Below are 115,343 nucleotides of genomic sequence, written 5' to 3' on the forward strand. Positions count from 1 at the left end.
CCCGCCACAGCCCATGCAGAAATATTTACATCTCTTTCAATCTTCCTCCAGCGGACATAGGTTGTCAAAGTTGAAAAACTAAGAATGAGCGAGAAAACAGGAGAAAACATTACTTTATAGTGGGAGGAGGAAAGAGGCATCCTAAAGATGCAACACGTATTGCGGCTGCCGGCACAAACACGCTGGGAGAGTTGCTGGTTCTAGGCAGCCAGCCTTCATCCTCCGGAACGACGGTATTCGCCCGGAGTCATGCCGCGCAACTCGCGAAAAATACGCGAGAACGTACGAAACGACCCGAAACCGGCTTCGGCAGCGATTTCGACCTCGCTCATCTCGGAGGAGACAAGCAAGCCGCAGGCGTGACGGATGCGGACATCCTGCAAAAAATGAACGAAGTTGACTCCCGTATACAACTTGAAACGTTCGGACAGATGCGACGGACTCATGCCGTATTGTACGGCTAATCCGGACAAGCTGAGCGGCTCCTGATAACGGGAATGGACGTCGCGGACGATGTGCCAGATCGAACGGGTACGGGCGCTTCCCGGTGCGGGGGCTGACGTGCCGGTCGCCCGGCGGAGCCGATCAAAGCGGATAAGCACCTCTAACAGCTTCAATTGGATGTACTGAGTACGCCAGGGGCGGTTCCCTTCGTATTCGGCCAGCATATCGGCAAACAACGTTTGGAATGCATCCGATTCGGTCCCTTGCGGAACAACCGAGGGAGGCAGCTCCGACTCATCGTACAGCAGAGGGTCCAAGCCGGACTCGAACGGAAAGGACAAAAATAAGAAGTTCATATCAAACATACAGTTGTACAGCCGCATCTGCTGTTCGGAGGTGATAAATATCTCGTGCACCTGGTATGGCAGCAGGAAGAAGAAAGTACCCGGCTGCAGCGGATGGCGGATGCCGTTGATGATCTGGTAGCCCTCGCCTTCTATAACAAAGGAGATTTCCAAATATTCGTGACGATGGGCCGGGAAATGGGTGCGGATGCGGGGAATGCCGATCCGGAACGGAAACCGCTCGGGAATCGGAACATCGGGATGAGACAAAGTAAGGCTTCTCGTTTCCGGATACAACGTCATATATGCGCTCCTCCGATCAAGGCCTGGTTTGTTCTCATTGTAGCGGTTCCCGGTCGGGTTGAACAGGGTCGGATTATCCGTTATGCCGCTGACGAATCCGGCTGCTTCCTCCGAGTATCGAGACGTTTTTTTCGGAAAAAATGACCTGAAAACCGAAAAAATGGCCGCTGTACGGCTCCGGTCCGAGGTAAGCTGATAACGTCGCAACAAATCCGCCGATTGGCCGATCGTGGTACGGCTTCGGCAGCAGGAGGAGGTGAACGGAATTGCAGGAACAGTTCCGAATCATTAGCTTGGGCGAATGTACGAATACGGATATAACGGCATTATGGAATACGGGATTCGAACAATATATCCAGGACATGACGCGAACGGAATTTCAGATGGCGGTACGGTTGGGGAAGCTGCATATTCATCCCGACCTGTCGGTGGCCGCTTATAAGGACGGCGCGCCTGCAGGTTTCGTCATGATCGGCTGGCGGGAGGCCTTCGGCCGCAAGCTTGCCTGGAACGGCGGGACGGGCGTAGCCGTAGCGTACCGGGGCCGCGGCTTGAGCAAGCTGCTGCTGGCCGAGGCGATTCGCCGGATGAGAGCGAACGGAGCCGAGCGGCTGTCGCTCGAGGCTCGGACGGACAACGAGAGAGCGGTCGCGGCGTACCGCAGCCAAGGATTCGCGGTGGCGGACCGGCTGATCCATATGCGGCAAGACGAGGATTTCGCGCATATACCGTTCCGACGGGAGCGGGACGGAGGTTACTACAGCGTCCGCGGGGTGCCGGAGCTGGCAAGCCGGCTTCCGTTCTACGTGGGCGGCCGTTCCTCGTGGACGACGGAATGGTTCAGCATGGACGGAGGGCAGTCGCTGATCGCGTTCGACCGGTCCGGTAGGGCGGCCGGTTACGCCTTGTTTCACGAGGAGTATAACGGCAAGAGCGGGCAGTCCGCCATTCGGCTATGTCACTGCGAAGCGGACCCGGACCGTGACGATACGGGGGCAGTGATCCGCTATATGCTGGCCGAGCTGATGAAGCCTGGCGTGTCTTGCGTATCGCGCGGCGTCCACTATGTACGGGCGAGCAACAGCGAACTCGTGGAGGCGCTAATAGAGGCCGGATTCGTACAGACGCAAGAGGAATATTTGATGCATCTTGTTTTTGGATAAGCGTGCCGGGGCGGCGGCGGCAGCGAGGGCCGCAGCGCCAATTTCGTTCCACAAGGAGGAATTATGATGAGCACACGAACGGAGCAACTTGGGGGAAACGGTATGGAGCCGGCCGGCAGTGCGATGACGGCGGGCTCATCCGCTCTTCATGCGGATAAGGAAGCGGAAGGGAGCCGGCCGGTCCGCACCGGCTGGGCGGAGGCGGACCTTACTCCGCAGGAGCCGGTGATGCTGGCCGGACAGTTCCACGCCCGGCTGTCCGAAGGAGTGGCGGACCCGCTCCAGGCGACTGTGTGGGCGATCGATACCGGGGAAGATCACGCCGTATTTGTCGCATGCGATCTGATCCTGGTGTCCGACGCGCTGCGTGATGAAGTGCGCGGCAGGCTAGTACCGATGGCTGGGGGCCCTAATCCGTTGCATGTGGTGCTGCATGCGACGCATACCCATACGGCGCCGGAGACGCGTCCGGATTCGCGGCAGTCGGCTCATGTCGGCGGCGGAGCAAGCGCTTTGGGGCTGAAGGCGATGTCGACCGAAGCCTACATCGCCTATGCGGCGGAACGAATTGCGAGCGCTGTTGTCCGGGCGTGGACGTCGCGCGCGGAAGGAGCGATCGCCTTCGGCACCGGACGGGCGGCCGTCGGCAGAAACCGCCGCTGGGTCAACGAGCGCGGACATTCGACGATGTACGGCTTGCAGCCTGCGGTATCCGACTCGTTCCGTCACATCGAAGGCTACGAGGACGATGCGGTGCAAGTTCTGGCTGTATACGATGCGCAAGGCGAACTGAGCGGGGTGGTCGTTAATGTGGCCTGTCCGTCGCAAGTCGGCGAGCAAGGCTACGAAATCAGCGCCGATTTCTGGCATGAGACGCGCCGGGAACTGCGCCGGCGGCTCGGCGAACATATTGCGGTGCTGCCGCAGTGCAGCGCGGCGGGCGACCAATCGCCGCATCCGTTGTACGGGAGGGAAGCCGAGCGGCGAATGCGGGAGCTGCGCGGCCGCACGGAACGCGAGGAGATCGCTTGGCGAATCGCCGAGACGGTCGCAGACGTCGTCAAGGTGATCCGACCTGCGGCGCAGACGAACCTGGTGCTCCGTCACCGGGTAGTGCAGGAGGCGCTGGCGGCAAGTCTGCTCACCGAGGGAAACGGTGACGAGGCGGCGGGAGAAGCGGCGCGATGGCGGGAGACGTATGAAAGAGAGATGGGCAAGCTTGCAGCGCAGCCGGAACTGCGCCACAAGCCCCACTGGTATCGCGCGGCCACGGAAGCGTACGGACGGATGCACTGGCACCAAGGCGTGCTGGAGCGCCGGAAGCGGCAGTTGGGCGGAGAGCGGAGCGTGCCGGCAGAGCTGCACGTGATCCGATTGGGCGAGGTCGTATTGGCGACGAATCCGTTCGAGCTGTATACCGATTTCGGCTTGCAAATCCAGGTCAGAAGTCCAGCCGTGCAGACGTTCCTGGTGCAGCTGGCGGGAGAAGGCACTTATGTGCCGAGTCCGCGTTCGGTCGCCGGCGGAGGCTACGGCTCGGTGCCGGCCAGCAACCCGGTCGGACCGGAAGGCGGGCAACAGTTGGCCGAGACGACGATAGCGGTCATTCGCGCTTTATGGGAGGACCAGACGAAATGACCGATCCTGTAATCCCTATCGATTTTGCCAGGAGAATCGGAACCGTCAAGGCGCTGCAGGGCGTGAACAACGGTCCGCTTTGTTACGGCAACGTGATCGACGTCACCCACTCGTACAAGGAACTGGCCGTACCGTGGGTGCGAATTCACGATCCGAACTGGCCGCACCCGCTGGAGGTGGACATTCATACGATTTTTCCGGACTTTTCCGCCGACCCTGCGGACCCGGCCAGCTACCGGTTCGAGCGAACCGATCATTATATCCAGTCGATCGTCGCAACCGGAGCGAACATCGTATACCGGCTTGGCGAAAGCATCGAGCATTTCAGGCGGTGGTACTGCTACCCGCCGGAGGACAACGAGAAATGGGCTGCGATTTGCTGCGGTATCGTCAACCATTACAATAACGGCTGGGCGAACGGGTTTCGCCATGGCATTCGGTATTGGGAAATATGGAACGAGGTGGAGAATCCGAAAATGTGGCCGGGCACGCCGGAACAGTTCTACGAGCTGTACCGGGCCGCTTCGACTGCGCTTCGCGCCTTGGAACCGGATCTGAAAATCGGCGGATACGCTTGCGGAGGCGGCGTGTTCAACGAGCTGACGTATGGTTTTCTCGACTATTGCCGGACACACGCGCTGCCGCTCGATTTCTTGTCGTGGCACACCTATCCGGACAGTCCGTTGAAGCCGTTGTCCATGGGCAAGCGGGTGCGCGCGATGCTGGACGAGTACGGGTTTACGGAGGCGGAGAGCCATTTGAATGAATGGAACTACATGCGTTTCCCGCCCGGCGCGACATGGAAGACGATGTGGACGGACGAATACGTCAAGCAGGACATCTTGGAGCGGGCCAAAACCGCGGAGGGCGCTTCGTTCGCCGCCGCCACGCTGATCGCGCTGCAGGACGCCGACGTTGACGTCGCCAATTACTACGATGGTCAGCCTAGCTCGATTTTTTGCGGACTGTTCAATTATTACGGAGTGCGGCAAAAAACGTTTTATGCGTTTCGCGCCATTCGCGACCTGCACGAAACGGGGGAGCGCGTATCGGTCGGGTGGGAGCACGGCCGCAGCGATTTGTACGCTTGTGCGGCTATAAGCCCGTGCGGTACGAAGGCAACCGTGCTGGTGAGCAATTTCAGCGAGCGGGAGCAGCAAGTACGGCTCGTCTTCGACGGACTGGCTGAGGGGTCGTGGGTCGTCGAGCGTTATGCGCTGGATGAGGCGAACACGCTGAAGCTGGTGGCCGCAGGCATGGAGAAGGAGGTGGAACATTGCATGCCGCGTTACGGCATCGTTCAGATGAAGCTGGTCAAGGCTTAACGGACCGGAGTGAAACGTTGTTCATGCAGATTGTACAAGAGCATGGTTAAACAAAAAAGAAAAGCGCCTGCCGGTAATGAGCCAGCGGTACGCTTTTCTTTTCTTTGTTTCTATGCCTATATTATACCATATAATGGATAGGGAAAACAGACTGTACTTTTGTCAACGTATCGGGTAGATTTGATTGTATTCCAAGGAATTCCAATACCTGTGCTGGAGGGATGAGTTTGGAAAAGACCGTGTTGAGCAACGGGTTAACCGTCATTACCGACCATAACGAGAAGGCTGTATCTACATTAATATGTTACTGGGTGAAGGCCGGCGGGCACTATGAGACCGGTTATCCGTACGGAATCGCCCACTTTCTGGAGCATATGATGTTCAAAGGAACGACGACGCGCACGAAGGAACGAATGAATGAGCTGGTGGAGGAATGCGGCGGACGCCGGAACGCCGCTACTGGCAACGATCGTACGAAGTATTTTATCTATACGCCATACGATGAGTGGAAGCAGGGGGTTGAGTTGCTGACCGATATGGTGTTTCGCTCTACTTTTCCGGAAGATGAGATCGCCAAGGAGAAGAACGTAGTTATTGAAGAAATCAAACGCGCGGAAGATTATCCCCGGGAATATGGCAAAAGAGAATTGCTGCGGATGCTTAGCGGCATGCATCCGGAACGGGCCAGCCGGTTAGGGACGGAAGCCACCGTATCCTCGATTACCCGCAGCGACTTGCTGCGTTTTCACCATCAATTTTATCAGCCGGACAATATCGCGCTTGTTGTTACAGGCCATATTGATCATAGCGCGTTAGTGCAAGTATTGGAATCGCTGTCGATTCCAAAACCATCCGAACCGATTCCGCCAGTTATCTTGGAGAAGCTTAGACTCTGTCCGCTTGACGGCCGGACCATTTACATCGCAAAGGATATTCGACAGACGCAGCTTCATTGGGGAATGTACGGACCGGACATCGAATCCGAGGACAAATACGCAGGTTTTATCGCCTTGCATGTGCTGGGCGGAGGCAGCGCTTCGAGATTGCGTAAACGAATCCGTGGCGATCGGGGACTTGCCTATGATGTAGGCGCAAGTTTAAGTCCGAGGATCAGCGAAGGATTTATTACCGGATATGTAGGTACGAACCCGCAACGTACCGCTGAGGCGCGCAGTATCATTTTGGAGGAATTGAACCGCCTGAAAGTGGAGCCGTTGCAGGATGACGAGTTGTCCCGGGCCAAAAAATCGATCACGGGACGTTACCTGATCGCGGAGGACTACCCGGAAGCCATAAACGCGCGGCTGGCGTCCAAGCATCTGTATCAGGAAGAAGTTGATCCGGACAGTTTTGTTACCCGGATTCGCGCGGTTCAGGCAGACGACGTGCTGAACTTTGCCGAAACCTACTTGAACACCGATAAAATGCTGTTTGTTCAAATTAACCGCGAGGGTCATGCGGACTCGGCAGCGGATGCCGGCAAAGAGGGACGCTCGGCTTAATACGTTACTTTCCACGGGATGCCGGGTTGACTGCTTTTTTGTCGAGGGACGACATGGTACAGGGTGCAGAATCGCGATAATTAAGAACCTCTCGATCGGAGGTTCTTTTTGTTTTAGAGAAGAGGAACCGGATCAAAGCGATTCATAGCTTTATTTTGTCCAAAATCCGCCTGGATGGGGAAATAGGAGCGGTTTGGGGCTGCATAAATTCGGCTAATGGGGTGCTGTCCGACCAGATGGTTAAAATAAAGGGTGCAAGCCGCCTATATTCGTTTCTATCATCCCGATATGCCAAAAATAGAGGATGCCGGGGGCTCTTATTTTGCGATTAAGCGCGCACAGAGAAAGATTGACAGCCGCGATCGGCTAAATATATACTCGAATTGACGGTTGGAGAAACGTTGTAACGTAATAAGACACATCATTTCATTGCATGCTTTCATTGACGAAACAATCGTTTCCAAACTCAGTTGCACCAAGTGGCGGGCAGCGTTTGCTTTGCGCTGTCTCCAGGAAGGATGAAGCAGTATGATCCGATTTACGAAAGAAGGTGTGCCCCATGGCTGAACGAATGGAGAGCCGCATATCCGGGATTGCCGTTCACGAAAATGCGATCGCGCGTCCCGGCTATGCTTTGCTCAACGCCGTTACCGTCTACGCCGGTAACCCGTCCCGTCCCGGGTACGGGAACTTGCTGCAGTTCGTCAATCTATTCGGCAAATCCGACAGCGGCGAGGGCGTCCTGTACCGGGTATCCCGGGATAACGGCAAGACGTGGCGGGAGGTTAACGTGTTCGACTTGCCTTATCGGGTAGGTCACGGCCGCGATATGATGCGCAAAATAGCCGGAGACTGCTTGTATGACGAGGACAGCAGGGCGTTGATCCGGATCGTCACGGAGATGCTGTGGGAGAACGGGGAGATACACTCCTTATTCAGAAAAAGACGGATGTATTATTGCTTGTCCTTCGACAACGGAGCTACTTGGACGGATGCCATCTATATGCACCAGAACAAAGAGGGCTATGACCGCGACCGGATGTTTCCCGGCATTACCTACGGTGTGAACATGGTGACTTCCTTGTTCAAGATGCACAAAATTCGCGGCGACGGCCCCAACAAGGGCAAGCTGGGCGTTGGCATACAAGTGCAAATCGCCGGGGCTGACGGGGACATCTATAATCCGACGGGAATGGGCTTTTTCAAATCCGGCTGTTTACTCGGCAGTTGGAACGAGGAGAAGCTGCAATACGACTGGGAAGCGTGCGACACGTATGCGGAGGTGACCCCCGAGGAGTCCACCCGGGGCGTATACGAACCCGTCATTCAAGAGCTGGACGACGGGACGTTAATCATGGTGCTGCGCGGCAGCAATATGAAGCGGCCCGACATACCCGGGACGAAATTTATGAGCGTCTCCCGCGATCAGGGGCGGACATGGAGCCGGCCGGTCCGACTGACTTATGAAGACGGGGAGCCGATGTATTCCTCCTCCTCGAGCCCCGATCTCGTACAGGACAAGCAAGGCCGGATCTATTTCGTCGGCATTATTACGGACGGCAATCCGAACGGCAATATGCCGCGTTATCCGTTATGCATCGCGGAGCTGAACAAGGACACGCTGAGCATCGTCAGGGACAGCGTCACGGTCATCGATTCGAGGCGCTCCTGGCATACCGCCCAGCGGGAGATCGAGGCAGCGCGGTACGATGTCGACTATTCCAACCATCATGCGTATCTGGATGCCGCCGAATCCAGCATTGTCGTGCACGCGCCGTACCGCGCCGATCTGCACAGCATCGAAAGCGTGATCAACCGGTATGAACTTCAATTGCCGGACTGACGGATTCGTGCATTTCCTTAAGAAAGGACCTCAGCTTCCACTTTACCGTGGAATTTGAGGTCCTTTCATTTGAAAATGAGGACGTCTCTAAATCATTTCCCTTTGTGGAGTCCGTTCATGTCATGATATGAGGCGAATAGGGCGGCAGGCGATTATTTCGCTCCGCTTTGCGCCTCGGCCACCCGCTTGTCAGCCCTCTCGGACGCTTCTCTAAGCGCCGAATTCACATCTTTGCCGGCCAAATACTCATTGAGCGCATTCGACATCTCCGAGGCGGCGATTCCATAAAACCGGTGCGTGTTTTGAATGGCAGCCGATTTCGGGAACAGCAGCGCTTTGACATTTTTGTTGGCGAAGTTGGGAATGTTTTTGCCGAACGATTCGATCAGCTTCTCCGCGTTGTTTAATGCCGGCAGCAGTCCCAGATGCTCCGCCGCCCATTGCTGGTATTCCTCGGAAGCCAGATAGGAGAGAACCTGGAAGGCCGCATCGCGGTTTTTGCTCGTCTGGGCGATAAAGGCGTAGTTCGTATTCGGCGCCGGCCCCACATCCTCTTTTCCCGGAAATACGGGCATTTTGGCAATATCCCAGTTCGTTAGAGCATCTGCAGTCAAGCGGATCAAGCCGTCCGCATCGATATACATCGCTGTCGTCTGGTCTTTCAGGAACCAGTTCCGGATCGGGTTGAGCGAATATTTATTCCCGGGCGGCTCGTTGCCGCTAATCTGCCAAAATCTCGCCGCGTTTAGAAACACGTCTTTGACGTCATCCTGGTACAACCGCGACTTCCCGGTTTGCAAATCGAAGTAGGGCGCCGACTTCTGATTCCATCCGGCCACATGCTCAAAGGCCATGCTCAAGCCCTGATACTGCCGTTCGCCTTCTTTGCGGGTCATGACGCGCGCCAGCTCGTACAACTGATCCCAGGTCATGTTGTCCTTCGGATACGGCACGCCAAATTTGTCGAACAAATCTTTGTTGTACAAAAATACCATCGCGCCGACGTTCAGCGGAAAGCCGTAAATCGCTCCGTCTCCGGACGGGCTCTGTGCGGCCAGAGTGGATGCCGGGAATCGCGACATGTCGAACTTGTAGGTGCCGATCAAGTCGCGAATATCGCTCTCCAGCTTGAAGGCCTGCAAGTTCGCGTACATACCCTGCGCGGAGGCAATTACCACGTCGATCGAAGACGCGGATGCGATCGTATCGGCGTAATTGGCGTTCGTCGTAAGCAAATACTCAATCGTATAATGGGGAAATCGTTTGCGGATCTGATCGCCGTACCGCTGATTAAACAGCTCCTCCGACAAGTTGGCCTGCATAAAGGTAAGCTTAGCCGGTTTTTTCTCGATATCTGCGGCAGTTTCAACCGGTCCGGGGCTGCTGCCGGGCTCGTTCGGCTTCCCGCTGCTACAGGCGCCGAGCGCCAGGCTAAGGATGATCAGACTTGAGGCTAACCGTTTGCTTTGTCTCATATGCGAAAACTCCTTCTTTTTGCTTTCGGTCGTAGTGCGGTTCGGTTCCGATATACGTCAAGGTGTAAGTACCGGGAGCGCCTGTGAAAAACAGCACGCCGCCTTCTTCGCTCACTTCGATGTCGTCCCGCTGCGCTCCGCCGGTTTCGGCAATGTGCCAATAACCCGGAGCGAGATCGGTTATCACATACTTCAGCTCCTCCTGAGAGCCATATGTCGAAAAAGTTACCGTTCCGCTTTCTTTGGCGCCGGATTTGCCGAACAAAACGACGTAATCGCCAATAGCGGCGCCGACCATCCGCTCGGAATCGACCGCAGCGACCGCAAGCGGCGGCGAATTGTCATTGTCCAGCACTTGCATGACATTCAGGAAATGATCCGTCTCGGCCGGCGTTTCCGGTGACAGCTGCACACGCCACGTACCTGCCTCGATCGTGTGCTGACCCGGCGGGTTAACCGGAACTTGCGGGATGTTGACGCCGAACACATCGAATTCATGGCCGGGACCGCCTACTTTTTCAAACCGCGCGTTGCCGGATGCCGGTAGAAGCGTTTCGTTCACCAGTTTGCCGCCATAGCCGTCCTCGGTGCGCACGATCGTCGTCGTATTGCCGCTGATTTGCGGTTCCTCCATGCTGTGCAGCAGCCAATATTTGCGAAAGTTCGGATCGGAGGAAACGACCTTGTCGAACACGATCATGGCAGCGGGCCGCTGCGCATTTTTTAAATTCAAAAACAGGAAGGACCGCTGAAACTGTTTGACCTTGCCCGAATATGCAGCCGTCAGATCCCCTTTGATATAGCTGAAATCCGGGTCCGGCGCGAACGGATCAGGGCCGATCTGATGCCCGAGCACGAGTCCGTTGTAATAGTTTTTGCCGAGCAGATCGTCAAGGTAACGGACATTCGCCAGCTTGCGCTGCCCGCCGTCATTGCGCCAGCCGCTGTAGAACCGTTCTGTCGGATCGTAGACGAGCATCGAATTGTGGGCGATCGTCCGCTTGTAATAATGAATGTCGTGCTCGCTTCCGTAGCCTCCGTTTTTCCCCGCATACATGCCGGAGTCAATCGCGAGAGCGCCCTTGTAGTACAACTGGAAGCTGCCCATATCGAGATGCTGGTGGTTGCCGTACTGGTAAATGCCGACCTTCATCTCGGCGACGACATCCGAGGCTCTCGCTGCCGGCGTATCGCTGCTCCAGCCGGTTCTCGCCACCATGCTTCCATAAGGAAAGCCGAAATACCGGGTGAGCGGAAGCTTGCTTACGGGCTGGGGAATGAGATCCGGGTCGAGAAACAGCAGCTCTGCCAGCGGATTCAAACCAAGCGTATACTGCCGCTGAAATTCATCCTGCAAATACGGGTCTTTGTAATACGACGTCGCGAGCAGCAAGGTCGACGGGTATTTCCAGTACGTTCCCGGCGGATTGGCGCTTGGCGTGAAGCTGTCTCCGTCGCGCAGCCATTGCCCGTCGGGTCTGCGCATGTACAGTGCGCGGTACAGCACATCTCCCTGCTCCGGTATGAATACGTCTTCGTAGCCCATGCGCGCGAAGATCCATTGCGCCCACATCTCGCCCAAATAACGGACGCCGACGCCGTACGAATCGCCCTGATGGTGCATGCCCGACAAATACCAGAAATTGCGCGCCGGGACGTATTCGTTAAAGAAGCGCTGGGCCGTAACGTTGTACATTTCGGGGTCTTCGTCGTAGATGGCGATACCCGCCGACAGCAAATCGCGCATCAGCATGTTTTCCCCGGCATGTCCGCTTATCGGTCCTCCGCCGATGGGAGGATACCCCATCTCCATTTGGCCGGCGAGCTGTTTGAGCTTGGCGATAAACTCCGTTTTTTCGGCACTGGTCAGGAGGGGGAAGCACCAGTCGTACGTGAGAGCCGCGGCATGCATCGTATCGCCCATCGGCCGGAACGTATCCGCACCGGCAAATACGACAGTGCCCATAAAACGGAGGACCGCTTCAATTGCGAGCCGTCCGCTGCTCGCGTCGCCCTCCAGCAAATATTTCATCGCGTTATATTCGATGGCGTTTTTGATCGCTGCGGAATAGTTGGATTTGCCCGCAGCAGGCGGCTCCAGCTGCCCGGGTGCGTTGCCCAGTCCGAGATCGACCCATGTCCATTCCGCGCCGTCGCCGGAAACATAGACATCGAAGTAGGACTTCCGCGTATTGCCGGAATGCCAGGCTACGCCGATTTCATACACCTGCTCGGTTACGCTTAGTTCGTATTGAATCCATTCTTCGAGCCCTTGCGCGGACCAGCGAGAGGAGGCTCCCGTATCGCCATCGATCGTATTGTCTCCGCTGTAGACGCCGTCCTGGCTGCTCCAGGAAACGTCGCTTACGGCCAGCTTCTGCAAGTTTTGTTGGGAATTGCGCGTAAACAGCTCGGTTTCCGTAATCGAGTTCCAGTCATTAACCGAGTTACCGCGTCCAACGATTTTGACAAATCGCGCTTCCTCCGGCTCCGGGAAGGCGTACCGATCGATAGCGAGCGTGCTGCCGCTGCTTTTTCCGGAGTAGACGGGAATATCACTGAGCTGTTTCAGCTGATCCCAGATCGGCTCCAGAACGGGATGCCCCAGCCTCGCCTGCAACTGTGGAATGAAACCGGGCGTTGCATACAGCCGCGGATGTACCGGCGGCGGAGTCGGCATAGAGGCTGTCGTTACATTTGCCTGCGGCAGCATCTGAAAAAGCACGCCGCTGTTTGCGGCATCGCGAACCGTTACGGGAACTGTCGTTGTGTAGAAGCCGGGTTGAACGGCACGGGCCACATAGGTGCCGCAGGCGACGGGCGTATCGATCATAAATGTCCCGTCAGCACCCGATGTTGCTGTACCAAGAGGCGACGTAAAAGCCTGATCGTCGTCGTCATGCAAAAACACATTCGCGCCTGCTATCGCCCCGCCCGAGCCGGGAATCTGGACGCGGCCACTAACCGGATACCGCGCCGCCGCGCTGTCCGGAGTCATCAATAAAGCTACGCTGCTGCCGCTTCCATCTCCGACGTCCACTTCCTGCACACTGCGTAAATATCCGTCCTTCGCCGCCCGAATCACATAACTGCCCTGTGTAACGCCGAGCGGAAGCGAATAGAGGCCGTCCTTATTCGACAAAGCTTTGTCGAGCGGGGCGATATAGCCGGTATCTTCCGCTGCGTACAAATAAATGTCGGCCCAGGACACGAGAGAAGCGTAGACCGCATCGGTAACGGTTCCGCGAAGGATAACCCGTTCCTTGACGTTTACTTCATCGTAATAGGAGACACCGGTGTTCGTCTTCGTTGCATGGAGGGCAACTGCGGCGGTTACGGCTCCGGGAGGGGCGGCCATCGACAGCTTCACTTCCTTCCATTGTCCCGCCGTCGCCGAGGTTCCCGCCGACTTGTAGTCGATCAGAACATTGGCGGCGTCATAAAAACGAAGATAAAGGAGACCGGCTCCGCTGGCGACCTGCATCCGGACGGACGCTTCGTATTGCCCGCCGGCAACGACGGGAAATTTCTCGCTTTCGACGCCGCGGGAATCCGTTGCCGACGTATCCTCAACCCGGAGACTGTACGAGCCGGCATACGCCTGTTGATTTGTGGCTTTTATATAGGGACCGGAGCCGTAAGCAAGCTTCCAGCCCGTCAGCCCCGATTCGAATCCGCCGTTCGGCAGGATCGGAGCCGAATCCGCATACGATTTCATACCGGATGGAAGCAAAACGCCGAAGGCCAGCAGCAGCGTCAGCAGGAGGGCGATCCTTTTTCCGGCCGTCCGCCTATTGTGCATTATGTTCTCAAAGCCACCCAGTTTCATTCACCCCTTTCGATTGGTTATTCCGCTTGGATGCGATGTTGCGGTTTCCTTTCCCCGTTATCATACGTCAGTTCTGAATGCGGTTACAATCTGGAGAAACGCTCCACTTCTACACCATTTGTGCCGGGGTTATGCTATGCTGATATGGGGAACAAGGAGCGGGAGGCGAGGGTATGACGATCGACGTAGCCTTTATGCAAACGATTAACACGATTCAAGTATTCAACAGCATTTTCGGGAGCAGGCCGCCGGGCTGGTCGTTCGAGAAGCATTACCATCCGTATTGCGAACTGCTCCATTGTCGGTCGGGCGAAATCCGTCTGGAGCTGGAAGGACAGCTGCTGGTGCTGCGTCCCGGAGATTGGCTGGTCATCAAATCGCGCGTTAAGCACCGGCTGTGGAACGGCGGCGGGGAAACTTACTTTTTCTTTCACGCCCACTTCGATATCGACGATCACGGGCTGCGCGAGCTGCTGCATGCTGCGCCGTACAAGCATGTTTCTTTCGGCGAGGCGTCAGAGCGAACTTCTCCGTTTCTGGAACAACTGGGCCATCGTCTCGAGGCGCTGCTGCGCGTTCATGTGCCCGAGTTTGTGATGCACCTGGAATCCGTGCAGCAGCGAAAGCGGTTCTGGCTGGAGCAATTGCCGCTTCACGGCAGGCTTGCGCTGCAAGCTTATGTGACGCTCGCGATAGCGGAGATCGTCGCTCAGCAGCCAACTGCGCCGTCCGGCAGCGAATCGGCTTCGGGCACATACAGCTCGGCGGCGGAAGTCGATACGGCCCATGCGATCGGGCGTATGCTCGACGAGCAGGTGTACACCGACGTGACGATTACAGAACTGGCCGAACGGCTGGGCTTGAGCCGCACGCAGTTCACGAAGATTTTCACGAAAGTGCATGGCATCTCTCCCCGGCAATACGTCAGCAGACAGAAGATGAACACCGCCAAAATGCTGTTGATGAATACGGACGAGTCGATCGGCGAAATTGCCAGTCGTCTCGGATTTGCGAGTCTCAATCATTTCTCCCGTCAGTTTCGCCGCTGGTCCGGTCAGCCGCCCAGCTACTACCGGCCCAAATACAAGCTGGACAAGCCGGAACCCGATTGAACCCGCGGAGCTCGATTGAACCTGGGAAAGGGCTCCGAATTCCGGGCAGACGCGACACGGTTTGTCCGGAGCTTCCGCCGCAAGAGAGGCAGCTTGCATAAATGGGTTGTTCTAGTTCTCATAGAAGAGTTTAACTCTTAGATAAAAGGATGGATTGTTGTCTGGGGACTCCTTCGGAACGGGCTGCTCCAAGCGGTAATGGTACAGTTTTCGGTTAGCCGAATATTGTTTATCGCTCGCTTGGAGGGAGGGAGCGCGACTGAAAAGGTTATCACCAAAACCGGTTAACGTTCCGGGGATTTTTTTGTTTACATTTAAAGAATACGTATAATATAATAAGCCCATATATAGTAGTACAATCCTGTTATAACGCCAATTAATAATAAGAAAACCGTATTCTTTATTAATTGTTAAGAAATCGATTTCCATGCGGTGGCGGCACTAGTGGGATCAGTCATGGAGGTGATTCGCGAAAGGACCAGCCGAATCAACACGGATGCTGCGAAAAGCAGGCCGATTTTCCAATTAATATGTAAGCGATTACAAGGGGCTGGTTCTGAAAGAGTGCTCTCGATCAAATGCGAAGGCCGTAGGCACATACTGATCTGGCTATGTGCCCAGAGGCGGCGAAACTGCAAAGGAATGACATAATGAAGGTTTACACGGGAGCGAAGTAACCGGCCATTACCGGGCGCTGGACAAATTCAAGGCGAATTCGGCCTAATACGCGGGAGGCGAAATGGATGAATCGGGAATTCGGAGAGAGGGAGCAAGATAAGATGGAGAACGCGAAGACAGAGGCGGCACGGACCGGACTCAACCGGAGGCAAGCGTTGGCCTCAATCGGGCTGACGGGAGCGGCGGCGGTGGCGGGATTCGTGTTGCCCGGTCAACTGTCCGGAACTGCATACGGTCAAGGGACCCCTGGCAATTCGGTGCAGCAATCCGTATACGGAGGGCCGCCGGACAAACACAAGCTGAAGGAACTGCTGGAATTATCCTATGTCGTTCCGACTACGATGGCGGAACTGCGAGCCGATGCTTCGCCTCATACGGATTTCGTTTACTGGGTGACGGACCCGGGGCAAGAGGGTCACTTCATCTACGATCCGCTGGACACGACGTCTTCCGATAACACAGGCACGCTGCTCGTTACGGTCGGAGGAATGAGATTTAAACGTATAATGGAAACCGATTACTATAACGTTCGATGGTTCGGAGCGAAAGGAGACGGCGTGACGGACGACAGCTCTTCGATCCAACTGGCCGATAATGAGGCGGCGGCGGCATCCAAACGATTGTATTTCCCCGAAGGTACATACAAAGCTTACGGCCTGCTTATAACGACTTCCTGGTATGCCCACGGCAAGGCCGTCGTGGAGAACGTTACACCGACCGCCAACAAATATAATTTTGTAAGGATGGTGGGCAGAACCGGACTTTCCTTGGAAGGCATGACGTTTGACGGAGGAGTCAGCGCCGATCCGCCCGTTTGGAACAGCTCGAATTACAATTCATTCATCGGCGGTCTTGCCTGCTACCTGTACAACTCTACCGATATCCGGCTCGTCAACTGTACGTTTCGCAACAGTGTCATGTCGCCGCTGAGGATCGAGAGATGCAGCCGGGTTATCGTCGAGAACTGCTTGATGAAGCGCGGGCGGGGCAATTACGGCGACGCCGTCTACCTTTCGGGAAGCGATCATGTCCGGTTCGACCGGTGCACGGCGCACGATTACACGCGAATCGGATTCGTCTGCGAGCAAGGGAGCTGGAACGTTTCTTTCTCCCAATGCCATGCTTATGACGGGCATGACCAGTCCAGACTTTACGGCGGCGCGGAATTTAACGCGGGCTTCTGGTCGGAAAACTCGGAAAACGTCACCTACTCCCAGTGCGTAGCCGAGAACAACACTCATTGCGGATTTACAGTCGCTCCCGGCGTGAACAGACCGTACCATACGTCGACGGCGCCGTATGTGCTGGATTCGTGCGTCGCAATCGGCAACGGCCTGTACGGGATTATCGCAAGCGACAGCAAGGGGGACCGTTTCTCGGTAACCTGCACCGGCTGCTTCGTATTCGGTTCGCGGATCGGAATGGCGATTAACGCTTATCATGCAAACGATACGGTCACGCTCAATCAATGTTATTTCCGGTTAGATGTAACCGCTTCCGGACAAAATGCGGTAGGCGTGTTGTGCGCAGGCAACGACAAGAAGGCGACGATCCGGATCAGCGATTGTCTTTATGATCATTCCGCGGCCGATCCCGCACTACTGGCGTCGAAAACAGCGACCTCCGGCGATATTGTCTTATCCAACAACGCGAAGCTGCAATTGTTCGTGAACGATTGCTCCTGTGTCGACGCCGATATTGCCCTAATTGTAAAAGCGCTTCAAGGAACGCCAACGCTCGAGATCCGGAATTGCTTACTCCACGTTATCGTGCTTAAAGATTTTCAAGAGGCGAGCTTCGACAACTGCCGCTTTACCGGAAACGAACAAGCGATCGGACAACTTACCACTGCCGGCAACTTGAATATGACCCGCTGCTCGGTAACCGGGGGAATGGAAGTGAGCACAACCGGACGCATCCGTTTCGACTCGGTGCAGGCGGTTCTGAGCGGTGCGCAGAAAATCGGGATCGTCCGTAACGCGGCCAACCGGGATATGATGACCGAATTCGTAAATTGCCGCTTCGAGAAAGATATCGCCGCATCCGACTACGCCATCCGCATCGAGGAGAACGGGACGATCAAACCGGCTACCTTATTCCGCGGCTGTATGTTCTACAATGCCGCCGATACGACAACGGCGAGCCATACGTTCATATGGAGCGTTCAGCCGGGAACGAACACGCTGTTCTCCGAATGTTATTCGGACGACACCGTAGCTAACCTGCTGAAGACCGCTGCTGTGCTGAGCGCGCCCGCAGGCAATACGTTACTCGATTTGCACTGAAGCAAAGACGTCTGGCGGCTGGACCGTCAGGCGTCTTTTTCGGTTTCGGACAAGCGGCGTTCCCCCAAACCATTGAATCTGGTTTATATAATAGATCGATATAGCAATTGATCGGCCAATTTTGTATACTATATGCATACCAGAATCGGTGAGAATATTTTGCAAAAACCAATCAAGCATATAGGAGCAAGACTGATGGCCAAACCTGACCGCAACACGTTTCAGAATCGATTGAACGACCTGATGCAATCCATCCGTCAGAACATCCTGAAGGGAGTCTACAAGCCCGGCGACTTTTTACCTGCGGAGACAGCATTAGCGGATCAATTCCAGCTAAGTAAAAACTCCGTACGCCTCGTACTGGAGAAGCTGGTGGAAGACGGACTCATTCACAAAATCCCCCGCGTCGGCACGCAAGTGGCGGCGCGTCCGCAGCAAGCGGCCGTCCGTTTCGGCGTATATCCTTCCCTATACGAGGAAGCGAATATCGGGCAGCTGATCGAACGGTTCCAGGAGGAGCATCCGCATATCCGGATCGAGCCGCTGAAGCTGCCTTATTTCCAGGCGGAAAGCGTCAATCAGCTGCTGCAATCCGGAATCGTCGACGTCATTACGCTGAACCATACCGATTATTTGCATTTTCGCGAGAACGACAACCTGCATGCGCTCGAGCTTTATCCCAAGCCGCAAGAGACTTATCCGTTTTTGAACGAATTATTTGCGACCGGGGACGATCAGGTAGCGGTCAGGCCGTTTATTTTCTCACCCGTCATTCTCTGCTACAATAAAGAGCATTTTCGCCAGTGCCGCCTGTTCGAGCCGGACAGCAGCTGGGATTGGAACGATTTGCGCGAGGCGCTGGTCAAGGTTTCCTCGGCCAACCGGTTCGGCCTGTTTTTCCACTTGTCCTCCTACACCCGATGGCCGATTTTGTTTCTGCAGAACGGGGCGGAATTTCTTCGCGACGGAAACGGACGGCTGTCGATCGGCGATCCGGAGATGATGGGCTTGCTGCGGTTCATCCGCGAGCTTATCCATGAGGACGGTTTGTTCCCGCTTGTGATGTCCTTCGGGGAGCATGATGCCGAGAAGCTGTTCAAGCAGCAGAAAGCTTCGGTGATCCTGACTACCTATTACCGGTTGAATCAATTGATCGGCGCCGATTTCCCGTTCGATATCGCTCAGCTTCCGAAGTCGCGCACCCGCGATACGCTGCTGCTTGCGACCGGTATCGCCGTAGGGACGATGTCTGCGCGGAAGGAGGAGGCCCGCTGCTTCGCGGATTATTTGTTGTCCGAGCAAAGCCAGTCGTTCATCCGCCGCCAGTCGTTCAGTCTGCCTGCGAATAAATGGATAACGGAGTCGGAACAGCCCGAATTGCCGAACAAGCCGGCCCGTCTGGAGCTGCACAGGGAATTGATTCCCCATTATGCGTCGCTGGATCGGCTGAAGCTGTCATTCGACGAAATTCAAGTATTGGGCGGATGCCTGGGGCAATATTTCTCGCGATTGGTCGACGAGGAAGGGCTGATCCGGTTGTTTAATAAACAGCTGACTGTGTAAGAACCGCGTATTCGCGTAAATCTCAATAGACGAACAAAAAAAGAAGCCCAGGTGAACAGTTACGTTTGCCTGGGCTATTTGTGGTTTCGTAGCCAACTGGGCGGACAAACGTAATAAGGTTCTCTGGCAGCCTCTATTTTCGGCATAATCGGAGGATTAAGGCGAATAGAGGCGGTTTGTACCTTTTATTTCAACTAACGGATAAGGTATGTACCTTTTCGTGGAAAATAGCAGCTCCAAACCGCCCTTGTTTCTCCATCCAAGCGGGATTTGGGCAAAATACCGGGTACAAAACGCGACTCGACAAGACGTCAACCCTAACAGTCCCAACAGCACAATGCCAAGCGCTATGACGAGCCGGAATCCCCGCCTAAGGGAAGCCCGGCCAAGGAGAATCACCGGTTAAGGGAATCCTCGCACGCCGCTTCTGCAATAGGATTTTACTCCCATTTACTAGACTACAAAAAAACCAATTGACCGTTTAAAATTACATATGCTATTATTCACTCAGAATTAAAATACTACATATGAACCACAAAGAGGATTTGAAAATCTTTATTGCACTCGTGGGGACAAGGAGGAGAGACCCGATGAAAACAGCCGTCTTTTCGGCAGAACCGCTTCATTACGAGGCGGCCGGGGAAATGAAAGCGTTCCCGCTCGAGAAGCTGGACAGCGAGCCGCTGGAGCCATACGGAGCCGTTCTGCTGATCGGCACGCCGAAGCTTGAGGAGGAAACGGTTCTTTCGCACGAGAACGTCACCCGGCTGTGGAACTATGTGGAGTCTGGGGGAAAGCTGTACGCGGAAGCGGTCAGCGCGTTCGATTTTCCCACCTCGCGCCTGTTCGGGTGGAAACAGGACTTCCCCAAAACCCGCAGGACGCTGGAAAAGCTGCGCCTGACCGAACCCAGGAACGGGCTGCCTGCGGGCTCGCTGCTGGAATGGGAAGGTAGCATGGCCGCCGGCTTCCCGATCTATACCGAGAGCTGGCTCGAATTTGGACCTTACCGGCAAACTCATATCGCGGAGGGCCGCGGCGAGCAGTCGAATCCGGGACTATTCATCAGGCAACTGGGACAAGGCTTATGCGTCTACGCCGCTTTCTCGCTGTTGTCTGCACGCAGCCAAAGAGCGTTCAGACCTTACGGCCGATGGGAGGCTGTGATCGAAGCTTTGTCGGAGCGGACGGGCATTCCTTTTCGCATGTGGAAGCGGGAGATCACGGAGAGCGGAGGGAAGGACCCGGCCGATGCGGTCGCGGCCAGCGTAAGTTGGTTCGCGAACTCCGGCATGCTGCCTGCGCGGGACGGTTCGGCGGGGTTGTACGAGAACATTCACTCCGTGACGGCAGCTCTGTCGAGGGACCGCAGACCGGACTGTCATGCCCATGCCGCGCTGTTTTTCCACTTGTACGGCAAATACAGCGGAGACGAGTACGGAGAGACGGTTTCACGAAATTTGATGGAGTATTTGTTCCGTAGCGGATACCAGGAAACTTCGCCGGACTCGCCGTCCTGCGGCTTCTTCAAATGGTACGATTACCCTGCGGCGCAGCCGGATCAGATGTTCACGGACGATAATGCGTGGGTATGTTTCGTGCTGCTTTATTTGTACCGCAAAACAGGAGTGGAGGAATATAAAAGACGCGGGCTGTTGACGGCACAGGCGCTTCTTGCTACGCAAAATCCGGTCACCGGCCTGCGCCCGAACGTATTGACGGGCTCGCAGCTCGCGGCCATCGGGCGCGAACGCGCCTCGCGGGAGCTTCCGCCTAGCATGAATCCGCATTTCGAGAGTATCGCTCATGCCGCGTTTATTCAGGCTTACCTCGTTACGGGAGAGCGGGGCTATCTGGACACCGCCCTGAGAGGCGCGAACTATTTGCTGGCGCACGAACAGGAGCTGCGCTTCATGTACAGCCGGACATCCGGTCTCAACCGGCTGATTTTGCCGCTCGGCTTTTTGACGAAGCATGACAGCACCGGCGGAATCGCGGCGGGCCTGGAAAGAATCACCGACTATTTGCTGTCCCATCAGCATGCGGCCGGAGGCATTCAGGAAGCGGACAATCCGGACCCGAACCGGTTCGGCAAAGAGGATGCCGGCGTCTTCCTGTTGAATGGCGAAGGCATCGCCGACCAGTTGTATACGAACAATTTTCTGCTGATGAACAGCTGGGAAGCTTGGAAGGCGACCGGCGACGGGAAATATGCCGGGCTGTACCGCACCTTGTCGGCGTTTATGTGCAACATCCAGATCCGCAGTTCGGATTCGCGGTTTAACGGGGGATGGATGCGGGCCTACGATATGGATCGCGCCGAATACTTCGGCAACAACGGAGACACGGGGTGGGGGCCGTACTGTATCGAGAGCGGCTGGACGAATGCGATCGCTTCGGCCGGACTGCTCCTGGGCCTGTTGAACGAAAGCTTGTTCGAATAGTTGAACTGATCATACGATAATGAAGGAGTGCGTTCCATGCTACCGAAAGCTATGCGAAAATTCCGCAAGGCGGCAGCCGGGCTGCTGATTGCTTCTGTTGCCGTCACAGCGGCAGTGCCGCTGCTCCCGGCTGTGCCGGCGCAAGCCGCCGCCGCCGATGTCGTGCCGAGATCGTTCTCGCCGCCCGAGGATATCGGGACGATGGTGACGACGCCCGCCGTCGTGGACAGCTCTTACGGCTTCGAGGACGGGAAGCCGGTCATGTACACCACCGTAACGGGAAATCCGAACGTGGCGGACAACCCGGCCTATTTCAATGTGGTCGATCTGAGCGACTACGGCCTGATCCGTTCGCTTCCTCTGGTCGGTGGAGGGCAATCTTGGGGGCATGTCGTCGATGCGCAAGGTCAAGTCTACATCACCTCCGCCAAATATTTGTTCCGGTACTCGCCGGTTACGAAAACGGTCACCAATCTCGGGTCCCCCGCAGGCTCGTCCACCTTGTACGGTCTGACGGTGGACGAGCAGGGAGTCGTATACGGCGGAACGTATCCGACAGGGGCGGTCTTTAAATACGATCCCCGGACGAACCAGCTATCGGACTACGGCAAGATGACGCCGGCCACGGAATATGTTCGCGCTATCGAATATTACAACGGGTTTCTGTATGCAGGCACCGGTGCGATCGGCGAGCTGTACAAGATGAATCCCGCCGACGGCAGCAGAATCCGTATCCCGTTCCCGGCCAAAGCCGGCTTTACCCCGGGAAATGAGCCGACGGTGTATGCGATGAGCGTCGTTCGCGATTTTCTGTTCATCCATATGAGCTCCACTCCGAACAAATTGCTCATTTACGATCTGACGGCGGAGGAGTGGCTGCCGGATGTGGTCGACAATTACCGCGGCATGTATGTCTCGCCGGAGTTGAACGGCAAAACGTATTATGTCGCAGACGGTAAATTTCACTCGTTCGACCTCGATACGCGCGTGTCCGCGCCGACCGGTGCGGTATTCGGCTCTTACTTTCGCAGAGGCGCCTGGGTGGACGTTCAAGGCGATCCGGAGCTTCCGGGAAAAACGCTCGTGACCGTGTTGTTCAACGGAGCGGTAGCACTGGCGAACTTTACGACGAACGTCGTCAAGTCCTGGATGCCGGTCGTCCCCGGCACGCCGGTCTCGATTCAGTCGCTGGAATTCGGTCCGGACGGATTGCTGTACAGTACGGGATACCAGGGCAGCTACGGGGCGCGTTATAATATCGTCACCGGGGAGAAAGAACTGTTCAGCATGGGCCAGGCCGAAGGGATGATCGCCTACGGCGACAAAATGATTTTCGGCGAATATCCGTCCGCCCATATGCATGAGCTGGATACGACGAAGCCGCTCGAACGCGGCGACAACCCGCGTCAAATTCACGAGATCGGCTTCGAGCAGGACCGGCCGTTTGTTTTGACGACAGGGAACAATAAGCTGTTCACAGGAACGATTCCGAAGCTCGGCAAGCTCGGCGGAGCCATCTCCGTCTATGACGGAACGACTTGGGAGACGTTCCGCAACGTTGTAGACAATCAGAGCATAATGGGGCTGGCTTATCGCAACGGCAAATTGTACGGTTCGACGACGGTGTGGGGCGGACTCGGGATCGAGCCTGCCGCGCAGGAGGCGAAAATGTTCGTCTGGGACGTCGCGGCCAAGCAGAAGGTAGCCGAGTTTGTGCCTGAGATCCGGCAAGCCGGAGGGACGAAGCCCAAAGCGATCGGCGGCTTGGCGTTCGGTCCGGACGGTCTCCTTTGGGGCGCGGCGTACGGCACCATTTTCGCCATGAATCCGGATACGTACGAGATCGTCAAGCAAAAGGAAATTACGTCCACGGATTGGGTATTCGACCATTCCTGGGTGCCGGTAAAGCTGCGCTGGGATGCGGAGGGCATCTTGTATACGACGCTCGGCAGCCAAATCGTAGCCGTGGACCCTTCCACTATGGCATTTGCGAAAATTCCCGGCACGAAAACGAATCTGATGGTGCTCGGTCCGGACGGGAACCTTTATTACAATGAAGCGTCCGTGCTGAAAAAAATTACAGTATCGAAGGAACGGCCGCCGGTTTATACAGATGTCGAGGTACCGGTCGTCAACGGCGGTTTCGAGCAGACGAATGCCGACGGAACGATTCCCGGCTGGGATCGTTTCGGCTATCGGACCGGCGAAGCGGAATATTACGTCACGCAAGAGCAGGCAAACGGAGGACAAAACAGCCTGAAAATTGCCGATACATCGGCGGCGGCTGAGGCGGGCGTAATCTCGATTCCGTTTTCGGTAACTCCGGGTCTGGAGTATACGGGAAAAGCGGATATTTATTTGAGCAGCGGCCGAACGATTTTCTCGATGAAATATTACGATGCGGCAGGCAAAGAAATCAAGGTTACGCCGGCGCCGGCCAACTACTTCTCATCTCCGAGCCAGCGCTGGGCGAAGGCGGATTTCAGCTCGATCGCGCCGGAAGGCGCCGTGACCGGCAAGCTGGTGCTGTTTTGCTCGCTGGCCTGGGTAGGCACGTCCTATTTCGATAACGTGCAGCTGTTCAAAAAAGTCGCAACGGAAGCGCCGCCCCAAGGGCCGTCTGCCCAGGAGCTGGATGTCGCGAATCCCGGCTTCGAGCAGCCGCTTGCCGCCGATGGTTCCATTCCGGGCTGGTCTGTCCGGAAACCCGAAACGCTGAACGGCAAGCAGGCCGCTGTAGAAGTATCCGCCGAGCGGGCGAAGAGCGGCTCGAACAGCCTGCGGTTATTCGATAACGAGACGGCGCTTGAGGTCGCGGTTGATTCCGCTCTGATTCCGGTGATCGGGGGCCGTACGTACACGGCGAGTCTGGATGTGTACAGGACGAGCAATCCTCCGGGCCGCAGCTCCAATCGTCCGATCCTTCAAGTGCGCTACCATGACGCTACGGGCAAGGAGCTGGCTGTCGTTCCGGGAGTTGCGATGAGCAAGGAAATTACGTCTGCGATGAATCAGTGGGACACGGTAACGCTGGAGACGCCGGCCCCCGCCGGAGCGAAATTCATCCGGCTGATAGTGATCGGCGCGAGCTCGTATGTAGCTTCCGTATATGCGGATAACGCCAGCGTAACGACGGTCGTATTGCCCGAAGAGCGCACATCGTTGGCGGTAAGCCGCGACCCCGTGTCGCACGTTGCGCAAGGCGACGCGATTTCGTTCGAAGTGACGGCAACGAACGGTTCGACGATTCTCGTGAAGGAAGGGGATGTAATCGTTGCTCAGGCGGCCGGGGCGGGAGAAGCGAACCCCGTTACGGTGACGATACCGGCACCCGCTCCAGGGACTCATCTCTATAAAGCTTACAGCGTGGTGGACGGAATCGGCAAAAGCGGTACCGTCGACTTGCCGGCGGTTACCGTACATCCGTTAACAGTCCTTGCTTTCGATACCTTGCATCTGGATATGAAGCCGGGCGGCAAGCACTCCGTTCGAGTCCGCGGAACGTACGGCCCGCTCGCCTATGACGTTTCTTCGCAGGCCGAATTAAGTGCCGCGCCGGCCGAAATCGTCTCGATTTCCGGTGCGGAACTGACGGCTCATGCTGCCGGAAGCGCAGTGGTACAAGCGGTGTACGGCGGGAGTATCGCCCACATGACTGTCACGGTAAGCGAAGAGGAGCCGCAGACGCCCGTTCTGAATTCGATTGAACTCGAACTGGCCAAGACGCACATTGAGGTCGGCGAATCGGTGACGACATTCGTGTACGGTCAGTTTGACAACGGTCATCGCTTCCTTGTAACCGATGGAGTGACGTTATCTTCCGATCCCGGCGGGATTGTGTCCGTTGACGGGCGGAACGTTACGGGCATGCAGGCCGGTTCGACGGTTGTGACGGCGGTGTACGGGGGCAAAAGCGCAGCTGTGCCGGTCACGGTAGCTTCGATAACGCCGGAGCCGAGCGAACCGGATACGGACGACACCGGCCCGAGCCCGGGCAATCCGTCAGGGCCGGCACCCCGTCCTTCTCCGGTGAGCGAAGGGCAGCAGCAGGTAAAGGAAAGCGATTTGCAGCCAAAGGACGGTAAAACCAGTTTGACTCTGCTGGCGGACAACAAAGAATTGATTCTTCCGGCCAATGCGCATGAGCTATTGAAAGATTCCGAATTGGAAGTATCCAAAAATAACGTGGTGATCCGGATTCCCGCCAAGCTGCTGGAGGAACTCTCCCTGGCGCTGGGCGTCACGGCGGACAGCGGAGCGCAGATCGCCTTGACGATCGACGTTTTGAGCGCTAGTGAGATCAGCGGAGCCTTATCGGCAGGAGCCGGAGCTTCGGACCACGTCTTGATTCGTCCGGCCGGCGAAGCGGTTCGTCTGGAACTGTCGGCTGTTCGGCCGGATGGCACGAAATCCGCGTATACCCGGTTCAACCAGCCCATGCAGCTTTCGTTGAAATTCGACGACAGCCGGGATGCGGAGCTGCTCGGCATTTACTATATCGCCGATGACGGGACGGTGCACTATGCGGGCGGCCAACGTAACGGAGATAAGCTGGATGCGGAGCTTACGCACTTCAGTATGTATGCGGTGCTGGAGTACGACCGCACGTATGCGGACGTTCCGGTTACCCATTGGGCGTATCCGGCGATCCGTTCGTTAAGCGCCAAGCAGGTCGTACAAGGGGTAACCGAACAAAACTTCGCCCCGGGCGATACCGTCACACGAGCCCAATTTGTTGCTATGCTCGTGAGGACATTCGGTCTAACGAACAGGGCGGATACGGCGAAGGACCGATTCCGCGACGTCCGTAAAGGCGACTGGCACTATCCGGTCATCAGCACGGCGGTCGCAGAAGGAATCGTGGACGGGGTGGATCTGGACCGCTTCGATCCGGACAGCCCGATTACCCGTGAACAGATGGCGTTGATGTTGACCAGAGCTTGGACGAAGAAGTACGGTTCTGTCGAAGGCAAGAATGATCTGGCGATGTTCCGAGATGCTTCGGCGATCAGCGAATGGGCACTCGAAGCGATTCGGGTATCCGTCGCCCGCGGCTGGATGCAAGGCAGATCCGCCGGGGAGCTTGAGCCCGCTGCAACGGCTACACGTGCAGAGAGTGCGCAGTTGTTGGTTAACGTTCTGGGAGATAAGTAAGACTGTAAGCTTCGCAATCGCGTTATCGCGGTTGCGGAGCTTTTTTTCGTGTTGGTGGGCAAAACCAAGGAAAAATCGGATTCTCCCGTACCCATGCATCTCATCTGCATCCGGTAAAACTTCAATATAATAAAAAAATCACAACGAAAGTTTCGGGTTATCCGTTTTCCAATGCCCAATGAATGGTACAATGCGGATATAAAAAGACATGAATCTAATCGGAAGGATGTTATCATGAGCGAATCCAATCAGGAGTTTATCGTAATCTCAGGTGCGAGGGAGAACAATCTCAAAAACGTATCCTTGCGCATTCCGAAACGGAAGATTACGATCTTCACCGGAGTATCCGGCTCCGGCAAGTCATCGATCGTCTTCGATACGATCGCCGCGGAATCCACGCGATTGCTGAATGAGAACTTCAGCATGTTCGTGCGCAATTTTCTGCCACGTGTACCTCAACCGGACACGGACGGAATCGAGAACTTGAGCATGGCAGTTATCGTGGATCAGAAGCGGCTGGGCGGCGGTTCCCATTCCACGATGGGCACAATTACCGATATTTCGCCCATTCTGCGCCTTCTCTTCTCGCGGGTGGGTCAACCCCATATCGGACAAGCTCACATGTTCTCGTTTAACGATCCGCAAGGCATGTGTCCCGAATGCAACGGGATCGGCCGGAAGCTGGGCGTCAATATGAAGAAGGCGCTGGATATGTCGAGGTCGTTGAACGAAGGAGCGATTATGCTGCCGGACTACTCGGTGAACAGCTGGGAGTGGAACATGATCGTGCAGGCAGGCCCCTTCGATCCCGATAAGAAGCTAAGCGATTATCCGGAAGAGGATCTGGAGCAGCTGTTATTCGGCAAGGCCAAAAAAGTGCAGGTGGATTTCGCCGGCAAAGCGATGAATATTACCGTAGAAGGTGTCATCGAGAAGTTCACCAACAAGTACATCAAGCAGGATGTAAAGGCGAAGTCCGAGCGCACACAGCGGGCTGTGGCGCCGTACATCTCCGAAGGACCCTGCTCCAGCTGCCGCGGCGCAAGGCTCAGTCAGGCTGCGCTCAGCTGCAGAATTCATGAACATAACATTGCGGAGCTGTCCTCCATGGAAGTCGGACAGCTTATCCGCGTCATTCGGGAGATAGACGATGCGGTCGCCGCGCCGATGGTCAAATCGCTGACAGAGCGGCTCCAGCATCTGGTCGATATCGGGCTTGACTATTTGACGCTGGACCGGGAGACGGATACGTTGTCCGGCGGCGAGTCGCAGCGCGTCAAGATGGTGAAGCACCTGAGCGGCAGTCTGGTGGATGTCACTTACATTTTCGACGAGCCCAGTGTCGGCTTGCATCCCCGCGATGTGCACCGGTTGAATGAATTGCTCCAGAAGCTGCGCGACAAGGGCAACACTGTGATCGTCGTCGAGCATGATCCCGACGTGATCAAAATTGCGGATCATATCGTCGACGTCGGGCCTCACGCGGGCAGCAGGGGCGGTACCATCATGTACGAAGGAAGCTTCCAGGGCTTGCTGGAGTCGGGAACATTAACCGGGACCCATATGAAGCGGCCGCTCCAGCTGAAGCAGGCCTGCAGGCAGCCGTCCGGCAAGCTGTCCATACAGGATGCGACGCTTCACAATCTGCGGGACGTAAGCGTAGATATTCCAACTGGAGTGCTGACCTTAGTTACGGGCGTTGCCGGATCGGGCAAGAGTACGCTGATTAATGATATTTTTCTCAGCCAGCATCCGGATGCGATCGTCATCGACCAATCGGCGGTAGGCGTGTCCACACGCTCGAATCCCGCGACCTACACGGGCATTATGGATGACGTGCGCAAGGCGTTCGCTTCTGCAAATAAGGTGAATCAAGGCTTGTTCAGCTTCAACTCCAAAGGGGCTTGCGAGAACTGTCAGGGTCTGGGCGTGGTATATACGGATCTGGCTTTCCTCGAAAGCGTGAAGCTGCCCTGCGAAGTATGCGGAGGCAAACGGTTCAAGGAAGAGGTGCTTGAGTACAAGCTGAACGGCAAATCCATTGCGGATGTGCTGCAGATGACTGTGGAGCAGGCGCTGGACTTTTTCGAGCTGAAGGAGGTTGTCCGCAAGCTCCAGGCGATCAGTGACGTGGGACTAAACTATATTACGCTCGGCCAGCCGCTCAGCACGCTGTCGGGCGGAGAATGCCAGCGTATCAAGCTGGCAAGCGAGCTGCATAAGAAGGGCAGCATCTACGTGATGGACGAGCCGACGACCGGTCTGCATATGTCGGATATCGGGCAGCTTCTCGGGATTATGAACCGCCTGGTGGATGCCGGCAATACGGTGATCGTCATCGAGCACAATCTCGATGTGATCAGCCATGCGGACTGGATCATCGATATGGGACCGGACGGAGGCAGCAAGGGCGGTCAGGTCGTCTTCGAGGGCACCCCTACGCAGATCCTTCATGCGGAGCAGTCGATCACAGGAAAATACTTGGTGTAATCGTCCACTCCAATGGACCTATCCCTCAACCGATTGAATTCGGTTTGGGGGATTTTTTTGTTGATGTTATTCCGTGTTGTGAATCTAACGAAAGGAATTTATGGTAAAATCTAGAATTCATAGCGGGTGATGTTTTCGCAGCGGGGTGTTTGTTCTCCCGGTGTGCGCTTGTACATAAAATCGAAGAGGTGATCTTGCGAATGAAGTATACGAAACTGCAAGAAGGTACCCCGGAGCAGGCCGGAATGCGGCCTGAGCGAGTGAACGAACTGGAGCGCAGAGTGAAGATGTGGGTGGAGGAGGGAGCGACGCCTGCGGCTGCTATGTTAGTTGCAAGGAATGGAGTGATCGTATCGCACGATGCTTACGGTCCGCTAACACCGGATAAGGGATCGGCACACCTGGAGAAAGATTCGTTATTTCCTCTCGCTTCCTTGACGAAACCGATCACCGCGACTTGCATCCTGATCCTCGTCGAGGATGGCAAATTGGATTTGTTTGACCCGGTGAATCGGTTTATTCCCGAATTTGTCGGGGAGGGGAAGGCGGCCGTTAATCTCCATCATCTGCTTACGCATACATCGGGTTTGCGCCAAGAAGATGTGCACGACCATGTGAAAAAACAGGAGCTGCTGGGGAGCGTAGTTCCGGAACCGGAGCCGACTTCGCACCCGAAAGAGCGAAAGTATTTTGATCTCAGCTGCGGGGCTCCGTTGTGGAAGCCGCCCGGGACGGAAATGCGATACTTGGGTTATGGGTACAAACTTCTCGGGGAAATGGTAAGACGCGTAAGCGGACAATCGCTGCAACAATTTGCTGCAGAACGAATTTTCGAGCCCCTTGGGATGAAAGATACGTTTTACGTTGTCCCCGAAGCTTTGTTTGGGAGAGCCGTCAGAAGAGATGAGAATTTGGCTGGAGGCAGATGGCTCGGCACACCGGAAGCGCTGCGCGATCCGTCGGCTTCCGGCGGCGCTTATTCGACGGTGATGGATATGGCAATATTCGGGCAAATGTTTCTAAACGGCGGTCGATATGGCAATTCGAGAATACTAAGTCCGGCTTCCGTACGCGAAATGGTGAAAAACCAAATCCCCGGCGTTCCCGCCGCCTCCAACGGAATGACGTTCCGGGAAGCATCATGGGGCTACGGCTGGAACGTGCGCAGTATGAAGCAGGATGACAGCGGCTGCTTACGGTCGGCTCATGCGTATGATCATGGCGGAGCCGGCGGCGTTCGCTTGCTAATGGAGCCCGAATATAATCTGCTTTGGGCGTACTTTCCAATTGTGACGGATAAACTCTATACACGCAATTTATTCAATAATATGGTTATGAGCTGCATCGACGAGTAAACCGGATTGGAGCGGTTTGTACCCGTTACTTTGAACAAAATCCGCTTGGGCGGGGAAATAAGAGCGGTTTGGAGCTGCTAATTTCCGCGAAAAGGGTACACCCCCTATCCGTTGGCTGAGATAAAGGGTGCAACCCACTTCTATGCGCCTCGGTCCCGCCAATATTCCGAAATTAAAGGATGCCAAAGAGGCTGTCGATTCAATGTGTAGAAGTGTTAGCAGGTTGTTCCAAGTGAAAAGTTACCTTCTTCAGCTCAAACAGGTTGTCCTGAATCCCTTTATTAAATAAAGATTGTAAGATAGGGGATTCCAGACAAAACTCGCCAGAAGGTAATCTTTTCCCTTTCCACTTGGTTGTCCACAATGAATCAACCGCCTCGCCAAGACTCTTATTATGTTAGTCAGACCCGCACAAAGATCGGGATTGGGAAAGGTGGCTTACAATGAGAAGTGAAGACACTCGAATATGGTTTTATGGCTTTGTTGTCGGCACCGTTCTAATGCTGATGCCGGTTCCGAACTTCTTTTTCTGGAAAGATGTTATAGAGCACGTCGAGTCGATCTTTCAGTATATTGGCTTCGTTTTCTTCGTTATTTGTGGCTTTGTCATACTTGCACAAGTCGTCAGAAGATCTTTTGGAAAATGAGCAAAAATTCAATCGGAATGCATCAATCGAAGTAATGGAGAACGAATGTTTCACAAAGGTAAAGGCAGCCGAACGAAACCGATCGGCTGCCTTAGTCCACCGCGAACGACGTTAGAAGCTTTTCTGCAAGAAATCATAACCTTGCTCGAGAGTTTCGACCGGCGGACGGTGACCGCTGGCGTGATTGATGAAGAGATATTGCGACGGATCGGAATAACCCGCCTGTTTTATACCGTTCAGCGCATCTTCATTGTCGTACAGCCCTGCGATTAGAACAAACGGCTTCAGCCCGGCAAGGCGCAGAAGCTCCGCATGATCCATACCGGCGGCTTTCAGTGCATCGAGCTTGTCTCCCCAATACCACGGTTCGTTCCAATTCGAGCGATCCCATTCAAGCCCGAAGTCGCTGCACAGCATAGCTTTGATCCGGTGATCCAGACAACCTGTATATAAAGCCATCTTCCCGCCAAGCGAATGCCCCGCTATCCCGATCCGATCGTGGTCGACCCGAGAGTCCGCACACAGAAGGTCCACCAGAAGCTGAGTATCGGCTATCAGTTTGCCGATGCCTGTCCACTCCGGGTGGTCGCGAAGCAGACTGTCGGCGGCGTGCCGCCAACGGGAGAAATCCCGGCGTTCCAGTTCGAACTCCCGGTAGGTCAGGTGATAAGCATCCGCGGAGACAACCGCATATCCGCGGCGTACGAGTTGCAGAGCCATCGCAATGTCAGGCTCGTCGGTTGGCTCGAGCGTGTCGAGATCGTACCCGGCCATCCGGTCGGGGTAGTAAAACGGAACGACTACCGCCGGCAATTTGCCGTTGATCGTCTTCGGCAGCATTAATAGTGTCCGTTGCACCGTACCCGGACCGTTTGCCTGCTCATACAGCTCACCATCAAACTCGGCCGTCTCTATTTTGCGGATAAGACTCAGACGACGCTCGTATTCATAGCGCTCCGGCTTGCCGATCCGATCAAGCCACTTCCGGGTAAGGTCTTCTAATTCGTTCATCTCGGTTCTCCTTGTACTTGGTTCTATGTATTTCCTCAAACTCTAAATTCTCCAAAAGGAGCGTATTCCCTTCCTTGTATAGAAATAGTCGGAGTTGTTTTTCATTCGGGAGGCGAGTTTGTGAATCAGACGGCCACACGGGAAAACGTAGGCTGGCTAGCCAAACCGGCACTGAATTAAATTAATTACATTAAATATTAATTGCATTAATAACTAACTAGATTAATTGATAATGGAAAGTCCCGCGTGACTTCCTCGTCCGGGGTATGTTATAAAATGGAGAAAGCGAGTAATACCGTGAATCGGGGTGTCGTTATGAGAATCAAATCGATGAGCCTGTATTCGCATCCTCGCGATTTTCCGTTTTGGATTCAGCAAAATCTCCATGACGTGCGGGATATGCCGGATTTTCACACTCATAAGTTTGTCGAGCTGATCTACATTGCCGACGGACGGGCTACGCATTTGTTCCAAGATATTTGTTACGAGATCCAGGCGGGAGACATATTTATCATCAATCCGGGCGAGAGGCACGGATATTCGCTGAAGGAAGATCAGCGCATCGTGCTGTTCAATTGCCTGTTCGAACCGGACTTTATCCCGCATTCGCTTCTTAACAGGTTGCACATTACCGATTCCCTCGACTTTTTTTACGTCCAGCCTTTTCTGAACGGACACTCCCGATTTCATCACAAGCTGAATCTGCGGGGCGAAGCGGCGGACAGAACCAGGACCATTCTGGAGGAGCTTCTTCAGGAATTGAATCGCCGGCAGCCGGGTTATCAGGCCATCATTCAACTGAAAATGACCAATCTGTTCATCTTGCTGTCGCGTTTCTACAAAAACCGCAATCATCATGCCGACCACCGCTCGCCCCAAGAGTTACTCGTCCGCCGTATATGCGGGTACGTCGAGCGCCATTATAACCAGAAAATTACATTGCCCGATATATCCGCGCTGTTCCAGATCGGCGTCCGCCAATTGAACCGGTTGTTCAATCAATATACGGGTTCGAGCGTAATCGAGTACGTGCATCGCATCCGGATCAAACATGCAAAGCGCCTGCTGACGGATACGGACGAGAAAGTCAATGTCGTTGCCGAATTGGTCGGTTATGGGGACCCGGCCTTTTTCAATAAGCTGTTCGTGCGGGAGACGGGACGCTCCCCTGGAAAATATAGGGAAGAAAATCGTTGATCTTCACGCGCCGCCGCGAAGGTCTTTTTTGTCGTTTTGTCCGATATGACCGTATCGCCGAGAAGGAAGACCCGATCGGCAATGGAATGTCATGCACAGTCTCCTTTACAATCAAGACATGAAAGCGCAATCATAACAAGTGAGGAGTTGTTATAATGTCAATCGTTAACGATCAATCAAACCAAGAAAAGGAAGCTGCAGCTGACAAAGCCGTAGACGCGAAGTTTAGCAGGAGAAAGCTGTTGAGCGTAGCGGGCTCTGCGGCGGTAGCAGGCGTCTTTTTGGGGAAGAGCGTAAGCTTTGCGCGTCAGGGTAACGGCGTGGTGGATGACGTATATGGAAATCTGACAAACCGTCTTCATGGAGAGGCCCGCGGTATTCGCCGAATAATGGAAGAGATCCGGCAAGAATACGGTCACATTCCTGTAAACGTAAAGGAGTTTGGCGCTGTCGGCGATGGGGTAACCGATGACTCCCAAGCGTTCCGGGATGCATTGGATTATGTATGCAGCAATCATCTGACCTTGGTGACGGATCTGGGAAAAACGTATATCGTGGACAATATCGTAGTAGAAGGAAAATCGGACTTCCGGTTAGTATTTCGAGGGGTTTTAAAAAGACCCGATCAATTGCCTGCAACCAACCCCCAGACCCGAACTTTGCAATTGAATAACTGTTCGAATTTTGTAATCGACGAAATCCGCTTCGACGGCAATCACCTGAACAACAACTGTGTCGTTGGCGGGGTTTACAATACGGTATATTTGCAAGAGTTTAGACACTGCTTGTATTTGCAAAACTGCAGAAACGCCCGGTTCGGCAAAATTCATGGCAAAAACCCGTCCGGCGACGTGATTTACATCAATGGGCCTAACACCTACGGCCTCGATTTTGATGAGGTAGAAGGCATTTCCGTTGATACGGACGGGGTCACCCCCATTGCGCTGGGCCGCAATACCGTATCCATCTGCGAGGGGAAGCAGATTACGTTTCAGGCTGTCAAATCAATCGGAGTCGGCCATGTAACGATGCCCGGAGGGTTTGATATTGAGCCGAACTGGGGCGAGCAAGTTTCCGACGTATATTTAAACTATCTCTATGTCAAATCAAGCTCGATGAGCGCTTTGGGGGTTACGACCAAATATGGGGAAGGTGCAAATATTAGAAATATTGAAATTGGCACGGTCTACATTGAAAATGATGTGGCTGCGCCAAAGAGGCTGCTTGTCATTACAGGATGCACGAATGTTCACCTGAATCGCGTATATATCAAAGGAACCGCCGAATCCTATGCGGTCCATATCGGGATCGCAGGAAATGCGCAACCGGTATACAATCTGAAATTCGACTCTCTTGAAATTGACACTTGCAGATATGGCGTCATGGCCAACCATTTAAACGAGGGGTATATGAATGTCATCGTGAAACAGGCGTCGGAAAATTTCCTTCGGTTATATAATGTTGCTAATTTTGATTTTGATGTGAGAGGCAGCTTCAATCCATTAACTGCTTTCCCAAATCAACCGGTCAAAAACTTTTGCATCTATTTGTACATGGCCGGCACGAACTATTTAAGTAATTGCAGATTTAGCGGTGATTTGGCAAAGGAACGAGTGGGGAATGTAGCGGAAAGATGCATTACTGCGAACGCATCAAACGGAGCAACCCAAATCACAAACTGTGAATTTACAAACATCAATACGGACGGATGGGCGGAGGCAACCAAGTTTGTCGGGCAATTAACGCATACGAGAAAAGCGGATTTCACACGGTCGAATAATTTGGGGGCTTCCGGAATGCGACCAACCGCCAATCTGATGAAAGGACTTTTCTATTACGATACCACTATTAATAAACCTATATGGTGGAATGGAACGAATTGGATCGACGCAACGGGGACCATCGTGTGACAGGAACGATCATTAGCAAGAGCGTCATTTCACTTCACGTCCGGGACAGTTTGAGAAGAAAGACGGAATAGAGAAGCGCCGTCCTCATATCCGGGATATCAAGTCCCTAGCCGCAGAGAATCGCATTCTGCGGTTTTTTAACGTTTATGGAAATCATTATCTGAGAACAACAAGCCCTTAGTGCAGGCAGCTAATGATTTGGCTGAAGCGAAAATCGAATGTGTTGCCGCCTCAAAACGGGACATTTCGTCGCAAAAGATGTCCGCTTCGTTGATTGTTGATCCCATTTATTACCGGTACACTTGGTTACGAAGGGAGGTTTGATCAAGGATCGGAACGGCTCATGCCATCTTGATTTCGGTTTCTGTACTCGGTCGGGGTCATCCCCAGCTTTTTTTGAAACAGGTAATAAAACCGGTGGGTCGAGGGGTAGCCGACTTCCCCGGCAATCCGTTCCACAGGCAAAGCGCTTGTCCGCAGCAGGTCCTTGGCCACTTCGACTCTTGTATCAAGCAGTTTTTGCTTAAATGAGGTTTGGAAGTACTTCTTGAGCAGACGGTTGACTTGCTTGGTGCTTAAACTTAATTGTGCGGCGAGCATTTCCAGGGTCAGATTTTGCCGGTATCCCATGAAAAAAACATCGATGATGTGGGAGCGCAAATCGTCCGTGACTCGACTCGGTATAGCGTAATCGACAGGCGTTCCGCTATCCAGACGGACCGCGCGCGCGACTCGAACGATGATTTGCGCGAACAAGCTTTGCACGTTCGTATACGAGCCCAGCGAAGGAGTCGCGATTTCATGCCGGATTTCATCCACAAGGCGGAATAACATGCCATGATCCGCATCGGCCGGCAGGCGGCAGTAATTCACGGAGGATAGCACGGCTTCCAATTGCTCCGATTCTGTCAGAGGGAACCAGGAGTCGCTTTCTTTATCCTCACGGAATGTGAAGCGAAGCGTACTGCGAACTACAGGATCGTTCGCGTCAGGTTTGACCCCATGAAAAATGTTCGGACCGATCAGATGAATGGAACCGCTTCCAAGTATCTGCTCCGTCTCGTCAAAGATCAAAGTACCGGAACCGGACCAAACGAATTGAAGCTCAAAGGCGGCGTGATTATGCTTTTCCTGCACATACCCGAGCGCCCGGGGAACGATATTGTCGTTGAGCAAAACATCGAAAAGCAGCGAGCCAATGCGAACCTTGATATTCAGACGATCCCAGAACGTGGTGGCAGCCAGATCGCGCGATTGCACCATAAGTATCCCCCTCGGTTGCTCAGTCGCTTTATTTTATCACAGTGGCGGTCAAGTGCGTCAATGTCAGGAAAAAACACGGGCAAGACTAACACTATCAAATAAAAGGAGGGTTTAACGACATGCCGAAACATGCGAAAGCCAGTGCTTTTCTAACCTCGGTGCTGGTTACGACCTTATTAGCGGGCTGCGGCGGAACGGGGAACGGGCAAAATGGCGCTAGCGGAACCGAAAAGAATGAAAAAATGGATACGGCCAACAACGAACCGGCAGAGGTTATCTTTTATTCGCACAGCGGCTTGGCGCCGGAGCAATTCAATAATCGCTACGGCAACAAATTGAGGGAGAAATTCCCCAACTATACGATCCAATATATCCATCGCAGCGGTACGGGAACGGGAATCGCGGAAATGGTCACAGCGAAAACGCCATTCGATATTTATTTCGCAAATGTCGGCTCCTTCGAGAATGAAGCGATTCAATACGGCCTGCAGTCTGATATGACCGAGTTGCTAAAGAAACATCAAGTCGACCTGGGACGGTTCGATCCGTCGATCATCGGCGGCGTTCAGTCGTCACCGCACGGCTTGTATGCGCTTCCCATCCATACGGATACGATGGCTTTGTATTACAATAAAGACCTATTCGACAAATTCGGGGTGGAGTATCCGAAAAACGGCATGACTTGGGACGAAGTGTATACGCTTTCCAAGCGGCTGACGCGCAAAGACGGAGACACGCAATATATCGGGTATGCGCCATTCTCCACCTATATGTTTTATATGAACCCGTATTCCATCCCCGTTGTCGACGGGAAAACGGAACAGCCCACGATCAATAAGGACAGCCGGTGGCGCAGCTTTTATCAGAAGCTGCTGATCGAGCCAACGGAAATGCAGGAAGTAAAAGCGTATCTCAACAGCTTGAAAACAAATAAAAGCCACGTCGTAAACGCATTCATGAAAGACCGCTCGCAAGCGATGCTTGCTTACGTATCCGCCCTGGCTCCGACCTGGCCTAATGAGATGAAAGCGTTTAACTGGGACTGGGTGTCGGTGCCGACGCTTAAAGAACAGCCAAGTGTTGGCGTTCAGCCGTACACCGCCTACTTCGGAATCACGAATATATCGCAAAACAAAGAGGCGGCTATGGAAGTGCTGAAGTATATGGTATCCGACGAGTTTCAGCTTTCTCTGGCGAAGCAGGGATATATGCCGGTCGTGCAAAACAAGGACGTCAAGCAGGCGCTCGGACTGGAAACGGCATTCAAGGACAAAAACTGGCAAGCGTTGTTTTACAACAAGATGGCGCCCGTTCCGGTCAAAGGCATCTATGAAAACCGGATCGTCGGCGTTTACAACGGCTTGGCGGAGCAAGCCATGCTCGGTACGGTGGATCTGAATACGGCATTGCGCCAATCGGAGGAAACCGCCATGATCCGGCTGGACGAGTGGAAACGATAAGGAGCGTGAATCGATATGAAAATGAATAAGACGGTTCGTATTGTGTCGGTTTTGTTGTTTCTCTGCTTGTTCCTGGTGTCCTTCCAGCCCGTGAGAGCGGATATCGAATCCGGGCAGCCTGATGTGACCGTAGCGGCAGGTGGAGCGCGGAATACGTTTTTCCCGGATGTGGAGAAGCTTCAGAACGGGGACTTGATCGTCGTGTATTACGACAGCCCGGCTCATACTTCGCAAAGCGGGCGAATCTCCATGGTGCGGAGTGCCGATGACGGACAGACATGGACGGCCCCTACAACCGTGGCGGATTCCGTGTACGATGACCGTGACCCCAGCGTTATGCAGACGAGCGATGGAACGCTACTCCTTACTTATTTTTCCACAGATTGGAGCCAGAGTCCTTCGAAGATTTTGGGCACTTACAGGGTCCGTTCCAACGACGGGGGATTTACTTGGTCCAGTCCGGTCTTGGTGGAGACGAAGCTGGACTATGCGGCGACAACCTCGAAGGTGATTGAACTGGATAACGGCGATCTGTTAATCCCGCGCTACGGCAAAATGCCCGGCCACTGGCAGTCAAAAATTATGATCGGCAGAAGCCCGGACGGAGGCATAAGCTGGCCGCAAGCCGACGAAGTGGAAATACCGAACCCTTACGGAACGAACTGGGTGGAGCCGGCATTGGCCGATCTCGGGAACGGCCACCTGATGGTGATGATCCGAACCGCTAAATATGCACACGAAGCCCATTCGTACGACAACGGTTTAACTTGGACAACGCCCGTCCCGACGGATATGGAGGCACATGCCTCCAATCTGCTTGTGCTCGACCCGGGGAGCTCCGCCCCGAACATTTTGCATACATGGGGAGATTATTCAGGTTTGTATGCATTCGGCCGCCCGGTCGTCGGTCAGATCATCCAGGCGGACGGAACGCCCGTTTCGGAGCGGGTCTTGATGTATGCCGGGCATTGCGGGGATGAGAGTTACCCGAGCAGCGTTCGGCTCGACGACGGACGTATTTTTACGGTATATTACGACTCTTGCGCCAAAAAGATCAGCGGAACGTTTAGTACGGTGAACGATTTTTTAAACTATGAGGAGCCTACGACCATTTGGGACAGTGAAACCGGAAAATTGGACTTGTGGAAGATGTATAAGAACGGTAGTCTGCAGATTTCGACGGATATGAACTATATCCATAGCAATTTCCATCCGCACGGTCCGATCGACGGAAATCTGACCTACAATTATTCCGCTGCCAAAGTACAGACAGGGGAGGGCGCCTATTGGTCGATCGAGCTCGATCAGTCGTATCCGTTCAGTAAGATCGGAATCATCCTGAAACAGAGCTTGCCGGAAACCGCTAATGTTTATTTGTCCGCCGATGGCGTAAATTGGGGCAGCCCGGTCGCCGAATATGAAGATGTCATTATGAACCAGATGCAGTACATCGTCTTCGACCAGCCTGTTCATGCGCGATTTGCCAAAGTGGAAATATTGGAATCGAGCGGTACGGATATTTTGTGCGAATTCACCTTGTTCGTCCCCACCGATACCGGTACGGCGGGCGCGATGCTGAACCGGGTCGATCAATTCGGAAAGTCGGGTCAAATCAATGCCGTATTCGCCGATCACCTGACGTACCGCTTAACGGTTATTCAACAGCTTGTAAGTCAAAACGCCATTTCGGATGCGGTTGCCTATGTGCAGGATTTCCTGCAAACGATCCGTGATCCGTCCGTGACCGGACAGGAGCTCATTTCGGAAATGGCCGCAACTACATTAAGTGCGGAAGCAGACTTGTTTATCCGGTTTATAAGTTGATCCGGCCATGCAAAGTCAAAAACCATAATACAGCGGAGGTATGACGAAATCGATGGAACCTATCATTCAGTTCGGCGAACAAATCCCGATCAAGACCGAATACGGCCCGATTGCGTTCGGGCTTGTAACGGCAGGCTCGATGGTCAGTTGGTCGGCAGAGCGGGCCAAAGACTTGCTGATCAGCAGAATATGGTCGGGAATCTATCTTTATCCAACCGATCACTTGCAGGACAGCGAGCTTGACGTACCGCCAAAGCTGGTGTGCAAAAACAAATTCGTCCCGACAATGGGCATCCCTGCCGACTGGAACCGGGACGGGGAGGGCGATCTGATCGTATCCGACCGGTACGGGTTCCTGTACTGGTTCGAGCGCAAAGGAACGTATCCGGACATCACGTTCGAGTACGTAGAGAGAGTGCAGGACAGCCGGTCGGGATTGCCGCTCAATATTCCGTACGACAATCCGAACCATACGATAGGTGACGGGAACGGCTATATCGACCCGAACTTTTACAACTACATCTACCCGATGGTTTATCCCAATCCGGACGGGCAATCGCTCGATCTGATCGTCGGCGATATGTCGGGCAGACTGTGGTGGCTGCCTGACGGAAGCGGCGGAGCAGGGAAACCGCAATATACCGGCATCGAGTATACGAAGCTCTTGGCACATTCGAAGGCGGCTTACGGGAAAGCCTTATTGGAGTCGTTAGGCACGGAATACGTACGGCCAGCCGAGAAAATAAACGACGAGAACGGGTCGCCCTTCTTGCTCGGGGACGGCCTGGAGGACGGCAAGGGCTTCCGCGGCTTTTTCACAAGGCCTGCGCTTTTCCGCAATCCGCGGACCGGTTCCGACGATCTGCTTGTTTTGGCTGGTTACGGGCTTCCCAAACTGTACTATTTGCAGCGGGTACATACTGCCGGAAACGGAAAGCCGGTTTTCCGGAATCTGGGCGAAGTGAAGATCGACGGACTGGAAAAGCCGATGTTCGGACTGTTTTCCCTGCATGCCAAGCTGATTGTGGACCAAACGGACGGAGCCAACGATCTGCTGCTTACAGCTGGTACTCACATTCTGAGACTCCAGAACAAACAGTCGGACGGGTTGGTACCGGAATTCGTCTGTATGGGTCCGATCAGTGGCCGCAATGTGGTCACCTCCGGGTATAATTATTCCGCCGTGCTGGAAGACCGGCAAAGCGGGAAGCGTTATTTGGCGGACAGTACGTGGACGCAAATCGAGGTTCGCGAAATTGTGAATACGGCGGACGGGGTTTATTTATCGACGGAAAGAAAGGCTGTGGAAGACCAAAACGGCGTATTCCGCATGGAGGGCGAAACGGACGGGCAGGAAGCGCCGGACAGCGGTTTTCATCAGATCGCCAAATGGGACTTTGACGGCAGCGGACGCCAGCATCTCATTGCGGGAAGTGACAAAGGCTTGCTGTATCTGCTCATCGACGACGGTGAGGCGGTGCGCGAAGACGCATTCAAGTTTCGGTCCGCCGGACCGCTGAAGGATTGTGACGGCAACGTCATCCGGATTCATAACCGGGTATGTCCCGCGGCTGTCGATCTGGACGGAGACGGGCTGGAAGATTTAATCGCAGGCGGAGCGACGTATCAAGGCGGATTCAAGACAGACCCGAATCCCGGAGCGGGCGTCTACTATTTGCTGAACAAAGGCATCGGTCCCGACGGGCTGCCGGTTCTCGATCCTGCTCGAAGCTTGCCGATATCCGGCCACGAGTTGATCGTTAGCACGAATCGAATGATCGAGATTCAAGCCGTCGATTTGGACAAGGACGGTTGCAAAGAAGTGATCATTATGTCCGGCGCCGACAGGCAAACCGGCCGGGTATACCGGACGACAAGTCCGGTCGGAATACACTACACGGGTAAGATCGTACCGGGTATGGGGCTGCTCAAACGCGTTCTGGATCTGGATGGCGATGGCGAACTGGAGCTTGTGTACGGCGGAGGCGAGCCTGGGGTGGCGTGCTACTGGAAAACGATTTTGTGATTGATGGTGGGCAGGGGGCCGTAGAATTCTACGGCCCTTTTGTAATGGCAAGGGCATACGCGGAAGCGGCTGCTGAACCGATTGAAACGAATGTACAAAAGTGGAGGAATTCCGGACCATTTTCAGAGCGTACTTGCGGTCTATAGACTGCAGTTGCGCTCTTTGTTTGTCGTTGATCAGATTGGAATGAGGTTATCATTCCTCCGTTTGCCCCCCTGCATACTTCATTCAGTACATGCGCGGCGTCATCCTGTAGATTGCCGGAACAGCTTGTAGAAATGACTCAAATCGTGAATGCCGACATTTGGCTTCGCCAAGGTGCGCATCCGGCCGCAAGCCGGGGCTGTGGGAAGCGCCTCCATACGGAGACAGTCCTACAAGCATGGAGTAAAGGTCTATGAAGAAGATAATCGAAGAGGAGATTAACCGGACAAGAGATTAACGTCTACTTCGACAACTTGATCGCAGGGGACGCTTCACGTTACGATTTCAACGTACGGAGTTTAATCAGTCGCCAATGCAACGACCGCTGGACGTGTGTAGGGGAACCCCCGTTTCGCCGATCTTAGCAGCTCCAAACCGCTCTTATATCCCCACCCAAGCGGTTTTTAGACAAAATAAAGGGTGCAAACCGCTATTCTTGGGTTCGGTTCTTCTCTCCCTGTTATCGTCAGAGCGACATTAGTGGCGAATACCCAAATAGTCTTATCGGTCTCAACACAGATCGACAGGAGAGCGTCCGGAGGCGGCATAGGAGCCGGCAACTGGCGGGAAACGGTGCGTCCGGTCCTTCAATATTTCTTGACGGTTATAAGGAGTTCCTTATATAATGAATATAATACGAGAAGACGTCTCGTAATAAGAGAAATGATGGATGGGCTTTGTCTTTGAATAGCAAAGTCTTCATTTTTTAAAGTCTTTTCGAGACCATTTCTCGTAATAAGAGAAATACAGAGGGAGGGTTTAACAAACCATACAGAGAAAATAGCTGAGAGCAAGATGAAAACGGAAAACGGAAAACGGAAAACGGAAAACGGAAAACGGAAAACGGGCGTGAGAATGAGGGAAAACGTTTTTAGAGTACGAATGGAAGCGTTATCATCTATCCGGGGCAAAATGGCAAATGAAGTCGAGCCACCCAAGCAAGTTTTTATGAAGTCAAACGCTCAAGCAAGTTTTAATGAGGTAAAGCCACCCAAACAAGTTTCAATAAAGTCAAGCTACTCAGCAAGCATCAGGGAGGTTATACGCTGTGAAGGGACTTACGGTGCGGGAACATATGGTTTTGTACAAAGATGCTAAATATAACACGTTCCCGAGTGCAATCCATTTAAACGACGGCGGTTACTTGGTCGGTTTTCGCCAAGCGCCGGATCGGCGATCGGTGTATGGGCGTTACGATCATATTGACCCGTCGTCCAAGGCCGTCACGATTTCTTCGGCGGATGGGCGCAACTGGAGTGCGGAAGCAGAGGTGTTATTCGATCACTTCTTTTATGGGGTGCAGGACCCTTGTCTGAATGTGATGTTTGACGGCACCATTGTGGGCACTTTTTTTATGTGGAAAGTGTTCGAGACCGGAGATTTGCCCGAACAGCCCCGTGATCGTGCCGTGTATGATCAATGGCGGGCGCGCAAAGCAGGGGCGTACACGATTCGTTCGAACGATGACGGCAAGACGTGGGATCAGCCTGTCGCGATTTCGATCCCGGACGTTGCGATACGGGGAACGGGCGTCCAGGCGAAGGACGGAAGTTTGCTCATTCCGATGTACCGGCTTGGTTCGGACGGATTTGAGGTATTGATCGCACGGACGGAAAATTGCGGCCATACTTGGACGATTCAAGGCACGGTCCGCTCCATCGACGGCTGCGACTTTCAGGAGCCGCTTCTGTACCGCGCACCGTCGGGCAAGCTGATCGTCTTGATGCGGACTCGCCTGCAGGGAAGCCGGCCGGAAGCGAACCGTTGTCCGCTGTATACGTCGGAGTCGACCGATGACGGGGTTACCTGGAGCCGTCCGGCGGCACAGCCGTTTTACTCGCCAAGTCCGTTTCACGGTTTGTTATTGAAGGACGGACGTCTGCTGTTGACGTACGGTCACCGGTATGAGCCGTATGGAATCCGCGCCGCTCTTCTCGACCCTGAGTGCGAGCGCTGGGACGCATCGGAGGAGATCGTGCTGCGGGAAGATGCGAGCGGGAGAGACATCGGCTACACAAGCTCCGTTCAACTGGATGACCATACCGTGCTGGTGACGTATTACTATTACGATACGGATGGATACCGGTATATTGCCGGAACGTTGTGCGAGCTGCAAGGGTAGCTTTACATTTAAAAGAAACAACCAAGGGGGATTATCGGCATGTATCCATTAAAGGTAACCGGAAAAGCGGGTATCGCTTCAACTGCTTGTATAGCGGCCAGCCTGCTGTTCGCAGCAGGATGCACGAGCGGTGACAAAGGAAATGAACAAGCCGGAGACAAGACGGAAACGCCGCCGGCCGTCACACAGCCGGAACCGGTACAACTGACGATGCTGGGTAGCGTGACCAAGGAAAAGTTTATGGAAGAGGACGGCCCGGCGCTGAAGAAAAAGTTTCCGCATATCACGATCGACTACTACTTGCTGGGTACGAAAGACGACACCGGCGGGGGACAAGTGACCTTGGAAAGCGCGCTTGCCACCCGAATGCAGGTGGATCTGATGGCCGTCGGGCTGTCGAACATCGGCAAGCAATTGGTCGATACGAAACTGGCCTACGACATTAGCGAGCTGATCAAAAAGCACGGCTATAATCTCAATATCTTATACCCGCAATCCATTACCGCGCAAAAATCCGTCACAGGGGGAGCGCTGTACGGACTGCCGGTCAATCGGAGCGCACACAAAATTTACTACAACAAAGATTTGTTCGACAAGTTCGGAGAAAAGTATCCGAAAGACGGATTAACGTGGGACGAGACGTATGAGATCGCGAAAAAGATGACGAGAAATGAAGGCGGCGTGCAATATTTGGGCGCGGTGATCGATTACCGTCATATGATGCTGGTTAATCAACTGAGCATCGGCATGGTCGATCCGGTCAGCCATCAATCATTATTCGTCAAGGAGCCGAAATGGCAGCGGTTCGTTTCCAACCTGGTGCGTTTTCAGCAAATTCCGGGCAACGAGGCGAACGTCGCAACAGCCTTTACGAAGGAAGGCCGGGCCGCCATGTATATCGCTTCGACGGATTTGAACGGAACGTGGACCGGAATTAATTGGGACATCGCCAAAGCGCCTACGTTCGCCGATCTGCCGGGGGTAGGCAGCTCCATCCATGGAACGATTACGGCCGTCACCAGCACGAGCAAACATAAAGACGAAGCTTTTCAGGTGGTAGCCTATCTGGCTTCTGAGGAAAACATGCTGAATATGGCGCGGCGAGGCACGTTGTCGGTACTGAACGATCCGAAGGCGAAATCCGAATTCGGTAAGAACATTCCATGGCTGAACGGGAAAACGATTCATGCCGAGGCGATGTTCCCGGACAAACTGGCGGAGCCGTATACGCCGACACCGTACGATGCGGTCGCGCAGGCGGCGCTTGTGAAGGAGATGACGAATCTGGCAACGGGCAAAACGGCCGATGTGAACACCGCTTTACGGGTTGCGGCAGAAGAAGCGGACAAAGCAATCGCAGCACAGAAAGGAAAATGAACAGCAGGACGGTAAACGTATCCATCAAACGACGGAGAGGACGAGGTTCATTTGAATGACTACCCCCATCCATCCAGAACAAGTCGGATTACTTTGTTGCTTCTTGTTGTATCGACTATCCTGCTGCTAGTGTTAAGCTCGCTGCGTACAGAAGCCCAGCAATCGCAGGCGTCGCCATTGGCGCAGCATATCAATCAGCTGGAAGCTTCCGGGGACATGGCGGCAGGAGTCTCGGCAGAAATGCGTTACCGCGAGCAAATCATCCAAATCCTCATCGCACAAAACAACAGCGAGCAGGCGGTCGCGTACTTGAACGATATGCGCAGTTTTATTCATGCACCGGCACTTGAGCAGATCGGACTGATTACCTCCGCCGCGATTGTCTCCATGGATGAGGCGATCGACACGCTGATTCTCGAACTGCAGGGGGGCAATCCGTCGCCGAATCAAGAGACGGAGACTCTGCCCATCGTCGTAAACGGAGAAGCCAAAGCCGTCGTCGTTGTCGCCGACCAGGCGGAGGAACAGACAATGCGAAGTGCGAACCAACTTGTCGACTATGTGCACAAGTCTACAGGCGTGCTCCTCTCGGTTTATGGGGCAAGCGAACTGGGCGGCGGTACGGGGACGATGACGCGGATTGAGGTGGGGCTGGACGCTTTCGCACCCGATTCCCATGTCGACGCTGCCCTGGACGGTGTGAAGGAGGACGGTTTCCTGATCCATATGCACGGTTCGGCGATTCGTATTGCCGGCCCGTCCGTATGGGGGACTCATAATGGCGTCCTGGAATTTCTGGAACGGTATGTCGGCGTCAGATGGCTGTTCCCCGGTCCGGATGGGGAGGACGTGCCGCAGCACGCGAGTTTGTCGATAGAGAGGGAAGATGTGCGGCAGGAGCCGGCGTTTGCGTTTCGCATGATGAGTCCGTACGGCGGGTCCCCGGCGGTGCAAAGCGCCAGACAGCCTTATTTTGAATGGGCGCAGAACAACCGACTGCAGGGCAACTACAACAAGTGGAAGGGCATGGTCTTCATGCACAACCTCTTCTCGCTGTTCCCGGTTGAGGAGTACGGGACGACCCACCCGGAGTATTACCCCGGCCATAAGGCGCCGGACCGGCCGATGCACGGCTGGCAGCCTTGCTTCACCGAGCCCGGTACCGTTACTACTGCGGTGGATCGCATCCTGGCCTACTTTGCGGCGAATCCGAACCAGACGTTTTTTTCGCTTGGGGTTAACGATTCCGTAGACTACTGCGAGACGAATCCGACCCATCCAGCTTATCCGGGACAATTGAATTCGATCGGGCTCGTTAATATGTCGGACATTTATTATGCATGGGTCAACGAGGTGGCCGAGCAGGTTTTGCAAGTATATCCGGACAAATGGTTCGGGGTGCTTGCTTATAAAAACGTGATGGACCCGCCATCGTTTCCGCTTCACGAGAGGGTCGTGCCCGTGCTGACGAAAGACCGGATGGCCTGGGCGGACGAGAACGTCCGCGATGACGGGGAGGCGCAGAATGTCCAGTGGTCGGCCGCCGCCAGCCAGCTTGCCTGGTACGACTACTTGTACGGCATCTACTATACGCTTCCGCGCGTCTATCCGCACCTGATGGCCGAACAGTACGAGTATGCGAAGGAACACGAAGTGATCGCCCATTATACGGAAATTTACGATCAACTGGGGGATGGGCCGAAAGCATGGCTTGCTGCGAAGCTGCAGTGGGACCCGGATCAGGACGTCGATGCGTTATTGATGGAATGGTATGAACGGATGGTGGGTCCTGCCGCCGCCCCGGATATCCAGGCGTATTTTGATGTGTGGGAAAAGTTCTGGACGGACCGGGTGTTGGAGTCCCCTTGGTTCGGGGACCGGAAGAACAGCACCTATTTGTCCATCAGCGACGCCTCGTATCTGAATCTGGTGGCGGAATCCGATCTGACGACGAGCAGGCAGCTTCTTGCGTCTGCCGTAGCCAAGGCCGGAACGGTGCAGCAGCACAAACGGGCGCTTCTGTTGGAGCAATCGTTCGATTATTACGAAGCATCGGCGCGCAGCTATCCGAAGTTGTATGAAAGGCCGCAGCAGGAGCAGGATGCCCTGGATCTGCTGACGGAAGTGACCGGAACGCTTGAATCTCGTCTCGCCTATGCGGCGGAGCGGCATGACCATCTGGAGGCGTACAACGATGAGATCGCGCTTGCATTCCCTCCGTCCTCGCTTCCGCTGGTGGACTGGACGGGATGGAACGCGTCGGCGTTTTGGTATCTGGCGGCTTATATGAAAGAAGAGGAACCGCTGGGCGGAGCGGTCACCCAGCAGGTACAGCTTCTGGCGAATACGTCGCCATCCGCGCCTGTACGCGACTTTGCCCGCTTGCTGCTGCGGACCGGTTCCAGCATGCTGTCCTTATCGGCAAACGCTTCGTTCGAGGAAGGCGGAGCGCAAGCGGCGGCGTGGCAGAGCTGGATACCGACATTCGGCACGATCCAGCGTACCGAGCAGGTGTCGCACCGGGGGACGGCGAGCTTGAAGGTGGAAGGGATGGTTCGCGGCGGACCTTACCAAACGTTCGCAGTGAAGCCCGGACTGACTGCCGCTCAGGTGTATTATTATACGCCGCCTCAATCCGGGACGGCCGGCACGATTCAGCTCAATCTCCATTTGAAAGATGCGCAAGGGAAAACGCTCAAGTCGATCGTGACGAGTGTAACTCCGCTTGCGCGTACAGCCGGGGAGTGGTCTTCCGTCAGCATACTGGAGGATGTCCCTGCTGCCGTCCAAGGGAGCGAGGTCAAGCAGATCCAGGTCGTTATAACCCTGGACGGCATGGAGCAGGACGCGCTCGTTTACCTCGACGATGCGGAGGTTTTCCAGTATGAGGAAGAATGGGTGACAGCCCAAACGTTATGGCCGTTGGTTGATGAGATCCGGACGAATGAGCCGAACGGGGGACCGCTTACGCAGCAGGTGAACGCACTCGCCCAGCAAACCGAGCCGTCCGACCAGCGGGAATTCGCGCGATTGCTGCTTGCGATTACGAGCGGCTCCGCTGCGTCGATTACGGAAAACGATTCCTTTGAAATGGGGACGACGGCCGCTCCTCCATGGGGGAATTGGCTTCCTTCAACCGGGACGATCGCTCGAAGCGGCGATGAAGCGCGAACCGGGCAGTACAGCTTGGCTGCTAACGGGCTGCAACTCGGCGGACCGTACCAGTACGTCGTGCCCCAGACGGGACCTTTCGCGGCCCAAGCCTATGTCAAGCTGCCTCCCGGTCAAACGAGTTCGGGTACGATGCGTTTATATATCAACCTGACCGATGCGCAGAAAAAAATTATCGGGACGTATACGTCGCCCTCTTATCCGGTGGATACAAGCGGGCAGTGGAAGGCGATCCGCTATGCGGGGTGGATTCCGGATGACGTCAATCAAGTGGATGTGAGTTACGTACAGGTCCACCTGCGTTTAAGCGGGATCGAAGCAGGGACAACATTGTATATCGACGATGCGGTGTTGTATCAATAACGTGCCCGGCAGGAAGGGAAAGGTTCAAATGCGGCTGCTTCTTTCGGGAAGTAGTCGCTTTACATGCAAGGACCGACGGCAGAACGATTGACAACAAAGAGGCCGATCCTATATGATTCTTATATAGAATCTGGAGAAACGTTCTCGCATTATGAGACCGAAGGGGAGGCGCAGCTATGAAGAAAGAAAATACGCCGTATTATATCGTGCAATCCGTCGATCGGGCCTTCTCGGTATTCGAGCTGTTCATCCGTGAGCGCAGACCGCTTGGCATTACAGACGTCGCCGAGCATCTGAAGCTGCATAAAAGCGTCGTACACCGGCTGCTCGCCACGGCGGAAGCGCACCAGCTGCTCGAACAGAACCCGGAGACAGGCAAGTACCAGGTCGGGCCGAAATGCTTCGAACTCGGTTCGGTTTACGCCAACAATGCGCTCATTACCGAAGGGAAACGTTTCTTGCCGGAATTGGCCGAGAAATTAGGGGAAAAGGCGCATCTGGGAATATTGCACGAGGGTACCGTACTGTACTTGCTAAACCAGGAATCGCCGAAATCGACGCGAGTGAACGCCCCTGTCGGCGTACGCAATCCGGTGAGCGCGACAGCGCTCGGCAAAGTGCTGATGGCTTGGCTGGACGAAGTGCAAGCTCTGGACATCCTGAACAAGCACGGTCTGTCGGTTCATACGCCCAAGTCGATCCGGACGGTCGAAGCGTATATGGAAGAACTCAAGCAGGTGCAGTCTCGCGGTTATGCGATCGACGATGAAGAACTGTCGATAGGATTTCGCTGCGTCGCGTTTCCGATCCGGGACCATACGAGCCAGGTTGTAGCGGCGATCAGCGTGGGCGGGCGTTCGTTCGGAAACGGCAGTCTGGAACCGGTCGCCGAAGTTGTCCGCGACTATGCCGTACTAATATCCGAGCGGCTTGGCTACGTTCCGAGAGGTGTAGTGGAGTAAGATAAGGGATGCCGGCTTTCTGCAAAGAAAGCCCATTCTTTTGTTCATTAAACGAGATTTTGTCTCGCAATAAGAGAAGTGTTACGAAGCAAAAATGGGAAAAGGATGAACACCGTGGCGAATATAATGGAAGCATTCTCTTTATTGGGCAAGGTGGCAGTCGTAACGGGCGGGGCCGGCAAGTACGGCCGGCAAATCGTGAAGGCGCTAGCGGAGGCGGGAGCGAGCACCTGGCTGACTTCCAGCCGCCAAGACCAGCTTGAGCTGCTGGAGCGGGAGTTTCATGAGACCGGGCATGCGGTGAAAGCGGTCTATATGGATTTGAGCGACGAGTCTTCGATCCACGCTGCGAAAGACCGGATCGTTCAGGAAGAAGGACAAGTTGACGTGCTCGTCAATAACGCCGTCGCCCGCCCGATGAAAAACGGCTGGGAGGAAGAGTCGTTCAAATTCGCTGAGAGCATGAAGGTCAATGCAACGGGGCTTTTTATCGCTACCCGCGCATTCGGCAACAGGATGGCCGAACGGCAATCCGGGTCGATCATCAATATTGGCTCGATGTACGGGATGGTCGGGCCGGATACGACGCTTTATGAAGGACTCGGCACAAAGGTTAATCCGGATTATTTCTTTCATAAGGCGGGCATGATCAATTTCACCCGATACGTTGCGAGCCATTACGGTCCCGAGGGGGTTCGCTGCAACTGCGTTAGTCCGGGCGGGTACTGGACGAAGATGACCCCGGACATCTTTACCGAACGATACAAGAAACGGACACTGCTCGGCCGGATGGCGGGCGATACGGATCTGATGGGCGCCATCGTATTTCTCGCCTCGGAAGCGTCGAGTTATATAACGGGTGCGAACCTGCCAGTCGATGGAGGATATACGGCGAAATAACGAATAAGGCCGGACTCAAAAGCGGCACATCGCGGAAGAGGTGGAACACATTGCGGTACGATTATTTAATCGCAGGAGCCGGTATCATCGGGCTGTCGATCGCCAGGGAACTGATCCGCCGGGAGCCTCAGGCGCGCATTGCGATCATCGAGAAGGAGTCGGACGTTGCCAAGCATGCCAGCGGACGCAACAGCGGTGTTCTGCATGCCGGATTTTATTATACGGCGGACAGCCTGAAAGCAAGATTTACGCGCGACGGCAATCGTGCGATGAAGAAATACTGCGAGCAGAACGGGTTGTTCATCAATCCGTGCGGCAAACTGGTCGTAGCCTCGGACGAGTCGGAGCTGCAGGGGCTCGAGGAGCTGAAGCGGCGGGCGGCACGCAACGGCGTTCGACTGGAATGGCTGAGCGAGGAGGAAGCGGCCCGGATTGAACCGAACGTCAGGACGTACAGGAAGGCGTTGTACTCGCCGGATACCGCCTCGGTAGATCCGGTGGAAGTGTGCCAGTGTCTGAAGAGAGAGCTTGTGTCTGGCGGCGTAGATTTCTTTTTCAATACCAAGTATACCGGCAGGTCGCACCAGACGATCCGGACCAACAAGCCGGTATTCACGTGCGGCTATTTCATTAACGCTGCCGGTCTGTTTGCCGATCGGATTGCCCGCGATTTCGGCTTCGGACTGCAGTATACGATCATTCCGTTCAAAGGCATCTATATGAAATATGCGAAAAACAAGTCTGACGTAACAACGAACATATACCCGGTTCCGAACTTGAACAATCCTTTTCTCGGCGTCCACTTTACCAAGACGGTTGACGGGAGCATCAAAATCGGACCGACCGCGATTCCCGCCTTCTGGCGTGAAAATTACAAAGGGTTTCATCGGTTTAATCTGGGGGAGTTTATTCAAATTCTGTATTACGAAGCGAAGCTGTTTCTGACCAATTCGTTTCATTTCCGCCAGCTTGCTTTCGAAGAAATGAAGAAATATGACAAAGCGAACTTCATCGGCTTGTCGCTCAAAATGGTCAAAGCAATGGACCGGAACGGATTCGGCGATTTTTTGCAGCCGGGCATTCGCGCACAGTTGCTGAACAAAAAGACGCTGGAACTCGTGCAGGATTTTGTGGTAGAGGGGGACGCCGGTTCCATTCACGTGCTGAATGCCGTGTCGCCGGCTTTTACTTGCTCGTTCCCGTTCGCAGAATATGTGGCGGAGCTTATCGGAGAAAAACGGTCGGCCGTGAAATCGTCCCTTGCCTCGAAACCGGAGGAGGACCTTATATGTCAGGTTACTTGAAAATCGGATGGGCGGAAGCCGATATTACACCTGAGCGGCCTGCGCTTCTGTCGGGCATGTTCCACGCCCGGTTATCCGAAGGCGTGCTCGATCCGCTGAGCGCAACGGCCTGCGTGCTGGAATCGGCCGAAGCGAAGTCGGTTATCGTCAGCTGCGATCTGCTGGCTATATCGGAGGAACTGCGTGATCGGGTTCGCGACAAGCTTGGAAGTGCAGTCGGCGACGAGCTGGACCCGGCGGTTGTTCTGATTCACGCTACCCATACGCATACCGGTCCGGAAACGAGATTTCCGTCCCCCCTGGCCGCTCATACGGCGCTCGGAGTCGGCGTTGAACTTGACTATTTACCGGTGGAGACGTACGTGGAATTTGCGGCCGCGCGGATCGCGGAGGCGATAGCCGAAGCCTGGCAAAAGCGGAAGCAGGCGGGTATCGCTTACGGGATCGGCGATGCGGTGCTCGGACGAAACCGCCGTTGGGTCAATCAGGAGGGCGTCAGCGCCAAGTACGGGCTCGTACCGCCGGCATCCGAAGGTTTTAGCCATGTAGAAGGATATGAGGACCACAGTCTCCAAGTGCTGGCGACGTATGAACCGAACGGGGATTTGGCCGGACTGATCGTTAATGTGCCGTGTCCCTCGCAGCTTAGCGAAAGCGAGTTCTCGGTCAGCGCGGATTATTGGTACGAAACGAGGCGGGAGCTGCGCCATCGTTTCGGAGAACACTTATATATCCTCGCCCAATGCAGCGCCGCCGGCGAGTTGTGCCCGTTTCCGCTGTTCGAAAGCGCGGCCTATGAGCGGATGCGGATGCTGAAAGGACAAACGGCAAGACAAGAGATCGCTATGCGTATCGCGGATGAAGTATGCGCGCTGCTGCCGCCAATAAGTCAAGTCATCGATTATGCGCCCATTCTGCGTCACCGGGTTGTGAAGCTCGATCTCCCCGTTAACCCTCTGACCGCAGCGGATGCCGCAAGCGCCGGGCAAGAAGCAGAGCATCTGCGGGCCGTGTATGAAAAGGAGCTAGGTCAGCTGGAACAAGACCCGATGCGGAGACAGAAACGATGGTATGTTGCGGCAAGCGCAGCTTATCGTCAGATGCATTGGAATCAAAATGTGGTGAATCGCCTCGAGCATCAGAAGCGGAACCGATCGCTGCCTGTCGAAATTCATCTGCTCCGTCTCGGCGATATCGCCCTTGCTTCCAATCCGTTCGAGTTATATGTCGATTACGGCATCCGGATCAAAGTTCGAAGTCCTGCCGTCCAGACGTTTCTCGTACAGCTTGCAGGAGGAGGCACTTACTTGCCAAGTCCCAAATCGCTGCAGGGTGGCGGTTACGGCTCGATTCCGGCCAACAATCCGGCAGGCACGGAGGCGGGGAAGCAGCTCGTTGACAAGACGGTGCAAGGCTTGCGAGAATTATGGGATGAGTGATGGATACACGGAAGGGAGCGGCATTATGTTGAATCGGGAACTGCGATTGGCCATGCTGGGTATGGTGGAAGGGAACGGGCACCCGTACTCCTGGAGCGCCATTGTGAACGGATACCGGGAGGAGGAAATGAAGACATGTCCTTATCCGGCGATCTTCCCATACTTGAGCCGGCAGCCAGCGGAACAGTTCGGGATACCCGGAGCGCGAGTGACGCATATATGGACGGATCGTCCGGAGGAGGGGGAGCAAGTCGCCCGGGCCTCCCGGATCGGTCAGGTGGTGGCGCGGCCGGAGGACGTGATCGGCCATGTGGATGCGGTATTGATCACGACCGATATCGGGAGTGAGCATGTGGAGCGGTGCCGGCCGTTTGTCGAAGCGGGGCTGCCGGTATTCGTGGATAAGCCGCTGACCGATAACGAAGCGGATTTACGGCAATTTTGCCGGTGGGTGGAGGAAGGCAAGGCGATACTGTCGTCGAGCAGCTCGCGGTACAGCAAGGAGTTTCTGCCTTACCGCCTGTCGACGCACAGTCTGGGGCAGTTGCGATTCGTCTCCGCGACGATGCTCAAAAGCTGGGAACGGTACGGCATCCATTCTTTGGAGGCGGTGTATACGATTGTCGGGCCGGGATTCCTTTCGGTGCGCCATTCCGGTACGAAGGAGCGCAGTATCGTCCATTTGAAGCACCACAGTGGAGTGGACATCGTCGTGGCGGTCATTGAGGACCTGTATGGCTCTTACGGGATTTTGCAGCTGTGCGGAACCGATGATTACGCCGTTGTGCGCACAAGGGACACCTTCTATTCCTTCAAGGCCCAGCTCCAAAGCTTTGTCGGCTATGTCCGCACCGGAGAGCGGCCTTATCCCTTCACGGAGACCGTCGAGCTGTGCAAGTTGATTATTGCCGGTATCCGCAGCCGGGAACAGGGAGGACGCGAAGTATTTCTGGATGAACTGGAACTGTAACTGTCTAGGGACACCAAGCCGTCTACATAAATGGTTACGGGAAAGCTTGAGAGATCAAGCTTTCTTTTTTGTTTGCAGCGACTATTTTCGCCCGCTCTATTGATTTAACTTATTTCTATCGAACATAGAGGAGATGACGTTTGTTATAGTATGATGGAGAATAGATCAACTGCCTCAGGTAGGCAGTAATTCCTATAAAACAAGGAGTAGTACATGTCCTGGAGCAAATTGAAACAAAATCTGGAAAGTTTTCTCTGTCCTGCCTTGCATGGAAGGGTCGAATACCTTGCGACGAGCTACCGTTATTTACCCGATAAAGCTGGGCTTTGCAATCTTGCTGTAGATAAAAAGAACGTACTGAATATGGGGGATACAGCCAACTTCATCAGATGGTATCAGTCGGAGCTGGAAATTAAGAATGATCCGGACATCCAAATTCCCGTCGATAATGAAGATCTGGAAGCCGTCCGAAAAGAGATCAAGGGGGACGTTCCGGAGGATCGTCTGAAAGTAATTGCAGCAAGCAGAAAAAAAACAGTATATGCAAAGGCGCTTCTGTCGGCGCAGTCAACCTTATGTAAATCCAATTTTATCGTTATCGCTACTAAGTTTCTGTCTGCTTCTATCGAGGAAAGCTTAGAGAGCGACGAGATTCTATTGAATGTTCTAGCATTGATAGACAGACGAGTTGGAAAAAAACGAATATTAACTATGAGCGAAAAGATGAAATTCAAGCATCCTATTGTGCAGTATTTTTATGAACTGCGGCTTAGTACGTTATAAATAAAGCGAACGCCAAGCATTAAGGGGGAACGGCCATGATCGAAAAGCAAGCGACAAACCGAAAAATTCATCTGGATTTCCACACGCCGCATTGGGTGAAACGGGTCGGACACGAATACGATCCGGAAGCGCTGGTCCGCACCTGGAAGGAGGCGGAGGTGAACGCCGTCACAGTCGTCTTCGGCGCCTGCGCTTGCGGCAATGCTTATTACGAAGCCGGCTCCGGTCTCGTCCATCCCGGACTGGAGCGGGATATGCTCGCTCCGCTTCTGCCTGTCGCCAAGCGGGAAGGCATCGCCATCTATGTCCATTTCTCCGTTGGGATTCACGACCGGGCCGTCATCGAGCATCCCGATTGGTCGATCGTTACGAAAGAGGGCGCCGCACTCGATACGAAAAACGGAACGGAGTGGGGATGGACCTGCCTGAATTCCCCGTTTACGGAAACATGGTTCTGGCCGCAGCTCAGAGCGTTCGTGCAGCGGTTTCCGGAGGTGGCGGGCATTTTCCTCGATATGGTGATGATACCGGGGGAAGGCAATTGTTATTGCCGCTATTGCAATCAAAAAGCGGAGCAGCTCGGACTCGACCTGGAGCGGGAAGAGCATCAGGAGCGGCTCGAGCGCGTCACGCTGGACGACTTCATGGTGAAGACGCGGGACATTGTCAAAACATTCGGGCGGCCGGATCTGGCATTTACGTGCAACAACCAGTGGTATGTAGGCGGAGCGCGCAGCGAGGCGCTCGATTTTATCGAGCTGGAGGCGCCGGTCAGCTGGAACAGCTACCATTACCCGGTGATCGCCCGGTACATTCGCACCTTGCCGAAACCTTCCGGTGGAATGACGACGCGATTTCCGAAAAATTGGGGGTATTTCGGCAGTCTGAACAACCCCGTACAGTTGAAATTCGAGTGCGCCACGATTATGGCTACGCTCGGCGATTGCTGCGTCGGGGATCAGCTTACGCCGTCCGGCAAGCCGGAGGAGGGCGTCTATGAGCTAATCGGTGAAGCGTTCCGCTTCGTGAAGGAGCGGGAAGCTTGGACGTCCGGCGCCAAATCGGTGCCCTATATCGCGCTAGCCGCCGACCGTCAGCGCAAAGCCTCTTCGAGCGGCAACGCGAGCAATAGCGGGAGGCAGACGAGGGCGGCGCTGTATGGCGCGGGCCTGGCGCTGCTCGAAGGCAGCCGGCATTACGACATCATCGATCAGGACAGCGATTTCTCCAAATATACCTGCATCTGGCTCGCGGAGAACCGTACATTCGATCCGGCTCTGGCGCAAGCGGTCCGGGATTTTGTCGAAAGCGGCGGAAAGCTGCTTGTGACTGGCGCGGGCCTTTGGGAGCAGGACGACTGGAGGGAGGTGCTGGAGGAAATGGCGGATGTCCGGTATGACGGACCCGGCCGGTTCGCCGGCACGTTTATCCGGCCGCTGCCAAGGCTGGCTGCTTCCGTCGCCCCGGTCCCTTACTTCGTCAAGGGCGACTTCGTCCGTCTGACGCCCGGACCGCGAGCCGAGACGATCGCCGCGCTGCATGAGCCGTATGAGGGCATCGATCCGGCCGTCCGCTTCGGGCATTTCCACGCGCCGGCCGGCGAGGTGAGCGGAGAGCCCGGAGCGGTGCTGGCCTCGTTCGGCAAGGGGAAGATCGCGATCGCAGCCGTTCCGCTGGCGGAGGACTATTTCCACATCGGCAGCCGCAACGCCAGGCAGTTGGCGCTGAACATGATCGACCTGTTGGTCGATCCGGAGGAGCGGATTGTGGAAGCGGACACCCGATCGCCTTCGATCGAGGTATCGCTGATGAGCCAGATTGGGCCCGACCGCTGGGTGCTTCACCTCGTCCAATACGGCGCTAAGCGAAGTACCGGGAATACGGTGATCGAGGAGCTGCCGGTGCGAACCGCGATCCCGGTTAGCCTGAGGCCGCCGCGTAAGCCGCGCGACGTATCGCTCGCTCCGTCGGGAGAGGCGTTGTCCTGGGGCTGGCAGGACGGGACGGTGAAGCTGATTGTACCGGAGCTGCATATTCATCAGATGATTGTGCTTACATTCTGATTGAATATAAGCTTTGATCTGACGCAGACCAGTGCTTGCATCATTCGGTTTGGGCGCGCTGCAGTGTTTGGACAGGAAGCTTGATGAGAAATGCCGGCCATGCCGCTTCACCTGGGATCGTTGAGGGGAGCGGCATTTGGTTGTTTGCAGCAAGACCGGCTTGTTAGCGGTCCCTGAATGATGGAGGAGTCTTCCTCTCTTCAAATCTGTTGACGGATTCTAATGAGACGAAGAAAAAGCGCTTCTCTCCGCTTGTAAAGGGCTTCTCTATGACATAAAATTAATGATAATGATTATCATTATCTTAAAACGTAATGGAGAAACGGAGCCAAACCGATGTCAGACTTCCATCATAACATTCGATTGTTTTTCGACGGCTTCGGGTTGCACGGGCCAAGCGGACACGGCTCGGAATCGAAGCAGCTGCGATCGTCTATCGGCAAGGGGACGATCCGCCGCTTCGGTCCCCGTCCCGATCTGGAGGTCGTATGCTTGGAGTTATCCTGTCACGGAGATTTTGTGATGCCGGTTGCGACGAGATCGCCGATGGTCGAGCTTCTATATTGTCTGCAAGGAACGAGAGTTCTCCATATCGAACGCAAACCGTACGAAATAACACCGGGGATGTGCGCGCTTCAACTGATCGGCGAGGTGGAGGCGCAGTTCGAATTCGCCGGGAATCAGCGGTATCGGGTGCTCGGGCTCGGGATTCCCGTTTCGACCTTCCACCGGTATCTTGAAGATTTTTCCGGCGGACGGTTGGACTTTGCCAATTTGCTTGGAAGACAGTCGTACCGCCTTTTTCAAGAATCGATCAATCCGGCGGCTTCTGTGATTGCAGGGAGGTTGACTCATTCCGTGCAGAAGAGCGGCGTTACAAATCTGGAGACGGAGTGCCGCGTTCTGGAGCTCCTGCTGTCGGCGTTTCAGTCCTTTTTTGACGAACCGAAGCGTACGAGCTTGTCCACCGATGAAATCCATAAAATAAAACGGGTGCGCGAAATAGTGCTGGAACGTATGGCCAATCCGCCATCGCTGGTCGAGCTGTCCCGAATGGTCGGTCTGAACGACAACAAATTGAAAATCGGCTTAAAAGAGCTGTACGGAACGACCGTATTCGGTTATTTGCGGGAGAGAGGGAGGCGAATACGAGCCGTTGAACCCTCTATTTTGTGCTGCACGCAGTTAGCTTACCCCGTACGCATTTCGTTTGGGCGAAGCCGGACACGATCCGGCTGCAAAAAGGCGGTCTGTGGACCGGTGTACCGTCAGCTAGTCGAATTGTTTACACGTTACTGGACCGTCGGGTAATTTCCTGACGGTTTTTCTATGCCCGTTTTACCTTGTAACCGGGAAAATTCTCCGGCTAGTGGTAGAAGGGAGAAGCGGCGCTGTTGTATGCTAAATAGTATGATAATGAATATCATTATCATACTCAACGATCCATTTGCGATGGAAATGAATTCTATACGCTAATCAGAAAGGAAAAGTTAGAAGGGTGGCTAGGAAGAGGCTGTTTTCGTTCTTGAGCGGACAGAGTGTGCTGCTGCTCAAACGAAACAGCCTTTTTAAGTGCAGGAAGCCGTGGAGAAGTGGCTGTGCTACAAGTCAATATCAAGAAGTATATGGTAAAAGTGTGAAGGGTATCTTGAACACGCATAGAATTTATTGATGGAATCCACGATTGGACACTTAGGTATGGAAAAATACAATGCTCTTAAGTGGAGGGTTGGTCGTTTACAGGATTTATTAACATCAAAGGCGTGGAAGTACCTGTTCCGGAACAAAGTAAAAGATTGAATATGAAATTCAGAAAAAATGGCGGAGCTGAGTTGTACTATCCCTATATAGAGAATGGGGTGCCTAAATCCTATTCTTATGGAACCCTATATATCGGTCCGGGCTTTGAACAATTAACAATTTTGATTTATGAAATACAAGAAGTATCCCCCAATGAAACCCGAAGGAGTTGGAACAGTGAAACCGGCTTTGTACTGTCAGCACCTGCACAAAATAGAGAGGAGGCATTGCAAATTAAAACGGATCTAATGGCAACACCGGCCGGAATAACACTCGCAGCTTTAGAGGCATCCGACGAGTGACTTATTTTCGCTGTATAGAAGGAAGAACCTTATCCTTATCCTTATCCTTCAGTACAATATTAAATTGTAGGAGGTTATATGGGCAACGATTCTCTTTCTAGCACATTCCTGTTACCTGTAAAAAAATACAACGCGGATCCGAATTTAAGGATTCCTATTGTTCCAGAGAACACCGCTTTATTATTAGTTGATTGCGACGAGTCTTCGGCAGACCATAAAATTGTAGAAAACCAGATTCATCAGGCACTAAAAATCGCAAGAGAAGTTGGAATGAAAGTTGTTTATTTATACAATGCGATTCACGGAGTTGGCGGCCCTAATGATGTTACAACACGAATCCACGGATTAGATTATCTAGAAAACAGCTGGAAACCAATAACTCCTGTTTTTAACCGCTCCATTCAGCCGTTAGAATCCGAAGCTGTCATTCCTAAATCACATAAGGATGGGTTTAACGGGACGATGCTGGATTATTATCTAAAAACATGGATGATCGATACGCTCCTTGTAGCAGGATTCCATCTCAAATCCTGTCTGTTTCATACTTGCGTTGGTGCTCGCCATCACAATTATCGAGTGATTATGTTGAGGGACTGTACGAATTCTTTTGAATTTCCCGATACATTGGATTCGGACAATCCCGAAGGGGGATGGCTTAGGTTTATCTTCCTCAGAATGTACGAAACCGATATCAGGTACACTTCAACTTCGGATGATTTAATAAAAAGTAATACTCGCTGACTCTTAACCAAGAAGCGATCATCTATTCATCGCTCAGTTCGAGGCATATTCATACAAAAAAAGAAATCCCTAAGGCAGCCCTTCCCAAGGCTGCCTTGTTTCGGTTGAGAAAAAGGAGGAATCACAATAGTCGCACATCCTCCATCCGTTCGCTGTATAATAAAAATAGTTACCCAAAAAAGTCACCAAACAAGCGGGGGTTCATGTACCGTGTTTCTCAAAAAAAGCCGGTTTACCAAAAATGGAAACCTATATGAATACTATAAGATTGTCGAAACCTACAAAGACGAGTCAGGCCGCAGCAAGCACCGGGTAGTGAAACATCTCGGCAAACTAACCGAGGAGGATGCGGCCGGAGTCCGGCAAGTATTGAAGGAGCAAGGCAAGCGGACTGCGGAAAGGAAAGCGGGAACGAGCGCAAGCATGGTGCAGGAAGCCGTGAAAAAGCCGGTTACTCCGCCGCCGCAGCAGGTTGCCGTTTTGCTGGATACGCAAAGTATCGCCTACAAGCCGTATGACCAGAAGGAATGGAATGTGACGGAAGCGGACATGCTCCTTCTCGTAAGAGGGGGAGCCGGCGAGTTGTATATGAACGGCAGGAAAATCGAGCTTGTGTACGGTCTGGTCGTTTATGCACCTGCCGGGAGCGGCATGTTTGTCGTTAATACGGGGAGCGGGATGCTGCAGCTGGGACGTATGACCGTTGAAGCGATCCGAAAATCCGAACAATCTGCGGGTAAAGCTCCCTATATCCAGGAACGGTTCGCTTACGGCTTTCCGGAGCCGGTCCGGCTGAGGTCCCCGTATCCGGTTATGCAGCTGTTTAAGGAGCTTCATTCGCTCTACGGAAACGGACGGCAGCACGATGTGTTCAGAAGGCTGCTGTTGTTTTACAGAATTCTGGATATACTGCTGGCCGACATGCCGGACAACGGAGGGCGGGAGACGGGAGGAGCCGGCATCGAGCAGACGATCGATTTTATCCATAAGCATTACCGCGACGCTCTTACGAGGGATCAGCTTGCCGGCCAATTCGGCGTGTCTCCGGCCCATTTCTCACGGTTGTTCCGGAAAGAGACGGGAATGAGCTTCAGCGATTATGTCCTGCACTTGCGTATCGAGAAAGCGAAGGAGCTGCTCCTTCTATCCAACTCCGGCGTAGCTGATATAGCCCGGCAAATCGGGTTTGAAAATGCGCACTACTTTAGCCGAAAGTTCAAGCAAATAGCCGGCATCTCGCCGAGCGCCTACATCCATCAGCCCAAAACGTACGTTTCCCTCGATGCCGGCATGACCGCTTGCCTGCTGACGCTCGGTGTTGTTCCGCGCGCCTGCGTGCTGCCTGCCTGGATGAGGGAGCATTTCGGTCATTTGCTTGACGAGGCGGAATGCATCACGATCGACGGTCTGGAAGAACAGAACATCCGTCTGCTGCGCGAGATGAAGCCGGATCTTGTATTTTGCAATGTCCATAAGATGGATATGGAACCTGTCGCTCAGTTGGGGCCAGTCGCAGCGATTGACCTGGAAGCGATGGACTGGAAGGAACTGATCCGTTATATCGCCGAGATAGTCGGCAAGCAGCGTGAGGCCGAGGCGTGGCTGACCTCGTTCGAGAAACGGCTGGCCTTGGCCAAGCAGCAGTTGGGACGTGTGCTTCATGGACAGGAGACGTTCGCTATTTTGCAGATGGCGTCCGGTAACATGCATATTTACGGCGATCTAAGAAGCATGGGAGGGCCGATGCTCTACCGGTGTCTGGAGCTTCCACCCCCGGCTGCCGTGAAGGAGCGAATTATCGATCAAGGGCTTCTGAATGTCCGCATCAGTGCAGCCGAATTGCCGGAATACTCCGCCGATCATCTGATCATCGTCAACTATGCATCCAACTGGGTGGATCGGGACAAAACGCTTGCCTCCCATCCGCAGTGGAAGAAGTTTGCCGCCGTGAGGAACAACCAGGTGTACGAAGTGAATCGGGAGCTGTTTTACGGTTTTGATCCGCTGTCGTTGGAGCTGCAGATGCGGGAGATTGTGAGACTCGTCACCTCGCGTCTCCCGTCACATCTGTAGACGACAAAGATCATGAGCGTGTATGGACGGTAAACTGCCGGATCAGTATGATTGGTTTGAGAACTATTATCATTATCAATCAAGGGGAGAGAAACACGGCATGTTTGCGAAGAAATATTGGATAACGGCTGCGACGGCAGCCGTGCTTGCGGTATGCAGCGCATGCGGCAGTACACCGAAAACGGAATCGACACCAGGAGCGGTCCCGGCTCCGGCGGCTAATCAGCCGGCCGGCGGCGCCGCACAATCGATCACCGTCAAGACGACCAAAGAGGAGGTAACGATTCCGGCACAGCCGAAACGTGTTGTCGCCGCTTATTATCACGGTACCCTTACGGCGCTTGGCATCCCCGTCGTCGGCGCGAACAAGGAATGGTGGATGGGCAGCCCTTTCCTGAAGGAGCAGGAAGCCAAGATGGAAGATATCGGGGCGCCGGGCTCGGTGGAGAAAATCGCGACGATGGACCCGGACCTGATCGTCATTAACGGGTTTGCGGAGGAAAATTATGACAAGCTGTCGAAGATTGCGCCGACAGTGTTCATTCCGTATACGGCCTACAATAATGTCCGCGAAGAAGTAAAGCTGCTGGGAGAGATGTTCGGCAAGCAGAAGGAAGCCGCCCAGTGGCTGGCCCAATATGAGGAGAAGTCGAAAGCGGTGCGCGAGAAAGTGAAAGGAGCGGTGAAAGAGGGCGAATCCGCCGTTCTCATTAACGTCAGGGAGAAAAAAATATCGTTTCTCGGCGATAACTACGGACGCGGCGGCGAGGTCATTTATAATATGCTGAAAATGAAGGTGCCCGACTTCGTGCAGAAGGAAGCGATCGACAGCGGCAAACAGCTGGTTGAAATCTCGATGGAGACGCTGCCGACTTATGCGAATGCCGATCATATTTTCATCTGTATCAACGACGGCACAACCGAAGAGCAGATGAAGGCGGTGCTGGAAAGCCCGATCTGGAAAACGCTGCCGGCCGTGAAAAACAACAAGGTGCATATGCTCGACTATAAAACCTATCTGCATTACGATCCGATCTCCATTCTCGGGCAGGCCGACCTGATCGCCGACATGCTCGTGAAAAGCGCCAAATAATCGAAAGCAGGCAAAACCAAAGGCATCGTCCGCTACTAACGGGCATGCCTTTTTTGGTGTCGAGGGATGCCGGGAACGGATATAACGTTCTGGATTAAGAAAAGAAGCGCTCTGTCCAATCTGCAGCCAAATGGGATTGAAGCTGTGAAGAAGATCGCTGGCCGGATATGCATGCCGCCGGGGAAGTTGCCGGTACCGCGGCAGCTTTATGCTTGCGTACCGGAATGCAGCCGCGCGAAATCGATGTATCCGTGTTGCAGCGCAGGCTTATACAACGAGGCGTGCTTACCGCAAGCGATCTGTCCCGTCCAAGCGCACCGTGGGTAACATTGTCCGGTAGCAAGAGAGGGGACGGCGAATGGACGCTGGAGGCGGTCGTACAGCCCGATCGTCTAAGCATGCTGCTGGACGCCATGGGCACAGAGGAAGAAGGAAAAGCGTTGTGGTGGATTTGGAAGGCTGGGGATGCGGCCTTGCCGGCCTTGCGTTTACGGTTTGCGGCTGCTCAAGGCTTTCCGCGCAGAGGTATTGCCCTTGCCCTTGCGCTGTTAGGCGACCGCAGCGGCGTACCGGAATTGATTCGCTCCGTGATCGATCGCGACGAAGACGGACTACCCGGGGTTGAGGCGCGGGTTCCGCCGCGCTGGATCGCTTGCCTGCTCGGGCTGCAAATGTTGAGGGAGCCTTCCTGCGCGGCTGTTTTGCTGGACCGTCTGCCGCCCGCGAAGCCGGCTGTACGGCTAACGGCTTATGCCGAAATTCTGCATGTGCTCCACTATGTAATCGAAGTGGCCGACCGGTTACTCCCTGCAGAACAGCTTAAGGCGGTTCGCGCGATCGAAGAGCTGCTTAACCCTGCCGGAGCTCGGAGACGATTGGGTTTCCGGCGGGGGGATGGCCGATGTGCAGAAGGAAGTGTCTATTCGCTGGAATATTGAAATGACGGGCGCATATGCGCTTTGCATACTGGGGGAACGAAAAGGGGGCGCGCTTTTGGAAAGCTACTTGCACGACCGGCGCCTTTATGCCCGCAATATGGCCCGTGTCTTGCTGGAGCGGTTAGCAAGCCGAACCTTTATCAACGATATCGAGGCGGTGAAACGGGCATGAATCGAGCGAGAATCGAGGAGCTTCCTGTCTATGGGGAATACGATGCAATCGTTTCCGGCGGCGGGTTGTCCGGAGTAACGTGCGCGGTCGCCCTGGGGCGTTCCGGCAAGCGGGTGGCGCTTGTGGAACGGCGCAGTACATTAGGCTGGGAACTGGTGCGCGCCCGGCGAATCCTAGGATTGTCATCGGCAGACAAGTCGATCTCTTCAAGCTACGCGGCGGATATTGCAAAAGCGTCGAAGCTCGGCTCGCGACAGGGATTTGGGTATAACGTGCCTGCCGTCGAACTGGAGCTAGACCGATGGGTGGCGGAGGCGAATGTCGATGTGATGTTTCATGGATGGACGCGAAATGTAACGGAGAGCGGCGGGCAAGTTGACGGACTGGTTGTCGGGACGAAGGAAGGTTACGTTCGCCTTCTAGCGCCGCTCGTGGTGGAGACGGACGATTCCGGCCGGTTGATCGACCCGCGCATACGGATGGCGGTGTCCAGACCAGTCTGGCGCTCCTGTTTGCTGCATGACGCCGTGTTGTCCGGCAATCGAGTGATCAAGCATGCAGACGGCCGTCCTATTTCGCTCCGGCCGTTATCGGAGGATCACTGCCGCGTCGACATTCCGCTAAAGGGCGAAAACTTGCAGAGCCGCGATTTGGAGTTTCACACGGCACTGCTGGAAGTGCTGACCCTCATTCGGGGCGAGCATGGATGCGAATCGGCGAAGCTGTACTTTTTGGCGGAAGAGGAGTGGGCGCAGCCCGGTTTACGTCTATCGGTCGAGGCGGGGACGGAAGGGGAGGTTATCGGTCAACTGATGCAGGCCGCGCCTTCGTCGGAACGAGGTCGAAGCCGGAAGCCGCAACGTCTGACTTCGCGGCATATGCTCGCCACGCACAGCAAAGGGCTAGTATTGGGAGGGCCGTGGCTGCCTGATTATTTGGACTGTTCTGGGGGCAGTGAAGAAGCGGATATGGTCAATCGGGTATTGCTGGGAGAGGCGGTAGCCGCTTTTGCCGGCAGCAAGGTCCTGTCGAAGGCTTGATAATTACGTGAAGACTTAGAAGGCATACTACTTTACCGGAGGACAACGGATGCGCGCCGGCTCCGTCGGGCCCGTATTCGCTTGTTACAGTGGTTGGCAAGCCTGCGAATCGGCTATGTTGCATACTCAGTCTTAATTGAAGAGAATGCCCGGGATGCTGCAATACGTTAATAACCGGGGATTGAAGAGGATACAGGTGAAGGGGAGCAGGCAGTAGCCCGCTTCCCCTTCATCTGTTTCGGCATCCGCACTTCTAACAAGATGCCGGCAGCTTCCTTACCGCGGCTTCTATAGTATTTTTCCTCAGTTGATAAATACGACCTCGCCGTTTCAGATAATATATTCAATCTACTCAAAAGTAATCTTCCGCCCCACACCAGTCGGCGCCGCCTGGCCGGCGCCTTGCGCAGATTCCTGTACCGCACTTCCGCCTGCCCGATTTGCCGACATAATCGTTACGAGCTCCTTATAGCGTTTTTCGGTGGCATACTGCAGCGGCGATTTTTGATAGACATCCTGCTGATGAGGATTTGCGCCCAATCTCAATAAGAGCGAAGCGATTGTCGGGTTGTTTTCGCCCACGGCGTAATGCAAAGGGGTTCTTCCCATAAAATCGCCCTGATTGAGATCGATGCCTTCCTGTGTAAGAAGCGTAATCATAGCAAGACGTTCCTGCTCGACGTAGGTTTCCAAGGAAGTGACGTCTTCCAGCATAATATCGTTATAGGTGATGGCCAGGCTGATCAGATTCCGTCCCGTGCCATCCAGATAGGTTTTCTCTGCCCCCTGTTTGATCAGCAGATGATAGACGGCGTTTTTAGGGTGCCATTTAAGAAGCTCTTCCATAAGACTGCCAAGTTCCGGGGGACGGCCTTTGCTTCGTAAACAAGAAATGTAGGTATCCAGAATCGCAAGTTTGCCCATGTTGACAGCTTGTATGATGGGAGACGGAATCCATATTTTGTGCGAATAAGGATCGGCTCCCGCTTCGACAATTTTGCGGACCAAATCCGGATCGGCATCATTCCGGTTGCAGGCATACAGCGCGATGTCCAGCGATCGGACGCCGGATTTCGGCAGGATCAGCCCGATCAGTTTCTCATTGCGGTTGATGATTGCATAACTGAGCGCCGTTTGATGATCCGAGTCTTCCGCGTTGACATCGGCGCCCGCACCGATTAAATATTCGACAAGAGCGGTTTTATTTTCGGAGGCGGCCACCAAAAGGGCGGTTTTTTGCTGGCGATGCCTGGTTTCCAAGTCATAGCCCTGCTGCACGAAGGCGGCGAGCGTTTCGACCTTGCCCTGCTTGGCCGCCTCGAAAGCGGCCCGTTTCTCGTCCTTGGTAAATTCCCGCTTCGGGGCGACGATTTGGGGAGCTGTAGCTTTGGAAATCTCGGGCTGCGCCGCTGCCGGAGAAGACTCGTAGCCGATCCCTAAATAATGAAGCATCAGAACAAGAAAAGCTTCGCCTTGCGCTCCGCTGCATTGGAGCTGACTCGTAAACGCCTCGCTGAGCTGCTGAAAGTCGCTGTGGGTCAAATTGCTGTTTTGACGCACAAAAATCTTTTGGAACGTTTCGCTCCGGGTAATTCGTAGCAGGTCCCCGGCCACTTGACGATTGAAATCATCCACCGAAAGTATCGCCATGATGCTCCTCCTCAAACATGAACTTGCGAAAACAAGGAATGGCTGGAATGCCCAGCCGAATGTATAATTATTATAGCTTCACATGGAATGATTGAACATACATAATTCGACAAGCGGAAGGAATGACATCGATGTTCCACATCACCAGCTACCTTCAGGCCGGATATCCGACGTTATGGATTCGGACATGGGAAGAAGATCGCGCTTTAACGCAATTGACGAAAGTAGCCGGCGAACTGTCTCTGAAACTGAAGGTATGGTCCATTACAGAAGGTTGGGTTAGCAAAGACACGGGAAAACGGCTGGAAGTAAGCGACCCTTTGGAAGCGCTGAATGCGGTGCGCGATGGCGAAGATTCGAGCCTCTATGTGCTGCTCAATTTCCATTTTTATCTGGGCAGTCCCGAGGTGTTGCAGAAGATTAAAGACCTGATCCCGATCGCCAAAAGCCGCGGCCGCCATCTTGTGTTTTTGTCCTGCCGCGTCGATCTTCCGCCTGAGATTGAAAAAGAAATAACACTGATCGATATTCCCCTCCCGAAGATCGAAGAGTTGTCCGCTGTGCTGGACAGTGTTCTGGAATCCGTCCCGCATTCGATCCAGGTGGATGACCGGAAGGCGCTGCTGGAAAATGCGCTGGGACTCACTTGCGCGGAGGCGGAAAATGCGTTCGCCCTGTCGCTGGTCCGTCACAAAAGTTTTTCGATCGAGTCGATCCGGGACGTCCAGCTGGAAAAATCCAATATTATTCGAAAATCGGGCTTGCTCGAGTTTATTCCTGCCGATCATACGACCGAAGAAATCGGCGGGCTGGATTTGCTGAAGTCATGGTTGTCCGAGCGAAAGCGGGCCTTTTCCGAGAAAGCGCAAGCGTTCGGTTTGCCGAACCCGAAGGGAGTGCTGGTCGTCGGAGTGCCGGGCAGCGGTAAATCCCTGTCGGCCAAAGCGATCTCGAGCGCATGGAACTTGCCCTTGCTTCGATTCGATATCGGGAAAGTGTTCGGCAGTCTTGTCGGACAATCCGAGGAGCAGATGAGACGGGCGCTGCAGTTGGCCGAGACGATATCGCCTTGCATTTTGTGGATCGATGAACTGGAAAAGGGGATGGCCGGACTTCAAGGTTCGGGCTCGTCCGATTCAGGCGTAACTGCGCGAGTGCTTGGAACGTTCCTCACATGGATGCAGGAGAAGACGCGGCCTGTCTTTGTATTTGCAACAGCTAATAATGTGAACGCCTTGCCTCCGGAATTGTTACGGAAAGGAAGATTCGATGAACTGTTTTATGTGGATCTGCCTAGCGAGGTCGAACGAAAAGATATTCTCCGCATACATCTGACAAAGCGCAGACGCAATCCGGAGGCGTTCGATCTGGGCCAACTTGCCCGGGAGAGCGACGGTTTTGGAGGAGCCGAGATCGAGCAGGCGATCGTGTCCGGACTGTACCGGGCCTTCAGTCTCAACCGCGATTTGCAGACAACCGATATTGTGGAAGCTTGCCGCGCGACCAAGCCGCTCTCGCAAATCATGAAGGCGCATATCGAGCGGATTCGGGAATGGGGGGCGACGAACGCTCGCCCGGCTTCCTCCGGCATGGTTGAGGCAGCCGGTGACGATAATAAAAGGCGCTTGTTTTTTTAAGGCAGGAGGCAGGGGAACCGATGTCGCATTTCTCAACGTTACAAACGACGATCAAAAACATCGAGGCGGTGCAGATCGCGTGCAAGGAACTCGGACTTGAACTTGTGCAGGAAGGGCAGGCGCGGGGTTATCAGGGGCGTGCTATACTTGGAGACTATGTGATCATATGCAAAGGACCGTACGACGTGGTGTTGAATAAGCAGCCGGATGGTCAATATACGCTTATAACCGATTGGTACCAGGGGCATGTGGCCAAAGAGATTGGAGACGGCGGCGGTCGACTGCTGCAAACGTACGGCGTCGCTCTTGCCACGATGGAGGCTCGCAAGCTGGGCTATTCCGTCTCCCGCCAATCGATGCCGGACGGCTCGGTGAAAGTGGTTCTGACACAAGCGGCGTCAAGCGGCGGATGGGGGCAGTAAGATGAAGCGGATTGTTATTACGGTCGGGACCGACGGCTCCATTTCGATTGAAGCCCAAAACTATAACGGCACGGAATGCGACGAAGCGACCCGGCCATTTGAGACGGCATTGGGGCAAATCACGAAGAAGCGGCGAAAACCGGAATTTTATGCAGCACAGCAGGAACATGTGAGCAAACATGAAAAGTTTTATGAGTGATGAGGCGCCACGCGATCTGAATTCACCGATTATGCACCGTGATATCTGCCTTATGCTTCATACGGAGGTCACCCCTTATTCGTTGGTTAACGGTCCCGGGCTGCGTGCGGTCATCCACGTTCAGGGCTGCTCCCTCGGCTGCAAAGGGTGCTTTAATCCCGCATCTCACCAAGCGGGGACCGGGAATAAAGTGAGCGTCGGCGAGATCTGCACAAGCATTCCTGCTGAAGTGGAAGGAGTCACCATTAGCGGCGGAGAGCCTTTTCAGCAACCGGAAGGTTTGCTGGCGCTTGTTCAGGCGCTTCGGAAACTAGGTTATTCCATTCTCGTATTCAGCGGCTACACGATGGAGGAAATCGTTCAGCTTCCGAATGGGCGGGGCGCATTAGATTGCATTGACGTGTTAATCGACGGGCGCTATGAAGCGAACAAACCGGCTGCAGAAGGTATTCGCGGGAGCGTGAATCAGGTCATCCACATCCTGACGGATCGTTACCAGTTAGACGATCTGCTCAACCGGCAGACGGAACTGACTTTCCGGCAGGATGGAACGGTTTCGGTCACCGGTTTTCCAAACGCGAGGATTCAGAGGTTTTTTCGTCAGGAAGGATAGGATGTTCAGGAAGGGGACGCCCAAGTGAGAGTGATCGATTTGTCGTTACCGATAACGGACGGCATGCCCGTCTATCCCGGCGATCCGGAGGTAAAAGTCAAGATCGCGCACACCTACGAGCGCCATAACTGGGAGCTGCGGCAGCTTTCGATGGGCAGCCATACCGGCACGCATGTGGACGCGCCTTCCCATATGCACCCCGGTGCCGAGACATTAGACGAATTGCCGTTGGAGCGATTTTTCGGGGCATCGCGTGTAGTGCGGATTGAAGACGCTGCTTGGCCGGGAGGCCGGGGGCTGTTTTTTGCCGAAGCCGTAGGACTGGAATGCTTGGACCGGCTCGCTGCGCTGCAACCGCCGTTCGTCGGCGGCGAATTGTCTGAACAGCTGGAGCGGGCGCTGCTCGCTATCGGCATCGTGACCTATACGGGGCTGCAAGGATTGGAGCGTCTTCCTGCCGGAACCGACTTTATGTTTTACGGGTTTCCTTTACGTATCGCCGGTGGCGACGGGTCCCCGGTTCGGGCCGTTGCGGTGGTGGAGGAGGAACCGGTGGAGTTTGGATGAAACGTAGAAAGCCGTACCCATGGTATCGGCGATATGTTTCTGTTCCCAGCTGTCCTCGTGCCAGGTTAATGTCTCGGTGCATGCGGCAGGGGTTCCGTCAGGAGACTGAAGCACGCCTCGCAGCTGTTGCAGACAACGACCTTGTCCGTGTAGAAGGTAAGCGAACGTTCAGGTTTTTCCAACTGCTCGAATTTTGCCATACGTTCCGGAAATACGTGGGAATAATGCCCGGGCAGTTCCATTCACAGCCGCTTGAGCCGGACTAACGATATGGTTTTTAGCTATAGTCAAAAACGTTCTAGTACGAAGCACAAAATTAATAACGAAAGATTTCTATTACATAGATGAGCTATGCACTAGGGTTGAGAAGGTAGTCCATAATCGCAATTCCGCCATCTGATTTAACGACCTTTTCATGATCAGAAGGCATAGGATAGGTCCAAAACACTTTACAGAATGTCCCTTCTGTAAAGTGTTTTTACTTTTGGGGGTTCTCGAGGGGATGGCCGCGAATGTCATTGAAAAGGTCAATCCATTAAGCTCCCATGAAAATAAAATTAGCTCAAAACCAGTAAAAGAGCGTAAGAAAACAGACCCAGAATAACACTTTTTTAAAAAGGCTGAGCCTCGTAAGCAATCATATAGAGATTGTTAAATCTGTTTCTAGCAAACGCGATCACTGACAACAAATTAAGGCAGGGCTGGTGCAACAACCAAAAAAGGATTAATCTCCCATGAGTGCTACCCATATAGGGTGCGACATTCTGTGATGCATCGTGGTGGTCGGAGTCAGACTAACGGTTGGGCTCTATGGCACCATAGCTTATCGACCTTCTTCGCCAGCCGTACAAACAGTATCGACACGGGGACCCATTTTCATCCTCTGTGGTGTGCAGCGCCGCTCTTGCGCTGCATGTATGGCTAACGGAGACGTTATATAAGAAAGTGCCGGGACGTGCCGGGTTGCGAAACTATGGTGCAATTTATGGACCGATAAAGCCGGGCGCCCGAAAGCGGAGGCCGCTGAAAAAGTCCGTCACTTAGAAAAAGGTACAGTCCTTCAAGAAAGTTGAAGAGGTTGTACCTTTTTTGCCGTATAATTGAGTCATCACGAAAAGCGGGTGAGAGCGGATGAGAGCGGATGATTCGGCAACAACAAACCTTAGTTCTGAGTCCTTATGCAGCGCTGTATGACATTGTCGTGCCGAAGGACAATATGCCCCGTCAAATCAATGGTGGACCTCACCTTCATATACGAAGAACTGGAAGCAAAATATTGTCTGGACAATGGACGTAACGCAATTGATCCCATTTGCATGTTTAAATACTTGCTACTGAAAGCCATCTTTGAACTGTCTGACATAGACATTGTCGAACGCTCAAAGTATGACTTGTCGTTCAAATACTTCCTCGGAATGGCACCGGAGGACCCGGTAATCGACCCGAGCTCCCTGACGAAATTCCGTAAACTGCGGTTGAAAGACATGAACCTATTGGACATGCTCATTGGTAAGACCGTAGCTCTTGCCATCGAGCAGAATATCCTGAAGAGCAACTCCATCATCGTCGACACTACGCATACGAAAGCGCGCTACAACCAGAAATCGCCGCAAGAAATTCTGCAAGATCGAGCGCGGAAATTACGTAAAGCCGTTTACACCATGGATGAATCGATTAAAGTCAAAATGCCAGCAAAAAACACAACCAACGTACTCCAAGATGAAATCCAGTACTGCCAGAAGCTCGTCGCCTTTATCGAAACCGAATCCGGGATTGCACAAGTGCCGAAAATTCTAGAGCCGCTTAACCTGCTGAAAGAGACCGTAGCGGATGACGTCGAGCAGCTTCGCCTAACGGCGGATTCGGATGCGCGTGTGGGGCATAAGAGCGCAGACTCTGCTTTCTTTGGATACAAAACACATCTGGCGATGACCGAGGAGCGCATTATTACAGCGGCTGTCATTACAACGGGCGAGAAGAATGACGGAAAACAGTTGCAGACGCTCATCGAAAAAAGCAAAGCAGCGGGCATGCAGGTTAAAACCGTCATTGGTGATACTGCCTACTCCGAAAAGGATAATATTTCGTACACGAATAACAATGAGATTGAACTGGTAGCCAAGCTCAATCCACTCATCACGCAAGGCGGCCGCAAGAAAGAGGACGAGTTTTTGTTCAACAAAGATGCCAGCATGTACGTATGCCCGGCTGGCCAAATGGCGATCTGTAAAGCTCGGCAAGGCAAGAAAGGCGTCGGTAAAAACCAAGTGGACACCTATTACTTTGATGTGGAGCGATGCAAACGTTGTCCGCTCAAGGAGGGACAAAGAAGACGCCAAAAGCAAGAGCTATTCTGTAAGTATTAAATCTGATGAACACACGGAACAAATGGCATTCCAGAGACGGGATACTTTAAGGAAAAATCCAGGAACGCTACAAAATTGAAGCAAAGAACAGCGAACTCAAACATGGACACGGGTATGATGTAGCCACATCCTCGGGTCTGCTTGGCATGGAGATGCAAGGAGCAATGACCATATTCGCTGTAAATCTTAAGCGGATATTGAAACTGATCGATTGAAACACAAAGCGAATAGACCCATTTAAAACACAAAAAAGACATTCTACCCCCAAAAATATGGGAATGGATGTCTTTTTTACGTCCAGCGAGGCACTGCTGAAGAAAAAACGTAAGTTCTTCAGCGGCCTCCCGAAAGCGTGGGCGTATTTTTCAACCAGCTTTTGAATCGCTCTTACGGATAATCTCCCTTCTTTCCAGTTAATCGCTTCTGGGGAGGGGAGGAATAAGGCGTTGGTTGTTGTGACCGGCTTATATCTCTTTTTCCGGATCTTGAGATACTCCTGCAGGTCTTTTTTAGCGATATCGCTAAAACGGATTACCGACTTAGTTCCGCCTTTTCGGATGATGGACAGAACGTTCGTGTAGAGTGAAATGTAATTGTTCATATCGTATAGTGATTGGATAATGAAATCTTAATGTGCAATAAATAAAATTATATTGCATAATATGAAATATTATATTATGATATGACTATTAAAACAACGATTAACGGAGGCTCTAAGATGACATCCAACATCGACAGCCGATTTTCCGGTATCCATGTAGCGATGGTTGCCTGCTACGATGCGGCCGGGCAAATCGATCCGCACACTGTAAGAAGATTAACGCGCTTTCTGCTTGACAAGGGGATCAAGGGGTTATACGTCGGAGGCGGAACCGGCGAAGGGATACTGCAAAGCGTCGAGGAGCGTATGACTACGCTGGAAGCCGTTATGGAGGAGTGCAGGGGAGAGGCGACGGTAACCGTCCATGTCGGGGCCGCTTCGACGGAAGCGGCAGTCGTGTTGGCTAAGCATGCAGAACGAGCCGGAGCCGACGCGGTATCGTCGATTCCGCCGTTCTACTACAGCTATACGCAGGAGGCTGTCGAGGACTATTGGCGGACGATTATGGACAACAGCGGACTGCCTTTCATCATCTACTATATTCCGGCCGCAACCGGCTTCCATATGAGCGTCGAGATGCTGAAAGACATGCTGCGTGACAAGCGTCTGCTCGGCATCAAGATGACGACGTTCGATACGTATGAGATGCAGCAGTTCAAGGCGGCCGGAGGCAATCGTTTCCTCGTCTTCAACGGTCCTGACCAGCAATACGTAGCCGGACGGATGATGGGGGCCGATGCGGGAATCGGGGGAACGTACGGCGCGATGCCTGAGCTGTTTCTGCAGATGGAGCGCGAATTCCGGAGCGGAAACATCGCCGAGGCGCAGAGCTGGCAGTTTATCGTCAACGATATCATTACCGAAATCCGCTCGATCGGGTTGTTCGCGGCCGTCAAGGAAATTATTCGGCTGCGCGGGGTAGATTGTGGCAACCCGCGGCGTCCACTGCCTTCGCTAAAGGAAGAAGATGCTCCTGCCGTGAAGCGGCTGTACGAAAAAATTACGCATTACGCGGCCAAATGCGACATACGGAGGTGAAACGTTTTGCAGCGATTGAACAAACAACGGAAAGTGCTGGTTGGCAATACCGGTTGCGGGCAACCGCGATACTACGCCTTCCCTTCTCTTTTACGGCGCCATGACGGCACGATTTTGATCGCTTACAAAAACGGGGTTAAGCATATGCTCGATCCAGAAGCGTCGCTGGATACGCTTGTCCTCGATCCGGCATCGGGCGAGATTGTGTCCAAGCGGACCGTCGACCGTACGCCGGGGTGGATTCACCAAAACCCGGAGCTTACGCGCATGCCGGACGGCAGCATCGTCCTGTATGATGACATCCAAAAACCGGGGTGGACGAAGGCGAGAACCGGCCTGCGGGTGTATCGCTCGACCGACGACGGCGTCACCTTTCATGACGAAGGGTGGTTTCCGCAAGTCGGCGATTTCGGCATCGGTTACACGTTTGACGATGCAGTCGTGGAGGGGAGCGGAAGCAAGGCGGACGGAAGCCGTTCGGCCGTCATGCTCGCCATGTCGTTTCCCGAGCTGGCCGGCGGGATTCGTGCGGTTCACGCCGTGTGGACGGACGATCACGGCCGAAGTTGGACCCATATCCGCAATTTGAATGAGGAATTTGCGTACGCGTTCAACGAAAGCTCGCTGCTTCCGTTTGACGAAGGCTTCGTCATTGTGGCCCGGGGAGACGACCGGACGACGAAAGCGTACCGCACGGACAAAACGTTCAGACGGCTTGCCGATAGGGAGTTGTCCGCGCAGTATGATTCGATAGGACACGTCGGCAGACCGAAGCTGTTCGTCCGGGACGGACAGACGTTTTTGCTGTGCCGCAACATCGCCAAAGGGGAGAAGGCGGGGACGCTGCGGCTGTACCGGTTCGACCCGGCGACGCTGGAGGTCGGAGGGAGCGTGCAGCTGGACGCAAACGAATACGCCGCAGGCCATTCCTATTACGCGGAAAGCTTCATGACCGAGCGGGACGGCCGCCCTTTGTTCCACGTCATCACTTATGTGCCGACGACCGTCGCCGATATGCCGGATATTGTCTGGCTGTCTTTCGATTGGGGCGAGTTGACGGGGGCGTTCGAGTAATGGAAACGGGGGATGTTCGCGTGTACCGGCTCGGCGGGAGAAGCCGGGAATGCGGAGCGGCCGAAGCGGATGGGGACGAAGACTGGTGCTTCGTCCGCCTTCCTCCCGGCTACGATCCGAACGGAGCTCCGCATCCGCTTCTTCTGTGCAACCATGGCAACGGCTGGAGGATGGACGGGACGGAGCGAACTGCAAACTTCTCGGGCAAAACCCAGTACGGCGTCGATCCGCAAAATAACGGCATCTACTTGGACAGCGGAGCGCGCGGCTTTCGGCGCTATTCGAGTCCGCTGATAGAGTCGTTTCTGGCCAAAGGATATGTCGTGTGCGGTGCGCAAAACGGAGGCGACGGGTTATTCGGCAACGAGCGGTGCGCGTCCGCCTGCGCAGCCTTTTACCGACATATGCAAGCCCGTTACAACGTTTTAGAGAGCGCTTTCATTATGGGCGTCTCCAACGGCTTTATGACAACGCTGAACGTGATCGAACGCATCGGGCCGCGCGCCGTAGCGGCTATCGTCGGCTTGTATCCGCTGTGCAAATTGGCGGACGCCCATGCGTTCACGCATCGTCAAGCAGTCAAGCGGGCGTATGCGATCGAGTCCGACGATCCGGAAGAGTATGCCGGTAAAGCGGCCACATTTGACCCGTGCGGTCCGGTATGGTCCGGCGATTGCATCCCGGTCAAAGCGTTCCCGCCGACGCTGCTCATCTGGTCGGGGATGGACCGGGTGTTGCCGATGGAGCGGCACGCGGTCGCCTTTGCCCGTAAGCTTCGGGCACGCGGCAATTGCGTCGAGAATATCCGAATCGACACGGAGACGCGGGATGGCGAAGACGAATGCCCGCACGGAGATTGGCGGTATTTCCGGGAAACGGCTATCGTCGGCTGGTGCGAACGGTTCAAATTTCAAGGGGGGGACAGACCATGAGATACGGGAGATGGAAGGGCGTCGCGGGGGCTCTGGCCTTGCTGCTTGCGGCAGGATGCGACTTCGGCTCGGGCGGGAAAGCCGCGGATGAAGGAAAGGGCGATGGGACAGACCTAGCCGACAGCGCATCGTTAGCGAAGCTGTTAAGCGAGCCGGTCGAGCTGGATGTGTACATTCATTCGGGCAGCTATACGCTGGAGCAGTTCATGGTTTTCTACGGAAATGCTATTAAGAAAAAATACCCGAACATTTCGTTCAAACTGCACGTGCCGACTAAAGGCTCCTCCTTGTCGGAGCTGCTCGCCCAGGGCGTCAATATCGACCTGATCCAAAGCCATCGGGCGAATACGTTCGAGCTGATGTACGACCTGAAGCTGCAAACCGACATTTCCGATCTGATCAAAACGTACAAGTACGATTTGAATACGATCGAGCCGGTCGTGCTGGAAGAGATGCGCCAGCTTGGGGGAGGCGGTATTATGGGGCTGCCCTACGAGTCGCGGACTACGGCGCTGTTCTACAACAAGGAGCTGTTCGATAAATACGGTGTACCTTACCCGAAGGCGAACATGACCTGGGACGACATGCTGGAGACGGCCAAGAAGCTTTCGAGAGTGGACGGCGGCACCGTTTACCAAGGCTTTCTCGTCTATCCGCGCCATGTATTCCTGATGAATCAGTTGTCGCAAGGCTATGTCGACCCGGTCGGCAACAAGACGCTGCTCAACAACAACAATTGGAAAAGCATTTTCCAAACACTTCAGCAATTCTACCAGCTCGCCAACAATCCGTACATCACCCCTAATAACGTTTCTAACACATTTTGGATCGAAGGCCGGGCCGCCATGTATGCGAGCATGTTCGTACCGGATGCGAAATATATACTCGACACGAAGATCAACTGGGATGTTGCGCCTTACCCGGAGCTCAAGGAACAGAAGGGCGTCGGTTCGGGCATGCTCAATTATTATTTCAATCTGACGAGCGTAAGCCAAAACCGCGAGCAGGCATTTCTGGCCGCCTCTTTTCTCGCCTCGGAGGAATACCAGCGGGCGCAGGCGGAGCAGGGCTACAATCCATCTTTGAAAGGATCGGGGTACAAGGAGCTGCTCGGCAAAGGAGTACCCCAGTACGCCAGCCGCAATCTGAAAGCGATGGTTTCCGCCCCACCGGCCGCTTCTTATCCGGTCAACAAGTATCAGGGCATCGCGGATAAAGCTCTAGACAGCGCGTTCGACCAACTGTTTGCCGAAGGTAAAGATATCAACACGTCACTGCGGGAAGCGGAAGAGTCGGCGAACAAGAAAATTCAGCAGGCGATGACCGGCGGAAACTGACGAAACAAGCCTAGGACGTCCGCTTTTGCCCTGCAGACCTCCGTTTTGTGAAGGTCGAGGCAGGCGCATGAAGCGAACCGGGATTCATTGCGCTCTTCAGGTGATGGAATTGCTCGTTTCGGCGGAGATTCAGAAAAAGATCACCGACTTCGGCCGCTACACCGCACTTCAAGACCAGGCGATCAAAGAAATGTACGGCCACACGATGAAATCGATGCAAGGTAAAAACACGAAAGCGGTATTCAAAAGCCGGTTTGCCGATCCGGTGCCGCCTCATCCGAACAATGATTTGGTGTTTCCGGCTATCGACGCGGCGCTGACCGCTGTCGTAGAAGGCTTCATAGACTCCAACACCGCGCTGCGACAAGCGGACGAGGCGATCAACAAGGCGATCGCCGAACGGGCAGCGCGACTGGGGAAATAAGCGTCGAGGGTGCGATTTTTAGATAGATGTAGGGGTTAGCGATCGCAAGATGGCTTGTTGCCGGGTTAGCCGTCATTCTCGACCGGCAAGCCATTACCCGCAAGGAAAAGGGCGGCGTGATTTTCCAGCAACATAAAACAAGGAGGATGTATATGAACAGTGAGATCAACAACCAACTGGACAATGAGGAAGCTGTCAGAACTGCGCAGAAGAGCTTTCATTCCAGGACCGTCAGTCGTCGTAAGCTATTAGCGTCACTTGGCATAACAGGAGCGGCTGCGATGTTATCTGGAGCAATATTGCCGGTCAACTCCGTAAGGGCATCTGTGGCTCATTCGGTGTACGGCGGTGGCGGGCCACATAGCGCAGACAATCTCACTTACAAGTACGAGACATCGTTGCAGGGGCGCAGTGTCGGCGACAGGCTAAGGGAACGGGTCAGTGTGAAGGATTTTGGCGCTGTAGGAGACGGGGTTGCGGACGACACTGCAAGCATCAATGCGGCTATCCAGAATGTAAGCGCTTCAGGAGGCGGTACGCTGTACGTGCCGCGAGGAACTTACAACATCGCCGCGGCCAAAACAAGCAACACTGCACCTGGCGGCGTCATTATGAAAAGCGGCGTGCATTTGCAATTTGACTCCGGGGCTGTGTTTAAAGCGATTCCCACCGGCAGCATGTATTATTCGATCGTATCCATCATTGATTGCGAACGGGTTCGCATTAGCGGCGCTCAATTGGTAGGCGAGCGGTATGAGCATTTGGATACCCAGGGAGAGTGGGGACACGGCTTTCTTGTCATGAACAGCAGCCAGTTAACGATAGTCGATACACAGATCCGCGACTGTTGGGGGGACGGCTTGTATATTCGCTCAGCGGCTAAAATTACGCTTGTACGCATCGTATCCGACAATAACCGCCGCCAAGGAATGAGCCTTATCTCTTGTACGGACTTCCGTGCTGACCATTGTATTTTTCAAAACACAAATGGCACAGATCCGCAATCAGGCGTGGATCTTGAGCCAAATCAGGCTACCGAGGAAGTACGCAACGTCAGCTTTAACGCTTGCCAGTTCATCAATAATCAGGGCCGAGGTTTTGTCGTTGGCATTCGCAGGGGGGCCACATGCGAGAACATTCATCTCTCGGATTCGGTGATTACCGGCAATCGTTATGAATCCTTTCGGATTGCGGGCCGTAATAACTCGATCATCCGATCCATCACGCTCACCAATGTCATCCTGGATGACTTCGATATCGGGCTGGCTAATGAGGCAGCGATTACGAATGTCGCACTCGACCGTATAGAGTGTAAAAGCATGGTATTCCGAAGCGTTGCTCATCTACTGGTGACACGGACCGTCCTGCATTCAGATACGCCTTCTGAAGTGCGTTCGCTTGAATTCAATAATGTTTCAGATGCAGTGGTACGAGATGCGTGGATTTTAGACAGCTCGTCAAGCGGGATTGGCCTTGTATCCGGGTACAACGAGCGGATTACGCTGGACCGTGTTACGATCCGCAATGCTGCCGGACATGGGATTCAGGCCAATTCCACTAGTGCCAAGCAAATCACGATTGTCAACTGCGAGATAAAGGACTCGGCTTCTTCCGGGATCGAGGGGGTGAGCGTGGATTGGATCGTCTCCCGCAATTTCCTTCGCAACAATAGGAATCTGGGCATCAGGCTCGCCAGCACTGCCGATCATAGCATCATCTCGGAAAACCACTGCTCCGGCAATGCATCGGGGGATATCGTGAATGATGGAGCAGCTACAAACTTGATCGTCAATAACATGCTTGTTTGAAGAGTCTATCACTTCCAGGGTTGCCGAGGCTGCTCGCCAGAGCGCCTCGGCCTCATGGCTGAGTTAGCTTCGCTTTCATTTTTCACCAGGATTCCAGACATTCCCTTTCCGTTACACACCGCCCCATACCCCCAGCAGCACGACCCCCGCCGTGATCGCCAGCGAACACAACATTCGCCTGCGTCCGCGCGCCTCCTTCAAGATGTAAGTTAAAGTATGCGTTTCATGTTTTCCACGGGACTAAACTTCTTATGCTGCTGCTTAATATCGCTGCTGAACAATTCCACATAATAATCGACCATTTTCAGCGAGGCATGTCCCAGAATACGTCTGAGAGTAAATGGGTCGCCGCCGTTCAGAATATAAAACTTCGCCATCGTATGCCGGAACTTATGTGGAGAGACTCTGACGCCGGTAATGTCCGCCACGTTACCATAGGCCTGCATTTTGTCCTGCAAGGCTCATGTACTGATTTGTTCGTTTTCCATGTTGACGAACAAGGCATCCGTCTCCAAGTCGCCTCGTACGTCCAAATATTTGCGAATGATTTTCCCGCAGGTTTGTTGGAACGGCACTCTGCGTGCCCGTCCGCCTTTTCCCTTCGTAATTCGAATCTCCAATCATTAAATTCCTTCGGAAGTGTCACAAAAGCATGCTTTTCGGCACACTCAAAAAGAGCTTTTTTTTTGTGCCAAAATGCCTTGAAATGACTTTAGGCATGTGCCGTTTTTCGAATATGGCATTTTGGCACGAAATGAGGGAGTGCTTGTATGAAATTGGCATACGGCCGTGTTTCGGCCAAAGATCAGAATCCGGAACGGCAGCTTATTAAATTTAGGGAGCTCGGAATTGAAGATCGATTTATATTTGTCGATAAGCAAAGCGGTAAGGACTTTGACAGGCCGCGTTACCAGGCTATGCGCATGATGATTCGTGAAAGTGATTTGGTTTATCTTGATGCGCTGGATCGGCTAGGCCGTGACTACGATGGCATCATTAGTGAGTGGAAGTACATCACCCGAGAGATAAATGCGGACATTGTTTGTTTGGATAACGAAACGCTATTTGACTCCAGGAAATTCAAAACGATGGGTGACTTGGGGAAATTGCTTGAGGATCAGTTTAAGCATGCTTGCATACGTGGCCGAGCAGGAGCGCAAGAAGAACCGGCAGCGACAAGCGGAGGGAATTGAGGTTGCTAAAGCAGACTGGGTAAAGTTCGGTCGTCCGAAGGTCAAGAGCGGTGCAGCATTCGTTCTAACCTATGAAGAATGGAAGGCTGGGGCGATAACAGCTACAGCTGCGATGAAGAAATTGAATATGAAGCACAGGACGTTTTATAGGCGAGTCAATGAATAAGAGAACGTCGATGTTGAAACTGAGCGCGCATGAACCATATTGCAAACACTACTGGGAAAAGGGAACGTCGGGGTAGGAATTACTAAAAAATCAAGAATTTTTCGAAGTGAGCCTAGATGGTAAGAAGAGGGAACGAACCAGAACCATTCCTGCAATAATGCCAACTATCGTTTTTCCTTCGGGATACATTATCGGCTCAATTACCCATTTAACAATCGGTATAAGATGAAAACCATATACTTCCCAAATAAATCTTTTGACGAAGATAAAAACCAATAACACTACTGTGGTACATAACATAATCCAGTTTATTTTGAAATTTCTTATTGCGTAGTCATCTCTTAATAACTCGAAAACAATCCCGATAAAGATCGTACAACTTGAAACCATCAGGTACGAAAAGGAGTTATCAACATCCAACATCCCCACAGTTCGATAGTGCAGTATAACATTCAATAAAATCAAGATCACAATGGTAAAGATGGCCCTGGTCTTCACTTCCTGATTCCCTCCCCAAGATACTTTGAGAATGTAAAATTCCAAGTATTAAGTATACGTGGAATAAGATTTTTTTCGAACGATTATTTTTCTTTGAGGCTATGCTTATTCTCGATTTCTTTTTTGTTCTTATGGAAATACTCAGAACGCACATGTGGGGGGCTCCTCTACCTGAATACCAGCAGATCGTTGCTTCGGAAATCGTTCACGATGATATCGATGTCCTGGATTACCTGGATAAAATTAAAGACCGCCTCGATCACCGCGAAAGAAGCCAAAATCATGTTCAATTATTTAAAGGGTCACCGAAGCGAGCTTGGAGACTATGGGTTGTCATTCGAAGAAAGTGAAACGGCATATCAATTATGCTCTTGGAAGAATCGACAAACCTGACATCCGCGAATGGCTGGTTAGATCGAGTATCTTAGTTAAAAGTAGTCGCCTGAGACCACAAAGCTAATGCTATATTCAAGAATTAGTCCGATAAGGAAAGGGAGGCAATAGTAATGGAAGAAGAAAATGTTCATGAGGATAAGCCCGAAATGAAAAGAATAACTTGTGCGGCATGGAAGTGCGAAGAGACTGTTTACGGAATGGGTGTTTGTAAAGCTCATTTCGAAGAATGGAATATGGAATCGATCGAGGTGCCGGTTGAAACTAGAACAAAAGTCCGTAACAATAGAAACCAATAATGCGAGTCATATTCTTACATGGAGTACCCGAACGATTTCAACTATTCAGGGATCACTCACATAGGATGGAGATCGGGTAACATTCGTTTGCCTACTCCGGCGTAAAAAGGTCGAGTTCAGGAGTAAGCCGAATTCGACCCAATTTGTTTGATCAGTGATTAATATATTATCCGAAAATGCTTTTATATCAAGGGTTTTGGTGCTTCTAAATAAACCAATATTAATTAATAGAATGTCCCTTCTGTAAAGTGGTTTGTTTTGAGGATTATTATCTGATCTGAAGTTCGCGTTGCGGATGGCCAAAGGAAATAAAGTATTAGACTGCGGCTGTGTTGTTGAACTAACGTACCTTAGTTGAACGGAAAAAAGTATCTTTATATACTAATTGTGAGACCCTTAAATCTTAAGTAATCTTCAGCTTGCTGAATCCTTGTTCCATTATACTCAACAAAAAGTTCATAACGTCTCTTTAACCATTCAATGACCTATCCGCGATGTTTGTAATTGTACATGTATTGGTGATCCGGTAGAAAGTACAAATTTTTTTGAAATTATCCCAACCTTTATTTCGCCTGGCACACTATTTGATTGTTAGGAATTACAGATGCAACCACGGAGGCGGAAGATGGATTCGATCGGGCAGAACGGAAAAGAAGCGGCGGAAGCGATTCGGAGCTATGTCAAACCGATTTTCGGTTTTGCGTTAAACCGGGTCAAGCAGCGGGCGGAGGCGGAGGATCTGGCTCAGGAGATTATGCTGCAATTGTTGAAATCCTTCTCCGGGGTGCGGGACATTCGATGCCTGGAGGCTTACGTCTGGACGGTTGCCCGATACACTTGGGTGAATTGGTTGAAAAAGCGTGCGCACGCTCCCCAAGCGATCGAAATCAACGGCATGTCCGAACTGTCGGCCGACCCTTCCCGGGAGCCGCTTGACCGGCTGCTGGTAACCGAAGCTTACCACGAGCTGCGCCGGGAAGTCGCGTTTCTGTCCGACATCCATCGCCGGATCGTGGTCATGCATTACTACGACGAGCTTAAAATCGGCGATATCGCGATTGCTCTGAATATTCCTGTCAACACGGTGAAGTGGCATCTGAGCGAGGCCAAAAAGGAGTTAAGGAAAGGGATGAAACGTATGCGCGCAACAGGAACTTTGAGTGTCAATCCGGTCAGCATGGGGGAAATGGGCCATTCCGGTTCGGCCGGCAGACTGGGTGAACCAACGATTTTCTTGGACGCGCCTTGGCGCAAAATATCGTTTACGCGGCTTATCACAAGGCGCGTACCGTACATCAAATCGCGGAGGAGCTCGGAATGCCGCCGTCTTTGCTGGAAGGCGAAGTCCGGCACCTGGCCGATTACAATTTTCTCGTCCAAACCTCTCCCGGCAAATATCAAAGCAATACCATCGTCTGGGACCTCTTCGAGTTGGCCGTAGCTGGTCATCGATTCTGGCAAGAGTGCGCCGCCGAAGTGGCCGATGTTCATTTCGATGCGTTAATGGAAGTTCGCCGGCAAGTCGAGGATAGCGGAGTGTACGTTCCGGACGGCGACTATAACTTCCTGCTCTGGACCTTGTTGCCCAAGAACGTCGAGGAGCAATCCTGGCGGAGCATGCCGGCGGGCGACAACTTCGATGCGGTCGCGCCGATGCGAAAGGACGGAGGGCAGTATATCGCCTATGCGGCGTTGAACCGGAGCCGCAATGCCGATCCGGGTTTTGATCTGAGTAGTTATGTCACCTTTGGTCCGAGTCTCCGCTACGTCGAAGACAGTCCCTTATACTTGTGGCAATTCAATACGTGCTGGAGCGACCGCCAGGTGGATTGGCGTTTCCTGGAATACCGGAATGTCGAGGTTTGCCATGCGTTCCAACAAGGGGAACTGCCCGACAACGAAGGGAACAGCGAGCAATATTCGTTCCTGCTGGAGAAGGGGTACATCCGCAAGACGGAGGAGGGGTACAAGTTCAATGCGGTTTGGATCGACTCTCCGCAAACGCTGGATCGGTTGAACAAGGCAATGCCGGATTTGTCATCCCTGTATGCGCCTGCTGTCGGCAAGCTCTACGATAAAATGCTCAAGTTGTTCCTTCAAAATCAGCCGAAGCATTTGGAGCCGCAGCTTGCTTACATGGTGAGAGGCAATACCGGCGGAGGCCGGCTGATCGCTTATATTTTGAAGCATTTGATCGATAACGGGAAGTTGAAACCGCCGTTGCCGCACCAGAAGAAGACGATTACAACCTGGATGGGGCCGGTCAAGTAAGTCCGGTTCGGAAATGGATACGAAGAATGGCCGTTCCAGGGTCATGCTGGTCAATTTCACGAAATACTCTGTCCACCGAAATGATTGAAAACATCGCTATTGCACCACGGCCACCTCCTGAACTTATGAAAATGATCAAAAACCACCCATGACGCACGTGCGTCATGGGTGGTTTTTGATCACAATCGCATCTGCCGGATTTCTCCTTCCCTCACACGAAGGACCACCAGGCAAATTTACCTGACGATTTTTTATCCTTTCTTGACCGCAGCACAACCGTGAGAGGTCAGATGCTTTTCTCAGTCTAATACTATTTTTTCCTAGTCTAATACTTTGTTTTTCCAGTCTACAACTTTATTTTCTTCGAACAGCGGACGACTGGTGCTGACCAAGACAATCCCCAAACTTACATGAGATCGAGAAATAAGTTATGATAGGCAATATTCCATCTGAGCGAGGTGAGGGGTATGAAAGAGGAAGTTTCTAAATCTGCAGAAATACGTCAGCTGTATGACATGAGGGTGTCGGTTGCAGAGATTGCAAGACGAATGGGTATTAAGTATCAATTCGTGTATAACGTTGTCTCCAAGTACAAAAAAAGACGAGCTACAAATAGTGAGATAAACACGGGAGCAGAGATTGTGAACCCTGCCCGCAAAGAGAAGTCGATGGGCAACCGAATGTTTTCCAGGATGAACTACCAAGTTGTGCGAGGTATGAGGGAACTAATTACGACACACGAATTGTCTCCGACAGACTGGTCAAGTATTAAAGAGATTTTTGAGCATCACTGCGCATATTGTGGGATAGCAGATACGGGTGACACTCGTAACGGATTGGTTCCGGACCATCTGATTCCAGCTTCTCTAAACGGTGACTATTTGATCGGAAATGTGGTTCCGGCTTGCCACGATTGCAATGATCGGAGAGGGAAGAAACCTTGGGAGTCTTGGTTGAGGCAGAATTATCCTGCTGATGCAGAGACAAGGGTTATAACTATAGTTCGGTATTTGCAGCAATATCCATACACACCTCCGGAAAGGCCAGAGGAGCGATTAACCGAAGAAGAACGGCAAGAATACGAGTCGATTTTGAGTGAATGGGGGCACTTATGGCAACGGGCCAGAGCCCTGCGGGACCAAATCGCGAGAAAAAAATAAAGTCTTAGGCAGCATTCAACAGAGGGGGGCTATTTTTGTCGGTTACTCTAGCTTTTGCAAGAGACGAAAAGGGTGTCCTGCGGCATATTCGTGATCGATTAAAGTCGCTCTCAAGTCTATACATGTCCATTCTGTTTAGCAAAAGTCCAGGCGCGGAAAGGACAGGAGCGAGAGCATCATTTTGCGCATGACCAGGGACTAGTTGCGCTGCCAGTGATGAAACAATTCTTCATTGCTAAACACTATCTGGCTAGGTGTATAAGGGACGAAGATTCGGAAAATGATGTTATACTTCAAGTACCACTAGAACTACTGGATGATTATAGGATCAGTGGTTCCAATTTAGGATTAAATGAAAGCATGGCAGGAATTACTCCGATAAGGAAGAGGAGGCAATCATAATGAAAGAAGATAACATTCAGGAAGATAAGTCCGAAATGAAAAAAATAACTTGCGCGGCGTGGAAGTGCGAAGAGTCTGTTTACGGAATGGGTGTCTGTAAAGCTCATTACGACGAATGGAATATGGAATCAGTCGGCGGGTCGGCTGAAACTAGAACGAAAGGACGTAAAACTAAACAACGCTAGCACGATCTTATTTACGAAAAGAAGTACCCGAGGATTATTCAACTATATCAGGGATCGTACATATAGGATGGAGGTCAGGTGAATTCATTTGCCTGCTCCGGCGAATCAATCAGGTCGAGTTCAGAAGCAAGCCGAATTCGGCCTAATTTGGCAGCCCGTTAATCCAGTAAACTTTCTCCATTATTTTGACATGAATACTAGAATGGGACTAAAAACCAGAAATGACTATAATCCAGACAGGAGAGGGATTTGAAGTGGAAATGAAGTTGAGACAGTTGGCCTCCGCCTTTCTGTTCAGGGGCGATCAAGTCTTGTTGATGAATAAGCCGGCCTCCAAGTGGCAAGGCCGGTCTGAACCGTTTTACGCTGCAATCGGCGGTCATATGGAGCCGGAAGAACTGAATGATCCGCTTGCGGCCTGTTTTCGGGAAATTGAAGAAGAAACGGGACTGAGGCGCGAAGAAATCCGTCAGATGCGTCTCCGTTACATACTGATGCGGCAAAAGGAAGCGGAAATCCGGGTGCAGTATGTCTATACCGGAGAAGTGATGCGGACGGAACTGACAACATCCGAGGAGGGGCAGCCGAAGTGGCAGAACATGAACGAAGTGCCGCCACTCCTGACCTCTGTATTTCTGCAAGCGGTCTGGCAGCATCTGATGACGGAGGGCTGTCAGCACAAGGACCGGGTGTATACGGGTACGATGGCCGTAGACCATACGGGCCGACCGTTGGTGCACTGGAATGAGCTGGTAGACCCTCTCGTATTTTGAAAAGGCAACCGTTCATTAGTTCAGACAACCTGGTCCAGACTCCTCCACAGTAACTTTTTGGGTACATTACGGTCCCCGATCAGTCCCGGCCCGCCTCATAAAGCTTCTGCGCCACCATGGCCGGCCTTGTGCGCGTATCCGTAAAGTGGTCCCCATCGCCGACGATCAGGCGGAACAAACCTAGCCGTGCGGACATATGCGGATTCCAGCCGAAGCCTTCTCCTTGCGGCAGCACGTTGTCTTGGTAGAAATAGACATAGCTTTTGGGCGTAGGCAGCGTATAGAACACTTGTAGATCCAGTTTCTCGAATAGCGGCTTCGCCGGCTCCGGACGGACACTTGTGTAAAACTGTTTGGCTTGCTCCAAGGTTGCCGTATTGACGAACAACTCCCGAAACAGCGGAAACGGAAGCGGGATCGTATCGTCCTCCGATCCGGCTCTGAGCTGCTCGAAGCTTTGCCTTGTCTGAGGCGGCAGCTCGTCGGCAACCGACTCGCCGTCTTTCAGGACGAACGCGTCCCAGAACACGAGACGTTTGATGCGGTCCGGTATCTGCTCGGCCGCCTTCTGGATGACCGATCCGCCGAAGCTGTGCCCAACGAGAACGATATCGCGCAGGTTGAGCCTCATGATAAAGGCGACGACGGACTTCGTGATCATCGCATGCGAGACATGTTTGTTCGGATCTGTGCCGTGACCCGCGTACTCCGGCGTATGGACGTCATGCCCTTGACTGCGCAGCGCCGCAGCTACGCCGTCCCAAAAGTGAGCGTCAGCCCAAGAGCCATGCACAAGCACGAAAGTAAGCCGCTGCTGGTTGGACATCCGCCAGCTTTCGTCCGATTCTAAAGCGCGACGCCTCCAGTGCAATCCGCCTTCGGAATAGGGGGAACTATAATGTCCGCGGGGACGAAACCAATAATCGGAATAGGGAAATTGATGAATTTCCGGTCGATAAGGAAACAAGGTAAACATCCTCTCCACAATGACATAGCTCAGTTTATGCCCAATGCATTTGAGAGGTACCCGTGCATGGTTCTTCGAAAACGAACGGGACACGATTATAAAGCGATCCTATCTTCATTGGACGTGGTCCTTCCACCGGCCGAGTGATCAAATTGAAACAAGCATAGCATCCCAGCCCATGCTATGGTATAATCGCCAGAGTGAAATGAGCTTGACTCTAGTGAAAGAACTGTATCAGCCAGTAGGTGCCCAGTGTTCGGTGCAAGACGACCGGATGCCGGGTTAAAAGGGAAGCCGGTGCGAATCCGGCGCGGTCCCGCCACTGTGTATCGGGGAGAACTCCACAAGCCACTGTTCCTTACGAGGGATGGGAAGGCGGGGAACTCGCAATGCCCGAGAGCCAGGAAACCTGCCTATCTGCGCTTCAGCCAACGACATCCTTCGCGGAAAAGGATTGGGCTATTCAGCGATTTGATCTTTACCAGCATGGTTGCAGCCATGCGCGTGAGCGGACCGGTGACGGGCGCGACGCGCTGCAGCGCCGTTTTTTTGGCGTCATGGCGGTATTTCGCCGTTGCGCCGTGCCTGGCAAATCCTTGATGAGCTGCCCCTTCCTCCGGAACGGGGTTTTTGATGTTGCGCCGGACGGTAGATACGGGATTTCAGCACCCTCAAGCCGTTCTCTACAATTTCAAACCGGAGAGGAACGAAACGCTTCATGAACAAGATTACCGCACTATTACTCGTTATCCTTCTTAGCTTCTCGATCGCTGCTTGCGGGGCGAGGAGCGGGGAAGAATCTGTTGTGAAAAACGGGGCGTCCCCAGCGGGAGAGACGGCGGCACCCAAACAAACAGATGCCGCTGTCACCGCCACTAAATACCCGCTTATCTTGAAAGATACGACCGGGACCGAAATAACGCTGCAAAAAGCGCCTCAACGCATCGCTTCCACCTCCACGGCCGAAACGGAAATTTTGTTCGCGCTCGGACTGGGCGACCGGATCGTCGGCGTAACGGATTTCGATAACTACCCGGAAGCGGCGAAGTCGAAGCCGAAGCTGGGCGGAGTTTCCGCTCCGAACGTGGAAGCGGTGCTGGCGGCCAATGCCGACCTGGTCATTACCGGCATTTCCATCAAGGACGACGCGCTGGGCAAGCTGCGCTCGCTGAACCTGCCGCTGTACAAATTCGAACCGAAATCGATCGACGATATTATCGCCAACGTCTTGATCATCGGACAATTAACCGATAAGAATAAGGAAGCCAAAGAACTGGCCGACAAGATGAAGAAGGACATCGACAGCATCAAAACCGCCGTCGGCACCGTCAAGCCGGACCAGAAGAAAAAAGTATACATCGAGTTTTCGCCGGGCTGGACGGTCGGCAAGGGCGAGTTTATGGACGAGGTGCTGACGCTGGCCGGCGGCATTAATATCGCTGCGGATACGAAAGGCTACAACAAGATCAACGAAGAGAAAATTATCCAGGACAACCCTGCCGTCATTTTCTATACGACCGGCACCAAAGATAAAGCGGGTCTTACGCTTGACCAAATCATCAAAGGACGCAACGGATGGGATAAAATCGATGCCGTCAAAAACAACCAGCTCGTCGGCGTCGATCAGGATACGCTGAACCGCCCGGGTCCCCGCATTGTGGATGGCTTGCGGACGATTGCAAAAGGCATCTATCCCGATCTGATCCAATAAGAGACAGCCACTCGCGTTAAGGAAGCCGAAGGGAGTGTCATGCTATGAGAATCGTATCGATCAGTCCTAGCAATTCGGAATTGCTAGGTTTTATGGGGCTCGACCGCCATATCGTCGGGGTCGATAAATATACAGACTGGCCATCCAGCACGAACGGGCTGCCGAAGCTCGGCTCGGATTTGAACATTGATATGGATGCGGTGGAGGCGCTGCGTCCCGATCTGGTGCTCGCATCGCTGACGGTACCCGGCATGGAGAAGAACATCGCCGCCCTGGAGGAACGGGGCCTGCCGTATATTACGCTTAATCCCAAAACGCTGACGGATATCGCCGAATGCCTGACCGCCCTAGGCGAGGCACTGGACGAGCCGGATCGGGCCAGAGCGGCCCGGAACAAATACGAGGACCGCCTCGCTTATTATGCGGAATTGAGCCGGCGCTGTATCGACAAGCCCTCCCTTTATTGGGAATGGTGGCCCAAGCCGGTGTTCACGCCTGCCGGCGGCAACTGGCTGACCGGCATCAGCGAGCTGGCCGGCGCCGTCAACGTATTCGCCGATGAGCCCGCGGCCAAGGTCAAGACCGATTGGGACGACGTTTTGCGCCGCGACCCGGACTATATTTTACTCGCCTGGGTCGGCGTCAGAGAACAGCAGGTCAAGCCGGAGATCGTCCGCAACCGTCCCGGCTCCGAAGGACTGCGGGCCGTCACCGAAGGACGGATTCGCGTCATGGAGGAATCGCTGTATTGCCGGCCGTCGCCGCTGCTTGTAGCGGGCTTGAGCAAACTGGGCCATATGCTGCATCCGGACATCTATCCTCCTTTTGATGCCGAGGAGATGGAGCGCTGGCTGGGCGATAAGGCGATCTGATTGTTAGAGATCATCATAAGGAAAGCAGGCTGCCGGCGGTGTCGGGCGGCCTGCTTCTTTGTGGTGCGCACGATCCGGCACTGAGCCACCTATCAAAACTATAGGATAAAATATGACATGCTGTTGTCGTATTTACTAGTGTATAGTAGTGTCAAACGTGTAAGAGGAGTGATCGCCATTAGCAAAAAAATAGATTATAAAAAAGACTACAAATCCATCTATGTACCGGGAAACAACCCGGTTATTATGGATATCGGCGAGATGCCGTTTATCAGGATTAGCGGCGAAGGCGATCCGAACGGAGAGGAGTTTGCCCGGGCGACAGAAGCCTTGTACAGCTTGAGCTACGCGGTGAAAATGTCATACAAACATAAAAACATGCCCGCCGGTTATTATGAATACACCGTTTTTCCGCTTGAAGGAATATGGGACTTGATCGACAAGTCAAAGCCGCCCACGAATAAGAGCAATTTGAAATACACCCTTATGATACGCCAACCCGACTTTCTAACAAGTGCGTTATTCCTTGCATTTGTCGAACAAACGAAAAAGAAAAAGCCGAATCCTTATCTTGATCAGCTCATTTTCGCTACGATGACCGATGGATTATGCTGCCAAATGATGCATATCGGAAGTTTCGACAGCGAACCGGAAAGCTTTTCGAGAATGGAATCCTACTGCAGGGAACAAGGATATGTGCGTTCCGATAAAACCCACAGGGAAATTTATTTATCCGACCCGCGCAGATCGGATCTGTCAAAAATGAAGACGGTTTTGAGATTTCCAGTAATACGAAATAAATGACAGGAAGCAATAGGGGATTAATCGCGACGTATGTAATGACGTACAGACCGAAGTTGACTGATCGCCACCGTCTGACGAGCTTCGCCCGCAGCTAGCGGGTGAGGCTATTCGTCGTTCGGGAGCGTACTGCCGCTCGCGAGAAGTGTGTCATCACCTAACGCAGACAGAGTCGCCGGTTGCATCAAGCAAAGTAAAAATGTTGTTTACAAGACACCAAAAGGTGTCATATAATCGAAATAGTCACCGAATGGTGTCTGATTGGGAAGTCGCCACAATGTTTAACGGAAAGGGGTATACATGGATGATACAAGGTACGAGAAATCATAAGATTGATCCATTTTTTAGCAAGGCTAAAAACTGGAAAGAAGAGTTCGAGATGTTGAGAGAAATCGTACTTGACTGCGAGCTGACCGAAGAGTTTAAATGGATGCATCCTTGTTATACGTATCAGAACAAAAACATCGTATTAATCCATGGGTTTAAAGAGTACTGCGCGCTTCTGTTTCACAAAGGCGCCTTATTAAAAGATCCTCACGGAATACTTGTCCAACAAACGAAAAATGTACAAGCCGCGCGCCAGATCCGGTTCACCAGCCTGCAACAAATAGAAGAAATGCAGCTTATCCTCAAATCTTATGTCGACGAAGCGATCGCAGTCGAAAAAGCCGGTTTGCAAGTGAATTATAACAAAAATACGGACTACGTCATTCCGGAAGAATTGCAAAATAAATTCGTCGAAATTCCTGACCTGAAAACTAGTTTCGAAGCATTGACGCCAGGAAGGCAGCGAGCATACATTCTATATTTTTCCGCACCCAAGCAATCCAAAACTCGTGAGTCCAGGGTTGAAAAATATTTACCGCATATTCTCAGCGGGAAGGGACTAGATGATTAACACCGAATTTGAAGCAGTTGCCCCCAGAGGCGGCTGCTTTTTATTTTTGTTACAAAAAATGGAATATCACTAACCGGAAAGCATTGGTGACCGCATCTGGATTGCCGGGCTTGAGCAAAAAGGAAATATTGTGCAAAATGAGAGTATGGGAAAAGCAGAAAAAAAATCTGCGGGCAAACCAAATAAAGGATTGAAATTTGTGCACACGTTTGTTATTCTGAATTCAGATCTGAAGGGTAGGCTTACAATCATGATTACAATCAAAGATATTGCTAAAGCAGCAGGTGTTAATCATTCAACGGTTTCACGGGCGCTCAGGGACGACTTGCGCGTCAGCACAGCAATGCGGGAGAAAATACACACGATTGCAAAGCAAATGAATTACGTACCGAATTTGGCGGCCAAAAAGCTGGTGAGGCAAAAGACCAACTTCGTCGGATTAATCTGGCCGCCGCGGGAAGGGCTGTTCTTTTACAACATGAACCTGCAGCTTCAGCTGGAAGGGATTAAACGGGGCTACCGGGTGATGCAGATTATGGACGGCCTGACGGACTCGCTGCAAGCGTTCCGGCAGTTTGGCGTCGATCATGTGATGTTTTGGGATGCGTATTCGACGCTGCCTGCGTCATTTGCAGTGGAGCGTCAGCGGTTCCCGGGGCGAGTGCTGGCGCTGGGCGGGTACAACAAATCGGAGGGGGTGGATTGGCTGGCGGTCGACCGCAGCGGAGCGCTGCTGCAAGCGGTGCGTCACTTGTCGGCATTGGGCCACCGGCAGTTGGCCTACGCGGGAGGGCAGAAAAACAAGCAAAAAATGTACGGTTTTTTGCAAGGGATTGCCGAATGCAAGGCGGACTATACGCCGGAGCACTTTTTCGATTATTTCGGAACTACGTTTGAAGATGATGTGCACGCGGTTTTCCAGAAGCCTGATCGACCTAGCGCGATTGTCGTCGATTCTCAGCATTGTCTGTTTCGGTTGATGCGCGCGCTGCGGCCCATCCGTGTACGCGTCCCGGATGATGTTTCGGTCGTTGTCTACGACGACACGCCGGAGATGAGCGCATTTGAAATCGCTTTCACGACAGTTGGCCCGTCCATTCCGGAGCTGGCCGTCAAGGCGTGGGACATTATGACCGCTGAGCCGGAGCCAGGCGAGGAGCGTGAACTAGTGGAGGAGATGATCGGGGCGGTACTGGTGCCTCGAGAGTCGGCAATTCCGTTCAGACCGGAGATGGAACGCCCGTTCTATTCGGCAATGACAGGGAACAAACCCGAGTTAAAGCTAGACGGTTAGATAGGCAACGGGAGTATGGAGGGTGTGCCGCGTATGACGGTGGAGCGAGGTTTGGGCTACCGCAGGAAGCTGCATGCTTCCAGCCTAGTTGTGGCCGCTGCGCGGCAGTATCGGCGGTACCTTCGCTTCCGTCGTATACGGAGAGACAGTGGGAGAGCAGTTATTGCCTTCGGCTGCCTTCCGGCACATTTTTGACAGCGCTTTCATATTGATCTGATCCGTAACTGCGTCATCCAGACCGCGAGTCAGACCGGCTTTGCGATACAGGGAAAGAACGAACAACGGCTAACGAAATGAACATGCGGAGACCACCGGTGAATGGGGAATGGGGACCTCGATCCGCAGAAGCGGAGCGTAACCGCTTTGATAAACATGGGATCGACCCTAATAAACAAGGGGGTTTGACAGGATGATCAGAGGGATGCGAAGTACGGCGGCAGCAGTTTGTCTCGCGACTGCGATGCTCGTCAGTGCATGCGGGGGAAGCGCGGGCGGAAGCACAACCGGACAACCGGAAACGCCGGAAGGCGGAACGAACGTACCGGAAAAACCGAAAGAAAACATTACTCTGAGAATGCTGCAGGATGGAGCAACCATCTCCGATGACGAGTTTGCCAATCTGATCGCCGCGCCGGTAAAAGCGAAATTTCCCCACATTACGGTGGAAATGGTCCGGCTCGGAAAAGGAGAGGCGAGTATCGAGAGTATGCTGGCCCGAGGCGACTTCCCGGACTTTGTGTTTACCACCTATCCGCGGATCAAGGCGCATCGGGATCTCGGGACTGTGCTCGATCTGAGCGCGTTGATCCAAACCCACAAGCTCGATATGAACCGGTTTGACGCGGCGGCTCTGGAGACTTCGCGCGTGTACGGCGACGGCAAATATTACGGGATTCCGTTTTCGCTCAACTTTCTGGCCTTTTTCTACAACAAAGACTTGTTCGACCAGTTCGGCGTCAGCTATCCGAAGGAAGGCATGACCTGGGAGGAAACGATCGCGATGGCGCGTTCCTTCTCCCGCACCGTCGGAGGCGTCACCTTTAAAGGCATCATGCTTCCGGGTATTACGGACTTGAGCACGCAGCTAACGCTGCCCCGGGTCGATCTGAAGACGAATAAAGCGATGATTGCTTCCGACGGCTGGAGACGGGTATTTGATGTGATCAAGGCTGCCAACGAAATTCCGGGCAACCAGAACCAAGTGCTTGACGATTTCCTGGTGAATCAGACACTGGCGATGCTGCCCAGCTACGACGCCCGGTTCGCGGCGCTGGAGAAGCTGCACGGCACGCCGAACAATTTCAACTGGGACATTACGCAATTCCCCAGCTTTAAGGAATATCCGAACCGGAGCCTGGCTTCGTCAGGGCACTTCCTTCTCGTGTCCGCGTCGACGAAAAAGAAGGATGAGGCGTTCGAGGTCATCAAGCTGCTGACCAGCAATGAGATCCAGAACCTGATTACCGAGCACGGCAGATTTACGTCTCTTCGCGACGAAGCGATTCGCAACCGGTACGGCGTGAATATGAAATCGATGCAGGGCAAAAACATCAGTGTCGTATTCAAAAGCGCGTTTGCGCCTCCGTTCACGCCTACCCCTTATGACGCGATTGCCTCGAGGCATTTAAACGAAGCGGTGAAAAAGCTGAATGCCGGCCAGTCGGACATCAACACGATTATGCGGGAAGCGGAGGAATTAACCAATCGGGATATTGAAGCGGAATTGAAAAAATAGCTGCTCCATACCAAGGAGGAATCGTATGAAGACGCACGATCAAGCGCCGGAGATGCTGCCTGTAAGCAGAAGAAAAATGTTGTTGTCGATGGGAGTCGCCGGAATCTCGATGTTTGCGGGATCGTTGGCAGTGCGGGGGCAAGGCATCGGCGGGACGGTACGGCATAGCGTGTACGGCGGCGGTCCGGAGGAAGAATGCCTGCTGCGCGCAGCGGGAGCGGTCAGTGTAGCGGATTTTGGAGCGGCGGGCGACGGAGTGACGGACGATACGGCGGCGTTCCGCAATGCCGCATTAACCGGTCAAACGCTGATCGTGCCGAAAACGGACGCCTTTTACAAAGTCAGCGGGACGATTGTGATCCGCAATTCGGTCTACGGCATCGGCATGCCGGAAATCCGCATGGTGGGTACGGACGGCACGGCGGAGAAGCGTATGCTGGCGATCGTCTCTTACAAAGGCAGCGGGCTGCATGTCTCCGGCCTTCATCTGAACGGCCAATATACAGGCGGTACGGCGGGGGAGCAGTCGCACTTGCTGCGCGTCACCGATTCCCAGCATGTTTACATTCATCATAACCGGTTCAATTCGGCCTACGGGGACTGCGTCTATTTCGGGTCGGACTATCTGGGTCCGTGCGAAGACGTGCATGTGTACAGCAATATGCTGATCGATCCGAGGCGATGCGCGATAGCGATCGTATCCGCACGGCGGGTCTGGGTGCGGGACAATGTGATGCTGGACGGGTTTGACTACGTGGCGACGATCGATATCGAGCCGAATCACACTTCTTCGGGTTCGGATATTGTGGAGGACGTCTGGATCGAAAACAACGTATACGATACCGTTGGGGTATTTATTAATTCGTATAATCCGAACGCCGCATTCAAGAACAAACGGATGACGATTCGCGGCAATCAAGGACAGGCCCGCTATTTTTTCCGCTGCAATGCCGGGGAGATCGGCAGTACCGAAGATGTCAGCATCACCGACAACATCTTCTACGGCTCGGTGGGGGATGCGAGGATGTTCACGACCGGACGGGTCCAAAAGGGGCTGGAGATTCGCGGCAATCGCGATGCGGGGACAGGCGCCTCCGGATGGAACATCGCCAATGCCGAAGCTCCGGTCATCTGCCACAATACGATTGAAGTGAATCGGGCTGTCGCTATGTCCGTGCGAAATTGCAACCGCGTCCTGATGTGCGGCAATACGATCAAGCATGTATATTCCGGCTACGGCGCCATCCGGTTTGCAGGTCCCGAACCGTCCTCGGGCAATGTGATCTCGCACAATGTCCTCGTAGGCGCCGATTACGGCATCCGGTTCGACACGGCAGTCACCGACACGATCGTGAGCGGCAATTCGATCGAAGCAGCCAGGCAGTGCATTTTCCTGGCCGTGGAGGCGAGCGGATCGGACGTGCGCATTACTCCGGACAATGTGTTCTCCGGTGCCGGCGAACCGGTAGGCAATGCCGGGTATGCGCGGCGGTTGATGACTCCGGAAGGGCTGGCCAAGGGCGCGACGGTCAGCTGGGCCGACAGCGTGCCTGCGGCCGGGGATTGGGTACGGGGATCGCTAGTGTATAAGACGGACACGAGTTCTTCGGATTACGTCGGCTGGGTATGTGTAGCCGGCGGAACGCCCGGCGTGTGGGAGCCGTTTGGCCGGATCGGAGAAGAGCGGCTGGTGCTCCGATCGCCTGCGGGCAGTCGGTATGCCGTGACCGTAACCGATACCGGTACGCTGCAAACCGAGCCGTTGTGAGCGATCGGGATGAACGATTTTGGTCTTTACGTGACCCGCACCGTACAGTAGACTGTAGGAAATAAAAGAGGTGCGGGGGAAGTGAGCAGGGTGTCACATCAGAATCATAGGGAAGACGGTCACGGGGCCCGGCGGCATTGGCTGGAATTTATGATTGTGCCGTCCAAATTCCAGTTTCCTTCCGTGCCCGTCGGATATGTCAAGCGGCCGCGCCTGGATATGAAGCTGCAAAGCATCGGCAGGCGGCGGCTGACCTGGATTGTCGCCCCTCCCGGTTCCGGCAAAACCACGCTCGTGAGCGGCTGGATGAAGCAAACGGCGCTTCCGGTCGCCACGATCGTGCTCGATGAAGCAGACAACCATTTGCTGCGGTTTTGGCTCCATGTGATCGCGGCTATTCATCATGCGTTCCCGGATATGAAGGATGACCTGACGAACCGGTTTATCGAGTTGTACATGCAGCAGCCGGGACGGGCATTGACCGATTTGAGCGAAGCGTGTGCCCGCTTGTCGCAACCGATCGTTATCGTCCTTGACGACTACCATGTCATTCATATGCCGGATATACACGATATGCTCTCTGCTTGGATACGCACGATGCCGGATCACGTCTATCTGGTGGTCCTCAGCCGTACGGAGGCGCCGCTCGATGTGTCGAAGCGCTCGATGAATCGCATTGGCTGGCACGACCTTGCCTTTACGGAAGCGGAAACACGCCGCTTTTTTCGGCAAACGGAGACGGGGCCGCTATCTGCGGACCAACTGCGGTATTGGCAGCAGCAGACGGAAGGCTGGGCACTCGGGATGCGTATGCTGGAAGCGACAATTCGCGGGGGAGAGACAGCGGATCGCACGGAACCGGACGAGTCCGGACTTGCGGCGGAACGGCAAGCGCTGACCGGAGAGCGACTGATGGGAATGCTGCTGGATCAGCTCCCGGAGGAAACGATCCGCTTTTTGCTGCGAACGTCGCTTCCCGAGCGTATTCAGGCCCCGTTATGCAGCGAGCTGACCGGCCATCCCGAGCCGGAGCGGATGTTCGCTTTCCTCGGGAAGGAGACCGTATTTTTTCATCGTCTGCAGGATGGAGATCGTATCTGGTACCGGTACCACCCTCTAATTGCGCAGATGCTGCGGAACAGGCTGCTTCGCGAAGATCCCGTTATGTGGCAGTCGCTGCAATGGAAAACAGGGCGCTGGCTGGAAAGCAACGGCTATCCGATGGAAGCAATGGAGCATTATATGGCAGGCAGTCATTACGAGGACGCCGGCCGGCTGCTCGAAAGGTTGTTCAACCAGTTCATCTTGACGGAAGCCTGGGCGCTGCGCCGCTTTTTTGAGATCATTCCGGAAGAAATGATCCAGAGGCGGCCGAAACTGTATGTGTCCTATTTGTTTTTTATCGTCCCGGAGCAGCCCGCCACCCGGTCGTTCGCCCAGTTGGAGGCGATCGAGCGCCAATTGACGCTCCAACCGGGTGAGCTGCCGCTGGAAGGGCGCGATTATTTGCTTCGCGTAATCGTAGTGATGCGCGCTTATGTCTGCATGTTTCAGCATGATTTCGACGGTCTCGCATCGTATCTGGAGTTGTACCTGGAACGGGGCTATCCCGCGCACGATGAGATTTTCGCTTATATCGATTATAGCGTCCACCATTATTCGCGCTTGCGCAGTTTCCCCGGTGTCCTGGGCCGGCTGCGGGAGGCGCAGCGCTGCTTCGAACCGATCGCCAAGCGATGGCGCGATGTCCGTTCCTACAACGCCGCCTACTATGCGATCGGCTATGCGGAACTGCTGTACGAGTGGAACCGGCTTCGTGATGCCAAGACGTATGTTACGCTGGCCCGCACCGTCGGGGACGAGTTGCAGGCGGCGGCGCTTTTCGTGCCGGCAGCCATTTTGCAAGGCCTCCTCGCCATCGGCTGTAATGACCGCGATAATGCACGGCGTTATGTGTCTGAGGTGCGGTCGAGGCTTAATGCCAAAGAAACGGCCTACTGGGCCCCGGTACTGGACGCCTGGGATTTCAAATTTCAACTGCTGTCCGGCATTGACGGCGCTGCTGCTGGTGAGAAGTACATCGCCGCCCATCGGACGTCTACGCCCCATGAAAGCAGCGTTACCAATACGCTGCTGTGCATGATCGTGCTGGCACGCGCGAAAATAGCGGTCGGCGCCTATGCGGAAGCGCATACGCTGCTGAAAAAGCTGCAAAAGCGGTGCGCCGAGCAACAGCAGCTCGCCGAACAGATTGAAGTCTATATCCTTCATGCCATCTTGTATGAAAAGCAGGGGAAGCACAGTCTGGCTGCTCGGACGCTCGGGAAGGCGCTGCTGCTGTCGGCAGCCGACGGGTATATCCGAGCCTATGTGGGGGAAGGCGAGACGGTCCGGCGGATCGTTCTCCATTACCGCGACTTGCGGCAGTCCTACCGTCTGAAGGAACGCCACGTGTCCCTTCGTTACGTGAATCAGATTTTGTTCGCGTTTGAGGGACAGCAGTTAATGCCGGAGAACGCCGACGCCAACGAGGACAATCCGCTCAGCAAAAAGGAAATGCAAGTGCTGCTGGGCTTATCGATAAGCAATACCAACAAAGAAATTGCGGCCTCTATGGGGATCAGTACAGGCACGGTACATACGTATGTGCAGCGTTTATTTGCCAAACTGAACGTCAACAAACGGAAAGACGCCGTTCTGCAAGCCTACCGAAAAGGATGGCTTAAACCCCAATAATCATCCAAAATGTCCTTAAAATGATAGACAAATGTTGAATCCATCCCTGGATTTCGTGCATTTGTCTATAGTTTTTGGGGCTTTTTTTTATTGATACAAAGGGCTACTTTTAAAGGGAACTACCAAAAATCGCATAAGGAGTAGAACAAATGGCGGAAACGCAGCACAAAAGGGGGGCTGGTCGGTACGGCATCGTAGTAGGCCTGTGTATGTTCCTGTGTTTGATGATCGGGCCTTCGCTCGTTGCACAGGCATACGAGGATGTTGAACATCACTGGGCCGCGCCCGACATTCGGAAATGGATGTCGAACGGTTACGCAGACGGTTATCCGGATGGCACGTTTCAACCGGACCGCACCGTTTCGCGAGCAGAGATGGCATCCTTTTTATTCCGAATATTTGAATCCCGGATGCCAGTCTCCGGATCACCCTCTCCGACATTTTCGGATTGGCAGCCGCATGCCTGGTACGCCGAAGCGATGCAGGCTGTTGCCGCTGCGGGGTATATGAACGGTTATGAGGACGGCTCCATTCGCCCGGATCGTCCGGTTACGCGGCAGGAGGCAGCCGTCCTGCTGGTGCGTTTGACACAACGCGACGAAGATGCGCATGCAGCCGGGCGTTTCCACGACCCGATTCCGGAATGGAGCAAAGGCGCAGTTGGCGCCAGCGCCGCAGCAGGCTGGATGCACGGCTACGAGGACGGCAGCTTTCGCGGCGAACAACTGCTGACACGTGCGGAAGCGGTAACCTTGCTGAATCGTTTGCAGCAAGCTCTGTCCGGCGAGCCTATCCGCTATATCAAGGGCGGCACTTACGGCCCGCGGACAGGATCGATGGATGTGGCGGGGGATGTCATCATCGACACGGCAGGTGTCACGCTGCAAAATATACGCTTCACAGGAAATGTGATCGTTACCGACCAGGTTGGCGAAGGGGAAGCGGTCCTGGATCATGTTCAGGTAGACGGGTACGTGCATGTACAGGGAGGCGGCGAGAACAGCATTCATCTCCGCGACAGCACGATTGCAGCGCTTCTTATTGAGAAAACCGGCGATCCGGTTCGCGTGGTGGCATCCGGCCGAACAACCGTAGCGTCGACGATGGTGAACACATCGGCACGATTGGTCGAAGAAACGGACGTAACAGACGGATTTAGACGAATCGATGTGGGTGGGGACGCAGCCTCCTCTGCGGCAATCAAGCTTTGGCTGTCGGGCCGGTTTGACAATGTCGACGTGCTTTCGCCGGGCGTTGTCCTGCTGCTGCAAAACGGCACGGTCCGTCAGCTCGATATTAGAAGCGGCGCGCAAGATGGACAGTTTGAACTGGATGAGGGGACCACCGTGGAACAGGCTGTTGTCCGCGCCGCAGCGGGATTGATCGGGCAGGGCGAATGGATAACGGTGGAGCTATATGCGAACAGGGTTCGTTTTGAACGTACGCCCGTGAGGGTGAGCTGCGGACGATCGGTGTACCACAGCTTGTGTACGCATTGGGGCGGAGAGTCCTTGCCTTCATCACCTAGTGACGAAGAACCGGACACGGAGTCCAGCGTAACGAAGCTCGCTGCTGACCCGCTGATAGTAAACTTGCAAACCGTCGGCGAGACCGCGCAAGTTATCCTTACCGCACACTGGAGCGACGGTACAGCGACCGATGTGACACAAACGGCAGAGTGGTCGTCTTCGCGTCCGCCTGTAGCAAATGTGAACAGCACGGGTCTGATCACGGCAGCAGGAACGGGGCAAACGACGGTGGAAGCGTCCTACGCCGGGTTCGCCGTTCAAGTGCCGGTGCAGGTAACGATTCCGCCGGCCGAATCCACGGTAACGGGATTGACCTATAGTCCGCTGCAGATAAACTTGCAAACCGTCGGCGAGACCGCGCAAGTTACACTTACCGCTCATTGGAGCGACGGTACGGTGACCGATGTGACACAAACGGCAGAGTGGTCGTCTTCGCATCCGCCTGTAGCAAATGTGAACAGCACGGGGCTGGTCACAGCAGCAGGAGTGGGGCAAACGACGGTGGAAGCGTCCTACGCCGGGTTCACCGTTCAAGTGCCGGTGCAGGTAACGATTCCGCCGGCCGAACCCACGGTAACGGGATTGACCTATAGTCCGCTGCAGATAAACTTGCAAACCGTCGGAGAGACCGCGCAAGTTACACTTACCGCTCATTGGAGCGACGGTACGGTGACCGATGTGACACAAACGGCAGAGTGGTCGTCTTCGCATCCGCCTGTAGCAAATGTGAACAGCACGGGTCTGATCACAGCAGCAGGAACGGGGCAAACGACGGTGGAAGCGTCCTACGCCGGGTTTACCGTTCAAGTGCCGATAGAAATAGTCTTGTCTGCGTATACAATAACTCCTGCTCTCTCGAAGGAGACGCCGGTCGCAGGGGAAGTAACGACGCTTCTGCTAACCGTGATCCGATCGGACGGATTGGTCGACTCCGGTTTTTCAGGCCTGAAAACCGTCAGGATTAGCGGGTTTCAACCGGCACCGGATGGAACATTCGGCCAGTGGGACTCCACTCCGATACCACAATCCAGCGGGTCCTCTACCGTTTTGTTCACGGAAGGGGTGGGGCGTGTCGCACTCGCGCTTCATCGTGCGGAAGTGCAGTCGTTGCAAGTCTCCACACCAGATAGTTACGCAGCACCTGTCACGGTTACGGTGACCCCGATTGCAGGAGAAGCGGCCCGGGCAGTTGTCACCACACAGCCGTTGTCCGGCAAAGCGGTGGAAGGAAAACGGGCGATCCGCCCTGTTATTTCCCTTGTGGATGCATATGGAAACTTGTCCGTGTCCAGCGGGCTTATGGTGACAGCCAAGATCAAGCCAACCGGTTCAAAGGTGCCGACACTGGTCGGAGATACTACGATATACGCGGAGAACGGAATCGCCCGGTTTGATTCATTGGCCTTGGCAGGACTCGGGGACGATATCGTCCTGACGTTTCAGGCCGCCCTATTGGACGAGCTGGAGAGCGATCCCTTTGATGTCAAGCCTCCTTTCGCCGGCAACGGAACAGCGGCAGACCCTTACCAGATCGATTCGCCGGATAGGTTGAACGAAGTGCGCTACTATATGGACGCACATTATCGCCAGACCGCAGACATCGATTTTGCCGGGACCCGCTATCAGGACGGAGACGGCTGGTACCCAATCGGGGAAGGAATGATCGAGAACGGTTATGTTCGTTACGAACCGTTTACAGGAACCTACGATGGCGGCGGTTTTATGATCCGCAATCTGATCGGTCAACGCGACCGCGGCTGGCTGGGCTTGTTCGGAATGACAGAGGACGCGGCGTTACGCCGTATTCATCTGGTTAATGTTCAGTTGGAAGGCGTGTTTTACGTTGGCGGCCTCGTCGGCATGCTGAATCGGACCACGATTGAAGACAGCTCCGTTCAAGGTTCCATTGCTGGAACAAGCGTGTTTGGAGGGCTTGCCGGTTACGGCAATGAATCCGGGATAATTCGTTCCGATGCGGATGTTCGCTTGTCCGCCATCCAGGACAGTTTCCCTACCAAACTTTCGGTGACGGGTTACATCGGCGGTTTGGTTGGAGGCATGCTGACGGGGACGATCACGGATACATATGCGGTCGGCCAGATCGTGACCGATGACGAAGACTATACCGGAATCGGGGGGTTGGTTGGCTATCTGCAAGGGTTCCAACCGTCGCAGCTTGGCAAGTTGGAGCGTTCCTACGCCCGTATCGAGATGGAGGTCAGACACGGCACAGGGGCAGGCGGACTTGTCGGCATCAATAGCGGTGCAACCATTCACGACGCGTATGCAGCAGGCAGCCTCCATATTGGGCAGTCGGACAACCGCGACTACTTGAACAGACTAAGCGGCGTCGGCGGGCTGGTCGGTTGGAGCGAGAACGGATCGGTCACGCATGCATACGCGGCAGCGACACTAGCGGCAGCGGGGGCGGATGAAGAGACGGGAGGTCTTGTTGGCCGCTCGGACAATACCGTCTATGAATCGGCCTATTACGATTCAGAAGTATCCGGTCATACGGATACTGGAAAAGGAAGCCCGCTGGGTACGGAAACGATGAGGACGCAGACGGCTTTCCTTCATTGGGAGTTCGGCGATGTGTGGTCGATTATAGAAGGCTGCAGCTATCCTTACTTGAGTTGGCAGCCGATGGCCGATTTGTCATGCTACCAGGCGGGCTTGGTCCAGGAGGGAACGAAAACGGCGGGCGTACCTTTCGAAATATTGCTAACGGAAACCCGGGATGCTGCGGGTCATCGGCTAAACAAAAATGCGGTCGTTACCATCACATGGAAAGAGGGGAACGAATCCTTATTCAGCGGAGACATCTCTTTTGCAGACGGGGAAGCCCAAATTCCGGTTACGGTTCATGAGGCAGGCCGGATCACGCTTTTCATTCAAATCGCACATATCCAACCGGTTCGATCCGTTGTTGTGACAGTAACGCCTCCTTCCCCGGTGCATCCGTTCGCCGGCGGATCGGGTACCGAGGCGGACCCGTATATGATTCAAACCGCCGGACAACTGGATTCGATACGACATTATCTACAATCCCATTTTAAGCTTGGCAACGACATCGATTTGAATGTTGCCCCTTATAATCAAGGCGAGGGATGGAAGCCCATCGGATCTTATGTACCCTATGCTCCGTTTGAGGGAAGTTTGGACGGAGGAGGTCATACGATATCCGGTCTGACGATCAATCGTCCGTCTGCGGATACCAATGCCGGTCTGTTTGGTCTCGCTTTGAATTCCGTCATGAAGAACCTGCACTTGAAGGATGTGCAGATCGCAAGCGGGGGACATGGTGTCGGCGGCTTGGCCGGCACGATCTGGTACGGAACCGTAGAAAACGTGTCCGTGCAAGGTACAGTGAAAACCAAAGGCTCGTTGTCCGGTGGGGTGGTCGGCGATTTTTCCAGCGGGACGATGCGTTACGTGTATGCCGATATCGACGTCGAAGGCGAATACAACGTAGGCGGCCTTGTCGGTGTGCTTTCGGGGGAAGGTTACGGTGCCAAGATCGAGCGTTCGTACTCGAAAGGAGCGGTGAGATCCATCGCCAACTCGGTCGGCGGTCTGGCAGGATGGCTCGAACGCGACTGCATCATTATAGATTCGTACTCCTTGGCTGAAATAACCGGTAACGCCAACACGGGCGGTTTGGTCGGCAACGTTCTGGGAGAGATTCGCGGCTCTTATGCGGCCGGCAAGGTCGGTAACAAGTGGAACTATCCCGAAGGCGGCATCGGCGGATTTGTTTCGATTGACGGCAACGTAACCGACAGCTATTACGATCGCCAGACTACGACAAGATGGGACACGGGAAATGGCGAACCCCTATTGACTGCCGACATGAAAAAACAAAGTACCTTTGCCAATTGGGACTTTACGGACATATGGAGTATCGATGAAGGTAACGGTTATCCTGCTTTGCGATGGCCGGATTAATACCGGCAAGTAAGAACCGCATACGAGTCGTTTGTACCCTTTATTTTGTGCAAAAAAATAAGGGGTACAAACGAGGCTGTCGATTCAATGTGTAGAAGTGATAGCAGGCCGTTCCAAGTGAAAAGTTACCTTCTTCTGCTCAAACAGGTTGTCCGGAATCCCTTGATTGAATAACGATTGTAAGGTAGGGGATTCCAGACAAAACACGCCAGAAGGTAATCTTTTCCCTTTCCACTTGGTTGTCCATAATGAATCGACAGGCTCACAAACCGCCTCTATTCGTCTCTGTCATCCTCTACTGCTGAAAATAGAGGGTGACAGAGACTTTTATTTTGTTAGTCAGCGTGATCAGCGCCGCTCGTAATCGAACGCAACGCACGACGAACCGAACGTGTTACCATGATTGCCGCAGCATGAACAGGTCGCGGAGCTCGTCGTTCGACAGCTCGGTAATCCAGCCTTCGGAGGAAGAGATGACGTTCTCGCTTAAGCTCATCTTGCTCTCCAGCATCTCGTCGATTTTCTCCTCCAACGTGCCGAGGGAAATGAACTTGTGTACCTGCACATTGCGCTTCTGTCCCATCCGATAGGCGCGGTCGGTCGCTTGGTTCTCGACAGCCGGGTTCCACCAGCGGTCGAAGTGGAAGACGTGGTTGGCCGCCGTCAGGTTGAGGCCGACTCCGCCTGCTTTCAGAGACAGGACGAAGATGCCGGGACCCGAACCGTCTCCCGCCTGGAACGTGTCGATCATCTGATCGCGTTCCGCTTTGGGCGTGCTGCCATTCAGGTACAGCACGGGCTCGCTCCGGTGCACCCGCAGCACGTCGGCCAACATGCGGCCCATGCCTACATATTGGGTAAAGATCAGACAGGAATCGCCCTCGTCCCGCAGCTCGTCGACCATGGCAACGAGTCGTTCCAGCTTCGCAGACCGGGTGATGAACGCATCCCGCTGCTCTTCAATCTGTAAGATTTCCTCAGGCGGAACAGCTTCCTTCGTCAGCAGCACAGGATGGTCGCACAGCTGCTTGAGCTGGGTCAAGGCGGCGAGAATGGCTCCCTTGCGTTCGATTCCCTCCAGATTGTTCATCCGCTCCAGCAGTTGCTTCACCGACTGCTCATAAAGCGCTCCCTGCTCGGCGGTCAGGTTGATATACACTTTCATCTCCTGCTTGTCCGGCAGATCGAGCTGGATCGCGGGATCGGTCTTCTTGCGCCGCAGCATGAACGGCTTGACCAGTTTCTGGAGCTGGGCCGTCCGCTCCGCATCCTGATGCCTCTCGATAGGAGTGGCGAACCGGTGCTGGAACCCGCGCTGGTTCCCTAGGTAACCCGGGTTGAGGAAGTCGTAGATCGACCACAGCTCCGACAACCGGTTCTCAATCGGCGTTCCGGTCATGGCAATGCGATGGGTTGCCTGAAGGGAGCGGATAGCGACCGATTGCTTGTTCTGCGCGTTTTTGATGTTCTGGGCTTCGTCGAGACAAAGGGAGCTCCATACGATCTCCTGCAGCACTTCCTGATCCAGCAGTGCTGTCGTATAAGAGGTGATGACGATGTCGGTATCCTTCACAGCCTCAGCAATCTCCCCGCGGGCGAGCCGTCCCTTCCCGTAGTGAAGCGTAACCTTCAGTTCAGGGGCGAATCGGGCAAGCTCCTTCTGCCAATTGCCGAGCACCGAAGTGGGACAGATGAGCAGGGCGGGGAAGGCGGACTCGCTCCGGTGCCGGAGCAAATAGGTGATGAACTGAATCGTTTTACCGAGACCCATATCATCGGCGAGACAGGCGCCCAGCCCGAACTCTCTGAGGTGGCTAAGCCAGGTGAACCCTTCGCGCTGGTAGCCGCGCAGCTCAGCGCGAAGTCCGTCAGGTACTGGCAGCGGTGCTAATTCCGACGGCTGCCCGAGCTGGCGGATCAGCGCCAATAGGTGAGTATTCAACTCCACCTCAAGTTGCAGCTGATCTTCCTCGTCTGCGGGATCGTCCGCATCTTCTCGGGATGAGCGTCCGTTCTTGCCAGTCCCTTCCTGCTCCGATTCACTTAACAAGTGGAGTTGGAGAACGTCTTGCAGGGACAAGCCTTCTTCCGGATTGACGCTTGCCATGAGCCTCCGGATTTTCTCCAGCAGAGCAGGGTCCAGGACGACCCATTCGCCGCGGAAGCGGATTAACCGCTCCTTACGGCTCAGCAGCACTGCGAATTCGGCTTCGTTCAGATCCGCATCGCCGATCGCAATGCGCCAGTCGAAGTCGACCAAGGCGTTCAGCCCGAATAACGACTGGCCCCTGCCGCCAGCATCCGGCGCCACCTGTGCGCGCAGGCGGGGCTTCCGCTTCGAGGCGGCTTCCCACCAGCCGGGCAGCATGACATTCCAGCCGTCGCTCAGCAATTGGCGGCTGTCTGTGGTCAGGAAGTGCCAGGCGGTTTCGTCGCTTAAAGGGGCGGCGAACAGTTCGCCGCGGCTGATCGTGTTCGGAAGCGCCGCAAGGAGTCTTGTTGCCCACCCGGAAGAGCGCTCTCGGATGAAAGGGCTCCAGTCGGGCGTCCATACGCCGGAAGCATGCCCGTCTGTTGCTAGCCGGATCGGTACAAGCGCCGATCCGTCGTTCTTATCCTGCAGAACCAGACGCAGGCGCCATTCGTCTTGCTCCTCGTCCGGCTCGAGCAATTGCAGGATAGGGCGGAAGGGGGCCAGATCGGGTTTCCAGCCGAGCGATATGAGCCACTCCTCTTCCGACAGCGCCGTAGCCGAGTCTGCCGGCTGCGACCGCTGGAACAAGGCGGGATATTCCCGCCGCAGGTCGGATAGGGCCGCTTCGTCGGCATAATGTTTCGTCGATACGGCGGCGGAGAAGGCGGAACGCAATCCGGCCAGATTGCCTCCGGAAGCGTCCAGACTGGATAGCGCCTCCCAATTGAGCGATTCCAGCTCTGCGGAATCCGTATCCCACGTCCATTGCAGCTCTCCGTTCCGGTAAGCACTGAAGCTGGGCGAATAACGCCCTGCTTGAGCCTCTTGGTATAGAAGCGGCGCAGCCTCGAATAATCCTTTGGTTCCTTCGTCCCCGCCTTCCCAGCGGAGAACGTCCATAAAGTTCGGCTCGGCGAAGAAGGGAAGCACCATCTCCGAAGGGAGAACCGTCACGATAATCTCCCCGGCCCGCTGCAGCTCCAGTGTTGTTCCGTAGCAGGAGGGCTCGTGCCAGGCGAACAATAATTTGCGGAACGTCTCTCCGACAGCCGGGCGTCCGTCCACCAGTCCCCATAATAAGGCGTCTCCGGCATCCGTTATTAACGCATATACAGTCATATCGTGTAGTTTCGCACTCATTCCAGCAGCTTTCCTTTCTTTAATTCCTCATGCAGTGCCCGCAGCCGGCTGTGACGTTCCATGAATCGGGAGAAAAAGCTGTCCCAACGCTCGATCTGCTTCATCTTCTTGTACACTTTTGCCAGACGTTTCATCAGCTTGACCGCCGCCTTGTAATCCTTGCGGTTTTTGAGGGCGACGTAATGCTCGACGGCTTGATGGTAATAAGGGAGAAGCAGCTCAGGCGCCTCCTTCTCGATAGGCTGTAGGACACTTACCTTATGGTGAAAGGGATCGTGTTCCAAAAGGATCTGCGTCTCGATCCATGCCTTCCAGTTATGCCGCTCGTACAGCATATTCTCGATCACTTTGGCGGAATGGGGAAGCATCTCTTCCAGAACGTTCCATAGCAGCTTCTCGGCTTCAGGAAGATGCCGGGCCGCTTCTTTCCAAAACCCGAAATAGGTTGAACGTTCCTTGGTTACAGGACCATAGAAATGCGGGGCCGATCGATTCAGCCAATCCGCCAGCGTGCCCCACTGACCGGAACTGGACAGGAGATCCATATAGGAGAGCAGCAGACTCGCCGGAGCTTTATCTAACGTACCGCCAGCTTCTAACGCCGTCCACGCTTCGCTGCTTTTGGATTGATGCAGAAGCAGGAACGCTTTTGCCGCTGCAAGGGAAGAGGAGTCGCACTCGGCGATTTGCGTCTCGACGGCGCTTAACTCCTGAGACACCCAGTAGCCGGCTTCGGGCTGGGGGGCAATCCAGTATTTCCACACCGCCGCATACAGGCCGTAACCCAAGTACTTGTGGCCGCTCTCTTCCGCCAACTGCCGCCGCAGGATGCTTAACGTCTGCTCCAGACGATCCGCATCCATCGTGCAATTGAACTGGGGTGCTGTCTGTTGCAGGAAGGCATGCGCTTCATCGTACAGACGGTATGTGGCATACGAAAAATTAATGACGGGACTCCCCCCGGCGACCAAATCGAAAATCTTCTGCAGAATAAACAAGAACTGATGCAGTTCGAAGTAAATCAAGTCCGCCGTCGCAGACGGAGCGGAACCCTTCAACAGACTAGCCAACGGAACTCTCAGCGCCTGTACGTAAATCCCCTGATCATAACTGGGCTTCACCAGAGAAGTAGCCTGGTTCATATATTCATGCCAGTCGGATACACTCATGGGGGCCAATTCCTGGAGCAGGGACTCGGCAGACGGAGTCGCTGCGGTCCGCGCCAGATGCTGCTTGGCATTCACAATCTGAGCAGCCGGGTAGCCGAGCCGGTCGGCCAGCTCCATCATAACCGCAACCTGATGCTTGCAGCAGGTATGGACGGGGCAAGTGCAAAAGCTGGAACCGAGCTGATCCAATTGGAGTGTGACGGTATAGTCTTCATGGCCGGTTACCTTTGCTTGAACGGTACGGTTCTCGGTAATGTTCAGGGCGACGACGTGCTGCTGTTTGAAATATTGAAATCCTCGACTCAAGGTGACTTCGTTGAAAGATTTCGCTGCATATTTCAGAAACTGTAACCATTTCTCATCGTTTAACGGCGGATTAGCACTTTTTGTCATAGCTGAGCTCCTTGCGGCAAATAAAAATCGTATTCCCCTATTATAAAGCGACAGGCGATGAAATGAGAAGAGTCTCTATTGCAAAGTCCTGGCAAGTTCCCCGTACATTTCCCAATGTCATACCTCCACATGAATCTTTTATCCTATGCCGCACTTGCCTTGGCGAATTCCTTGCACACCCTCCAAAACGATTGCTTCATATTCCGTCATGTTTCTTGAAATTCCGACCTACCTTACCCGCCCGGTTTCCAGTTTAATTAGAGTGTTGGTTCGCTCGCAGTTGTATGCGATTAGATCGAACGGCGGGGGGAAACGTTCCCGGCCGGTGAGCACTTCGAATCGCCGGCTAAGGATAAGGAGCGGCCGCCGTCGAACGGTTCGCTGCCCGGCCCGAGGTGGGGCTGACGGGGCGCTTGCATCGCGAACCAGGCGGAGGGTGTTTCATGGAAAAATTCCGACTACGCGCATGAAAGGAGGTGGACAAGATGGAACAACTGACGAACGTCATCGACGTACTGTCCGACGAAGAACTGGCGGAAATCGCCGGCGGACAACGGTGCCAGGACTGCAGCGCGCTGAGAGAATTCTGCGGCAACGACTACACGGTCAATATTCTTTGTGATCCGTAAACCGCATTTCTTCTTAATCACCGGAAGACAGGGGGCAACCCCTGTCTGTATTCTTTTTACAAGGAGAGCATCTCCATGATCGATAGCATGCAACTGAGAAAGGCGGCGTACGTGCACGAACGAAGAGCCGCGGTTCGTACTCCGGATTCCTCTGTCCCCTCCTCCCCTGTGCAGCAGTGGCGCGAGCGGACGGGACTGACGCCGGACACGATCTTCTCCATGCGCCTGAAGGAAGACGGTTTAAGCGAAGCAGAATTTGCCGCCATTCTAGAGCAAGGCGACCGGTTCGAGGACGAGGGAGCTCCTGAATGGCAGCGGACGTTAAGCGGTATTTTGAGCCAAACGAGCATGAACCCGGCAGAGATCGACAGTTTGTCACCCGGTCCGTTTATGCCGTTCATCTCGCCTTTTCTTTACTGGTTGCGCCGGCGTCTGCTGGTGCGTTTTACCGGATGGGAGTGCGAATACGGGGGTATGCCCGTCGACCGGGAACCGTTTCTGCGGGACGTCGTCGCATCGCTTGGCCGGCGTCTGACGCGTTTGGCCGACCGGGTGCTGATCGCCGAGCTTCATGTGGCTAAGAAGGCCGGCGCTTTGACCGGCGATACCGGGGAAGAGCGATTCCGTTCCTTTGTTGCCGGCCGGCTGACAACGATGCCGGATATCGCAGACATGCTTCATCGTTATCCGGTTCTGGCACGATTGATGACCGAGCAGGCGATGAATCACGCGAAGAACTGCGAAGAAATGACGGAGCGGTTTCTTCGCGATCGTGAAGAGCTGGAGCGCGTTTTGGGGCAGGATTTTTCTCAACTCGTTGGCTGCAGCCGTTCCGGAGACGCCCATCGGGGCGGCAGAAGCGTGCACGTTCTCCGCTTTGCCTCCGGCGACAAGCTGATGTACAAGGCTCGCTCGCTGGCGATCGATTCGGCGTTTCAGCGGCTGTTGGAATGGGCGAACCGCAGTGGAGCGGAGCCTCCTCTGCCGGTGTTGAAGATCGTCGACAGGCAGTCGCACGGTTGGACGGAATACGTCCGTCACGAGCCGTGCGTCTCTCCGGAGCAAATCAACCGTTTCTACAGGCGGCACGGTCAATATTTGGCGTTGCTGCATATCGTTCATGCCGTCGATTTTCATTATGAAAACGTGATTGCCCAAGGCGAATATCCGTATCTGGTTGATCTGGAAACCATCTTCCATCGTTACAGCATGGAGGCGGAGGAACCGAACGAACGTCCGACCGCCGCCCGCAAAGCGAGCGAACTGCTCAGAGAGTCCGTGCTCCGCTCCGGCTTGCTCCCGTCCTACCGGCTCCGCTCCGGTTCCCTCGAGGGGATGGAGGTGAGCGGCATCGGCGCTTTTGCCGGACAGACCTACGTGCGGCCGCTAACGAAGTACAAGGATGTCGGAACCGACGAGATGCGTCTGGTCCGGGAGACAGCCCAATCGTTCAGCCCTGGCGGCAACCGGCCGTATTACGGCGGGGAGGAGGTCGGGGCCGAAGCTTATGCGGACGATGTGGCCGGCGGATTCAACCGGATGTACCGCATCTTGCTGGCGCAGCGGGAGCATCTTGCCGCCGAGGACGGGCCGATTCATGGATTCGCGAAGTGCCCGGTCCGGGTGCTCGTGCGCAATACGGACGTCTACGGCCAAATGCTGGAAGCTTCGCTGAACCCGGCATGCCTGGGAGACGGCCTTGCCCGCGTCCAGCTGTTCGATTTCATGTGGCGGATCGCGGAGGTCGCTCCTGCTCTGCTTCGGGTCGTTCATTCCGAATGCGCCGATTTGCTGGACCACGACATTCCGTATTTCTCCTCGTTCGTAAGCTCCACGGATGTATGGGACAGCCGGGGCAAATGGATCAGAGGCTATTTCCCGCAGGACAGCTTGTCGATGTCGCTCGGACGGATCGAGCGGTTATGTGAAGACGACCGCGCGATGCAGGAGAGCGTCATTCGCGCTTCGATGCTGACACTGAAGCGATACTGGGAACGTCCAATTTTTGCCGCAGAAGCAGCGGATTCGGCAGCGCAGAAAGCGCCACATGCGCCGAAGGCATTCGAAGCGGCGGCGGTGGCGATCGCGGAACGGCTTGCCTCTTCGGCTGTCCGGGGAGACGACGGACGGACCGTCACCTGGATCGGAACCGCGAAGGATACCGGGAGGTTGCTGAGCTATGCGCCGATGGACGCGGGCATATATAATGGAACGCTTGGTTTGGCGCTGTTCTTCGCTTATGCGGCCAAGGAAACGGGCGTTCGGCAATATCGGGAACTGGCGAGCGGCGCGGCGGAGACGAGCCGGGATTTTTTGCGTCTTCCAGGCGCCATTCAGAAAGGCTCCGTGTTTTATGGCCTTGCTTCCTATCTGTATTCATTCAGCCATTTGTCCAGGGTGCTGGGGGACGATTCGCTGTTGGAGGATGCTATCGGAGCGCTGGACCGGTTCGACCGGATCGTCGCTCAGGACCGAAAGCTGGATCTCATGGCGGGCAGCGCCGGCATCTCCATCGGCGCCTTGCGATTGTACGAAGCGACCGGCGAGCGCCAAGCGCTCGGTCTCGCCGTACGATGCGGCGAACATCTGTTAAGCCGCAAGGTCGTCTCGCCAGGCGGAGCAGGCTGGCCGAGCGAGCTGACCGAGGGCCGCATGCTGGCCGGATTTTCGCATGGCGCCTCCGGCTACGCCTACGCCTTCTCTGAGCTGTTCCGCGTTACCGGCGACGAACGCTTCCTGCAGACGGGACGGGAAGCGATCTGCTACGAGCGAAGCTTGTTTGTGCCAGAGGAAGGCAACTGGCTCGACCTTCGCTCCGACGCGCAGACCGGCCGCAATCCCGTCTACTGGTGCCATGGCGCGCCGGGCATCGTCTTGAGCCGCATCCTGACCGGCCGCGTATGCGGCGACGACCGGTTCGAAGAAGAAATCGGCGTCGGCTTGCGGACGACGCTTGCGCGTTGGCGCGGTTCCTCCAGCGTGCTGTGTCATGGGGACATGGGCAATCTTGATGTGCTGCTTACTGCTGCTCTGGAGCGGAAAGACGATGGGCTTCGCCTATCCGTGTATGAGCGGGCTTCGCTGGCGCTGGGCGATGCGGAGAAAAACGGCTGGCTTTGCGACGTCCCTCCTGGTGCGTTCTCTCCCGGATTGATGACAGGTCTGGCCGGGATCGGCTATGCGCTGCTCCGGCTCTCCAACCCGGCGCTGCCTTCCTTGACTGCGCTTCAGCCGCCTCCGGCCGCCATGGCGAAGCAGGCTGCCGGGATCGGAAGCGGTGCGTCATGAAGCTGCGAAGCCCAAAACGCATCCCGTTTATCGAGCAAATGGAACAGTCGGAATGCGGCGTCTGCTGCCTGGCGATGCTGCTCGGCTACTACGGCTGCCATGTGCCGCTGCACGAGCTGCGGGAGCGGGGGGGCGCCGGCCGGGACGGAACCAGCCTGCTT

At 54.1% G+C, this 115,343-nt stretch carries 75 protein-coding genes, 3 pseudogenes and 1 riboswitch (1 of these 79 running past the window's edge); of the genes and pseudogenes, 66 read left to right on the forward strand and 12 right to left on the reverse strand.

All coding sequences use genetic code 11. The annotated features are described in order from the left end of the window. Positions 1 to 215: 215 nt before the first annotated feature. Positions 216 to 1,091: an AraC family transcriptional regulator gene (locus PV433_RS33175; protein WP_332076225.1), complete on the reverse strand. Its 876-nt coding sequence runs from the start codon at positions 1,089 to 1,091 to the stop codon at positions 216 to 218. 266 nt (positions 1,092 to 1,357) lie between these two features. On the opposite strand from PV433_RS33175, the gene PV433_RS33180 reads away from it, so the two are divergent. The 5 genes from PV433_RS33180 (at position 1,358) to PV433_RS33200 (ending at position 8,562) form a co-directional block, all read left to right on the forward strand. Continuing rightward, on the forward strand, positions 1,358 to 2,254 hold the full coding sequence (locus PV433_RS33180) for a GNAT family N-acetyltransferase (RefSeq protein ID WP_332076226.1): 897 nt from the start codon (positions 1,358 to 1,360) through the stop codon (positions 2,252 to 2,254). 66 nt (positions 2,255 to 2,320) lie between these two features. Next, positions 2,321 to 3,892 carry a hypothetical protein gene (locus tag PV433_RS33185; RefSeq protein WP_332076227.1) on the forward strand — a complete coding sequence of 524 codons (1,572 nt, stop codon included), beginning with the start codon at positions 2,321 to 2,323 and terminating at the stop codon, positions 3,890 to 3,892. After that, positions 3,889 to 5,217, forward strand: a complete 1,329-nt coding sequence (locus PV433_RS33190) for a GH39 family glycosyl hydrolase (protein WP_332076228.1) — start codon at positions 3,889 to 3,891, stop codon at positions 5,215 to 5,217. The genes PV433_RS33185 and PV433_RS33190 overlap by 4 nt, the downstream gene beginning before the upstream one ends. Positions 5,218 to 5,444: 227 nt before the next feature. Beyond that, positions 5,445 to 6,719: a M16 family metallopeptidase gene (locus tag PV433_RS33195; protein WP_332076229.1), complete on the forward strand. Its 1,275-nt coding sequence runs from the start codon at positions 5,445 to 5,447 to the stop codon at positions 6,717 to 6,719. 559 nt (positions 6,720 to 7,278) lie between these two features. Further along, complete coding sequence (locus tag PV433_RS33200) at positions 7,279 to 8,562, forward strand: sialidase family protein (protein WP_332076230.1); 1,284 nt, start codon at positions 7,279 to 7,281, stop codon at positions 8,560 to 8,562. A 152-nt stretch (positions 8,563 to 8,714) separates the two neighbouring features. On the opposite strand, the gene PV433_RS33205 is transcribed toward PV433_RS33200, so the two are convergent. Together PV433_RS33205 and hepB are read right to left on the reverse strand one after the other, a co-directional pair. Then, positions 8,715 to 10,037, reverse strand: a complete 1,323-nt coding sequence (locus PV433_RS33205; protein ID WP_332076231.1) for an ABC transporter substrate-binding protein — start codon at positions 10,035 to 10,037, stop codon at positions 8,715 to 8,717. After that, on the reverse strand, positions 9,994 to 13,839 hold the full coding sequence (gene hepB, locus PV433_RS33210) for a heparin/heparin-sulfate lyase HepB (protein WP_332076232.1): 3,846 nt from the start codon (positions 13,837 to 13,839) through the stop codon (positions 9,994 to 9,996). Before hepB ends, PV433_RS33205 begins: the two co-directional genes overlap by 44 nt. Before the next feature lie 200 nt (positions 13,840 to 14,039). Here hepB and PV433_RS33215 point away from each other — a divergent pair, with 200 nt between their 5' ends. The 7 genes from PV433_RS33215 to PV433_RS33245 all read left to right on the forward strand — a co-directional run bounded on the left by PV433_RS33215 (position 14,040) and on the right by PV433_RS33245 (position 30,947). Beyond that, positions 14,040 to 14,978, forward strand: a complete 939-nt coding sequence (locus PV433_RS33215; RefSeq protein ID WP_332076233.1) for an AraC family transcriptional regulator — start codon at positions 14,040 to 14,042, stop codon at positions 14,976 to 14,978. Between the two features lie 743 nt (positions 14,979 to 15,721). After that, complete coding sequence (locus PV433_RS33220; RefSeq protein WP_332076234.1) at positions 15,722 to 17,941, forward strand: right-handed parallel beta-helix repeat-containing protein; 2,220 nt, start codon at positions 15,722 to 15,724, stop codon at positions 17,939 to 17,941. Between the two features lie 195 nt (positions 17,942 to 18,136). After that, positions 18,137 to 19,504 carry an extracellular solute-binding protein gene (locus PV433_RS33225; RefSeq protein ID WP_332076235.1) on the forward strand — a complete coding sequence of 456 codons (1,368 nt, stop codon included), beginning with the start codon at positions 18,137 to 18,139 and terminating at the stop codon, positions 19,502 to 19,504. A 590-nt stretch (positions 19,505 to 20,094) separates the two neighbouring features. Further along, entirely contained in the window at positions 20,095 to 21,948 is a 1,854-nt protein-coding gene (locus tag PV433_RS33230; RefSeq protein ID WP_332076236.1) for a hypothetical protein, read from the forward strand. Between the two features lie 36 nt (positions 21,949 to 21,984). After that, positions 21,985 to 27,102, forward strand: coding sequence for an S-layer homology domain-containing protein (locus tag PV433_RS33235; RefSeq protein ID WP_332076237.1), 5,118 nt, complete (start codon positions 21,985 to 21,987; stop codon positions 27,100 to 27,102). 234 nt (positions 27,103 to 27,336) lie between these two features. Then, positions 27,337 to 29,592, forward strand: coding sequence for an excinuclease ABC subunit UvrA (locus tag PV433_RS33240; RefSeq protein ID WP_332076238.1), 2,256 nt, complete (start codon positions 27,337 to 27,339; stop codon positions 29,590 to 29,592). Between the two features lie 200 nt (positions 29,593 to 29,792). Continuing rightward, a complete protein-coding gene (locus tag PV433_RS33245) occupies positions 29,793 to 30,947 on the forward strand; it encodes a serine hydrolase domain-containing protein (protein ID WP_332076239.1) in 1,155 nt (384 codons plus the stop codon). Positions 30,948 to 31,705: 758 nt separating this feature from the next. On the opposite strand, the gene PV433_RS33250 is transcribed toward PV433_RS33245, so the two are convergent. Then, entirely contained in the window at positions 31,706 to 32,644 is a 939-nt protein-coding gene (locus PV433_RS33250; protein WP_332076240.1) for an alpha/beta hydrolase family protein, read from the reverse strand. Between the two features lie 276 nt (positions 32,645 to 32,920). Between PV433_RS33250 and PV433_RS33255 the strand changes: the two genes are divergently transcribed. Beyond that, complete coding sequence (locus PV433_RS33255) at positions 32,921 to 33,802, forward strand: AraC family transcriptional regulator (protein ID WP_332076241.1); 882 nt, start codon at positions 32,921 to 32,923, stop codon at positions 33,800 to 33,802. A gap of 155 nt (positions 33,803 to 33,957) precedes the next feature. Then, complete coding sequence (locus PV433_RS33260) at positions 33,958 to 35,712, forward strand: hypothetical protein (protein ID WP_332076242.1); 1,755 nt, start codon at positions 33,958 to 33,960, stop codon at positions 35,710 to 35,712. A 324-nt stretch (positions 35,713 to 36,036) separates the two neighbouring features. On the opposite strand, the gene PV433_RS33265 is transcribed toward PV433_RS33260, so the two are convergent. Further along, a complete protein-coding gene (locus PV433_RS33265; protein WP_332076243.1) occupies positions 36,037 to 36,975 on the reverse strand; it encodes an AraC family transcriptional regulator in 939 nt (312 codons plus the stop codon). A gap of 119 nt (positions 36,976 to 37,094) precedes the next feature. On the opposite strand from PV433_RS33265, the gene PV433_RS33270 reads away from it, so the two are divergent. The 21 genes from PV433_RS33270 (at position 37,095) to PV433_RS33370 (ending at position 66,102) form a co-directional block, all read left to right on the forward strand. Next, the gene (locus tag PV433_RS33270) at positions 37,095 to 38,435 is read left to right on the forward strand and encodes an ABC transporter substrate-binding protein (protein ID WP_332076244.1); all 1,341 of its coding nucleotides are present in this window, start codon (positions 37,095 to 37,097) and stop codon (positions 38,433 to 38,435) included. A 15-nt stretch (positions 38,436 to 38,450) separates the two neighbouring features. Next, positions 38,451 to 40,259: an exo-alpha-sialidase gene (locus PV433_RS33275; protein WP_332076245.1), complete on the forward strand. Its 1,809-nt coding sequence runs from the start codon at positions 38,451 to 38,453 to the stop codon at positions 40,257 to 40,259. Between the two features lie 52 nt (positions 40,260 to 40,311). Continuing rightward, positions 40,312 to 42,285, forward strand: coding sequence for a hypothetical protein (locus tag PV433_RS33280; RefSeq protein ID WP_332076246.1), 1,974 nt, complete (start codon positions 40,312 to 40,314; stop codon positions 42,283 to 42,285). Positions 42,286 to 43,537: 1,252 nt separating this feature from the next. Then, the gene (locus PV433_RS33285; protein ID WP_332076247.1) at positions 43,538 to 44,611 is read left to right on the forward strand and encodes a sialidase family protein; all 1,074 of its coding nucleotides are present in this window, start codon (positions 43,538 to 43,540) and stop codon (positions 44,609 to 44,611) included. A 39-nt stretch (positions 44,612 to 44,650) separates the two neighbouring features. Further along, on the forward strand, positions 44,651 to 45,988 hold the full coding sequence (locus PV433_RS33290; protein ID WP_332076248.1) for an ABC transporter substrate-binding protein: 1,338 nt from the start codon (positions 44,651 to 44,653) through the stop codon (positions 45,986 to 45,988). A 96-nt stretch (positions 45,989 to 46,084) separates the two neighbouring features. Then, complete coding sequence (locus tag PV433_RS33295) at positions 46,085 to 49,522, forward strand: DUF4838 domain-containing protein (RefSeq protein ID WP_332076249.1); 3,438 nt, start codon at positions 46,085 to 46,087, stop codon at positions 49,520 to 49,522. 176 nt (positions 49,523 to 49,698) lie between these two features. After that, a complete protein-coding gene (locus PV433_RS33300; protein WP_332076250.1) occupies positions 49,699 to 50,484 on the forward strand; it encodes an IclR family transcriptional regulator in 786 nt (261 codons plus the stop codon). A gap of 114 nt (positions 50,485 to 50,598) precedes the next feature. Then, positions 50,599 to 51,384, forward strand: coding sequence for an SDR family oxidoreductase (locus PV433_RS33305; protein WP_317891270.1), 786 nt, complete (start codon positions 50,599 to 50,601; stop codon positions 51,382 to 51,384). A gap of 50 nt (positions 51,385 to 51,434) precedes the next feature. Continuing rightward, positions 51,435 to 52,688, forward strand: coding sequence for an L-2-hydroxyglutarate oxidase (lhgO, locus tag PV433_RS33310; RefSeq protein WP_332076251.1), 1,254 nt, complete (start codon positions 51,435 to 51,437; stop codon positions 52,686 to 52,688). Then, positions 52,673 to 54,127 (forward strand): hypothetical protein, encoded by a 1,455-nt coding sequence (locus PV433_RS33315; RefSeq protein WP_332076252.1) that lies wholly within the window; start codon positions 52,673 to 52,675, stop codon positions 54,125 to 54,127. Before lhgO ends, PV433_RS33315 begins: the two co-directional genes overlap by 16 nt. After that, the gene (locus PV433_RS33320; protein ID WP_332076253.1) at positions 54,120 to 55,097 is read left to right on the forward strand and encodes a Gfo/Idh/MocA family oxidoreductase; all 978 of its coding nucleotides are present in this window, start codon (positions 54,120 to 54,122) and stop codon (positions 55,095 to 55,097) included. The genes PV433_RS33315 and PV433_RS33320 overlap by 8 nt, the downstream gene beginning before the upstream one ends. 213 nt (positions 55,098 to 55,310) lie before the next feature. Further along, positions 55,311 to 55,880, forward strand: a complete 570-nt coding sequence (locus PV433_RS33325) for an SF0329 family protein (RefSeq protein WP_332076254.1) — start codon at positions 55,311 to 55,313, stop codon at positions 55,878 to 55,880. A 35-nt stretch (positions 55,881 to 55,915) separates the two neighbouring features. Continuing rightward, positions 55,916 to 57,943, forward strand: coding sequence for an alpha-amylase family protein (locus tag PV433_RS33330; protein WP_332076255.1), 2,028 nt, complete (start codon positions 55,916 to 55,918; stop codon positions 57,941 to 57,943). A gap of 336 nt (positions 57,944 to 58,279) precedes the next feature. Then, a complete protein-coding gene (locus PV433_RS33335; RefSeq protein ID WP_332076256.1) occupies positions 58,280 to 59,254 on the forward strand; it encodes an AraC family ligand binding domain-containing protein in 975 nt (324 codons plus the stop codon). Positions 59,255 to 59,664: 410 nt separating this feature from the next. Continuing rightward, a complete protein-coding gene (locus PV433_RS33340) occupies positions 59,665 to 60,045 on the forward strand; it encodes a hypothetical protein (RefSeq protein ID WP_332076257.1) in 381 nt (126 codons plus the stop codon). A 78-nt stretch (positions 60,046 to 60,123) separates the two neighbouring features. After that, the gene (locus PV433_RS33345; RefSeq protein WP_332076258.1) at positions 60,124 to 60,786 is read left to right on the forward strand and encodes a cysteine hydrolase family protein; all 663 of its coding nucleotides are present in this window, start codon (positions 60,124 to 60,126) and stop codon (positions 60,784 to 60,786) included. Positions 60,787 to 60,996: 210 nt separating this feature from the next. Beyond that, a complete protein-coding gene (locus PV433_RS33350) occupies positions 60,997 to 62,859 on the forward strand; it encodes an AraC family transcriptional regulator (RefSeq protein ID WP_332076259.1) in 1,863 nt (620 codons plus the stop codon). Between the two features lie 100 nt (positions 62,860 to 62,959). Continuing rightward, positions 62,960 to 63,952 (forward strand): ABC transporter substrate-binding protein, encoded by a 993-nt coding sequence (locus PV433_RS33355; protein WP_332076260.1) that lies wholly within the window; start codon positions 62,960 to 62,962, stop codon positions 63,950 to 63,952. A gap of 212 nt (positions 63,953 to 64,164) precedes the next feature. After that, entirely contained in the window at positions 64,165 to 64,890 is a 726-nt protein-coding gene (locus PV433_RS33360) for a hypothetical protein (protein ID WP_332076261.1), read from the forward strand. After that, positions 64,856 to 65,062, forward strand: a complete 207-nt coding sequence (locus tag PV433_RS33365) for a hypothetical protein (RefSeq protein WP_332076262.1) — start codon at positions 64,856 to 64,858, stop codon at positions 65,060 to 65,062. Before PV433_RS33360 ends, PV433_RS33365 begins: the two co-directional genes overlap by 35 nt. Further along, on the forward strand, positions 65,059 to 66,102 hold the full coding sequence (locus PV433_RS33370; RefSeq protein ID WP_332076263.1) for an FAD-dependent oxidoreductase: 1,044 nt from the start codon (positions 65,059 to 65,061) through the stop codon (positions 66,100 to 66,102). Before PV433_RS33365 ends, PV433_RS33370 begins: the two co-directional genes overlap by 4 nt. Before the next feature lie 348 nt (positions 66,103 to 66,450). Here PV433_RS33370 and PV433_RS33375 read toward each other — a convergent pair whose 3' ends face one another. Continuing rightward, positions 66,451 to 67,752 (reverse strand): ankyrin repeat domain-containing protein, encoded by a 1,302-nt coding sequence (locus PV433_RS33375; RefSeq protein WP_332076264.1) that lies wholly within the window; start codon positions 67,750 to 67,752, stop codon positions 66,451 to 66,453. Positions 67,753 to 67,883: 131 nt separating this feature from the next. Here PV433_RS33375 and PV433_RS33380 point away from each other — a divergent pair, with 131 nt between their 5' ends. The 12 genes and pseudogenes from PV433_RS33380 (at position 67,884) to PV433_RS33435 (ending at position 80,770) form a co-directional block, all read left to right on the forward strand. Further along, positions 67,884 to 69,389, forward strand: coding sequence for an AAA family ATPase (locus tag PV433_RS33380; protein WP_332076265.1), 1,506 nt, complete (start codon positions 67,884 to 67,886; stop codon positions 69,387 to 69,389). 20 nt (positions 69,390 to 69,409) lie between these two features. Then, positions 69,410 to 69,811: a DUF1257 domain-containing protein gene (locus PV433_RS33385; protein ID WP_332076266.1), complete on the forward strand. Its 402-nt coding sequence runs from the start codon at positions 69,410 to 69,412 to the stop codon at positions 69,809 to 69,811. Between the two features lies 1 nt (position 69,812). Beyond that, entirely contained in the window at positions 69,813 to 70,010 is a 198-nt protein-coding gene (locus tag PV433_RS33390) for a DUF2997 domain-containing protein (protein ID WP_332076267.1), read from the forward strand. A 52-nt stretch (positions 70,011 to 70,062) separates the two neighbouring features. After that, on the forward strand, positions 70,063 to 70,623 hold the full coding sequence (locus PV433_RS33395; RefSeq protein WP_332076268.1) for a 4Fe-4S single cluster domain-containing protein: 561 nt from the start codon (positions 70,063 to 70,065) through the stop codon (positions 70,621 to 70,623). A gap of 24 nt (positions 70,624 to 70,647) precedes the next feature. Next, complete coding sequence (locus PV433_RS33400) at positions 70,648 to 71,190, forward strand: cyclase family protein (RefSeq protein WP_332076269.1); 543 nt, start codon at positions 70,648 to 70,650, stop codon at positions 71,188 to 71,190. A 1,141-nt stretch (positions 71,191 to 72,331) separates the two neighbouring features. Continuing rightward, a pseudogene (locus PV433_RS33405) lies at positions 72,332 to 73,771 on the forward strand (IS1182 family transposase). Between the two features lie 503 nt (positions 73,772 to 74,274). After that, the gene (locus PV433_RS33410) at positions 74,275 to 75,195 is read left to right on the forward strand and encodes a dihydrodipicolinate synthase family protein (RefSeq protein ID WP_332076270.1); all 921 of its coding nucleotides are present in this window, start codon (positions 74,275 to 74,277) and stop codon (positions 75,193 to 75,195) included. Between the two features lie 6 nt (positions 75,196 to 75,201). Continuing rightward, complete coding sequence (locus PV433_RS33415) at positions 75,202 to 76,269, forward strand: hypothetical protein (protein WP_332076271.1); 1,068 nt, start codon at positions 75,202 to 75,204, stop codon at positions 76,267 to 76,269. After that, positions 76,269 to 77,201 (forward strand): hypothetical protein, encoded by a 933-nt coding sequence (locus tag PV433_RS33420; protein ID WP_332076272.1) that lies wholly within the window; start codon positions 76,269 to 76,271, stop codon positions 77,199 to 77,201. Before PV433_RS33415 ends, PV433_RS33420 begins: the two co-directional genes overlap by 1 nt. Beyond that, complete coding sequence (locus tag PV433_RS33425; RefSeq protein WP_332076273.1) at positions 77,198 to 78,538, forward strand: ABC transporter substrate-binding protein; 1,341 nt, start codon at positions 77,198 to 77,200, stop codon at positions 78,536 to 78,538. Before PV433_RS33420 ends, PV433_RS33425 begins: the two co-directional genes overlap by 4 nt. A 67-nt stretch (positions 78,539 to 78,605) precedes the next feature. Beyond that, complete coding sequence (locus PV433_RS33430; protein WP_332076274.1) at positions 78,606 to 78,962, forward strand: hypothetical protein; 357 nt, start codon at positions 78,606 to 78,608, stop codon at positions 78,960 to 78,962. A gap of 152 nt (positions 78,963 to 79,114) precedes the next feature. Beyond that, positions 79,115 to 80,770 carry a right-handed parallel beta-helix repeat-containing protein gene (locus PV433_RS33435; RefSeq protein WP_332076275.1) on the forward strand — a complete coding sequence of 552 codons (1,656 nt, stop codon included), beginning with the start codon at positions 79,115 to 79,117 and terminating at the stop codon, positions 80,768 to 80,770. Positions 80,771 to 80,979: 209 nt separating this feature from the next. On the opposite strand, the gene PV433_RS33440 is transcribed toward PV433_RS33435, so the two are convergent. Continuing rightward, a complete protein-coding gene (locus PV433_RS33440) occupies positions 80,980 to 81,216 on the reverse strand; it encodes a site-specific integrase (protein ID WP_332076276.1) in 237 nt (78 codons plus the stop codon). A gap of 15 nt (positions 81,217 to 81,231) precedes the next feature. Continuing rightward, positions 81,232 to 81,390 carry a hypothetical protein gene (locus PV433_RS33445; RefSeq protein WP_332076277.1) on the reverse strand — a complete coding sequence of 53 codons (159 nt, stop codon included), beginning with the start codon at positions 81,388 to 81,390 and terminating at the stop codon, positions 81,232 to 81,234. 150 nt (positions 81,391 to 81,540) lie between these two features. Between PV433_RS33445 and PV433_RS33450 the strand changes: the two are divergent. After that, positions 81,541 to 82,129, forward strand: a pseudogene (locus PV433_RS33450) (recombinase family protein). Positions 82,130 to 82,794: 665 nt separating this feature from the next. On the opposite strand, the gene PV433_RS33455 reads toward PV433_RS33450, so the two are convergent. After that, positions 82,795 to 82,917, reverse strand: coding sequence for a hypothetical protein (locus PV433_RS33455; RefSeq protein WP_332076278.1), 123 nt, complete (start codon positions 82,915 to 82,917; stop codon positions 82,795 to 82,797). 216 nt (positions 82,918 to 83,133) lie between these two features. Here PV433_RS33455 and PV433_RS33460 point away from each other — a divergent pair, with 216 nt between their 5' ends. From PV433_RS33460 to PV433_RS33480, 6 genes and pseudogenes are all read left to right on the forward strand, one after another. Then, entirely contained in the window at positions 83,134 to 83,319 is a 186-nt protein-coding gene (locus PV433_RS33460; protein ID WP_332076279.1) for a hypothetical protein, read from the forward strand. Between the two features lie 625 nt (positions 83,320 to 83,944). After that, complete coding sequence (locus tag PV433_RS33465; protein ID WP_332076280.1) at positions 83,945 to 84,760, forward strand: RNA polymerase sigma factor; 816 nt, start codon at positions 83,945 to 83,947, stop codon at positions 84,758 to 84,760. A gap of 1,297 nt (positions 84,761 to 86,057) precedes the next feature. Then, a complete protein-coding gene (locus PV433_RS33470; protein ID WP_332076281.1) occupies positions 86,058 to 86,750 on the forward strand; it encodes an HNH endonuclease in 693 nt (230 codons plus the stop codon). A gap of 120 nt (positions 86,751 to 86,870) precedes the next feature. Next, positions 86,871 to 87,152, forward strand: a pseudogene (locus PV433_RS34285) (competence protein CoiA family protein); the annotation flags it as partial. Next, positions 87,152 to 87,337 (forward strand): hypothetical protein, encoded by a 186-nt coding sequence (locus PV433_RS33475; protein ID WP_332076282.1) that lies wholly within the window; start codon positions 87,152 to 87,154, stop codon positions 87,335 to 87,337. The pseudogene PV433_RS34285 and the gene PV433_RS33475, both read left to right, overlap by 1 nt. A gap of 260 nt (positions 87,338 to 87,597) precedes the next feature. Further along, positions 87,598 to 88,110, forward strand: coding sequence for an NUDIX domain-containing protein (locus tag PV433_RS33480; protein ID WP_332076315.1), 513 nt, complete (start codon positions 87,598 to 87,600; stop codon positions 88,108 to 88,110). Positions 88,111 to 88,189: 79 nt separating this feature from the next. On the opposite strand, the gene PV433_RS33485 is transcribed toward PV433_RS33480, so the two are convergent. Then, a complete protein-coding gene (locus tag PV433_RS33485; protein ID WP_332076283.1) occupies positions 88,190 to 88,936 on the reverse strand; it encodes an alpha/beta fold hydrolase in 747 nt (248 codons plus the stop codon). Positions 88,937 to 89,305: 369 nt separating this feature from the next. Beyond that, positions 89,306 to 89,508: riboswitch (cobalamin riboswitch) on the forward strand. Positions 89,509 to 89,795: 287 nt separating this feature from the next. Here PV433_RS33485 and PV433_RS33490 point away from each other — a divergent pair. From PV433_RS33490 to PV433_RS33530, 9 genes are all read left to right on the forward strand, one after another. Further along, the gene (locus PV433_RS33490) at positions 89,796 to 90,788 is read left to right on the forward strand and encodes an ABC transporter substrate-binding protein (RefSeq protein ID WP_332076284.1); all 993 of its coding nucleotides are present in this window, start codon (positions 89,796 to 89,798) and stop codon (positions 90,786 to 90,788) included. 44 nt (positions 90,789 to 90,832) lie between these two features. Then, positions 90,833 to 91,660, forward strand: a complete 828-nt coding sequence (locus PV433_RS33495; protein WP_332076285.1) for a cobalamin-binding protein — start codon at positions 90,833 to 90,835, stop codon at positions 91,658 to 91,660. A 117-nt stretch (positions 91,661 to 91,777) separates the two neighbouring features. Continuing rightward, positions 91,778 to 92,464, forward strand: a complete 687-nt coding sequence (locus tag PV433_RS33500) for a GyrI-like domain-containing protein (protein WP_332076286.1) — start codon at positions 91,778 to 91,780, stop codon at positions 92,462 to 92,464. Positions 92,465 to 92,765: 301 nt separating this feature from the next. Next, the gene (locus PV433_RS33505; protein ID WP_332076287.1) at positions 92,766 to 93,359 is read left to right on the forward strand and encodes a YdeI/OmpD-associated family protein; all 594 of its coding nucleotides are present in this window, start codon (positions 92,766 to 92,768) and stop codon (positions 93,357 to 93,359) included. A gap of 250 nt (positions 93,360 to 93,609) precedes the next feature. After that, positions 93,610 to 94,653 (forward strand): LacI family DNA-binding transcriptional regulator, encoded by a 1,044-nt coding sequence (locus PV433_RS33510; protein WP_332076288.1) that lies wholly within the window; start codon positions 93,610 to 93,612, stop codon positions 94,651 to 94,653. Between the two features lie 409 nt (positions 94,654 to 95,062). Further along, complete coding sequence (locus PV433_RS33515) at positions 95,063 to 96,388, forward strand: ABC transporter substrate-binding protein (RefSeq protein WP_332076289.1); 1,326 nt, start codon at positions 95,063 to 95,065, stop codon at positions 96,386 to 96,388. A gap of 25 nt (positions 96,389 to 96,413) precedes the next feature. Then, a complete protein-coding gene (locus PV433_RS33520; protein ID WP_332076290.1) occupies positions 96,414 to 98,156 on the forward strand; it encodes a right-handed parallel beta-helix repeat-containing protein in 1,743 nt (580 codons plus the stop codon). Between the two features lie 90 nt (positions 98,157 to 98,246). After that, positions 98,247 to 100,892, forward strand: a complete 2,646-nt coding sequence (locus PV433_RS33525) for a LuxR C-terminal-related transcriptional regulator (RefSeq protein WP_332076291.1) — start codon at positions 98,247 to 98,249, stop codon at positions 100,890 to 100,892. 149 nt (positions 100,893 to 101,041) lie between these two features. Then, on the forward strand, positions 101,042 to 106,369 hold the full coding sequence (locus tag PV433_RS33530) for an S-layer homology domain-containing protein (RefSeq protein WP_332076292.1): 5,328 nt from the start codon (positions 101,042 to 101,044) through the stop codon (positions 106,367 to 106,369). A 394-nt stretch (positions 106,370 to 106,763) separates the two neighbouring features. Here PV433_RS33530 and PV433_RS33535 read toward each other — a convergent pair whose 3' ends face one another. Continuing rightward, positions 106,764 to 109,703 (reverse strand): DEAD/DEAH box helicase, encoded by a 2,940-nt coding sequence (locus tag PV433_RS33535; RefSeq protein ID WP_332076293.1) that lies wholly within the window; start codon positions 109,701 to 109,703, stop codon positions 106,764 to 106,766. Beyond that, entirely contained in the window at positions 109,700 to 111,265 is a 1,566-nt protein-coding gene (locus PV433_RS33540; RefSeq protein WP_332076294.1) for an SWIM zinc finger family protein, read from the reverse strand. Before PV433_RS33540 ends, PV433_RS33535 begins: the two co-directional genes overlap by 4 nt. A 485-nt stretch (positions 111,266 to 111,750) precedes the next feature. Here PV433_RS33540 and PV433_RS33545 point away from each other — a divergent pair, with 485 nt between their 5' ends. From PV433_RS33545 to PV433_RS33555, 3 genes are all read left to right on the forward strand, one after another. Then, positions 111,751 to 111,894 (forward strand): bacteriocin class II family protein, encoded by a 144-nt coding sequence (locus PV433_RS33545; RefSeq protein WP_190930687.1) that lies wholly within the window; start codon positions 111,751 to 111,753, stop codon positions 111,892 to 111,894. Positions 111,895 to 111,969: 75 nt separating this feature from the next. After that, positions 111,970 to 115,182: a type 2 lanthipeptide synthetase LanM family protein gene (locus tag PV433_RS33550; protein ID WP_332076295.1), complete on the forward strand. Its 3,213-nt coding sequence runs from the start codon at positions 111,970 to 111,972 to the stop codon at positions 115,180 to 115,182. Further along, a protein-coding gene (locus tag PV433_RS33555) for a peptidase domain-containing ABC transporter (protein WP_332076296.1) crosses the window boundary here: on the forward strand, positions 115,179 to 115,343 show its 5' end (the start). Its footprint extends 1,980 nt past the window's final position; 165 of the gene's 2,145 nt are visible here — the first part of the coding sequence; it begins with the start codon at positions 115,179 to 115,181; its stop codon lies off the right edge, out of view. The genes PV433_RS33550 and PV433_RS33555 overlap by 4 nt, the downstream gene beginning before the upstream one ends.

Source organism: Paenibacillus sp. GYB004, from assembly GCF_036577605.1.
Taxonomy (GTDB): Bacteria; Bacillota; Bacilli; order Paenibacillales; family NBRC-103111; genus Paenibacillus_AB; species Paenibacillus_AB oceani.

Coding starts and splice junctions, on each gene's coding strand:
- PV433_RS33465 (WP_332076280.1), top strand. CDS start 83,945: ATGGATTCGATCGGGCAGAACGGAAAAGAAGCGGCGGAAGCGATTCGG.
- PV433_RS33335 (WP_332076256.1), top strand. CDS start 58,280: ATGTCAGACTTCCATCATAACATTCGATTGTTTTTCGACGGCTTCGGG.
- PV433_RS33260 (WP_332076242.1), top strand. CDS start 33,958: ATGTCAATCGTTAACGATCAATCAAACCAAGAAAAGGAAGCTGCAGCT.
- PV433_RS33200 (WP_332076230.1), top strand. CDS start 7,279: ATGGCTGAACGAATGGAGAGCCGCATATCCGGGATTGCCGTTCACGAA.
- PV433_RS33225 (WP_332076235.1), top strand. CDS start 18,137: ATGGCCAAACCTGACCGCAACACGTTTCAGAATCGATTGAACGACCTG.
- PV433_RS33530 (WP_332076292.1), top strand. CDS start 101,042: ATGGCGGAAACGCAGCACAAAAGGGGGGCTGGTCGGTACGGCATCGTA.
- PV433_RS33540 (WP_332076294.1), bottom strand. CDS start 111,265: ATGACAAAAAGTGCTAATCCGCCGTTAAACGATGAGAAATGGTTACAG.
- PV433_RS33480 (WP_332076315.1), top strand. CDS start 87,598: ATGAAGTTGAGACAGTTGGCCTCCGCCTTTCTGTTCAGGGGCGATCAA.
- PV433_RS33395 (WP_332076268.1), top strand. CDS start 70,063: ATGCTTCATACGGAGGTCACCCCTTATTCGTTGGTTAACGGTCCCGGG.
- hepB (WP_332076232.1), bottom strand. CDS start 13,839: ATGCACAATAGGCGGACGGCCGGAAAAAGGATCGCCCTCCTGCTGACG.
- PV433_RS33435 (WP_332076275.1), top strand. CDS start 79,115: ATGAACAGTGAGATCAACAACCAACTGGACAATGAGGAAGCTGTCAGA.
- PV433_RS33270 (WP_332076244.1), top strand. CDS start 37,095: ATGCCGAAACATGCGAAAGCCAGTGCTTTTCTAACCTCGGTGCTGGTT.
- PV433_RS33425 (WP_332076273.1), top strand. CDS start 77,198: ATGAGATACGGGAGATGGAAGGGCGTCGCGGGGGCTCTGGCCTTGCTG.
- PV433_RS33375 (WP_332076264.1), bottom strand. CDS start 67,752: ATGGCGATACTTTCGGTGGATGATTTCAATCGTCAAGTGGCCGGGGAC.
- PV433_RS33535 (WP_332076293.1), bottom strand. CDS start 109,703: ATGAGTGCGAAACTACACGATATGACTGTATATGCGTTAATAACGGAT.
- PV433_RS33320 (WP_332076253.1), top strand. CDS start 54,120: ATGAGTGATGGATACACGGAAGGGAGCGGCATTATGTTGAATCGGGAA.
- PV433_RS33325 (WP_332076254.1), top strand. CDS start 55,311: ATGTCCTGGAGCAAATTGAAACAAAATCTGGAAAGTTTTCTCTGTCCT.
- PV433_RS33280 (WP_332076246.1), top strand. CDS start 40,312: ATGGAACCTATCATTCAGTTCGGCGAACAAATCCCGATCAAGACCGAA.
- PV433_RS33460 (WP_332076279.1), top strand. CDS start 83,134: ATGGAAGAAGAAAATGTTCATGAGGATAAGCCCGAAATGAAAAGAATA.
- PV433_RS33490 (WP_332076284.1), top strand. CDS start 89,796: ATGAACAAGATTACCGCACTATTACTCGTTATCCTTCTTAGCTTCTCG.
- PV433_RS33440 (WP_332076276.1), bottom strand. CDS start 81,216: ATGCAGGCCTATGGTAACGTGGCGGACATTACCGGCGTCAGAGTCTCT.
- PV433_RS33230 (WP_332076236.1), top strand. CDS start 20,095: ATGAAAACAGCCGTCTTTTCGGCAGAACCGCTTCATTACGAGGCGGCC.
- PV433_RS33300 (WP_332076250.1), top strand. CDS start 49,699: ATGAAGAAAGAAAATACGCCGTATTATATCGTGCAATCCGTCGATCGG.
- PV433_RS33520 (WP_332076290.1), top strand. CDS start 96,414: ATGAAGACGCACGATCAAGCGCCGGAGATGCTGCCTGTAAGCAGAAGA.
- PV433_RS33385 (WP_332076266.1), top strand. CDS start 69,410: ATGTCGCATTTCTCAACGTTACAAACGACGATCAAAAACATCGAGGCG.
- PV433_RS33275 (WP_332076245.1), top strand. CDS start 38,451: ATGAAAATGAATAAGACGGTTCGTATTGTGTCGGTTTTGTTGTTTCTC.
- PV433_RS33420 (WP_332076272.1), top strand. CDS start 76,269: ATGGAAACGGGGGATGTTCGCGTGTACCGGCTCGGCGGGAGAAGCCGG.
- PV433_RS33485 (WP_332076283.1), bottom strand. CDS start 88,936: ATGTCCAACCAGCAGCGGCTTACTTTCGTGCTTGTGCATGGCTCTTGG.
- PV433_RS33190 (WP_332076228.1), top strand. CDS start 3,889: ATGACCGATCCTGTAATCCCTATCGATTTTGCCAGGAGAATCGGAACC.
- PV433_RS33390 (WP_332076267.1), top strand. CDS start 69,813: ATGAAGCGGATTGTTATTACGGTCGGGACCGACGGCTCCATTTCGATT.
- PV433_RS33515 (WP_332076289.1), top strand. CDS start 95,063: ATGATCAGAGGGATGCGAAGTACGGCGGCAGCAGTTTGTCTCGCGACT.
- PV433_RS33315 (WP_332076252.1), top strand. CDS start 52,673: ATGTCAGGTTACTTGAAAATCGGATGGGCGGAAGCCGATATTACACCT.
- PV433_RS33255 (WP_332076241.1), top strand. CDS start 32,921: ATGAGAATCAAATCGATGAGCCTGTATTCGCATCCTCGCGATTTTCCG.
- PV433_RS33500 (WP_332076286.1), top strand. CDS start 91,778: ATGCTGTTGTCGTATTTACTAGTGTATAGTAGTGTCAAACGTGTAAGA.
- PV433_RS33175 (WP_332076225.1), bottom strand. CDS start 1,091: ATGACGTTGTATCCGGAAACGAGAAGCCTTACTTTGTCTCATCCCGAT.
- PV433_RS33345 (WP_332076258.1), top strand. CDS start 60,124: ATGGGCAACGATTCTCTTTCTAGCACATTCCTGTTACCTGTAAAAAAA.
- PV433_RS33505 (WP_332076287.1), top strand. CDS start 92,766: ATGATACAAGGTACGAGAAATCATAAGATTGATCCATTTTTTAGCAAG.
- PV433_RS33235 (WP_332076237.1), top strand. CDS start 21,985: ATGCTACCGAAAGCTATGCGAAAATTCCGCAAGGCGGCAGCCGGGCTG.
- PV433_RS33410 (WP_332076270.1), top strand. CDS start 74,275: ATGACATCCAACATCGACAGCCGATTTTCCGGTATCCATGTAGCGATG.
- PV433_RS33205 (WP_332076231.1), bottom strand. CDS start 10,037: ATGAGACAAAGCAAACGGTTAGCCTCAAGTCTGATCATCCTTAGCCTG.
- PV433_RS33265 (WP_332076243.1), bottom strand. CDS start 36,975: ATGGTGCAATCGCGCGATCTGGCTGCCACCACGTTCTGGGATCGTCTG.
- PV433_RS33245 (WP_332076239.1), top strand. CDS start 29,793: ATGAAGTATACGAAACTGCAAGAAGGTACCCCGGAGCAGGCCGGAATG.
- PV433_RS33470 (WP_332076281.1), top strand. CDS start 86,058: ATGAAAGAGGAAGTTTCTAAATCTGCAGAAATACGTCAGCTGTATGAC.
- PV433_RS33370 (WP_332076263.1), top strand. CDS start 65,059: ATGAATCGAGCGAGAATCGAGGAGCTTCCTGTCTATGGGGAATACGAT.
- PV433_RS33185 (WP_332076227.1), top strand. CDS start 2,321: ATGAGCACACGAACGGAGCAACTTGGGGGAAACGGTATGGAGCCGGCC.
- PV433_RS33475 (WP_332076282.1), top strand. CDS start 87,152: ATGAAAGAAGATAACATTCAGGAAGATAAGTCCGAAATGAAAAAAATA.
- PV433_RS33495 (WP_332076285.1), top strand. CDS start 90,833: ATGAGAATCGTATCGATCAGTCCTAGCAATTCGGAATTGCTAGGTTTT.
- PV433_RS33510 (WP_332076288.1), top strand. CDS start 93,610: ATGATTACAATCAAAGATATTGCTAAAGCAGCAGGTGTTAATCATTCA.
- PV433_RS33550 (WP_332076295.1), top strand. CDS start 111,970: ATGATCGATAGCATGCAACTGAGAAAGGCGGCGTACGTGCACGAACGA.
- PV433_RS33380 (WP_332076265.1), top strand. CDS start 67,884: ATGTTCCACATCACCAGCTACCTTCAGGCCGGATATCCGACGTTATGG.
- PV433_RS33220 (WP_332076234.1), top strand. CDS start 15,722: ATGAATCGGGAATTCGGAGAGAGGGAGCAAGATAAGATGGAGAACGCG.
- PV433_RS33290 (WP_332076248.1), top strand. CDS start 44,651: ATGTATCCATTAAAGGTAACCGGAAAAGCGGGTATCGCTTCAACTGCT.
- PV433_RS33430 (WP_332076274.1), top strand. CDS start 78,606: ATGAAGCGAACCGGGATTCATTGCGCTCTTCAGGTGATGGAATTGCTC.
- PV433_RS33215 (WP_332076233.1), top strand. CDS start 14,040: ATGACGATCGACGTAGCCTTTATGCAAACGATTAACACGATTCAAGTA.
- PV433_RS33240 (WP_332076238.1), top strand. CDS start 27,337: ATGAGCGAATCCAATCAGGAGTTTATCGTAATCTCAGGTGCGAGGGAG.
- PV433_RS33355 (WP_332076260.1), top strand. CDS start 62,960: ATGTTTGCGAAGAAATATTGGATAACGGCTGCGACGGCAGCCGTGCTT.
- PV433_RS33545 (WP_190930687.1), top strand. CDS start 111,751: ATGGAACAACTGACGAACGTCATCGACGTACTGTCCGACGAAGAACTG.
- PV433_RS33330 (WP_332076255.1), top strand. CDS start 55,916: ATGATCGAAAAGCAAGCGACAAACCGAAAAATTCATCTGGATTTCCAC.